At 73.8% G+C, this 101,192-nt stretch carries 77 protein-coding genes, 4 pseudogenes and 1 riboswitch (1 of these 82 cut by a window edge); of the genes and pseudogenes, 41 read left to right on the plus strand and 40 right to left on the minus strand.

Features of this window, described 5'->3' with window-relative positions; all coding sequences use genetic code 11:
- On the minus strand, positions 1-4 hold the 5' end (the start) of the coding sequence (locus tag ACZ47G_RS16990; protein WP_465743361.1) for a methyltransferase domain-containing protein. Its footprint begins 1,232 nt before the window's first position; only the first 4 of its 1,236 coding nucleotides appear in the window; it begins with the start codon at positions 2-4; its stop codon lies off the left edge, out of view.
- Entirely contained in the window at positions 1-1,275 is a 1,275-nt protein-coding gene (locus ACZ47G_RS16995) for a glycosyltransferase (protein WP_465743363.1), read from the minus strand. Before ACZ47G_RS16995 ends, ACZ47G_RS16990 begins: the two co-directional genes overlap by 4 nt.
- A 1-nt stretch (position 1,276) precedes the next feature.
- Positions 1,277-2,509 carry an O-antigen ligase domain-containing protein gene (locus ACZ47G_RS17000; RefSeq protein WP_465743365.1) on the minus strand — a complete coding sequence of 411 codons (1,233 nt, stop codon included), beginning with the start codon at positions 2,507-2,509 and terminating at the stop codon, positions 1,277-1,279.
- Complete coding sequence (locus ACZ47G_RS17005) at positions 2,502-3,989, minus strand: right-handed parallel beta-helix repeat-containing protein (RefSeq protein ID WP_465743367.1); 1,488 nt, start codon at positions 3,987-3,989, stop codon at positions 2,502-2,504. Before ACZ47G_RS17005 ends, ACZ47G_RS17000 begins: the two co-directional genes overlap by 8 nt.
- Positions 3,990-4,082: 93 nt before the next feature.
- Positions 4,083-6,050 (minus strand): alginate lyase family protein, encoded by a 1,968-nt coding sequence (locus ACZ47G_RS17010; RefSeq protein WP_465743369.1) that lies wholly within the window; start codon positions 6,048-6,050, stop codon positions 4,083-4,085.
- Complete coding sequence (locus ACZ47G_RS17015; RefSeq protein WP_465743371.1) at positions 6,047-8,242, minus strand: bi-domain-containing oxidoreductase; 2,196 nt, start codon at positions 8,240-8,242, stop codon at positions 6,047-6,049. The genes ACZ47G_RS17010 and ACZ47G_RS17015 overlap by 4 nt, the downstream gene beginning before the upstream one ends.
- Positions 8,243-8,301: 59 nt before the next feature.
- Entirely contained in the window at positions 8,302-10,209 is a 1,908-nt protein-coding gene (asnB, locus tag ACZ47G_RS17020) for an asparagine synthase (glutamine-hydrolyzing) (RefSeq protein ID WP_465743373.1), read from the minus strand.
- A gap of 3 nt (positions 10,210-10,212) precedes the next feature.
- Positions 10,213-11,739 carry a Wzz/FepE/Etk N-terminal domain-containing protein gene (locus tag ACZ47G_RS17025; RefSeq protein WP_465743375.1) on the minus strand — a complete coding sequence of 509 codons (1,527 nt, stop codon included), beginning with the start codon at positions 11,737-11,739 and terminating at the stop codon, positions 10,213-10,215.
- Positions 11,736-13,184 (minus strand): Wzz/FepE/Etk N-terminal domain-containing protein, encoded by a 1,449-nt coding sequence (locus tag ACZ47G_RS17030; RefSeq protein ID WP_465743377.1) that lies wholly within the window; start codon positions 13,182-13,184, stop codon positions 11,736-11,738. The genes ACZ47G_RS17025 and ACZ47G_RS17030 overlap by 4 nt, the downstream gene beginning before the upstream one ends.
- Positions 13,181-14,461, minus strand: a complete 1,281-nt coding sequence (locus ACZ47G_RS17035) for a glycosyltransferase family 4 protein (protein WP_465743379.1) — start codon at positions 14,459-14,461, stop codon at positions 13,181-13,183. Before ACZ47G_RS17035 ends, ACZ47G_RS17030 begins: the two co-directional genes overlap by 4 nt.
- Positions 14,451-15,767, minus strand: a complete 1,317-nt coding sequence (locus ACZ47G_RS17040; RefSeq protein ID WP_465743381.1) for a nucleotide sugar dehydrogenase — start codon at positions 15,765-15,767, stop codon at positions 14,451-14,453. Before ACZ47G_RS17040 ends, ACZ47G_RS17035 begins: the two co-directional genes overlap by 11 nt.
- Before the next feature lie 76 nt (positions 15,768-15,843).
- Entirely contained in the window at positions 15,844-17,331 is a 1,488-nt protein-coding gene (locus ACZ47G_RS17045) for a sugar transferase (protein ID WP_465743513.1), read from the minus strand.
- Positions 17,332-17,973: 642 nt separating this feature from the next.
- Positions 17,974-18,699 (minus strand): hypothetical protein, encoded by a 726-nt coding sequence (locus ACZ47G_RS17050; protein ID WP_465743383.1) that lies wholly within the window; start codon positions 18,697-18,699, stop codon positions 17,974-17,976.
- A gap of 112 nt (positions 18,700-18,811) precedes the next feature.
- Here ACZ47G_RS17050 and ACZ47G_RS17055 point away from each other — a divergent pair, with 112 nt between their 5' ends.
- Entirely contained in the window at positions 18,812-19,249 is a 438-nt protein-coding gene (locus ACZ47G_RS17055; RefSeq protein ID WP_465743385.1) for a universal stress protein, read from the plus strand.
- 87 nt (positions 19,250-19,336) lie between these two features.
- Positions 19,337-20,551, plus strand: coding sequence for a saccharopine dehydrogenase family protein (locus ACZ47G_RS17060; protein ID WP_465743387.1), 1,215 nt, complete (start codon positions 19,337-19,339; stop codon positions 20,549-20,551).
- A 43-nt stretch (positions 20,552-20,594) separates the two neighbouring features.
- Here the strand turns inward: ACZ47G_RS17060 and ACZ47G_RS17065 are convergent, their stop codons facing one another.
- Positions 20,595-21,227 (minus strand): TetR/AcrR family transcriptional regulator, encoded by a 633-nt coding sequence (locus tag ACZ47G_RS17065; protein ID WP_465743389.1) that lies wholly within the window; start codon positions 21,225-21,227, stop codon positions 20,595-20,597.
- A 227-nt stretch (positions 21,228-21,454) separates the two neighbouring features.
- On the opposite strand from ACZ47G_RS17065, the gene ACZ47G_RS17070 reads away from it, so the two are divergent.
- Positions 21,455-23,191 (plus strand): amidase, encoded by a 1,737-nt coding sequence (locus tag ACZ47G_RS17070; protein ID WP_465743391.1) that lies wholly within the window; start codon positions 21,455-21,457, stop codon positions 23,189-23,191.
- A gap of 67 nt (positions 23,192-23,258) precedes the next feature.
- On the opposite strand, the gene ACZ47G_RS17075 is transcribed toward ACZ47G_RS17070, so the two are convergent.
- The 5 genes from ACZ47G_RS17075 to ACZ47G_RS17095 all read right to left on the minus strand — a co-directional run bounded on the left by ACZ47G_RS17075 (position 23,259) and on the right by ACZ47G_RS17095 (position 28,603).
- Positions 23,259-24,095, minus strand: a complete 837-nt coding sequence (locus tag ACZ47G_RS17075) for a class II fructose-bisphosphate aldolase (RefSeq protein WP_465743393.1) — start codon at positions 24,093-24,095, stop codon at positions 23,259-23,261.
- A complete protein-coding gene (locus tag ACZ47G_RS17080) occupies positions 24,083-25,045 on the minus strand; it encodes a 1-phosphofructokinase family hexose kinase (RefSeq protein ID WP_465743395.1) in 963 nt (320 codons plus the stop codon). Before ACZ47G_RS17080 ends, ACZ47G_RS17075 begins: the two co-directional genes overlap by 13 nt.
- Positions 25,042-25,962 (minus strand): ROK family protein, encoded by a 921-nt coding sequence (locus ACZ47G_RS17085; RefSeq protein ID WP_465743397.1) that lies wholly within the window; start codon positions 25,960-25,962, stop codon positions 25,042-25,044. Before ACZ47G_RS17085 ends, ACZ47G_RS17080 begins: the two co-directional genes overlap by 4 nt.
- Positions 25,959-26,831, minus strand: a complete 873-nt coding sequence (locus ACZ47G_RS17090; RefSeq protein WP_465743399.1) for an SIS domain-containing protein — start codon at positions 26,829-26,831, stop codon at positions 25,959-25,961. The genes ACZ47G_RS17085 and ACZ47G_RS17090 overlap by 4 nt, the downstream gene beginning before the upstream one ends.
- A 281-nt stretch (positions 26,832-27,112) precedes the next feature.
- Complete coding sequence (locus tag ACZ47G_RS17095; RefSeq protein WP_465743401.1) at positions 27,113-28,603, minus strand: alpha/beta hydrolase family protein; 1,491 nt, start codon at positions 28,601-28,603, stop codon at positions 27,113-27,115.
- A 328-nt stretch (positions 28,604-28,931) separates the two neighbouring features.
- On the opposite strand from ACZ47G_RS17095, the gene ACZ47G_RS17100 reads away from it, so the two are divergent.
- From ACZ47G_RS17100 to ACZ47G_RS17130, 7 genes are all read left to right on the plus strand, one after another.
- Positions 28,932-30,128, plus strand: a complete 1,197-nt coding sequence (locus tag ACZ47G_RS17100) for a sensor histidine kinase (protein ID WP_465743403.1) — start codon at positions 28,932-28,934, stop codon at positions 30,126-30,128.
- The gene (locus ACZ47G_RS17105) at positions 30,125-30,796 is read left to right on the plus strand and encodes a response regulator (RefSeq protein ID WP_465743405.1); all 672 of its coding nucleotides are present in this window, start codon (positions 30,125-30,127) and stop codon (positions 30,794-30,796) included. Before ACZ47G_RS17100 ends, ACZ47G_RS17105 begins: the two co-directional genes overlap by 4 nt.
- 530 nt (positions 30,797-31,326) lie before the next feature.
- Positions 31,327-31,557 carry a DUF5988 family protein gene (locus ACZ47G_RS17110; protein ID WP_465743407.1) on the plus strand — a complete coding sequence of 77 codons (231 nt, stop codon included), beginning with the start codon at positions 31,327-31,329 and terminating at the stop codon, positions 31,555-31,557.
- 27 nt (positions 31,558-31,584) lie between these two features.
- Positions 31,585-36,849, plus strand: coding sequence for a type I polyketide synthase (locus ACZ47G_RS17115; protein WP_465743409.1), 5,265 nt, complete (start codon positions 31,585-31,587; stop codon positions 36,847-36,849).
- 100 nt (positions 36,850-36,949) lie between these two features.
- Positions 36,950-37,972: an SAM-dependent methyltransferase gene (locus ACZ47G_RS17120; protein WP_465743411.1), complete on the plus strand. Its 1,023-nt coding sequence runs from the start codon at positions 36,950-36,952 to the stop codon at positions 37,970-37,972.
- Positions 37,973-38,186: 214 nt separating this feature from the next.
- Positions 38,187-39,023, plus strand: a complete 837-nt coding sequence (locus tag ACZ47G_RS17125; protein WP_465743413.1) for a spirocyclase AveC family protein — start codon at positions 38,187-38,189, stop codon at positions 39,021-39,023.
- A 65-nt stretch (positions 39,024-39,088) separates the two neighbouring features.
- Positions 39,089-40,375: an FAD-dependent oxidoreductase gene (locus ACZ47G_RS17130; protein WP_465743415.1), complete on the plus strand. Its 1,287-nt coding sequence runs from the start codon at positions 39,089-39,091 to the stop codon at positions 40,373-40,375.
- A gap of 6 nt (positions 40,376-40,381) precedes the next feature.
- Here the strand turns inward: ACZ47G_RS17130 and ACZ47G_RS17135 are convergent.
- Positions 40,382-40,645, minus strand: a pseudogene (locus tag ACZ47G_RS17135) (transposase); the annotation flags it as partial.
- A 314-nt stretch (positions 40,646-40,959) separates the two neighbouring features.
- Positions 40,960-41,676 (minus strand): flavodoxin family protein, encoded by a 717-nt coding sequence (locus ACZ47G_RS17140; protein WP_465743417.1) that lies wholly within the window; start codon positions 41,674-41,676, stop codon positions 40,960-40,962.
- Between the two features lie 220 nt (positions 41,677-41,896).
- On the opposite strand from ACZ47G_RS17140, the gene ACZ47G_RS17145 reads away from it, so the two are divergent.
- Both ACZ47G_RS17145 and ACZ47G_RS17150 read left to right on the plus strand, forming a co-directional pair.
- Positions 41,897-42,283, plus strand: coding sequence for a hypothetical protein (locus ACZ47G_RS17145; RefSeq protein WP_465743419.1), 387 nt, complete (start codon positions 41,897-41,899; stop codon positions 42,281-42,283).
- 15 nt (positions 42,284-42,298) lie between these two features.
- Positions 42,299-44,608, plus strand: coding sequence for an SAM-dependent methyltransferase (locus ACZ47G_RS17150; protein WP_465743421.1), 2,310 nt, complete (start codon positions 42,299-42,301; stop codon positions 44,606-44,608).
- A gap of 146 nt (positions 44,609-44,754) precedes the next feature.
- Here the strand turns inward: ACZ47G_RS17150 and ACZ47G_RS17155 are convergent, their stop codons facing one another.
- On the minus strand, positions 44,755-46,929 hold the full coding sequence (locus ACZ47G_RS17155; RefSeq protein WP_465743423.1) for a hypothetical protein: 2,175 nt from the start codon (positions 46,927-46,929) through the stop codon (positions 44,755-44,757).
- On the minus strand, positions 46,926-48,728 hold the full coding sequence (locus ACZ47G_RS17160; RefSeq protein WP_465743425.1) for an HSP90 family protein: 1,803 nt from the start codon (positions 48,726-48,728) through the stop codon (positions 46,926-46,928). Before ACZ47G_RS17160 ends, ACZ47G_RS17155 begins: the two co-directional genes overlap by 4 nt.
- 318 nt (positions 48,729-49,046) lie before the next feature.
- Between ACZ47G_RS17160 and ACZ47G_RS17165 the strand changes: the two genes are divergently transcribed.
- A complete protein-coding gene (locus ACZ47G_RS17165) occupies positions 49,047-50,648 on the plus strand; it encodes a sialidase family protein (protein ID WP_465743427.1) in 1,602 nt (533 codons plus the stop codon).
- 69 nt (positions 50,649-50,717) lie between these two features.
- Here ACZ47G_RS17165 and ACZ47G_RS17170 read toward each other — a convergent pair whose 3' ends face one another.
- Positions 50,718-51,230, minus strand: coding sequence for a DUF3995 domain-containing protein (locus ACZ47G_RS17170; protein ID WP_465743429.1), 513 nt, complete (start codon positions 51,228-51,230; stop codon positions 50,718-50,720).
- Between the two features lie 256 nt (positions 51,231-51,486).
- On the opposite strand from ACZ47G_RS17170, the gene ACZ47G_RS17175 reads away from it, so the two are divergent.
- From ACZ47G_RS17175 to ACZ47G_RS17185, 3 genes are all read left to right on the plus strand, one after another.
- The gene (locus ACZ47G_RS17175; protein ID WP_465743431.1) at positions 51,487-51,993 is read left to right on the plus strand and encodes an RNA polymerase sigma factor; all 507 of its coding nucleotides are present in this window, start codon (positions 51,487-51,489) and stop codon (positions 51,991-51,993) included.
- 29 nt (positions 51,994-52,022) lie between these two features.
- The gene (locus ACZ47G_RS17180; protein WP_465743433.1) at positions 52,023-52,580 is read left to right on the plus strand and encodes an SRPBCC family protein; all 558 of its coding nucleotides are present in this window, start codon (positions 52,023-52,025) and stop codon (positions 52,578-52,580) included.
- A 209-nt stretch (positions 52,581-52,789) separates the two neighbouring features.
- The gene (locus tag ACZ47G_RS17185) at positions 52,790-53,662 is read left to right on the plus strand and encodes a polysaccharide deacetylase family protein (protein ID WP_465743435.1); all 873 of its coding nucleotides are present in this window, start codon (positions 52,790-52,792) and stop codon (positions 53,660-53,662) included.
- Between the two features lie 96 nt (positions 53,663-53,758).
- Here the strand turns inward: ACZ47G_RS17185 and ACZ47G_RS17190 are convergent, their stop codons facing one another.
- Positions 53,759-55,576, minus strand: coding sequence for an N-acetylmuramoyl-L-alanine amidase (locus ACZ47G_RS17190; protein ID WP_465743437.1), 1,818 nt, complete (start codon positions 55,574-55,576; stop codon positions 53,759-53,761).
- Between the two features lie 507 nt (positions 55,577-56,083).
- Here ACZ47G_RS17190 and ACZ47G_RS17195 point away from each other — a divergent pair.
- Positions 56,084-57,148, plus strand: a complete 1,065-nt coding sequence (locus tag ACZ47G_RS17195) for a glycosyl hydrolase family 18 protein (protein ID WP_465743439.1) — start codon at positions 56,084-56,086, stop codon at positions 57,146-57,148.
- Positions 57,149-57,279: 131 nt separating this feature from the next.
- The gene (locus ACZ47G_RS17200) at positions 57,280-58,074 is read left to right on the plus strand and encodes a polysaccharide deacetylase family protein (RefSeq protein WP_465743441.1); all 795 of its coding nucleotides are present in this window, start codon (positions 57,280-57,282) and stop codon (positions 58,072-58,074) included.
- 95 nt (positions 58,075-58,169) lie between these two features.
- Here ACZ47G_RS17200 and ACZ47G_RS17205 read toward each other — a convergent pair whose 3' ends face one another.
- Positions 58,170-58,883 carry an IclR family transcriptional regulator gene (locus ACZ47G_RS17205; RefSeq protein WP_465743443.1) on the minus strand — a complete coding sequence of 238 codons (714 nt, stop codon included), beginning with the start codon at positions 58,881-58,883 and terminating at the stop codon, positions 58,170-58,172.
- 199 nt (positions 58,884-59,082) lie between these two features.
- Positions 59,083-59,225, minus strand: a riboswitch (SAM riboswitch).
- Positions 59,226-59,498: 273 nt separating this feature from the next.
- On the opposite strand from ACZ47G_RS17205, the gene ACZ47G_RS17210 reads away from it, so the two are divergent.
- Positions 59,499-59,756: a hypothetical protein gene (locus ACZ47G_RS17210; protein ID WP_465743445.1), complete on the plus strand. Its 258-nt coding sequence runs from the start codon at positions 59,499-59,501 to the stop codon at positions 59,754-59,756.
- Positions 59,757-59,827: 71 nt separating this feature from the next.
- On the opposite strand, the gene ACZ47G_RS17215 is transcribed toward ACZ47G_RS17210, so the two are convergent.
- Entirely contained in the window at positions 59,828-60,619 is a 792-nt protein-coding gene (locus ACZ47G_RS17215; RefSeq protein WP_465743447.1) for a class I SAM-dependent methyltransferase, read from the minus strand.
- Positions 60,620-60,910: 291 nt separating this feature from the next.
- On the opposite strand from ACZ47G_RS17215, the gene ACZ47G_RS17220 reads away from it, so the two are divergent.
- The 13 genes from ACZ47G_RS17220 to ACZ47G_RS17280 all read left to right on the plus strand — a co-directional run bounded on the left by ACZ47G_RS17220 (position 60,911) and on the right by ACZ47G_RS17280 (position 78,887).
- Positions 60,911-62,143: a hydroxymethylcytosylglucuronate/cytosylglucuronate synthase gene (locus tag ACZ47G_RS17220; protein WP_465743449.1), complete on the plus strand. Its 1,233-nt coding sequence runs from the start codon at positions 60,911-60,913 to the stop codon at positions 62,141-62,143.
- Between the two features lie 55 nt (positions 62,144-62,198).
- Positions 62,199-63,200, plus strand: a complete 1,002-nt coding sequence (gene blsE, locus ACZ47G_RS17225; protein ID WP_465743451.1) for a cytosylglucuronate decarboxylase — start codon at positions 62,199-62,201, stop codon at positions 63,198-63,200.
- Positions 63,188-64,255, plus strand: a complete 1,068-nt coding sequence (blsF, locus tag ACZ47G_RS17230) for a CGA synthase-related protein (RefSeq protein WP_465743453.1) — start codon at positions 63,188-63,190, stop codon at positions 64,253-64,255. Before blsE ends, blsF begins: the two co-directional genes overlap by 13 nt.
- A 34-nt stretch (positions 64,256-64,289) precedes the next feature.
- Complete coding sequence (gene blsG / locus ACZ47G_RS17235) at positions 64,290-65,450, plus strand: arginine 2,3-aminomutase (RefSeq protein ID WP_465743455.1); 1,161 nt, start codon at positions 64,290-64,292, stop codon at positions 65,448-65,450.
- A complete protein-coding gene (locus ACZ47G_RS17240; RefSeq protein ID WP_465743457.1) occupies positions 65,447-66,628 on the plus strand; it encodes a DegT/DnrJ/EryC1/StrS family aminotransferase in 1,182 nt (393 codons plus the stop codon). Before blsG ends, ACZ47G_RS17240 begins: the two co-directional genes overlap by 4 nt.
- Positions 66,625-68,115, plus strand: a complete 1,491-nt coding sequence (locus tag ACZ47G_RS17245) for an ATP-grasp domain-containing protein (protein WP_465743459.1) — start codon at positions 66,625-66,627, stop codon at positions 68,113-68,115. Before ACZ47G_RS17240 ends, ACZ47G_RS17245 begins: the two co-directional genes overlap by 4 nt.
- A complete protein-coding gene (locus ACZ47G_RS17250) occupies positions 68,112-69,494 on the plus strand; it encodes an MFS transporter (protein ID WP_465743461.1) in 1,383 nt (460 codons plus the stop codon). Before ACZ47G_RS17245 ends, ACZ47G_RS17250 begins: the two co-directional genes overlap by 4 nt.
- Before the next feature lie 52 nt (positions 69,495-69,546).
- Positions 69,547-71,403, plus strand: coding sequence for a hypothetical protein (locus tag ACZ47G_RS17255; protein ID WP_465743463.1), 1,857 nt, complete (start codon positions 69,547-69,549; stop codon positions 71,401-71,403).
- A gap of 22 nt (positions 71,404-71,425) precedes the next feature.
- On the plus strand, positions 71,426-72,112 hold the full coding sequence (locus ACZ47G_RS17260) for a class I SAM-dependent methyltransferase (RefSeq protein WP_465743465.1): 687 nt from the start codon (positions 71,426-71,428) through the stop codon (positions 72,110-72,112).
- A 5-nt stretch (positions 72,113-72,117) separates the two neighbouring features.
- Complete coding sequence (locus tag ACZ47G_RS17265) at positions 72,118-72,609, plus strand: nucleoside 2-deoxyribosyltransferase (RefSeq protein WP_465743467.1); 492 nt, start codon at positions 72,118-72,120, stop codon at positions 72,607-72,609.
- 47 nt (positions 72,610-72,656) lie between these two features.
- Complete coding sequence (locus tag ACZ47G_RS17270) at positions 72,657-74,075, plus strand: M1 family metallopeptidase (protein ID WP_465743469.1); 1,419 nt, start codon at positions 72,657-72,659, stop codon at positions 74,073-74,075.
- Positions 74,076-74,163: 88 nt separating this feature from the next.
- The gene (locus ACZ47G_RS17275) at positions 74,164-75,963 is read left to right on the plus strand and encodes an RNA ligase family protein (RefSeq protein WP_465743471.1); all 1,800 of its coding nucleotides are present in this window, start codon (positions 74,164-74,166) and stop codon (positions 75,961-75,963) included.
- Entirely contained in the window at positions 75,963-78,887 is a 2,925-nt protein-coding gene (locus ACZ47G_RS17280; protein WP_465743473.1) for an RNA repair domain-containing protein, read from the plus strand. Before ACZ47G_RS17275 ends, ACZ47G_RS17280 begins: the two co-directional genes overlap by 1 nt.
- 130 nt (positions 78,888-79,017) lie before the next feature.
- On the opposite strand, the gene ACZ47G_RS17285 is transcribed toward ACZ47G_RS17280, so the two are convergent.
- Positions 79,018-80,259, minus strand: a complete 1,242-nt coding sequence (locus ACZ47G_RS17285; protein ID WP_465743475.1) for a hypothetical protein — start codon at positions 80,257-80,259, stop codon at positions 79,018-79,020.
- Positions 80,260-80,845: 586 nt separating this feature from the next.
- Between ACZ47G_RS17285 and ACZ47G_RS17290 the strand changes: the two genes are divergently transcribed.
- Positions 80,846-81,454: a helix-turn-helix domain-containing protein gene (locus ACZ47G_RS17290; protein ID WP_465743477.1), complete on the plus strand. Its 609-nt coding sequence runs from the start codon at positions 80,846-80,848 to the stop codon at positions 81,452-81,454.
- A 58-nt stretch (positions 81,455-81,512) separates the two neighbouring features.
- Positions 81,513-82,772 (plus strand): MFS transporter, encoded by a 1,260-nt coding sequence (locus ACZ47G_RS17295; RefSeq protein ID WP_465743479.1) that lies wholly within the window; start codon positions 81,513-81,515, stop codon positions 82,770-82,772.
- A gap of 17 nt (positions 82,773-82,789) precedes the next feature.
- Here the strand turns inward: ACZ47G_RS17295 and ACZ47G_RS17300 are convergent, their stop codons facing one another.
- Both ACZ47G_RS17300 and ACZ47G_RS17305 read right to left on the minus strand, forming a co-directional pair.
- Positions 82,790-82,906: a DUF6368 family protein gene (locus ACZ47G_RS17300; RefSeq protein WP_465743481.1), complete on the minus strand. Its 117-nt coding sequence runs from the start codon at positions 82,904-82,906 to the stop codon at positions 82,790-82,792.
- 38 nt (positions 82,907-82,944) lie between these two features.
- Complete coding sequence (locus tag ACZ47G_RS17305; protein WP_465743483.1) at positions 82,945-83,664, minus strand: maleylpyruvate isomerase N-terminal domain-containing protein; 720 nt, start codon at positions 83,662-83,664, stop codon at positions 82,945-82,947.
- Between the two features lie 229 nt (positions 83,665-83,893).
- Between ACZ47G_RS17305 and ACZ47G_RS17310 the strand changes: the two genes are divergently transcribed.
- On the plus strand, positions 83,894-85,291 hold the full coding sequence (locus ACZ47G_RS17310; RefSeq protein ID WP_465743485.1) for a pyridoxal phosphate-dependent decarboxylase family protein: 1,398 nt from the start codon (positions 83,894-83,896) through the stop codon (positions 85,289-85,291).
- Between the two features lie 79 nt (positions 85,292-85,370).
- On the opposite strand, the gene ACZ47G_RS17315 is transcribed toward ACZ47G_RS17310, so the two are convergent.
- Positions 85,371-85,817 (minus strand): hypothetical protein, encoded by a 447-nt coding sequence (locus tag ACZ47G_RS17315; RefSeq protein WP_465743487.1) that lies wholly within the window; start codon positions 85,815-85,817, stop codon positions 85,371-85,373.
- Positions 85,818-86,041: 224 nt separating this feature from the next.
- Here ACZ47G_RS17315 and ACZ47G_RS17320 point away from each other — a divergent pair, with 224 nt between their 5' ends.
- Positions 86,042-86,470, plus strand: coding sequence for a PPOX class F420-dependent oxidoreductase (locus ACZ47G_RS17320; RefSeq protein ID WP_465743489.1), 429 nt, complete (start codon positions 86,042-86,044; stop codon positions 86,468-86,470).
- Positions 86,471-86,625: 155 nt separating this feature from the next.
- On the opposite strand, the gene ACZ47G_RS17325 is transcribed toward ACZ47G_RS17320, so the two are convergent.
- Together ACZ47G_RS17325 and ACZ47G_RS17330 are read right to left on the minus strand one after the other, a co-directional pair.
- Positions 86,626-88,071, minus strand: coding sequence for a sensor histidine kinase (locus ACZ47G_RS17325; protein ID WP_465743491.1), 1,446 nt, complete (start codon positions 88,069-88,071; stop codon positions 86,626-86,628).
- 1 nt (position 88,072) lies between these two features.
- Positions 88,073-88,759, minus strand: coding sequence for a response regulator transcription factor (locus ACZ47G_RS17330; RefSeq protein WP_380458355.1), 687 nt, complete (start codon positions 88,757-88,759; stop codon positions 88,073-88,075).
- Between the two features lie 63 nt (positions 88,760-88,822).
- On the opposite strand from ACZ47G_RS17330, the gene ACZ47G_RS17335 reads away from it, so the two are divergent.
- Positions 88,823-90,016 carry a UDP-N-acetylglucosamine--N-acetylmuramyl-(pentapeptide) pyrophosphoryl-undecaprenol N-acetylglucosamine transferase gene (locus ACZ47G_RS17335; protein WP_465743493.1) on the plus strand — a complete coding sequence of 398 codons (1,194 nt, stop codon included), beginning with the start codon at positions 88,823-88,825 and terminating at the stop codon, positions 90,014-90,016.
- A gap of 99 nt (positions 90,017-90,115) precedes the next feature.
- The gene (locus tag ACZ47G_RS17340) at positions 90,116-91,135 is read left to right on the plus strand and encodes an SDR family NAD(P)-dependent oxidoreductase (protein WP_465743495.1); all 1,020 of its coding nucleotides are present in this window, start codon (positions 90,116-90,118) and stop codon (positions 91,133-91,135) included.
- A gap of 172 nt (positions 91,136-91,307) precedes the next feature.
- Here ACZ47G_RS17340 and ACZ47G_RS17345 read toward each other — a convergent pair whose 3' ends face one another.
- From ACZ47G_RS17345 to ACZ47G_RS17365, 5 genes are all read right to left on the minus strand, one after another.
- Entirely contained in the window at positions 91,308-91,937 is a 630-nt protein-coding gene (locus tag ACZ47G_RS17345; protein WP_465743497.1) for a DUF3592 domain-containing protein, read from the minus strand.
- Between the two features lie 154 nt (positions 91,938-92,091).
- On the minus strand, positions 92,092-92,883 hold the full coding sequence (locus ACZ47G_RS17350) for a putative protein N(5)-glutamine methyltransferase (protein WP_465743499.1): 792 nt from the start codon (positions 92,881-92,883) through the stop codon (positions 92,092-92,094).
- A 239-nt stretch (positions 92,884-93,122) separates the two neighbouring features.
- On the minus strand, positions 93,123-94,343 hold the full coding sequence (locus ACZ47G_RS17355) for a BRCT domain-containing protein (RefSeq protein ID WP_465743501.1): 1,221 nt from the start codon (positions 94,341-94,343) through the stop codon (positions 93,123-93,125).
- Positions 94,344-94,526: 183 nt separating this feature from the next.
- Complete coding sequence (locus tag ACZ47G_RS17360) at positions 94,527-94,799, minus strand: hypothetical protein (protein WP_465743503.1); 273 nt, start codon at positions 94,797-94,799, stop codon at positions 94,527-94,529.
- A 176-nt stretch (positions 94,800-94,975) separates the two neighbouring features.
- Complete coding sequence (locus tag ACZ47G_RS17365; RefSeq protein ID WP_465743505.1) at positions 94,976-96,502, minus strand: hypothetical protein; 1,527 nt, start codon at positions 96,500-96,502, stop codon at positions 94,976-94,978.
- Positions 96,503-96,900: 398 nt separating this feature from the next.
- Here ACZ47G_RS17365 and ACZ47G_RS17370 point away from each other — a divergent pair, with 398 nt between their 5' ends.
- Positions 96,901-99,354: a helix-turn-helix domain-containing protein gene (locus ACZ47G_RS17370; protein ID WP_465743515.1), complete on the plus strand. Its 2,454-nt coding sequence runs from the start codon at positions 96,901-96,903 to the stop codon at positions 99,352-99,354.
- Positions 99,355-99,363: 9 nt separating this feature from the next.
- Here the strand turns inward: ACZ47G_RS17370 and ACZ47G_RS17375 are convergent.
- Positions 99,364-99,908 (minus strand): annotated as a pseudogene (locus ACZ47G_RS17375) (NF041680 family putative transposase); the annotation flags it as partial.
- On the opposite strand from ACZ47G_RS17375, the pseudogene ACZ47G_RS17380 reads away from it, so the two are divergent.
- Together ACZ47G_RS17380 and ACZ47G_RS17385 are read left to right on the plus strand one after the other, a co-directional pair.
- Positions 99,900-100,113, plus strand: a pseudogene (locus ACZ47G_RS17380) (transposase); the annotation flags it as partial. The pseudogenes ACZ47G_RS17375 and ACZ47G_RS17380 overlap by 9 nt on opposite strands.
- 97 nt (positions 100,114-100,210) lie before the next feature.
- Positions 100,211-100,493 (plus strand): annotated as a pseudogene (locus tag ACZ47G_RS17385) (transposase); the annotation flags it as partial.
- A gap of 129 nt (positions 100,494-100,622) precedes the next feature.
- Here ACZ47G_RS17385 and ACZ47G_RS17390 read toward each other — a convergent pair.
- A partial coding sequence (locus ACZ47G_RS17390; protein WP_465743507.1) for an ATP-binding protein occupies positions 100,623-101,192 on the minus strand: 570 nt, incomplete at its 5' end.

Below are 101,192 nucleotides of genomic sequence, written 5' to 3' on the forward strand. Positions count from 1 at the left end.
TCATCGACTGCTCCCGTTCCCGCCCGCGCGGGTGCCCCGCCGCGGGTCAGCGTGTCCGTTCCCTGCCGGCGGCGCGCCGTTCGCGCCGCCGGACCGCCGCGCGATCGCGCCGCGGTACCCCTCCACCAGGCGCTCCAGCCCGACGGCCGGACTGAAGCCCTGCTCGTACCGGCGCCGGGCGGCCCGGCCCAGCTCCCGGTTGTGCGCCGGATCCGCCGTGATCCGGCGCAGGCAGGACGCCAGGGAGGCCGCCTCGCCCGGCCGGTGGAGCAGCCCGGTCACCCCGTCCTCGACGAGTTCGACGAAGGCGCCGTGCCCGGCGGCCACGGCCGGGACCCCGGCCGCCATCGCCTCCACCACCACCAGGCCGAAGGCCTCCAGCCAGGTCGAGGGGGCGACCACGGCGACCGCCCGGGCCACGGCCCGCCGGCACTGCTCCTGGTCGTACAGGCCGACCTGGCGCACGTCCTCGCGGCCGGCCGCCCAGGCCCGCACCTCGGGCTCCAGCGGCCCGGCGCCGGCGATCACCAGCGGCACGCCCACCCCGCCGTCGGCGGCCAGCTCGTCCCAGGCGGCCATCAGCAGCCGCACGCCCTTGGCCTCGGCGAGCCGGCCGAGGTACAGCAGGTGCTCGCCCGCACCCGTGCGGCCGATGCCCGGCTCCGGCACGAAGTTGTGCTTCACCGTCAGCCGCTCGGCCGGCATCCCGGCGCCCACCAGGACGTCGCGCTGCGCGGCGGAGATGCAGAAGAACCGCTCCACCCCGGACCGCCAGCGCCGCCGGTTGAGCGCCAGGCTCAGCGCCGGCGGCACCGTCGCCAGCCGGGAGCCGCGGTAGCAGCCGTGCCGGACGGCGGGCAGCGGCGAGCCCCCGACGCACTCGGTGCACGGCCGGCCGTCCCGCTGCAGGGTGCCCGGCGGGCAGACCTGGCCGTAGTTGTGCAGCGTGGCGACGACGGGCACGCCGGCGTCGGCGCAGCCGGCCAGCACGGCGGGCGACAGCAGCGGGAAGACGTTGTGGACGTGCACCACGTCCGGCCGTTCGGCGCGCAGCCGGGCGGCCAGTTCCGCGCGGACCGCCGGGTTCCACGGCACCAGCAGCGGCACCGCGACCTTGCCCGGCAAGGACTTGGCGGCGATGTCGTCGCTGCGCCGTTCGAACAGCCCGACCCGGTGGCCGGCCTCGCGCAGCAGCGCCACCTCCTGGTCGACCACCTGGTTCTCCCCGCTCGGCTGCGCCGAGGCGTAGCGGTTGTGCACCACCAGGACGTGCATGTCAGGTCACCTCCGTTCTGGGGTCCGGAACCCGGTGCGGGACGCGGGCCGGGAGGGGCAGGGCCGCGGTGGGGGCCGTCAGCAGGGCGGCGGCCACGGTCAGGTGCAGCAGGTACGGCGAGGCGTCGCCCAGCCCGGCCTCGGTGTAGGAGGCGATCGCGCAGTAGCTGATCAGGAAGATCGCGCAGGCCCGTGCGAGCGACGGCGGGCGCAGCAGGGCGACGCCGCCCAGCACCAGGATCATCGCGGCCACCAGGGCGACGCCGGCCAGGCCCTGTTCGTTGTAGACGGCCAGCCAGCTGTTGTCGATCGGCAGCCCGCCGAAGGACTTGTCGCCCAGGCCCTTGCCGAACAGTTGCTCCAGGGTCGTCCGGGGCGCCGCCAGCAGGGCGTCCCAGACCTTGGCCCGGCCGGTGAGGTTGGAGAAGTTCTCCTGGCTCTGTCCGCGCAGGAACCAGGCCTGGAGCAGCGAACCGAGGCCCACCGCGGCCGCGGTGGCGCACAGCACCGCCCAGCCGAAGAACCGGCGGGCGGCGGCGCTGGTCAGCAGCAGCGAGCCGATCGCCAGCGCCAGTCCGATGATCAGGCCGAGGGTGGCGGTGCGGGTGTGGGTCAGCGCCAGCAGGACGAGCGAGGGCACGATGACCGCGGCGGCGCTCCTCCCGGTGGTGCGGCGGCCCAGCAGGAGCAGCACCGTCAGCCCGGTGATCACCGCGGCGTACTGGCCGATCTGCGGTGGGGTGAGTGGCCACAGCGCGCCGACCAGCCGCCCGCCGTAGACGTCCGGGAAGGCGGCGCCCGGTGAGATGACCAGCCCGGCCGCCACCGTGGCCAGCACCGCGAAGTACATCCGGACGTGGTGCCGGACGAACCCCTCGCCGTCGTCCCACCAGCGGCTGAGCAGCCACAGCGTGCCGACGAACAGGGCCAGTCGGAAGCAGCGGAACAGCGCGCCGGCCCCGGACTCCAGGGAGGCGCTGGAGATCACGCTCAGCACCAGCAGCAGGGTGAGCAGCAGCAGGTGGGCGCTGGGCCGGATGCGCAGCCGGAGGTTGCCGAGGAGGGCCAGCGCGAAGGCGGTGACCAGCGCGCCCATGGTGACCATCTGGATCAGCGAGCGGGGCAGCGGGATGACGGTCTGCGCTCCGGCCGAGCCGAGGGTGTTGAGGATCAGCAGCCCCCAGCACGCGCCGACGGCCCTGGGGCGTGTCTCGTCCCGGTCCACCTCAACCACCCGCCCCCGGCCGCAGGGTGCTGCCCGTGTCCTGCCGGTACGGCGTGGCCTGCCACTGCCCGAAGTCGACGGTGCGGCTGGGGTCGTGGACGACGAAGCTCCACGGCCCGGTGTAGCTGTTGTCGTGCCAGCGGTTCTGCTGCTTGCCGGTGATCGCGTCGGCCACCGGCTGGCCCTTGTACGGCGACCAGTCCGGGAAGGTCCCGTAGTTGGAGAGCACGGCCATCCGGCCGCAGTTCACCGTGCAGCCGACGACGGACGGGTCCGTGGTGAAACGGTTGTCGTGGATGTCCACCCGCTGGGTCTTCCAGCGGCAGTCGTCGTAGAGCGGTGCGGTGGCGATCGCCGGCTGGGCGCAGCGGGCGGTGTCCTTCACCAGCAGGGTGCAGTCGCCGGAGGAGGTGTTGGCCGGGCTGTTGCAGAACCGGTCGGCGTTCTCCCACAGGGTGATCCCGGACCAGTTGTCCTCCAGCAGGTTCCGGTCGATCTCGATCTTGTCGGTGCGGGCCGGGATCCGCGGCTCGCCGCCGGACTCGGACAGGTAGACGGCCGGATAGGGGAAGTTGTCGCCGCGGTCGGCGGCCCGGCGGCCCTCCACCCAGTCGTTGCGCCGGATCGTGTTGCCGGCGATGACGGCGTTGTAGCTGGTCTCGTAGATCAGCGCGGCGCCGTCGTTGGCCTCCAGGACGTTGTCCTCGATCCGGAAGTCGTTGTTGTTCGTGTCCGCCCACAGCCCGGTGCCCCGGTTGTCGTGCACCCAGTTGCCGCGCACGTCGGCGCCGTTGACGGCCCAGAACTTGACGCCGCCGGTGCAGCCGCAGCCCGGCTGCCTCTGCTCCCACTGGTCGGTGTCGTTGCCGGTGATCTCGTTGCCCTCCAGCAGCAGGTCGCTGACCGGGGCGCCGGTCTTGTAGGCGTTGATGCCGTACTGCCCGTTGCCGCGCAGGCAGCTGGCGCGGACCCGCTGGTGGGCCCCGGCCATCAGTCCGGCCCCGGAGTTGTCCTGGATCGTCGTGTGCTCGATCACCCAGCCGTCGGCCGAGTCGTGGTTGACCACGCCCTCGTTCTGCGGCGCGACGAAGCCCTGCACGGTCAGGTAGCGGATGGTGACCTTCGCGGCGCTGCCACCGAAGGCGTACTGGTTGGTCCGGCCGCCGTCCAGCACCGCGCCGGGTGCGCCGAGGTAGCTGTCGCCCTCCTTGGGGAGGACCTGGGCGTAGCGGTCCGCTTCGAGCCGGTGCGTTCCCGGCTGGAGCCAGAACGTGGTGTTCGGGGGGCTGTTCCTGGTCTTCGCGGCCAGGTCGCCGACCACCGCCGGGTCGACCGTCACCGCGCCCTCCGGCGCGCTCGCCGGCCCGGTCCCGGGGGCGGCGCACACCCGGGCCACGGTGACGGGCCCGGGCGGCGCGCTGGTCGGCTTCGCCGGGGCGCCCGAGCCGCTGGTGCAGCCGCCCGCCAGCAGCAGGGCGAGCGCCGCCACCGCCGCCCTTAGGGCGTGTCTTGCGGATCCTTGCCGGGGCCGCGACGCCGGGGCACGCCCTGGATGCCGCCTTCTGATCCCCACCTCCGCCCCCTAGCCCCGGAACCCGAGCACGGTGGTGAACCCCTGCGCGCCGTCGGCGAAGCCGGTGCCGACCAGGGTGGTGGCGGGTTCCTTGCGGCCGAAGCCGGCCGAGTACCAGCCCAGCGGCGGTTCGCTCTCGCCGCGGTGGGTGCGCCAGGTCAGCTCTCCGGGCAGCTCCAGCACCGCGGAGCGGTCCTCGCCGTCCCTGGTCCAGGTCAGCACGGCCCGGTGGCCGGTCAGCTCGGCGGTGACTGCCGGGCCGAGGTGGAAGGCCAGCCGCGCGGCCGCCCGGCCCGGGCCGCGGACCTCGTCGACCACCCGCAACTCCCGCTGCTCGGCGTCCAGTTCGACCCGGCGGCGGTGCACGGCGGGCCGGTAGCCGTCGTGCTCGGCGCACCAGCGGGCCACCCGCCGGTCGGTGGTGTCGGCGACCAGCACCTGGCTGCGGGCGTGGCCCGTCCACAGGAACGGGCCGCCGGAGACGGACTGGTCGGCGCCGTCCAGTTCCAGGGTGTTGTGGCCCAGGGTCGAGCGGAAGTAGCGCCGCCAATCGGGCTGCCCGTGGTAGCAGTACGTCCCCGGGTCGGCGAGCACGTCGACGCCGTCGTGCCGGACCTCCAGGGACAGCGCGTCCGCGTGGGCGTGCGCGGCGATGGACAGGAAGCCGTGCGGGCCACCGTCGCAGCGGCACCAGATCTCCGCCTGCCCCCCTTCCGCCGGGCTGCGCAGCACGGTCAGGCCCGCGTCGGCGAAGTGGGCCGGCCGGCGGGCCGGGCGGGTCACCCTGCCGTCCTTCCCGTACGGCCGGAGCAGCGCGGCCAGCAGCGGGGTGCGCACCTCGGCGGCGGTCACCGCGGGCCACCAGTCGAGCCGGCCGAACACGGCGGCCCCGGTGGCCAGCTGCGAGGCCCAGCGGTCGGTGCCCGCGCCGTCCAGGACCAGGCCGTGGCCGTCGTCGGCGTCCCCCTGGCGCGGCGGCCGCAGCCGGGCGTCGACCACGGCCGCGAGGGCGTCGGTCATCCGCAGCAGCACCAGCCGGACGGTGGTGGGGACGGGCACGGCGGCGGCGTCCGCCTCGGCCAGCGCGGCCAGGCCGAGTTCCAGCACGAGTCCGTGGTACTCGCTCGCCAGTTCGCGGTTGAGGCCGGAGGGGAAGGTGTTGCCGCGCAGGTGGCGCTCCAGCGAGCGCAGCGCGTCGGAGCGCCAGCGTGCCGAGGCGGGGAACCAGTCGAAGGCGCAGGCCGCGGCGAACTGCCCGGCGGCCTCGGCGATCACATGGTTGTTGGCGGAGGAGCCCCGGCTGGGGAAGGCGGCCAGCCAGCGCTGGTGCTGCCGGATCTGCTCCAGCGCCAGCGGGTTGGACTCGAACAGCCCGGCCGCGCCCGGCCAGCCGTCGAGCAGCCGGCGGATCCACACCCAGGACAGCAGCCGGATGCCCAGCTCGATGCCGCTGATCCAGTGCACCCCGCGCAGCGGCGGGTTGGCCGCCCACCAGGAGCGCAGGTGCTCGGCGACGCGCTCGGCGTAGCGCTCGTTCCCGGTGACGGCGTAGGCGGCGGCGAGCACGGTCAGGTACTGGTGCCGGGAGGGCTCCCAGATCTGCTTGATGTCGCCGACCGCCTCCTCGTCCCGGTACGGCAGGTCGAAGGCGTAGCCGTCGGGGGCCCGGCGCCCGGTCTTCGGGTCGTACCACCAGTCCGGGGCGGCCAGGTCGTCGCGGCGCACGCCGAAGAACTCGCCGTGGCCGTCCATCAGCCGGTCCGCCTCGGCGATGAGGCGCTTGACGGCCGCCGGGGGCACCGCGGCGAGCGTCCCGGCGGGCAGCACCGCGGTGAACCGGGCGCCGGTCACCGCCGGGCCGGGCGGCGGCGCCGAGCGCCAGCGCCGCCGGCGCACCGCGTCGCCCACCCGGCCGCCGATCTCCCGCGGCCCCATCCGGGACAGCCGGCGCAGGTACCAGCCCGGGCTCATGCTCATCGCGTCCTCGCCAGCGTCACCGGGGCGCCGCCGGCCAGGCCGGACCGGACGGCGAGGGTGGCCGCCGTGGTCGCGACCAGCGACTCCAGCGGCACCGGCATCGGCCCGCCGGTGCGCACCGCCCGGACGAACGCGGCCAGTTCGGCGGACTGGCCCTTGTCCCGGGCCTGGGGCAGCCGGGAGCTGACCCACCGCTTGCGGCCGGCCGTGCCGTCGAAGTACACCGAGGCGCGGACGAAGTCGTCCAGCTTGAGCACCTTGCCGTCGGCGACGAGGTCCAGGGTCTCCTTGGGGAAGCCGGGCGCGCCGGTGGTGAGGTAGCTCAGGGTGGCGGTGGAGCCGTCCGGGTAGCGCAGCACGATCTGCGGGTCCTCGTTGCCGGACGGGGCGACGGCGTAGACCGAGACCGGGTCGGCGTCCAGCAGCCAGCTCGCGGTGTCGATGAAGTGCCCGCCCTCGCCGGCGAACCGGGAGCCCTCGGTGTCCTGTCGCAGGTACCAGCTGCCGTGCTGCAGCCGGCCGGCGTTGACCAGGTAGCGCAGGGCGGCCGGGCCGGTCCGGGGGCCGAAGCGGTTCTTGGCCTCGCGCAGCAGCGGCGCGAAGCGGCGGTTGAAGCCCACCTGGAGGCGGTCGTTGCCGGACTCCGCCACGGCGGCGAGCACGCCGGCCAGTTCCTCCTCGGTGAGGGCCAGCGGCTTCTCCACGAACACCGCCTTGCCGGCCAGCAGCGCCCGCCTGGTCAGTTCGGCGTGCGAGCTGTGCCGGGTGACCACGAACACCGCGTCGACGGCGTCGTCCCCGAGGACGGCGTCGAGGTCGGTGGTGGCGTGGGCGAAGCCGAACTTGCGCTGGGCGTTGGCGCCGGACAGCGCTGTCGTGGTGACGACGGTGGACAGCGTGACGCCCTCGCGCCCGGCCAGGTGCGGCAGCAGCATCGAGGTGGCGTAGTTCCCGGCGCCGACGAAGGCCAGCCGCACCGGCGAGCCGGCGGGCCGGGTCGCGCCCCCGGCGCCGCGGGGCACCGCGGGCACCGCCACCTCCGGGGTCCGGACCGGCTCCTCGCCGGTGGCCCCGGGGTACCGGAACAGCACCGCCACGGCCTTCAACTCGCCGTCCTTGAGCCGCCGGTAGGTCTCCACGGCGTCGTCGAACTCGGCGATGTGGGAGATCAGCGGTTCCACGTCGACCCGGCCGCGGGCGGCGAGGTCGAGGAAGCAGGCCAGGTTGCGGCGCTCCGTCCAGCGCACGTAGCCGATCGGGTAGTCCCGGCCCTCCAGCTCGTACTCCGGGTCGTAGCGCCCGGGGCCGTAGGAGCGGGAGAACCGGACGTCCAGCTCCTTCTCGTAGTACGCGTTCCACGGCAGGTCCAGCCGGCACTTGCCGATGTCGATCACCCGGCCCCGGTCCCGGGCCAACTTGGCGGCCAGCTCGACGGGTTGGTTGCTGCCGCCGCCGGCGGCCAGGTACACCTGGTCCACGCCGTGGCCGTCGGTCAGCTCGGCGGCGGCGTTCTCCACGGCCGCCGAGCCCGGGTCGCCGCAGGCCACCGCGCCCAGCCGCTCGGCGAGTTCGCAGCGCACCGGGTCGGGGTCGGCCCCCACCACCCGCACACCGGCGGCGGTGAGCAGCTGCACCACCAGCTGGCCGATCAGCCCGAGGCCGATCACCAGGGCCACCTCGCCGAGCTGCGGCTCGCCCTGCCGGACGCCCTGCAGGGCGATCGACCCGACGGTGCCGAAGGCGGCGTGCCGCGGGGCCAGGCCGTCCGGCACCGGGGTGTAGAGGTTCCTGGGCACCCAGTTCAGTTCGGCGTGCAGCGCGTGCTCGTTGCCCGCGCAGGCCACCAGGTCGCCGGTCTTGACGTCGTCGATCCCGACGCCGACCTGCTCGACCACCCCGCACAGCGAGTAGCCCAGCGGCGTGTAGGAGTCCAGCTTGCCCATCACCTTGCGGTAGGTGGCGGGCAGCCCGTTGACGGCCACGCTCTGCATCACCTTGGCGACCTGGTCCGGCCGGGAACGGGCCTTGCCCAGCATCGACATGCCGGCCTCGGAGACCTTCATCAGCTCCGTCCCGGTGGAGATCAGCGAGAAGGCGGTGCGGACCAGCACCCCGCCCGGCTTGCACCCCGGCACCGGCACGTCGAGCACCGACAGTTCGCCGCTCTTGTAGTTCTGCACAACCTGTTTCACCGGAAGTCCCCTTGTTCCTCAGCCTGTTCGTGGTGGAGCGGACGTCGCGGCCTCGGGCCCTATCCGGAGGTCGCGCCGCGGTACCAGTACTCGAGGGTCAGCACGTGCCACAGATGCTTGGAGAAGTCCCGCTGTCCGGCGGCGTCCTCGGCGACCATCCGGGCCAGCGCCTCGCGTCGCAGGAAGCCGGAGTCGACCAGCAGCCCGTCGTTCACCACCTCGCGCACCAGCGGCGCGAGGTCCCGGCTCATCCAGGCCCGCAGCGGGGCGCTGAACAGGCCCTTGGGCCGGTAGACGATCTCCCGGGGCAGCACGGAGGTGGCCGCCTCCTTGAGGACGGCCTTGCCCTGCCGCCCGACGATCTTGCGGTCGCCGGGCACCGCGAAGGCCGCCTTCACCACCTCGACGTCCACGTACGGCACCCGCACCTCGGTGGACGCGGCCATGCTGGAGCGGTCGGTGTACGCGAGATTGAGGCCCGGCAGGAACATCCGGGCGTCGGCCAGGCACATCCGGTTGACGAAGTCGTCGAGGTCGTTGTCCCGGTAGACGTCCGCGTGCTCGTCCAGCACGTCCTGGACCGTCCCGGCGAGGTCCGGGTCGACCAGGGCGAGCAGCTCCGCCCGGTCGTACATGGTGTAGCTGCGGCGGAACGCCGTCTCCTCCGGCAGGTCGGCGAAGGAGAGGAAGCGCTTGGCGAAGCGCACCGAGCGGTACCCCCGGCGGGCGGTGGCGACCGGCAGCCGGTCCACGGCCGCGCCCAGCCCGCGCCGCAGCGGCCGCGGGACGCGCTGGTAGCGCAGCGCCAGTCGGTTGGCCAGGTGCTTGCGGTAGCCGGCGAACAGCTCGTCGGCACCCATCCCGGAGAGCAGCACCTTGACCCCGGCCTCCCGGGCGGCCGAGCAGATCAGGAAGGTGTTGATCGCGGCCGGGTCGCCGATCGGCTCGTCCAGGTGGTACGTCATCCTCGGCAGCAGGTCGAGCACGTCCGGGGCGATCTCGATCTCGTGCAGGTCGACGCCGAACCGCTCGGCCACCCGGCGGGCGTAGCGCAGGTCGTCCGGCATCGCCTCGAACCTGGCGTCCTCGGCGCGGAAGCCGATGGTGTAGGCGGAGATCCCGGGCTTGTCGCGGGCCGCCAGGGCGGTCAGGTAGCTGGAGTCCAGGCCGCCGGACAGGAAGGTCGCCACCGGGACGTCGGAGAGCAGGTGACGCCGGGTCGACTCCTCGACGACGGCGGCGAGGTCCGGCCGCTCGCCGGCCCGGGCCCGGTCCCGGCCCTCGGCGGCGACCTCCCGCAGGTGCCAGAACCGGCCGCGCTCCACCCGGCCGTCCGGCCGGCACCGCAGCCAGCTGCCCGGCGGCAGCTTCTCCGCCCCGCGGAACGCGCAGCGCGAGTCCGGCACCCAGTAGTAGAGCAGCGAGGCGACCAGCGCGGCGTGGTCCACCTCCAGCGAGCCGCCGGTGGCGGCGGCCAGCGCCTTGAGCTCGGAGGCGAACACCAGGCCCCCGCCGCGCCGGACCAGGAACAGCGGCTTGATGCCGAGCTGGTCTCGGGCGAGCACCAGCTCACCGGTGCGCTCGTCGAAGATCCCGAACGCGAACATCCCGCGCAGCCGGGGCAGGCAGTCGGTGCCCCAGCGCCGCCAGGCCTCCAGCAGCACCTCGGTGTCGGAGGTGCCGCGGAAGCGCACCCCGGCGGCGGTCAGTTCGGCGCGCAGCTCGGGCGCGTTGTACAGCTCGCCGTTGTACGTCAGAACGAGGCCGTTCCTGGCCATCGGCTGGGCGCCGGTCCCGGAGAGGTCGACGATGGCCAGCCGGCGGTGCCCCAGCTGCACCTCGCCGTCGCCGACGGGGTGGCCGTAGCGGCCCGCGCCGTCCGGGCCGCGGTGGGCGAGGGTGTCGGTGAGCAGGTCGGTCACGGCCTTGCCGTCCGGCCAGCGGTACGTGCCCGCGATGCCGCACATGTGCTACCTCGCCTCCTGGTCGCTGTCGGGGACCCTTGAGGTCCACCTCGGTAGTCGTTCCGTCCGCCGCCGGCCCGGCAGGCTCCGGGTCGGCCGGTCGCCCCGGCCGCGCGGCGCGGTGTGCGGGCCGTCCCACAGGGTGCCGTCGGTCCGGTCACGCGGATCGGGGTCGATCAGCACCACGCCGAGGACCGGGATGCGCTGCTCCGCGAGGCGGCGCGCCACGGTGTGCAGCCAGGCGGCGCGGCCGTGCCCGGCCCGGACCACCAGCACCGTGCGGGTGCCGAGGTAGCGCAGGTCGGTCCAGGCCGTGCCGGGGGCGACCGAGCCGACCCCGAGCCGGCGTTCCGGCAGGGCCACGGCCGAGGCCTGCTCACCGCCGATCACGGTCGGGCCGCCCGGTTCCGGGCGGCGGTCGGCGAGCTGGGCGCCCGGCAGGCCGTCCACGACGGCCACCGGCCCTTCCGCCGACAGCTCCCCGGCGAGGTCCAGCGCGATCGCCACCGTGCTGTGCGCGCAGCCCAGTTCCAGCAGCGACACCGCCTCCGCGGAGCCGCGTACGGTACGGGCCAGGGTCGCGGTGAGCCTGGCCCGGGCCGCCCTGGCCCGGCGCGACAGCCGGCGTCCGGCCGGGCGCCGGGGCACCCGGTTCAGCTCGGCGATGACCGAGGCGCCGAGGTTCGCGGCGATCTCCCGGCGCAGCACCGGGCGGTCCGCGACCACCGCGCCGACGGCGGCCACCGCGATGCCGAGGACCAGCCCGAGGACGGCGCCGATCCCGCCGTCGGTGGCGGCGGCGGTGGGCAGGGACTGGGGCACCGCGCGCGCGGCGTCCACGATCCGGGTACCGGCCACCAGCCGGGGCGCGCCGACCTGCGCCTCGGCCGCGCGCTGGCCGAAGTCGGTGATCCGGGAGGTGAGTTCGGCCCGGCTGGCGTAGAGCGACTCCAGGTTCGCCGAGGCGTTCGGTCCGCTCTGCTGCGCGCCGTCCCCGATCTCCTTGTTGACCTGGGCGAGTTGGTCCCGCATCCGGTCGCGCTCGTCGAGCAGGGCCTTGGCCTGGGCGTCGGCGGCGTCCTGGAGCCGCTTCACGTGGTCGGCGACGAACGCCTCGGCCAGCGCCTCGGCCCGGGCCCGTGCCTCGGTGTCGCTGCGGCCGGTCGCGGTGATCTGGAGCAGGTTGTTGGTGAGGCCGAGGCCCGTGTAGTCCCGCATGAAGTCCTCCGGCTTCTGCGGGGAGCCGAGGGCCTGGAGGGCCTTGCCGGCGATGCCGGTGGTCTGCAGCAGGGCGACGTCGGTGCGGATCAGGGTGCCGGGGTCGTTGGGCTGGTCCGCCTCGTGGGCGACCAGCACCTTGGTCACCGCGGTCGGCGGCGGCGGCTTCAGGACGGCCACGGCCGCGCCGAGCAGCAGGCCGACCAGCGCCAGGGCGCACCAGAGGCGGCGCCGGCGGCGCACCGCGACCACCAGGGCTTGGAGGTCCAGCAGCGGCGGGGCGGGCGGCGGCTCCGCGGTCGTGCTCGTCGTCACCCCGACCCTCTCCCCGTGTCCTCGCCGACCGCGAGGGCCGGCGTGGCGGCCTCCGGGTCGTGCTCCTTCCCGACGGGCGGCGTGACGGCCCCCTGGTCGCGGTCCTCCGCGACGGGCGGCGTGGCACCGTCCCCGGCTGTCCGGGCCCGCCCGGCGCGCCCCGGGCGGGCCCGGACCGTGCCGGCCAGCACGATGCCGAGCAGTTCGTGCCCGGCGTCCAGGCACGCCCCGCCGATGCCGGTCAGCTCCCCCGCCGTCCGGCTGCCCGGGCTGAGCACCACCACTGCGCCGGCCTCGTCCGCGCGGTCCGGCAGCAGCGGCCGGTGTGCCGCCACCCCCACCACCCGCAGCGGCGGCTCGTCCCCCGCCTCGGCGAGGAGCTGCTCGGCGGCCCGGCGGGCCGGCTCGTCGCCGTCCGGGACGACGACCAGCAGCCTTCGGGGGCCGGGCAGTTGGTCCCGCAGCCGGTCGCACACCCGCCGGTAGCGGAGCCTGCGGCCGGCCTCGTCGCCGGAGTCGTACGGGACGGGCAGGTCCCAGCGGGTGTCGATGCCCAGCAGCCGGCGGGCCAGGGCCCTGGGGCCACCGCCCCGCAGCCGCCGGGCGGACCGCTCGGCGGGGACGTCGACGGCGCCGAGGACGGTCGCGCCCAGCGCCGCGGCGATCTCCGCCCCGGTGCGCGGCCGGCGGCTGGTCCGGGCGGCGGCGAGGTGGCCGATGACGGCCAGCAGGACGGCCAGCAGCGCGCCGGCGGCGATGAGTTCCGTCCGGGTCGGCGGTGCCTGGGCGGACGGCCGGGCGGCCGCGCCCATGACGACCAGGTTGGCCTTGTTGGCGCCCGGGTCGACCTGGTCCAGCTTCTTGATGGCGTCCTGCAGGGAGGTGCGCAGCTTCTCCAGCTCGGTGCGGGTCTGCACGCTCTCCACCGTCCGCCCCGGGTCGACCGAGGCCGCCAGGTCGGTGATCCGGCGGCTGGCCTGCACCACCAGCTGCCGCAGCGCCTCGGGCTGCGACGCCTCCGGGTCGCTGCCGTCGCCCGCGACCCGGGCCGCGAACGTGACGAACTGGTGGGCCACCTGGTCGGCGAGCTGCTGGGCGCGCTCCGGGGTGTCGGCCGTGCCCGAGATCTTGACGATGTTGCCGTCCGCGGCCGTGGCGCTCACCCGGTCCTGCAGCTCGGTGCCGCTGACCCCGGGCCAGCCGAGCGAGGCGGCCGCCTGGTCGAGCACCACCGAGCTGGTCGCGATCTCCGCCTGGGTCAGCAGCTCGCGGTCCTGCCACACGCCCGGCAGCAGCACCGACGCGGACGTGGTGTAGCTCGGCGGGAACAGCAGCGAGGTGCCGTAGCCGGCCAGCGCCCCCACCAGGGCGAGGACGGCGAGCAGCCGCCAGCGCCGGCGGAGGATCCGGCCGACCGCGGCCAGGCGTATCGTGTCGTCGCTCAACGGGGCGGCCTTCTGCGTCCCCGGGCCGGGCGGCCCGCAGCTGCCGGGGCGCCGTCACCGCAGGCGGCGGCGTAGGCGGCGAGCAGCGCCCGCTGGGAGTTGCGCCAGGCGAGCGGCCCGTTGATCCGCTCCTGGCCGAGTTTGCCCATCCAGGCCCGCTTCTCCGGGTCGTCCAGCAGCTGCGCGACCAGCCCGGCGAACGCGGACTCGTCGTTGGCGGGCGCGTAGAGGGCCGCGTCGCCGGCGGAGACCCGGGCCTCGCGGAGGTCGAAGGAGACGATCGGGCGGCCCATCACCATGTACTCCAGGACCTTGTTCATGGTCGACACGTCGTTGAGCGGGTTGCGCGGGTCCGGGGACAGGCAGACGTCCGCGGTGGACAGGTAGCGCACCAGGTCGGCGTCCGGGACGCGCCCGGTGAACTGCACCTGGTCCGCGAGCCCGAGCCGCCGGGACAGCTCCACCATGGCGTCGAAGGTGTCCCCGCCGCCGACGAACACCGCGTGCCAGTCGGTCCGGCCGAGTTCGTCGCGCAGCTTGGCGAGCGCCCGCAGGGCGTAGTCGACGCCGTCCTGGGGGCCCATGACGCCCAGGTAGCACAGCAGATGGGGCTTGCCGCGCTTCAACTCCGGCTCGGGCGGCACCGGTCGGAAGCGGTCGGTGTCGGGCGCGCTGCGCACCACGAAGACGTCCTCGGGCCGGCGGCCGCCGCGGCGCAGCGCGACGTCCCGGTAGCTCTCGTTGGTGGCGAGCACGATGTCCGCGGCCCGGTAGGTCCGGCGTTCCAGCGCGCACACGGCGCGGTAGAGCAGGTCCTCGCCGCGGTCGAACCGGGAGAGGTACAGCTCGGGCACCAGGTCGTGCTGGTCGAAGACGAAGCGCGCGCCGCGCCGCTTGAGCCACAGGGCGGGCAGGAACAGCAGGTCGGGCGGGTTGCAGGCGTGCACCACGTCGACCGCGCCGACCTTGCGGGCCAGCCTGGCCGTGTGCCAGAGCGCGGATCCGTACTCCTGGAGGTAGCCGGCCGGGCCGCCGGTGGCCGCGCGCAGGGGGTAGCGGTGGATCCGCACCCCGTCGATCAGCGCCTCCGGTTCGGTGTCCCGCTTGCTGCCCTGCGGGCAGATGACGTGGACCGTCCAGCCCGCGTCGCGCAGCGTGGTGCACTCCTGCCACACCCGCCGGTCGAAGGGGACCGAGAGGTTCTCCACCAGGATCAGCGCGCGGCGGCCGCGCCCGTCGCCGCCGGCGGTCTCGTCGAACTCCGCGTCACCAAGCAAGGCCCGTGTACCCCGGTTCGGCCCGGCGCGCCTCGGCGTCGGGGAGGCGGACGAGATCGACGATCGCCGGACTGCCGCCGTGCGGCAGGACCGACAGGACGGCCGGGTCCTTCGTCCCGACCACGCACACCTCGGCGTGCTCCAGCACCTCCTGGACGGAGTCCGTGAGCAGTTGGGCGAGGTGCGGCAGCCTGGTCTCGATGTACTCGCGGTTGGCGCCGAGCAGCCGGGACAGGTTCACGTTGGGGTCGTGGATCCGCAGGTCGTAGCCCTTGCCGAAGAGCTGCTCGGCCAGCTCGACCAGCGGGCTCTCGCGCAGGTCGTCGGTGCCCGGCTTGAAGGACAGGCCGAACAGGCCGACCCGGCGCTTGCCGGTGCGCTCGACCAACGCGACCGCGCGCTGCAGGTGTTCGGCGTTGGAGGGCAGCACGTGGGAGAGGATCGGCACCGCGACGTCGGCCCGGTGCGCCGCGTGGACCAGGCTGCGCAGGTCCTTGGGCAGGCAGGAGCCGCCGAAGGCGAAGCCGGGCCGCAGGTAGGCGGGGCTGATGTTCAGCTTGCGGTCGGCCAGGAAGACGTCGATCACCTGGTGCGAGTCCACCCCGAGGGCCTGGCACACCGCGCCCAGCTCGTTGGCGAAGCCGATCTTGAGGCCGTGGAAGGCGTTGTCCGCGTACTTGATCGCCTCGGCCGTCGGGACGGGCACCCGGAACACCGCGCCGGGCAGCCCCTCGTAGAGTTCCTCGACCACGTCGCCGCTCGCCGGGTCGAGTTCGCCGATGACGGTCTTCGGCGGTTCGAAGAAGTCCCGCACGCTGGTGCCCTCGCGCAGGAACTCCGGGCTGACGGCCACCCCGAAGTCCACTCCGGCGGTGCCGCCGGTGTGCTTCTCCAGGATCGGCACCAGCAGGTTCAGGCAGGTGCCCGGGAGCATGGTGCTGCGGAACACCACGGTCTGCCGCCCGCCCCGCTCGGCCACCGCGGCGCCGATCTGCTCGGTGACCCGCTCCAGGTAGTCGGTGCACAGGCTGCCGTTGGGCTCCGAGGGCGTGCCCACGCAGACCAGCGACACCTCGCTGCCCATGATCGCCTCGCGGACGTCGGTGGTGGCGCGCAGCGCCCCGCTCGCCACCACCTCGGCGATGAGTTCGCCGATCCGCTCCTCGACCACCGGGGCCCGGCCGTCGTTGACCAGGTCGACCTTGACCTGGTTGACGTCCACCCCGATGACCTCGTGGCCCAGGCTGGCCAGGCACGCGGCCGACACGCAGCCCACGTAACCGAGCCCCAGGACACTGACCCTCATGACCCGTTCCTCCCCTCGGGCAGGCCCTTGTGGCCGGCCGTCCGCACGCCGTCCGTCCGGACGGCGCCCCCACCCATCAGTAGGCCCCCTGCCCCTGGAGCACGGCCCGCAGCGTCTTCCAGAGGATCACCGTGTCCAGGGCGAGCGACCAGTCCTCCACGTACCGCAGGTCCAGCCGGACGGCCTCCTCCCACGGCAGGTCGCTGCGCCCGCTGATCTGCCACAGGCCGGTGAGCCCGGGCTTGACCAGCAGCCGCCGCCGGATGTCCGGGCCGTACGCCGCGGACTCCTCCGGCAGCGGGGGCCGCGGGCCGACCAGTGACATCGAGCCGGTGAGCACGTTGACGAGCTGCGGGAGCTCGTCCAGCGAGTACCGGCGCAGCACTCCCCCGACCCTGGTCACCCGGGGGTCCCGGCGGAGCTTGAACAGCAGGCCGGCGCCCTCGTTGCGGTCCGCCAGCTCGGCCCGGGCCCGATCCGCCCCGGGGACCATGGTGCGGAACTTGACCAGGGTGAACGGGCGGCCGTCCTTGCCGACCCGGTGCTGCCGGTAGAGCACCCCGCCCCGGCTGTCCGCCGCCACCAGCAGGGCGACCAGCAGCATCAGCGGGGCGAACAGCACCAGCAGGACGGCGGCGCCCAGCCGGTCGACGACCTCCTTGACGGCCCGGGGGCCGCCGGTGAAGGCCGGCATGCTGACCCGCAGCATCGGGATCCCGAGCACCGCGTCGACGTGCAGCCGCGGGCCGGCCACCTCCATCAGCACCGGGGCGACCACCATCTCGGCGTCGCCGCCCTCCAGGTTCCAGGCCAGCCGCTGCAGCCGGTCCGGGGTCCAGTACGGGTCCGGGGTGACGGCGACGACCCGGTAGCCGTCCCGGCGGACGTGGTTGGCCACGTCCGCCAGTCGGCCGACGACCGGCACCCCGTCCAGCCGGTCGGCGCCCCGGCCGAGGGTGTACGGCGTGCACACCGCCTCCACCCGCCAGCCCAGGTGCGGGAACTTGCGGGTCCGGGTGATCAGGTCGCGCACGGTGGCCGGGCTCCCGGCGGCGAGCACCGGGCGCAGGCACCGCCCCAGGTTGCGCTGCTTGTGCAGCCACAGCCGCTGCAGGTACCGCTCGGTCATGGTGACGACCGTGATCGCCGGGATGGCGACGAAGATCCAGAGCCTGATGTTGTGCGAGCCGAGGGCGATCCCGCCGAGCGCCAGCACGACGGCGGCCGCGAAGAGCGAGCGCCCGAGCCGGCGGAACTCCTCGGCGCCCTGACCGAGCACGGCCGCGGCCCACGCCCGGCTCGTCGCCAGCGCCCCCAGCACCAGCAGTTCGGTGCCGAAGGCGAGGATGCCCCACTTCTCGTGCCAGTTGGCCGCGTCCCGGACCCCGAAGAACCCGCCGATCGCCGCCACCACGAAGGCGGTGGCCGCGGTGTCGCTGATGATCACGGTACGGCGGTACCGCTGCTCCCAGTCGCTCTCGGACCGGCTGATCGTCCCGTTCGCCACCGGGCGCCTGCGCGCCGAGGGCAACGGGCCGGCTAACTCTCCCTCCCCCTGCTCCACATCCCCCTTCAACTCACCGCTGGGTTCGACGTGTTCGCTCCACACGGTTCCTCCCCCCAGGAGGCTCGCGCCCCTGCCCTGTCCCTCCCCGGGAGACCCCGCCTCCCGTGTGCCGCGCTGTTCCTGACCGCCGGGAGACCCCTTCCCGGCGAATGGCGAATGGCAAATGGCAAATGGCGAATGGCGAACGGCACGTCGCAAACGGCGAATCGGCTCGGTGCAGCGCTATCTGAAACGTCCCACCCGGGCAGCGGCGGACTCGCTCGTCCTGCCGGATCCCCTGGGTGCGCGGGAGACCGTCGACGACTGCGCCCCGCACTCGTGGCCCCGTCCCGGGCCAGGATGATCACAGTCCGTCGTCACCCCGCTTCCGTCCGTGCGGGGCGAAAATCAATGTAGAGCATCCGGGCCGCCCAATGAGGGGGATGTGTGAAACGCGTGCTCCGAATCTGAACTGCGGGTGATCGAACAGCGGCTGCCCGTGGGCCCGTTGGGGGCGCGGACGGACACCGTGACCTGCCCGTACGGGAGTTCGGCGATCACCGGAACCTGCCGCACCGGGAGATCGATTGACTGATCGTCAGGGTCGTTTTCACGCAACGGTGTTCATATTCGGCCACCCGCCCGGCGACCGCTCCCCGCTCACCCGCTCGGCGGGTTCCGATCCAGGAAGCGGAGGCCCTTCCGGAGGTGGGCGCGCGGGTTGGTGGTCAGGTGGCGGGCCCAGTCGGGCCCGGGCTCGCCCCGCCGGTGGGCGTAGCAGGCCAGCGCGTACCCGAGCATCCGCTCGCTCAGGTAGCCCAGCCGCGAGGTCGACCGAACCCGGCCGTTCCGGGTGAAGTCGACGGCGGAGTTCGCGGTGAACACGCCGAGGCCGAAGTGGACGGTCAGCAGGTCGGTGAGCGGCTCGTGGTCCCGCCGGGCCGTGGTGATCCGCCGCTCGTCCAGCAGGCGGACGTGGCCCAGCTCGTGGGCGACGGTGGCGACCAGCGCGACCGGGCGGGCCGCCAGGCGCCGGTCGATCGCGATCACCGGGCGCCCGCCCTCCCGCCGGTAGGTCCCGGCGGCGGACCGGGACCGGTAGCCGAACCCGAGAGCGTCGGCCATGGCCCGCTCGCCGTCGTCCGGCTCGATCTCGACGGTGAGCCGCTCGGGCGCCACCTCCAGGTACCCGCAGAGCCGGGCGACCACCCCGCGGATGTCCCCCTCGGAGCCCGCGTACGGCCCCGGGAAGAACTCGGCGGTCGGCAGCACGGGGGCCCGGTCCAGCACCTCGCGTCCGAACTCGGCGGCCAACCAGGCCATGGACTCCTCGATCCAGACCCGCTCCTCCGGCCCGACCGGGCACTTGGGTGCGAACAGCGGCATGACCGCCATCATCCACCACCGCCCTCGTCACCCGAGTGCCGGGCCGTACTGGCGGCGGCAGCGCACTGCCCGCACCGTGGTCGGAGGGGCGATCAGCGCAAGGACGGTCAACATGGGCACGAACGACTCCGCACCCCGCGTCGTGGTGGGTGTCGACGGCTCCCCGTCGTCGTACGCCGCACTGCGCTGGGCGATCCGGCACGCCGCCCGGATCGGCGGCGTCGTCGACGCGGTGGGCGCCTGGGAGCCGCCGAGCCACTACGGCTGGTCGGCGCCGGTGGTCGACACGTCCTTCGACAAGGAGCTCGCCCAGCAGCGCTTCGCCGGCGAACTCCGCGACGTGCTCGGCCCGGACCGGCCGGTCCCGGTACAGGAGCGCCTGGTGATGGGCGACCCCTCCGACGTCCTCCTCGACGCGGCCCGGGGCGCCGAGCTGCTGGTGGTCGGCAGCCACGGCCGCAGCGGCTTCACCCGTGCCCTGCTCGGCTCGGTGAGCACGCGCTGCGCGCAGCACGCCGACTGCCCGGTGGTCATCGTCCGCGCGCAGTGACCCTCGCCCCGCCCCCTTGACGCATTGACAGGGCCAGGGCGGGCTCCTAGCGTGGCGCAATCGATTACCCGTGAGTAGGGACCGTTGATGGCCGCGCCCCGCCCGTACGACCTCGTCCTGTTCGGTGCCACCGGGTTCACCGGCGGGCTCACCGCCGAGTACCTGGCCCGGACCGCCCCCGAGGGGTGCCGCTGGGCGCTGGCCGGGCGGGACGAGGGCAGGCTCGCCGCCGTCCGGGCGCGGCTGGCGCGGATCGATCCGCGGTGCGCCGACCTCCCGCTGCTGGTCGCGGACGCCGCGGACCGCGAGGCGCTGCGGGCCGTGGCCGCCCGGGCCCGGGTGGTCATCTCCACGGTCGGGCCGTACCTGCGGTACGGGGAGCCGCTGGTGGCCGCCTGCGCGGAGAGCGGCACCGACTACGTGGACCTCACCGGCGAGCCGGAGTTCGTCGACCGGATGTACCTCCGGCACCACGAGCGGGCGGTGGCCAGCGGCGCCCGGCTGGTGCACGCCTGCGGCTTCGACTCGGTGCCGCACGACCTCGGCGTGCTGTTCACCGTCCAGGAGTTGCTGCGCCGGGGCGGACCGGCGGCCCGGGTCTCGGTCGAGGGCTTCGTCCGGGTCGGCGGCACCTTCTCGGGCGGGACCTTCGCCTCGGCGATGACGGCCTTCTCCCGGCCGCGCGCGATGGCCCGGGCCGCCCGGGCCCGCCGCGCGGTGGAGCCCCGACCGAAGGGGCGGCTGGTCCGCACCCCGGTGGGCTTTCCGCACCGGTCCCGGGCGGCCCGGGCCTGGGCGGTGCCGATGCCCTCGATCGACCCGCAGGTGGTGTCCCGCTCGGCCGCCGCACTGGCGGAGTACGGCCCGGACTTCGGCTACGTCCACTACGCGGCGGTGCGCCGGCTGCCGATCGCCCTGGGCGGCGTCGCCACGGTGGTGGCGCTCGCCCTCGCCGCCCAACTGCCGCTGCTGCGCCGGGCGCTGGGGCGACTGTGGCAGCCGGGTGACGGGCCGGACACGGAGCAGCGGGCGCGCTCCTGGTTCGCCGTCCGGTTCGCGGCGCGGGCCCATGACGGGCGGACGGTCCTGACCGAGGTGTCCGGCGGCGATCCCGGCTACCAGGAGACCGCGAAGATGCTGGCCGAGTCGGCGCTCTGCCTCGCGTACGACGATCTTCCGCCGGTGGCGGGGCAGTTGACCACGGCCGTGGCGATGGGCCGCCCACTGATCAACCGGCTGATCGCGGCCGGCCTCTCCTTCCGGGTGCTGGACACCCCGCCGAAGGCCGCCCCCGGCCGGTAGTGGCCGGGGAGGAAGGTAGCGGCGGTCGCCGCACGCCCCGCCGTCACGCCCCGCCGGTCGGCCTGAGTTCGCGTTCCAGCGCCGCGAGCGCGAAGGTGTACGCGGACATCCGCTGCCAGCGCGGCCGCCCGAACATCACGTCCTCGGACAGCCCGTTGAGCATGGCCACCGACCTGATGACGAACTCGGGAAGGTCCACCTCGACGAACTGTCCCAGCGCCCGGCCCTCCAGGATGACGGCCTCCAGGCGTTCCTCCCAGGCGTCGGAGAGCGCGGTGAGGACGTTCCGGCCGTCGTCGTCGTGACGCTGGGCCAGGACCTGCGTCCACAGCGCGTAGCGTTCGTCGCCCGGCTGGCGGGGCAGGTAGAAGCGGACGTACAGCGCCAGCTTCTCGGCGGGGGACGCGGCCTCGGCCGCGGCCTGCTGGAACCGCGCCCCGAGGTCCGCCTCGCTCCACACCAGGACTTCGAGCAGCAGGCGGTCCTTCTTCCCGAAGTGGTACAGGATGTGCCCGGTGCTCATGCCGGCCCGCTCGGCGATGTCGGACATCCGCACGGCCGCGGCGCCCTTCTCGGCGATGGCACTGATGGCGGCCCGCATCGCCCGGTCCCGCGCCCCGTCGCCGCTGGGCGTGGCCGGCAGGCGCGGCGGCCGCGCGGGCTGGGGCTCCGACATCGCCATGTCCTCGTCTCGCTCTCACTGTCTCGGCTGCCTCGACCAGCCCGACCGGCTCGGCCGTCTCGACCAGCTCGGCCGTCTCGCTTCCGGGCATCTAGATCGCTAGTCTAGACTGAAAATCTAGTCAGCGAGACTGGGGGCCGCACGCCCGCACGATCGCCCGCACGATCGGCCGGACGACCAGCGGTCCGCCCGGCCCACCCGAACAGCCAGGAGGCATCCGCATGACGCGGGGATTCGACGTCGTGGAGACCAACATCGCCGACCTGCGCGCGGCGCTGGAGAAGGGCGAGACCACCGCGGTCGGGCTGCTCGACGCCTACCTCGCCCGGATCGACGCGTACGACCGGCCGGGCACCCCCACCGCGCTCAACGCGATGGTGGTGATGAACCCGAACGCCCGCGCCGAGGCCGAGGCCTCCGACGCCCGCCGCGCCCGCGGCGAGACGCTCGGCCCGCTGGACGGCATCCCGTACACCGCCAAGGACAGCTACCTCGCCGAGGGCCTGACCGCCGCGGCCGGTTCGCCGGCCTTCGAGCACCTCGTCGCCCAGCGCGACGCCTTCGCCATCGAGCGGCTGCGGGCCGGCGGCGCCGTCCTGATCGGCCTGACCAACATGCCGCCGATGGCCAACGGCGGCATGCAGCGCGGCGTGTACGGCCGCGCGGAGAGCCCGTACAGCGCCGACTGGCTCACCAGCGCCTACGGCTCCGGCTCCTCCAACGGCTCGGGCACCGCGACGGCCGCCTCGTTCGGCGCCTTCGGCCTCGGCGAGGAGACCTGGTCCTCGGGCCGGGCGCCCGCGTCCAACAACGCGCTGTGCGCCTACACCCCCAGCCGCGGCGTGATCTCGGTGCGCGGCAACTGGCCGCTGGTGCCGACCATGGACGTGGTCGTCCCGCACACCCGCACCATGGCCGACCTGTTCGAGCTGCTCGACGTCATCGTGGCCGACGACCCGGAGACCCGCGGCGACCTGTGGCGCGCCCAGCCGTGGGTGGCGCTGCCCGCGGCCTCGCAGGTCCGCCCCGCCTCCTACCCGGCGCTCGCACCCGCCGACCCGGCCGCGGCCCGCGCCGCGCTGGCCGGCAAGCGCGTCGGCGTCCCCCGGATGTACATCAACGCCGACCCCGAGGCCGGCACCAACCCCGAGGGCGGCATCGGCGGCCAGACCGGCCGGCGGATCGACACCCGCCCCTCGGTGATCGAGCTGTGGAACGCCGCCCGCCGCGACCTGGAGGCGGCCGGCGCCGAGGTGGTCGAGGTCGACTTCCCGGTGGTGTCCAACTACGAGGCCGACCGCCCCGGCGCGCCCTCGCTGTTCACCCGCGGCCTGGTCGGCCGCGACTTCCTCACCGTCGAGATCGAGGACCTCTCCGCCTGGGCCTGGGACGACTTCCTGCGCGCCAACGGCGACCCGCGGCTCGCCACCCTGACCGAGGTCGACGGCGCCCTCATCTTCCCCAAGCAGGAGGGTGAACTCCCGGACCGCTACGAGGGTTTCGAGGACAGCATCGGCGAGTACCCGCGCTTCGTCCGCGAGCGCCCGTACGCCTCCTTCACCGACATGCCGCACCTCGAGGAGGGGCTGCGCGCGCTGGAGGAGACCCGCCGGGTCGACCTGGAGCTGTGGATGGACGAACTGCGCCTGGACGCCGTGGTGTTCCCCACCGTCGCCGACGTGGGGCCGGCCGACATGGACGTCTCCGAGGCCTCCGCCGAGCTCGGCTGGCGCAACGGCGTCTGGGTCGCCAACGGCAACCTGGTCCCCCGCCACCTCGGCATCCCGACGGTCACCGTGCCCATGGGCACCATGGCGGACATCGGCATGCCGGTCGGACTGACCTTCGCGGGCCGCGCCTACGACGACAACGCCCTGCTGGCCCTCGCCGCCTCCTTCGAGGCGACGGGCGACCGCCGGACGGTCCCGCCGCGCACCCCGCGCCTGCCCGCCGAGTGACCTGACGGCGTCGCGGCACCACCGAGCGCGGTGCCGCGCGTCGTCGCGCCCGCCCCTCCGGGCGGCCTCAGGCCGCCCGGAGGACCCCGAGCAGGCGGGTGACCTCGGCGGCGACCGAGTCGCGGCCCGCGCCGAGGTAGCGACGGGTGTCCACCAGGTCCTGCCGGGCGTCCAGGCAGGCGCGGACCGCGCCGGTGAAGGCCTTGTTGAGGTGGGTGGCGATGTTCACCTTCGTCATGCCGCACTCCACGGCGGCCGCGAGGTTCTCGTCGGCGACGCCGGAGGAGCCGTGCAGCACCAGCGGCACCGGGACGGCACGCCCGAGCGCGGCGATGAGGTCCAGATCGAGGACGGCGTCCCGGGTCAGCATGGCGTGCGAGCTGCCGACCGCCACGGCGAGGCCGTCCACTCCGGTGCTCGCCACGAAGGCGGCCGCCTCGGCCGGGTCGGTGCGGGCCCCGGCGGCGTGGACGCCGTCCTTGCCGCCGACCTCGCCGAGCTCGGCCTCGACCCACACCCCCGCCGCGTGGCAGTGGGACACCACGTCGGCCGTCGCCCGGACGTTGGCCTCGTAGTCGAGCGTCGAGGCGTCGAACATGACGGAGGTGAAGCCGAGCCGAACGCCCTCGCCGACCAGTTCGGGGGAGGTCACGTGGTCCAGGTGGACCGCGACCGGGACGGCGGCGGCCCGGGCGACGGCGAGCGCGGCCTCGCCGATCGGCGCCAGGGCCCCGTGGTAGCGCACCGCGTTCTCGCTGATCTGCAGGATCACCGGTGCTCCGGCGCGCTCCGCCCCGGCGACGATCGCCTCGGCGTGTTCCAGCTGGATGACGTTGAAGGCGCCGACGCCGTGCCGGCCGAGGGCGGCCGGTCCGACGATCGAGCCGGTGGCTACGAGGGGCATGGTGCTCCTTCAGCGGAGGAGGGCGGGGGTGCCGGGTGCACCGGCCGGACCGTCACCTCGCCCAGCAGCCGCTGGTGGTCGGCCGGGTCGAAGCTGCCGGCGAGCGGGGCGAGGACGGTCGCCGCGGCCAGGGCCACGGCGTGGGCGAGGCGTTCGGGCCAGGGAGTGCCGGCCACCAGGCCCGAGGTGAGGGCGGCGACGACGGAGTCGCCGGCCCCGGTCGGGTTGCCGTGCACCCGCTGCGGGGGCCGGGCCCGCCAGTCGCCCTCGGGGCTGCTGAGCAGCAGCCCGCCGGGGCCGAGGGAGACGGCCACGGCCCGGGCACCGGCCGCGCGCAGCGTGCGGGCCCCGGTGAGCGGGGCGACCGGGCCCGCGGTGGCGACGAGTTCGGCCGCGTTGGGCTTGACGAGCGCCGGGCCGGCGGCCAGTCCCGCGAGCAGGGCCGGGCCCTCCGCGTCCAGCACGGCGGGGACGCCCGCGTCGACCGCGAGGGCGACGAGGGTCCCGTACGCGTCCGACGGGACGCCCGGGGGCAGCGAGCCGGACAGCACGACCGCCTCAGCGGTGCGCAGCAGCCGGCGGTACCGGGCGGTGAAATGGGACCATTCGTCGCTACTGACGACGGGCCCGGGCTCCAGGTAGACGGTCGCGTCGCCGGCCGCCTCCTCGACGACCGTCACGGTGCGCCGGGTCGTTCCCCCGATCGGGACGAACTCCTCGCGCAGCCCGGCCTCGGCCAGGTCGGCCCGCAGCAGGTGCCCGGTGGCACCGCCCGCGAAGCCGGTGGCGACGGTGTCGTGGCCGAGGGCGGCGAGCACCCGGGCGACGTTCACGCCCTTGCCGCCGGCCCGCTCGGCCACCGTCCTGACCCGGTTGCTGCCGTGCCGGGCCACCCGGTCCAGGTGGTAGGTGGTGTCGACGGCCGCGTTGAGCGTGACGGTGAAGATCACCGGGCACCTCCGGGGGCGAGGTCGAGGGCGAGCAGCGCGGCGCCCAGGCTGCCGGCCCGGTGGCCGAGTTCGGCCCGTACCAGGCTCGGCGGGGGCCGGAAGGTCAGCCGCTCGGCGAGTGCCCGGCGGAGCGGGCCGAGCAGGTCCTCGCCGGCCCGGGTCAGGCCGCCGCCGAGGACGATCCGTTCCGGGTCGAGCAGGGTGGTGGCGGCGGCCAGTCCGTCGGCGAGCGCGTCGACCGCCTCGGCCCAGACCCGTACGGCCGCTTCCTCTCCGGTGCGTAGCCCCCGGTGCACGTCCTGGGCGGTGGCCGTGGGACGGCCCGTGCGGCGGGCGTACCGGCGGGCGACGGCGGCGGCCGAGGCGACGGTCTCCAGGCAGCCCCGGTTGCCGCAGGCGCAGTGGTCGCCGCCGGGCCGGACGACCAGGTGACCGAGTTCCCCGGCCGCGCCGAGTGCGCCGGTGACGGGCCGGCCCTGGTGCAGGACGGCGGCGGCGATGCCGGTGCCGACCGGGACGAACAGGAAGGAGTCGCTGTCGCGGCCCGCGCCGAGCAGCGCCTCCGCCAAGCCACCGGCCCGGACGTCGTGCCCGAACGCGACCGGTAGGCCGAGGTGTTCGGCCAGCCAGGAACGGACCGGGACGTCGTGCCAGTCCAGGTTGACGGCGCGCAGGACCGTCCCGGTGCGCTCGTCGACCACTCCGGGGACGACGATCCCGGCCGCCACCGGCGGGGTGTCCGCCCGGCGGGCGGCGTCGGCCAGTTCGCCGGCGCAGTCGAGGACGGTGTCGATGACGGCTCCGGGGCCCCGGTCGGCGCGGGTGAGCCAGCGTTCGGACCGGAGGACGGCACCGTCCTCGGCCACGACGGCGCCCTTGATCTCGGTGCCGCCGACGTCCAGGGCGATGACGGTCACGGCTGGGTGAGGATGATCGAGCGGGTCAGGTTGCGCGGCCGGTCGGGGTCGACGCCCCGGGCGTCGGCCAGCGCGACGGCGAGCCGCTGGGCGCGGATCAGTTCGGCCAGCGGGTCCAGGTCGGAGTGCACGACGGTCGCTCCGGTCGCCCGGACCTGGTCGAGCAGTCCGGCCGGCGGCTCGCCGAGGAACCAGACGACCCGGCCGGGGGCGCTGATGCTGACCGGGCCGTGCCGGTACTCCATGGCCGCGTAGGACTCGGTCCAATTGCCCGACGCCTCGCGGACCTTGAGGGCCGCCTCGTGGGCGAGGCCGGTGGTCCAGCCGGTGCCGAGGAAGGTGAACTGCTCGGCGGCGACCACGCCCTCGGGCAGGTCGTGGCGGAGCGCGAGCCGGGCCTGCTCGGGCAGTTCGGCGGTGGCGAGGCCGAGGTGGCCGCGGAGCAGGGCGAGGGTGGTGGTGGCGAACCGGGTCTGCACCACGGACTTCTCGTCGGCGAAGGACAGGTCGACGATCGTGTCGGCCGCGCCGGTGACCGGGGTGTCGAGGTCGCCGGTGATCGCGGTCGTCGGGGTTTCCGAGGCGTGCCGGAGGGCGTCGAGCACCTCGGTCGTGGTGCCGGAGCGGGTGATCGCGAGCACCCGGTCGTAACGGCGGGTCCGCGGGAAGGCGGAGGCGGCGAAGGCGTCGGTCTCGCCGAGGCCGGCGTCCTCGCGCAGGGCCGCGTAGGACTGCGCGATGTAGAGCGAGGTGCCGCAGCCCAGGACGGCTACCCGCTCACCGGGGCGGGGCAGGCCTTCGGGCTTCGCTTCCAGTGCCCGCGACCAGCATGCGGGCTGGCTGGCGATCTCCACGGCGACGTGTGACATGAAAACTCCTGCGCAAAGTTGCAGTGTTCTGCTTGAAGATGAGCACAACATAGACCAATCAATCAGAAATGAACACACGCCATCGACGGGCCGGGGTCCCGTCCGACCGACGCCAGCACGATCGGCTTCCTCGGCGAGCACCTTCGGCTCCACTGCCTCCGGCTCCACTACCCCCGGCTCCACTACCCCCGGCTCCGCTGCCCCGGCCGGCCCGGCACCGCCCGCGAGCAGTGTGGCCGGGGGCGGTGCGGCCGCGGCGGTGCGGCCCCCGGCGCAGCCGATCAGCGACCGTCGCCCGGGTGGTGGACCCTGAGCTCGCCGTAGGCCCGCAGGACGTCGGCCGGGTCGCCGGGCCTGCCCCGCAGGACGGAGTCCAGGAAGGCCAGGCTGGTCGCGGCGACGATCCGCGGGCCCCCGATACGCCCCAGCGAGCCCACGATCGAGGGCACCGGCGGCAGGTACAGCGGGCCGTCCATGAAGGTGAGATGGGCGGCGCCGGGAACGGTGAGCCGGTAACTCGTCGCGGTGCTGGACCCGAGCGCCTCGGTGAGGCGGGGCAGGTAGCGCGGGTCGGTTCCCGGGGTGACGGCCTGGGTGAGCGCCAGCACCGGCTGGGCGAGGGCGGGCGAGGTGGGGCCGTGGGGGTATCCGTCCAGGTCGATGACGGCGGCGAACCGGCGATCCTGCCGGGCCGCCTGCAGCGCGGCGGCACCGCCCATGGAGTGGCCGGCCACCGCGGCCCGGCCGGTGTCCAGGCGTCCGGTCAGCGGGTCGGCGCTCTCACCGTGGTCCAGGGCGTCCAGCCGGCCGAGGACGAAGCCGAGGTCGGCGGCCCGGACCGCCGTCCAGCCGGCCGCCAGCTCCTCGTCCTTGTCCGGGTCGCCGCTGGAGGCGGTCTCGGCGTAGATCGTCCGGCCGTCGGCGAGGACGACGGCGGCGGAGTCGTACGGGTGGTCGAGGGCGGCCACCACGTAGCCGTGGCTGGCCAGTTCCTCCGCCCAGGCGGTGTTCTGGGTGCGCACACCGCCCGAGCCGGGCGAGAACAGCACCACCGGGAACCGCTCACCACCACCGGCCACCGGGGCGTCGAAGACCGAACGGCTGCGGGCCCGCGGGACGCCGTCGACCAGGAAGCCCGGCAGGCCGACGCCGCGGGCCAGGGCGGCGGAGACGGTGCGCGCCTCCTGCTCCGTACGTCCGAGGTACTGGGCCCGCCGCGCCCCGGCCGGGCTCCGCTGCGCGGGGTACCAGAGCTGGACCACGACCGTGCGCAGGTCGTGCGGATCGGCGGTGAAGGTCTCCGGGCGGTGCGGGTCGGTCCACTGCACCACCCTGGTGCCCACCGCGAAAGCGCCGGACGGTTCGGGGAACGCGGGTACCGGAAAGGCCCAGGCGGCCACCGGGCCCGCGGCGATCAGCCCGGCGCAGGCCGCCGACCCCGGCAGCGCCAGCCACCAGCGGGCCCGCCGCACCGACCGGCCGGTGGGGCGTCGCAGCAGCGGGGCGAGGGCGAACGGCAGCGCCAAGGCGGCGCCGGCCAGTACCGGCAGCAGCTGCCAGCGGATTCCCAGCACGCCCAGCACGATCGCGGACGGCACGAGGACCGCCACCGCCGCGATCGTCACGCGCGGGCGGGCGGCGGGGGGCAGCCAGCGCGCCACCACCAGCGCGAGGGCGCCCAGCAGGGCAGGGATCTCCAGGGGGGACATGGGCAGTCCGGCGATGTTCTCGGTCACCCGGCCATGCTCGGCGCCGGGCATGCGCTGCCGCATCGATCACCGGTCGCCCTCGGGTGCGACCGGAGTCGCACTCCGCGGCCGGCCCGCGTGCGACCGGAGTGGCACCCGGGCCCGCCGGGTCCGCCGCCCCGCTGCGACCACGGGAGGTGGCGGGCCTCCTCCTGCGGTCGTACCCCGCGGCGGTGCCCTCCGACGGTGGGCTCATGTGCCGGGCGGGCCCGCGGCCTAGCGTGACAGGGCCGCGGTACGTGTCGGGCGGCGCGCGCGGCGTGCGGTCCCCGTACCCGGCGCGGCTCCGGCCGTCCGCGGTGGTCGCCCCGGGGCGGGGCCACCACTGACGCCGAATCGACAGGAACGCATGATGACCGAAGCGGCCGCGGCACCCGGCCGGGCCCGTCAGCCACTCCGGCGAGGGCGGGGCTCCCGGCTGCCACCGGTGGTGTGGGACTCGCTGCTGCCGGTCCTCCTGCTCCTCAACGTCCTCACCACCCGTGCGCCGCACGAGCTGCCGGCCGCCATCGCGCTCACCGCCGCCCTGACCCTGCCCCTGCTGTGGCGGCGCCGGGCCCCGCTCCCGGTGTTCGGCGCCGTGGCGGGCGCGGCCTTCGTCCAGTTGCTGATGAACGTCCAACTCCCGGCGGACATCGCCCTGTTGGTCGCCCTCCACACGGTGGCCGCGCACTCCGGCCGGCGCGCCACCTTCGCCGCCGCGGCCGTCATGGAGGCGGGGATCCTCCTGGCCTGTCTGCGCTGGGCACCGGACGGCGCGTTCCCGACCCCCTTCGTCGCGCTCACCGCGACGGCCGTCGCCACCGCCGTCCTCGGGCTGAACGCGCGCACCACCCGCGCCTACCTCGCCACCCTGGAGGAACGGGCCGCACGCCTGGAACGGGACCGGGAACAGCGGGCGCGGCTGGCCGTCGCCGAGGAACGGGCGCGCATGACCCGGGAGATGCACGACATCGTCACCCACAACCTGTCCGTCATGGTCGCGCTCACCGACGCCGCCGTCTACGCGCAGCACCGGGCACCCGACAAGGCCACCGCCGCGATGCTCCAGATCTCCGAGACGGGCCGGCAGGCCCTGACCGACATGCGGCGCTCCCTGGGCGTCCTGCGGACCGACGAACCGGACGCGCAGCGCCACCCGCTGCCCGGCATCGCCCAACTGGCCGCCCTCGCCGACCAGATGTGCGCCGCCGGGCTGCCCACCCGCCTCGAAGTCCACGGCGGCCACACCCAGGTACCCGCCACCGCCCAACTCACCGTCTACCGCCTGGTCCAGGAGGCCCTGACCAACGCCCTCAAGCACACCCCCGCCGGCACCCGGGCGACGGTCCGGCTCCAGTGCTCGACCGGGACCGTCACCGTGGACGTCACCGACAACGGCCCCCACCGGCCGCATCCCGCCGCCCCACCACCCGGCCACGGACTCCCCGGCATGCGCGAGCGCTCCGCCGCGTACGGCGGGACGCTGCGGGCCGGACCGCTCCCCGGCGGCGGCTGGGAAGTCCACACCCGCCTCCACCTCGACAGCACGGCGACGGTGCCCGCATGACGATCCGCATCCTGATCGCCGACGACGAAGCACTGCTCCGAATGGCCTTCACCACCGTCCTGGAGGCCCAGCCCGACATGGCCCCGGTCGGCGAGGCCGCCGACGGCGGCCAGGCCGTCCGCCTCGCCCGGGAACTGCGCCCCGACGTCGTCCTGATGGACGTCCGGATGCCCGGCACCGACGGGATCGAGGCGACCCGGCAGGTCATCAAGGCCTGCCCGCAGAGCAGAGTGCTGATCCTCACCACCTTCGACCTGGACGACCACGCCTTCGCCGGACTCGACGCCGGGGCCTCGGGCTTCCTCCTGAAGAACACCAGACCCGAGGAACTGCTCACCGCCATACGCAACATCGCCGCGGGCGACGCGGTGCTCTCCCCCCGGATCACCCGCCGCCTGCTGGACGACCTCCGCCCCCACCTCCCCGCCGCCCGCGGCGCCGCCCACGACGACCGGCTGAACCGCCTGAACCGGCTCAGCACCCGCGAACGCGAGGTCCTCGTCCAGGTCGGCCACGGCCTGTCCAACACCGAGATCGCCGCCACCCTCCACCTCGCCGAGGCGACCGTGAAGTCCCACCTAGGCCGGATCCTGCACAAACTCGAACTCCGCGACCGGATCCAGGCCGTGGTCTTCGCCTACGAAAGCCGCCTCGTCCACCCGGCCTGACCGCACGGCCGGAGCCGGACTCCAGCTCGACCGCGGACCGCCATCGCCCTGAGGCGCCGAGGCCTCTACCTCCGTGCGGCGCCCGGTTCTCGCGCCGGCAGGCCGCGGAGCAGCGTGTCGAGGAACAGGATCGGTTAAACCATCCCGAGCCTGAATAGTCAAGGGGCGCATAGGCGCATTCACCGGAGTGCGCGGAGTGCGCGCATCCGCTCCCGCTCCGCCCCCCTTGCCAGCTGCCACTCCGCCTGACTGAATGACAGGGAATCGCGCGCACCGGTGGTGCTTCCCACCGGGCCGTCGAATCGATCTTCCTCGGACTCCACGGTCGGCTCCGGATGTTGACGGGCCGGATCCTGGCCTCGGGCCCTCCCCGGCGGATCGGTTCCCCGTCGCGCCGGGCTCGGTTTACGGACCGCGGCCGCCCATGCGGACCGCGCCTCGAGCGGCGTGATCACCCATATCCCGTCGTGCGATGCGGATCCCGTCCAAGCCCTTCGCGGACGCACATCCCTGTGTCGGATGGTGATGCCATGCCAGCCCATGCCGAGTCGAATCCGGGCGAGCTCGTCGTCCTGTGCGGTGGCCCGTCCGGGCTGCCTCCGCTGCACCGGATTCCGGACTCCGATGCCGGCTCCTCCCGAGTCGTCGTCACCTTCTACGGACGGCACCAGCACTTCGAGCGCACCTGCGCGACCGTGTCCGTGCACGGCACCCAGGTCCCGGTCTTCCAGTGGTCCTACAGCACAGCGGTCGCGGAATAGGCGACCGGAGAACAGGCGGAGGCACTCATGTCGGCATCGAATGCAGAACCGATCGCGGTGATCGGGATGGGCTGCCGGTTCCCCGGCGGAGTCGGGACCCCGGGCGGACTGTGGCAGTTCGCGGCCGAGGGACGGCACGCGGTCGGGCCGGTCCCGTCCGCGCGGTGGGACGCCCCGCGGCTGGCGGCCCACCACGATCCGGGGCTGCGGGAGCGCGCGGCCGTGGGCTGCTTCCTCGACGGGGACGTCTGGGCGTGGGAGCCCGAGGCGCTGGCCGTGGCACCGGCGGAACGGTGCTGGGTGGACCCGCAGTCGCGGGTCATGATGGAGGTCGCCTGGGAATCGGTGGAGCACGCGGGTATCCCGGTGGACCTGGTACGGGGCTCGCGGACCGGCGTGTACATCGGCACGTACGCGCCGGACAACCTGTTCCGGGAGGTCCGGCCGGTGGAGGACGCCCCCAACAGTCCGTTCCTGTTCGGGAACTTCCCCGCCGGAACAGCGGGCCGGGTCGCGTTCTCGATGGACCTGCGCGGTCCGGTCATGGTGATCGGCACCCACTGCTCGTCGGGCCTGGTCGCGCTGGACGCCGCCTGCGGGGCGCTGTCGCTGCGGGAGTGCGACATGGCCCTGGCCGGCGGGGTCCTGCTGATGCTGTCGCCGCAGACCCACCTGATGGAGGCGCCACTGCTCCTCTCCGCCGGCGGAGCGTGCCGCGCCTTCGACGCCGGGGCGGACGGATACGTGCGCGGCGAGGGTGCGGGCGCCGTGGTCCTGAAGCGCCTCGCGGACGCCCGGCGGGACGGTGACCGGATCCTCGCGGTGATCCGGGGCAGCGCGGTGAACAACGACGGACAGGCCACCCGGATGACCGCGCCGTCCAGCGAGATGCAACAGCGGCTGTTCCGGACCTCCGTCGAGCTGGCGGACATCGACCCCGGGGACGTGGGCCTGGTGGAGGCGCACGGGCCCGGGACCGCGGTCGGGGACCCGATCGAGTACTCCTCGATCCAGGCGGTCTACGGACACCGCGGCCGGGGCCGGTGCGCCCTGGGCTCGGTGAAGACGAACATCGGGCACACCGAGCCGGTGTCCGGGATCGCCGGACTCATCAAGGCCGTCGAGTGCCTGCGGCGCGGGACGATCCCGCCCAACCGGAACTTCACCCGCTGGAACCCCGGCATCGACCGGGAGCAGCGGTCACGGCTCTTCGTCCCGACCGAGCTGACCCGTTGGCCCGTTCCGGGACGTGGCCGGCTCGCCGCGGTGTGCTCCTACGGCGTCAGCGGCACCAACGGGCACGTCATCCTGGAGGCGCCGCCGGCTCCCCGCCGAAGACCGACGGCCGCGCGGAGGAGCGAACCCGCGCCGGGCGCGCGGTTGTTCCTCCTGTCCGGATCCTCCCGGGCCTCCCTCCTGGGCGCGGCCCGGCGCCTGGCCGACTGGGCCGAGGCCGATGGCTCGTCGGTCCCCACCGGCGACATCGCCCACACCCTGGCGCTGCGTCGCCGTCACGCCGAGTTCCGGCTGGGGATCGTGGCCGATGGCACCCGTCGACTCGCGGAGCTGGCAGGCCGGTTCGCGGACGGGTCAGAGGTGGAGGGCGTGGTGAGCGGCTCGCCGGTGCTGCCGGCCGGGCATCCGGGCGCGGTGTTCGTGTTCACCGGCCAGGGATCGCAGTACCCGGGGATGTGCCGGGAACTGCTCGACAGCGACCCGGTGTTCGCCGCTGCGATCGACCGGATCGAGCCGCTCATCCATGCCGAGTCCGGTCTCTCGCTGCGCGAACTCATCCTCCATCCGGAGGAGTTGAAGGGTGTCGACCGTATCCAGCCGGTGCTCTTCGGCGTACAGGTGGCGCTGGCCGCGCTGTGGCGTTCGTGGGGCGTGGAACCCGCCGCGGTGGTGGGGCAGTCGCTGGGCGAGGTGGCGGCGGCCGTGGTCGCCGGGCTGATCAGCCCGCAGGACGGCGTCAAGGTGATCTGCCGCCGCTCCCGGATCCTGGCCCGGATCGCCCACGGCGCGATGGCCTCCGTCATGCTCGGCGTCGCCGACACCCGGGCCGCCCTCGCTGCCGCCGGCGCCGACCGGGTCGACATCGCGGTCGTCACCGCCCCCCGCACCACGGTGGTCTCCGGCGATGCTCAGCAGGTACGCGCCCTGGTCGCCCGCTGGAACGAGGCGGGGGTGGTGGCCCGTCTGGTCGACGTGGACGTGGCCTCGCACTCGCACCAGGTGGATCCGGTGGTGGAGGAACTGCGCGACGCCCTGGCCGATCTGGAGGGAGGTCGGCCCACGACCGTGCGCTTCTACTCCACCGTCAGCGGCGATCCCCGCGATCCGGGCCCGCTGGACGCCTCGTACTGGGTGCGCAACCAACGGGACACCGTGCAGTTCCAGCACGCCGTGGGTGCCGCGCTCGACGACGGCCACCGACTGTTCATCGAGTGCACCGCCCACCCGCTCGCCGCCCGTCCGATCGCCGACACGTCGACGGAGCTGGGCATCGGCGACGTCGTCGCGGTCGGCTCACTGCGCCGCGACGGTCATGATGCCGAAACGTTCCTCACCCACCTGGCCGCCGTCCACGGCGCGGGCTTCGACGGCATCGACTACGCCTCCCGCTACGGCGGCGGCCGCCTGGCCGACGTCCCCACCACGTTCTGGAACCGCACCCGCCACGGTGGCACCGCCCCCGCCCACGCCCTGGTCGCCGCCGGGCTGGCCGGCGCCACCCAGCACCCCCTGCTCGGCGCCCACGTCCACGACCCCGACCAAGGCGGCCGGCACCTGTGGCAGACCCCGATCAGCCCGGCCCGGCTGCCCTGGCTGGACGACCACCAGGTGGCGGGAACGCCCGTCCTGCCGGGAACCGGCATCGCCGAGATGCTGCTGGCCGCCGGCTGCGAGGTCCTGCACACGGACCGGGTCACGCTGAAGGACCTGCGCATCGAGGCGCCGCTGGTCCTCGATCCCGAGCCCGCCGCCGTCACCAGGCTCGTCGAGCGGGACGGCGCACTGTACGGCCAGGTGCTCACCCGCTCCGCCGACGGTGTCGTCGTCCACGCCAGTGCCACGATCCACCCCGCGCCCGAACAGGGGGCGTACCCCCCGCCGAGGGAGGACGGACCGACCGAGGAGTGGACCGACGCCAACCCGGAGGACCTGTACCGCCACTTCCGCGAACGCCACAACGTCTTCCACGGACCCGCCTTCACCGCGATCGACCGCATCCGCCTGAACCCCGACCGCACCCGCGCCGTCTCCGCCCTGCGCACGGCCGACACCGCCCGCGTCTCCGCCGCGGCACTGAGGCTCCACCCCGCCCTCGCCGACGAGTTCGTCCAGACCGCCGTGGCGGCCTGGCTGGCCCACTGCGCCACCAGCCCCGGCCCGGTGGTGGTCGCCGGGTTCGACACCGTCCGCCTCCACGGCCCCACCGGTCACGCCCGGTTCGCCGACGTGACCCTGGAACAGGCGGACGACCTCGCCTGCACCGCCTCCGGCACGCTCACGGAGGCCGACGGCACCGTCGTCGCCACGATCACCGGACTGCGGCTGGCCAACATCACGCCGCCCGAACAGCGCTACGCCGACCGCCTCTCCCACCTCGCCTGGCAGCCCCAACCCGCACCGCCGCTGCCCGCGGCGACCGACCAGCAGTGGCTCGTCGTGTCGCCGGAGAGCGCCCCGTGGGGCGAACGGCTGACCGCCATGCTCCACGAGCACTCGGCCGGCTGCCGGCTGATCCACCACTCCACGGACCGTCCCGTGGACCCCGGCCTGCTGGCCCACGCTCTGGACGACGACGCCCACCCACCGGTCACCAGCGTCCTGCTCGTCCTGGACGCCCCGGACACCGACCCCACCCCGGCCGACGCCCGTCGGGCCGTCCGGCACACCCTCGCCGTCCTCACGGCACTCGCCTCCCGTGCAGCGCCACCGCACCTGCGCGTGGTGTGGCGCGGCGACCGGCCCCTCGCCGCCGCCGGACTGCGCGGCCTCCTGCGCGTCGCCGCCTTCGAGCACCCCGAGATCCAGCCCGGCTACGTGGTGATCTCCCACGACACCCCACTGGAGAACGTCCTCGCCGATCTGCTGACCACCGGTCACATCGCCGAGATCTGCTGGCGTCAGCAGCTCCGCGCCGTCGCCCGCGTCCGGACCGGCCCGCTGCGCCCGGCCCCGGCCCCGGCCGATCCGCGTGTCATCCGTGCAGACGGCAGCTACCTGATCACCGGCGGGCTGCGCGGACTCGGCCTGCTCACCGCCCGCCGCTTCGCGGAACGCGGCGCCCACGGCCTGGTCCTGCTCGGCCGCTCCGCCCCCGGCCCTGCCGTCCGGCGCGACCTGGACTCCCTGTGCTCCGTCGGAGGGGGAACCGTGGTCGAGACGGTCGCCGGCGACGCGGCCGATCCGGACACGATCCGTCACTGTGTGGAACTCGCCTCCGGCATCGGCGAGTTGCGAGGTGTCGTGCACGCGGCCGGCGTCGTCGAGGACGCCGTCCTCACCCGGATCGACGATCCGCTGTTCGATCGCGTGTGGCGCGGCAAGGCCGAAGGGGCCTGGGCCCTGCACCGACACCTCGGTGAGTCGGAGTTGGACTTCTTCGCCCTGTACTCGTCCGTGGCCTCCCTGCTCGGCTCCCCCGGCCAGGGCGCCTACGCCGCCGCCAACGCCTACCTCGACGCCCTCGTCGCCCACCGCCGCGCCCAGGGCCTGCCCGCCACCGGCATCCACTGGGGTGCCTGGTCACAGGTCGGGCGCGGACAGCACCTCGCCCAGCGCGGGTTCGTGATGATCAGCCCCGAGGAGGGCATGGACGCCCTCGAACGCATCCTGGCCGAGGACCACCACCAGGTCGCCTACTCCCCCATCGACCCCCGCCTCTGGACCGCTTCCTACCCCGCTCTACAGACCTCCGTCCTCCTGGCCGACGTCCTCACCGGCACGGCCGACGGCGAACCGGCAGCCACTCCCGTCCTCGACGACCTCCGCGCCGCAAGGACCGCCACCGGACGACACCGACTCCTCACCGACCTGGTCATCGGCCTGGTCCGCGAACTCCTCGGCGGCACCGGCCGCCACATCGGCCCCCACACCAGTCTGGTCCTCCTCGGCCTCGACTCCCTGGGCGCCGTCCAGCTCCAGCAGCGCCTCACCCGCGCCCTGCACACCACCATCGCGCCCGGCGTCATCTGGACCAAGCCCACCGCGGCGACCCTGGCCGACTGGCTGCTCGACGCCATGGCGCTGGACGAAGTCCCGTTGGACGACTCGTCGCGATGACGGTCTCCCCCGCCGATCGCGGGGGTCAACCGGCCGCCCCGGATGGACCGGACGTCCTTCAGCAAGAACAGCGAGAACAGCGAGAACACGGGAGAGTCCCATGACATCCGACCCCGAACGCCCCCTGCCCGAGGGCTTCCTGACCCTCGAAGGGCAGGAACGATTCCTCGACGTCTTCCTGCCCGTTCGCAACCAGGTGCTCCACGACTTCTACCACTCCACCACGAGCGGCCACGAGGCCACGCCAACGGCCCTCCACAAGTGGCGCGCGGCGATCCGGCTGCTGGGCACCCGAGGCGACGAGACCGTGCCGCAGCTGTACCGCCGCTACTACAACCGCCTGTTCGCCACGATCTGGCTGGCACTGAACTGGGGCCCCTACACGCCCGAGATCCGGAACACCGCCGACCGACTCCGGCGCATCCACCTGTCCCAGGTCAACTCCGTGGACACCTGCTGGCGGCCCGCGGTGGAGAGCGCGCCCGCGGACGGACTCCTGGTCGAGGTCGGCACGGGCCTCAGCGACGGATGGGCCCGGATCGCCCTGCTGATGCCGCACGTCCGGATCGAGTCGATCACCATCGAGCGCGACCAGGCCGACATCGGACGCCGCATCGCCGAAAAACTCGGACTCTCCGACCGGGTCCGGTTCAGGGTGGGCGACATCTTCTCCCCGGGAACCGTCCGGGACCTGGCCGGCCGGGCCGACGCCGTCACCGCCATGGGCGTCATCCCGCACTTCCCTCCGCCCCGCAAGGCCGAGGGGCTCCGGGCGATGGCCGCCATGCTCAAACCCGGCGCCCCGCTCCTGATCTTCGACGCCTACCGCACCCGGCCCTTCTCGCCCTTCATGGACCGGGCCCTGATCCGCTCCCTGAGCTGGTACCCGGCCCGCGAGGACTTCCGGAAGGCGTTCGACGACGCCGAACTCGCCCTGCTGCGGTTCGACGCCCATCCGGCCGCGAGCTGCCTCCAGTTCGCGGACGACACCCGCGGCACCGACAGCCTGCGCGAGGAGTTCGGCCCCTTCATCGCCTGGCTGTTCCCGAGAATCGTCAGCGGCTTCATGAAGGGCCTCCTCAAACCGCAGGAATCGGTCTACGTCTCAGCCGTACGACGGTGACCGAGACCGAGACCGAGACCCAGACCACCGTCCTCACGATCCCTCCTCGAGCACAGGCGGTGCCCGCACCATGTCCCGTTCCCGTTCCGGACGTTCGGCGAATGCAGCAAGGACGGCCGTCACGAACCGCCCTGCGACAGCGCGGTGGTGGCGCGCCCCCGTCACCGCGTGGGCCGCGGTCGGGATCGTCTTCCTGGCCGCGGAAGCATGGGTGATGTCCCGCTGGGCCATCGGCGGTGCGCGCTGGTTCCCCGCCGGCTCCTACGGTGCCGGACCCCGGCGCAGGTGGGCCCTGGAGGCCTACCAGGTCCTCAGCATCGCGGGTGTCGTGGCCAGCGTCTGGTGGTCCGTCCTGCGCAGTGTGAGGCGACGGGCCCTCGCCATCGAGACGATGGTGCTCATCGGGTACCTGACCTCGTTCTGGCTCATGCCGGTGGTCAACTACGGCGGCCAGGTGGCCGCCTACAGCAAGTACCTCATCGGAACCGGCGACTGGGGGCCCACCGTCCCCGGCTGGCACGGACCCCCTCCCGGCGCGCACCCCCAACCGCTCTTCGTCGGCTGGTTCGCGCTCGCCGAGGCCATGCTGTGGGCCGCACCCACGCTCCTGGTCCTCGAACGGGCCGAACGTCGACGCCCACAGCTCTCCGGAGCCCGGCTGCTCCTGACCGCCCTCGCCACGGCCATGGCCGTCGAGATCGCCCTCGAACCCGTGATGGTCCTCACCGGCGCCTACGTCTACGCCCGGGCCGTCCCCTGGCTGACCCTCTTCGCCGGCCACTGGTACCAGGTCCCGGTCTACGCGATGGTCATCGCCGCGACGGTGTACGGCGTCATCCCCGCGCTGCTCTGCCACTACCAGCGGCGCCCCCGGGGGACACCCGTCCTCCGGGGCCTGCGAACGCTTCCCCCCTCGACACGCCCATGGGCCTCGCTACTGGCCGTCGTCGGCGTCGCCCAGACCAGCTTCCTGGTGCTGGCCGTCAGCTACGCCGTCATCCCGGCGATCGCCGGCTCCTCCGCGGTGGATCTGCCCCCGCACCTCCGGTAGGCCATCGCACCCGGGCCGGGCGCGAGCGGGCCGGGACGACGGACAAGAATCGAACAGGAACCCTGATGAGACCAGTCTCGGAACACGCCGTGATCATCGGGGGAGGCTTCGCCGGCCTGCTGGCCGCCCAGGTACTCGGCGACGCCTTCGCCCACGTCACCGTCATCGAACGCGACATGGGGCCCGACCCGACGGGCCATCGGCGGGGCGCCCCGCAGGCGCCCCATCCCCACGGCCTGCTGCACCGCGGGATCACCACGCTGGAGACCCTGTTCCCCGGCATCGGTGATGAATTCCAGGACCGCGGTGCGGCCCGGTTCGACTTCGGGCAAGGCGCTCGCATCCTCTTTCCCTCCGGCTGGGCACCGGTGGGCGCCACGGGTGTCCAGCACCTAGCCGGTAGCCGCGCGCTGCTCGAAGGAACGATCCGCCGACGGGTCATCGGCCTGCCGTCCGTCGAACTGGTCCATGGCGTCGTCACCACCCTGCTGTGGGCCGGCAACCGGGCCATGGGCGTCGTCGATTCCACCGGTCGAACGTTCCCTGCCGACCTGCTCGTCGACGCGTCCGGCCGTACCTCGCGGCTCGTCGACTGGCTCGTCCGGGCCGGCCACCCCGCACCACCTGTCGTCCAGGTCTTCGCCGGCCTTTCCTACGTCACCCGCCGCTACGAGGGTGTCCCGCCCGGCGACTGGCACATGTCCGCGGAGCTGACCTACGCTCCTACGATCCAGCGGGGAGGACTCGTCCAGTCCATCGAGGGACAGCAGACCCTGGTCACCCTCATCGGTGCGAACGGGACACGCCCCCCGCACGACGAGCAGGGATTCCACGCCTACGCCTCGACGTTGCGCAACCGCCATCCGGTGGAGTCCATCAACGGAGGAACAGCCATCGGCAGAGCTCACCGCTACGGAGGACTGGACAACCGCTGGAACGGCTACCACAGGATGCCCACCTGGCCGGAGAACGTCATCGCCCTGGGTGACTCCGTCGCCGCCCTCAACCCGATCTACGGACACGGCCTCACCGTCGCCGCCCTCGAAGCCCTGGCACTGCGCAACCTGATGCACCACCACCGACGGGCCGGCTTCGGCAGGAGGTTCCAACGCGAAGCCGCGGACCTCGTCCGCGTGCCCTGGCTGCTCGCCTCGCTCGCTGACACCGCCTGGCGGCCGGAGCACGGATCGAGAGCCATCCGATCGGGCGCCTGGGCCCTCCACCGGATCCTCACCCGCCTCCCTACCCACGCCCGGCTCTACCGCGACCTCGTCAGCGTTCAGAACCTCCTCGCCCACCCCGTCATTCTGGCTCCGGCAACCCTTGGTCAGGTAAGAGAGACACCTTCATGAACCTTCCGCTACACCCTCGACAACTTGGTCGGTGATCGTCGAGATGGTCTGCTCGGACACCTCCGCGCCGTAGACCTCGGCCAGGTGCGCGGAGGTCCCGCTGTGCGTCAGCCCGCGGGCGGACAGCGAAAGCAGCATCGCATCCACCCCTGACAGGCTCCGCCGCCGCTTGCGGACCAGCTACGGCTCGAACGAGCCCTCGCGACCCCGGGGAACCTCGATCTCGACCGGGCCAACCTCGGTCAGCACGGTCTTCGACCGGGTGCCGTTCGCGCGGGCCCGGTCTACCAACTGGCTATCGGGAAGCACCCGCCCAGTGGCTGTCGCGGGTCGAGGGGGCAGATCGGCGCTCCCGGGCGCGCTCGGAGCTCGGACTAGGACGGTGGCGCTGGGCCTGTGGTGACCTGCACCAGGTCCCCCGGCTCGACCGCGCCACCGTGCGCCAACTGCTGCTGGAGGTACAACCGGACCACTCTTCACCTGCGCGCGCACCGCTGTTCTGTCCCGTCCCGCACCTGAACGGGGCTCCATCAAGCGATGGGGTGGGCAGCAAAACGTCGGCCACCGCCCGCTTCCCACGGTCTTCAGCGGTGTTCGGGGTTCTCGAAGTCGAAGCGGCAGCCGGCGTCCCACTCCGAGCGCTGGTTGCCGTGAGCCGGGATGCCGCCCGCGTCCTTCAGCATGCGGGCCAGGTGGAGTTGGTTCCAGGTCATGAAGGTGGTGTTGCGGTTGGTGAAGTCGTTGTCCGGGCCGCCGGAGCCCTCGTCGAGGTACGACGGTCCGGGGCCGGCCTCGCCGACCCAACCGGCGTCGGCCTGCGGCGGGATGGTGTAGCCGAGGTGCTGGAGGCTGTAGAGCACGTTCATCGCGCAGTGCTTGGCGCCGTCCTCGTTGCCGGTGATCAGGCAGCCGCCGACCCTGCCGTAGTAGGCGTACTGGCCCTCGGAGTTGAGGATCGAGGAGCAGGCGTAGAGGCGCTCGATGACCTTCTTCATCACGGAGGAGTTGTCGCCCAGCCAGATCGGGCCGGCCAGGGTGAGGATGTCGGCCGACATCACCTGGGAGTAGATGACCGGCCAGTCGTCGGTCTCCCAGCCGTGTTCGGTCATGTCCGGCCAGACGCCGGTGGCGATGTCGAGGTCGACGGCGCGCAGGACGTCGACGGCGACGCCCTGGCGTTCCAGGATGCCGGTGCTGACGTCGATCAGGCCCTGGGTGTGGCTGCGTTCCGGGGAGCGCTTGAGGGTGCAGTTGATCACCAGGGCGCGCAGGTCGGCGTACGAGGTCGTCGGGTCCGGCACGGGGCCTCCTTGGGGCGGTACGGGAGGCCGGTCGGGTGGCGGCTCCGGGCACAGCTCACCAGGCCGGTCGGCGGAGCGCGCGCGGTGCTGGGCCGGTCGCCTGACGGACCGGGGCAGCGAGGGCTCATCGTGGTCACGTGTCCGGCCTCGTTGCCCCTGTTCGACCGAACGCGCGTTCAGTAGCATGGGCCCGCCTCCTACCGTGGCCCCGAGGGGACGAGTGACCGCCGTGATCACCCTGACCGCAAGCAGCCTGCCCGTCGACGCCGTGGACGCCGTGAACTTCACGGACGTCGTGGACATCGACGTGGACATGGACCTCGCCCTGGCCGGCGACGCCGGCCCGGCGCTCCCGCCCTTCGGTGCTCCGCTGCTCCCGCCGGAGCCCACGCCGCAGGTCATCCAGATGGAGCCGACGCCGCCGCAGGTCATCCAGATCCGCTTCGACCTCGACGGCCCGGTCCTGGCGGAGCCCGCGTCGCAGATCGTGCAGACCTACGTCCAGCTCGACCCCCCGGTGCTGATCGACCCGCTGCCGCCGCAGGTCACCCAGGCGATCGTCGACCTCGTCGACGGACGCGCGGTCGACGCCGCCGAGACGGCCTGAGGCCCGCACCACCCCATGGACTCCGCGCGCCGCTACACCCGGCCCTTCGACCGCTTCCCCTCCCGACGCGAACACGAGGCCCGCTGGGCCGAGTTGACCCGCGCGATCGCCGCCGCCGGCCCGCCCGGCGGTGAACCGGCCGAGCGGCTGGGCGAGTTGACCGTCCTCGGCTCCGGCATCGAGGCGGCCGGCTTCACCCGGGCCGACGAGCGGCTGCTCCGCGAGGCCGACCACGTCTTCCACTGTGTGGCGGACCCGGCCACGGTGGTCCGGATCAACGCCTGGCGGCCGGATGCCTACGACCTCGGCGTGCTCTACGACGACGCCAAGGACCGCTACCTGACGTACGTCCAGATGTCCGAGGCCGTCCTGCACTTCGTCCGCGCGGGGCGGAAGGTCGCGGCGGTCTTCTACGGCCACCCGGGCATCTTCGTGCTCTCCAGCCACCGCGCCGTCCGGATCGCCCGCCGGGAGGGCCACCGCGCCGTGATGCGGCCCGGCATCAGCGCGCTGGACGTGCTCTGCGCCGACCTCGGGGTGGACCCGAGCACCCCCGGCATGCAGACCTTCGAGGCCTCCGACCTGCTGATCCGCGGCCGGCGGATCGACCCGGGCCTGCACCTGGTGCTCTGGCAGGTCGGCATCGTCGGCGAACTCGACTACCAGCGCGCCGGGTTCACCAACCGCCACCTGCCCGTGCTGCTGGACCGGCTGGAGGAGGTCTACGGGCCGGACCACACCGTGGTCAACTACGTCGGCGCCCGCTACCGCGGCCTCGACCCCGTCACCGCCGAGCACACCGTCGCCGCCCTGCGCGACCCCGCCGTGCAACGGACCGTCACCAGCGCCTCCACCTGGTACCTGGCGCCCACCGAGGCCGCTCCGGCCGACCCCCGGGTACTCCGCCGCCTCGGCCTGCTCCGGCCCGGCCAGACCGTCCGCCCGCCCGACGGCCCGCTGCGCGTCATCGACGAGTACGGCCCGCGCGAACTCGCCGCCCTGGACGGCTTCGCCGGGTTCCGTGTGCCGGCCGGCTTCCACTGGCAGGAGGACACCCCCGGCGCCCGCTTCGTGCTCGCCCTCGGCGAGGACAGCGCGCTGCGCGAACGCTACGTCCGGGAGCCGGCCGCGGCCGTCGCCGAGTGGGCGCCACCGGAGCTCGGCGCGGCCGAGCGCGCCCTGCTGGCCCGGCGCGAGGACCTCGCCCTGCAGGCCGCCGCCCGGGGCGTGCGGCAGCGGCCCGCACCGGAGGCGGCCGGGCGGCTGCGCACCCTGCTCACCCGCAAGTCCGAGGCGCGCAAGCTGCTGCGGGACGGCACGGCGGGCTGGCCGTCGATCCGGCAGGACCTCGACTCCGTCCTGGCCGGGGCGCTCCACCCGTGGACGGGCCTGTACGGCACGCCGGACGGCGAGCTGTCCGTCTACCTCCTCGGCCGCGCGGGCGACCCGCCCCGGCACCGGGTCCACGTCGACGGCCGCCGGATCGCCGACCCGCGCTACGAGCGCGGCGTGCTGCGCTGGCGCGAGGCGGACGGCAGCCGCGGCGAGCTGCGGACCGAGTTCGGCCGCGACGGCCGGCGCCGATTGCTCGGCACCGTCGGCGTCACCGGGCGCGCCGTCTGCCTGACGGAGTACCCGCTGCCGGAGACCCCGCCGCTGGCCGACCTGGTCGGCGGGTACCGCACCGCGGACGGCCTGCGCGTTGACGTGGCCCCCACCGCCCCCAGCACGGTCCCGCGCCTGCGGGTCAGTGTCGACGGCGAACCCGTCACGGCCGCGGTGCTGATCGGACCGACGGGCTTCGACGTGGACGGCGTCACCGTCCCGTTCACCCGGGCACTGCCGGACGTCCCGCCGTGCCTGTACGGGGACTACCGGCTGCGGCTGCCCTCACCCCCGGACGGCGGCGGCGGTGCGAAGCTGCGGGTGTCGGCGGAGGGGGTCACCCTCGACGGACAGCCCGTGCCCAAGGCCGAGGCGAGCGGGCGGCGCCTCGGCTGGCAGGACGGACCGGACGCCGTACCGAGCGCCGAACTCACCCTGCTGCTCGACCCGATCACCCTGCACCCGATGCTCTTCGGCACCGGCCGGACGGCGGACGGCGAACCGTTCCCGCTGGTCGGCATGGTCCCGGTCGACGCCGAGGCGGCCCAACGGCTCGCCGAGCGGCCGCAGTTCGGCATCCCGGCCGGCCCGTGGGCCCACCTGACCGCGCTCGCCGCCGAGGCGAGCCGGGACGGCGGGCTGTTCTGGTGGCACGGCTGGGAACAGTCGGCCGCCGCCCTGCGGACCGTCGAGCGCGCCCTGTGGGAGGGCGGGCGATAGCCCGCACGCTGCCCGAGGGCCCGGGGGGGCGGCGGCACGGCGGCGGGGGCCCGAGGCCGGCCGGCCGGTCGGTTCAGTCGGCCCCATGCGGTTCAGTCGGCTCAGTCGGCTCAGTCGGCTCAGTCGGCTCAGTCGGCTCAGTCGGCTCAGTCGTCGAGATCCTCCAGGTCCAGGCCGTGGTCGTCCAGCAGCTCGGCCAGTTCCTCCTCGGCACCCCGGGCCCGCAGGGCCTTTCCGATGAGGATGACCTCCTCCCAGGACTCGTACGGGTCCTCCAGCAGCGCGAGGGCGGCCCGGGCCGCCTCCTCGGCGGCCGCCACGTCACCGAGGCGCAGCTGGACGTGGCCGAGGCCGGTGAGCGCACCACCGCGGCGGTCGGCGGCTTCGGTGGCCGGGTGCGCGTCCAGCAGGGCGAGGGCCGTCCGCAGCCGGTCGGCGGCCTCCTCCAGCCGGCCGATCGCGTCCAGGTGCTCCGCGTAGCCGATCAGGATGGCCACGGTGGGTGAGACGGCCTGGTCGCTCAGGCGGCCCGCGGCCGGTCCTTCGCCGGAAGCGACGGGCGCACCGGACTCGCCGAGCAGTCGGCCGAGGACCGCGCGGGTCTCCCCCAGCAGGTCGGCGAGAAGGCCGTCGACGAGCACGCCGTCGGTGGGCTCGCCGTCGGTGGGATCGGTGCCGGTGGGCTCGGTGTCGGCGTTCGGGTGCTGGGCGAGCGCGGAGCCGAGCGCCGTCAGCGCCTCCTCCTCCCGCCCGGCGGCCGCGAAGCCGCGCGCTGCGCTGAGGGACCAGGTGGCGCCCTCGGTGCCGTAGGCCAGCCACGTGCCGAGGGTGGCTTCGACCTCCGGGCGCGGCGGCAGCGGCGTGGCCGGAGCGGTGTCTCCCGGCTGCTGCCCCCACGGGTCCGCGTCCAGGATGTCGTGCAGCACCCGGATACCGGAGCCGCCCAGGTTGTCCAGGCGTTGGGCACGGGCCAGCAGCCAGCGGCAGGCCGCCGCGTCCACCGCCAGGCCGAGCCGGTCGAGTTCGCGGACGGCCTCCTCGGCGGCCTCCGCGGCCGAGGCGTACTGCTCGTCGGTGAGCAGCACCTCGGCGGCGGCCGCCCTGGCGCGGGCCGCGCCGACCAGGTCGCCGGCGGCCGTCCGGGCCGCGACCTGGTCGACCAGCCGCTGGACGCGCGCCCCGACCCGGGAGTTCAGGTCGCGCTCGAAGACCGACAGCGGTAGGGGTTCGCCGATCGGGCCGGCGGCCATCAAGTCCCGTATTCGGGTGCTCTGGTGGCTGTTGCCGTCGCGGGCGTCGAAGCGCGCCGCGATGGCGAGGGCGCGCTCGCGCAGTTCCACCGCGAGGTCGGCCGCGCGGGCGTCGGGGCGGCGCTTGCCGTCCGCGGTGGGGAAGCGCAGCACCGCTCCGCCGTCGTCGCCGCTCTGCTCCTGGCTCCGGGAGAGGACGGCCACGGCGGCCGCGGCGAACTCCATCTCGGTCAGCGGGGTGCGTGGCCGGTCGAGCCAGCAGAGGTGGCGCTCGATCTGGTCGAGTCCGCGTCCGAGGTTGCCGGTGTGCACGCAGAACAGCAGGTTCAGCGCCAACTCCGCCAGGTGGTGGGGGTTGTCGCGGATCCGCCGGTAGGCGGCGCGGTGCGCCTCGACGGCCCGTTCGCCCAGGCCGGAGCGGACGAACGGCAGCAGCAGCTCGGAGTGGATCAGCTGCGGTTGCTCGGTGCAGCCGAAGATCACCGCGGACTCCCCGACCCGGATCGCCTCAGCGTCCCGGCCGAGCGCCACCAGGGCCCGTACCTGACTGCTCGGCACGCAGCCCGCGCAGTCGGAGAGGGCGTCCCGGCGGGTGAGCGCCATCTCCTCGTAGTAGCCCTGCGCCCGCTCGAAGTCGCCGACGTACTGCGCCGCGTCGCCGCGGTGCTGGAGGACGGCGTGCATGCTGTGGCCGCCCCGGCGGTAGCGCCGCTCCATGTCGTCCAGCAGGTCCGTGCCGCGCTGCAGCGGGATCTCCGGGAACTGGTAGACGCTGGAGACCATCCACTTGAACTGCCACAGCAGGCTGCGCTCGTGCCCGGAGCCGAAGCGGTGCGGCTCCCGGTCGTAGGCGGCCAGACACCAGGAGAAGGTGAGGAAGGCCTTCTCCGGCACCCAGCTGTGGTGGAACACCGAGGTCGCCGACATCCGGACCTCGAAGGCGAACTCGACCAGCCCGAGGGCGTCGGCGTGCCGGATCACCTCCTCCAGCGCGGCGAACTTCGCCGCCCCGCGGGGCATTCCGTGGGTGCTGTTGTAGAGCTGCCGCAGCTCCTGCTCGGTCCGGCTCATCGCGCGCCTCCGGCGACGGCCCGGCCGATCAGGCCGAGGAAGGACTGGTTGAGCGCCGCGGTGTCGGCCGGGCGCAGCGGGTGGTGGCCGAGCAGCAGCGCCTGGGCGTAGAGGCCCTCCAGGCACATGGTCTGGAGTTCCGGGTCGGCCAGCGCGAGGACCTGGCGGGCCAGCGGGTTGCGGTGGTTGAGCACCAGCCGGGGCCTGGTCGGCGCGTCGGCCTGGAAGCTGCCGAGGATCGCAGCCCAGGTGTCGTCCACCTGCTCCCGGGCGCCCTGGACGTCCAGTTGGAAGGCGGTGTCCTCGTCCAGGAGGTAGAGCGAGGGCAGCCCGGACGGCTCGAAGGAGCGGACCAGCAGGTCGCAGCCGAGCCGGTCGAGCACCCGGTCGGCCACGGCCAGGAACGGGGCGATCGCCCGCTCCTCGGCCGCGTCCAGGCGTTGCAGGTGGGTGGTGAGGTCGGCGGCGCGCAGCTGCTCGACCTCCAGGGCGCGGTCCACCGTGGCGAGCCGGTCGATCAGTTCGGCGTCGTAGACGTAGCCGGCGTTGACCACGGCCAGGCCCTGCGCGGCCGCGACCGGCGCCAGCTGCCGGAACTCGTCCAGCAGCGGGGTGAAGCGCAGCAGGCCGTAGCGTTCGGCGAACTCGGTGAGGGTCAGCGGGCCGACGTTGGTCTCCATCGGCCAGAACTCGGCGACCAGGCGCAGCATGGACTCGTCGTGCACGGCCAGCGCCTTGACGCCCAGGTGGTGGACGCGCAGGAAGGACCGCAGCCGGGCGGGCTCCTGTCGGCTCAACCGCACCAGCCAGCCGCGCAGTCGGTCGCCGAGGGTGTCGCGGGTCGCCTCCAGCAGCGAGTCCTCGTAGAGCGCCTCGCGGCTGGCGGTGGGCCGCAGTTCCGAGGTGTCGACGACGCAGCGCACGAAGAAGGCCCACTCCGGCAGCAGCCGCTCCGCCCGCTCGGAGAGCAGCATCTGCTTGAGGTACACCCGGTGCGCGGCCGGGACGGCCGGGTTGGCCGGCATCGGCAGGACGAAGGCCACGCCGCGCAGGCCCGCCTCGGCGGCGGCCACGTCGATCACGTCGAAGGGCGTGAAGCCGAAGACCTCCTCGCAGTACGCCTCCAGGCGGGCCCGGCGGGCCGGCTCGCCCTCGCCCTCGGGGCGGTCCCAGGGGGCGGGGCCGCCGGTGACCGGGGCACCGTCCACGGTGACCGGGTGCGGGAGGCGGGCGCCGTAGTGGGTGACCAGTTCGGTCACGGCCCGGCGGGTGAGCAGGTGCTCGCAGCCGGGCCGGGGCCGCAGGGTGACGGTGGTGCCGGTCTCCGGGCGCTGCTCGTCGGCGGGCGCGGGCTCCACCGAGTAGGCGCCGTCCGAGCGGCCGTGCCAGCGCACGGTGGGCCGGCCGGCCCGGCGGGTGGTGACCTCGATGGCGTCGGAGACCATGAAGCAGGACAGCAGGCCGATGCCGAACTGGCCCATGAACTCGTGCCGGGCGAAGCCGAGGTCGTCGCGCTTGGAGCTGCGCCCGATCGTCGCCAGCAACTCGTGCACCTGCGCCTCGTCGAGGCCGATGCCGTTGTCGCTGATGGTCAGTGAGCCGTCGCCGCTCGCGTCACTGGACGTGAGCTCGATCCGCGCGTCCGGCCACGCCGCGCCCGCGTCGCCCGACTGCCGGGCCGTGATCGCGTCCACGGCGTTCTGCAGCAGCTCGCGGACGTACACCTGCGGGCTGGTGTAGAGGTGGTGGCTCAGGAGGTCGACGATCCCGCGCAGGTCGACGCGAAAGGTTTGGCTCAACGGACTCTCTCTCAGTTCGGGGTCGGGAGCACCCTAGAACGGGGGTGCGACACCGCAAACCGAATATCCGCGCGAGCGGCGTCCGGAGAGTCGAACGGCCGGGCGGCAATCCGACGGCGAGGGGATCACCGCAGGTCAGCGACCTGGTGACGATGAATGGTGCGGACAGGGTAAGGAGCGCGCGCGGATCGTTGGCGCGCCCCCCGAGGCTGGATAGACTCGCCCGCCCGACCGGACGTCAGCTCCCGTTCGGCACCGGAGCGACACCACACCACCCCGGACACCAGGCACCTCCCGCCGACGACCATGGGGGTCTCCATGCAGTTCCGCGCCAGGACGTCACTCGCCACCGCGGCCCTCGTCCTCGCCTCCCTCACCGGCGGCGCCCCGGCCGGCGCGACCACTGCCGGCGCGACCACTGCCGGCGCGACCACTGCCGGCGCGCCGCTCGCCCTGATCTCACCCGGCGATCCGTACGCCGCCTGCGACCTCGCCGCCGACGGCCCCGGCACCAACTCCCCGGCGGCCGAGGACGAACCGTACGCCGCCGCCAACCCGCTCGACCCGGCCAACGCGATCACCATCTACCAACAGGACCGCTGGTCCAACGGCGGCGCCCGGGGCCTGAGTTCGAGCTACACCACGGACGGCGTGCACTTCACCCAGACCGCTCTGCCGTTCACCCACTGCGCGCCGGGCGGGCTGGCCTACCAGCGGGCCTCCGACGGCTGGGTGAGCTTCGGCCCGGACGGCACCGCCTACGCCAGCGCCCTGGTCTTCGACGCCACCACGCCGCGCGGTGCCGTGGCCGCCGCCACCTCGACCGACGGCGGACGCAGCTGGCAGCACGTCACCGAGCTGATCGCCGACGACGACCCGGCGATCACCGACGACAAGAACGCCGTCACCGCCGACCCGGTGCACCCGGGCGTCGCCTACCAGGTCTGGGACCGGGTGGACCAGGCCGCCGGCCCGACGCCGGTCTTCGACGGACCGGGCTACCTCTCCGTCACCCGTGACCACGGCCGCACCTGGTCCCCGGCGAAGCCCTTCGTGATCACCGGCACGACGCCGAACACCCAGACCATCGGCAACCAGATCGTGGTCGATCCGCGGACCGACACCCTCTACGACTTCTTCGACTGGATCACCTTCACCGACGCCACCGCCACGACGGTCAGCGATGTGCATTTCGGCATGGTCAGCTCCACCGACCAGGGCCGCACCTGGAGCCAACCGGTCCGGGTGGCCGCCGACACCTCCGTCCCCGAGGTCGACCCGAACGCGCCGGCCGACGCCTCCAAGTCCCTCCGGGCCGGCGCCGGCCTGCCGAGCGTGGCCATCGACCCGACGTCCGGCGAGCTCTACCTCGCCTACGAGGGATCGGAGTCCACCGGCGGCCGGTACGACGCGATCCAGCTGGTGCACTCCACGGACGGCGGCCGGACCTGGAGCGGTCCGACCCGGCTCAACCAGGCCCCCGGCTCCCCGGCGTTCACCCCGTCCATCACCGTGACCGCCGACGGCACCGTCGCCGTCAGCTACTACGACCTGCGCTACCTCACCCCGGGCAACACCACCACCCTGCCCACCGCCGCCTGGCTGCTCAGCTTCCCGCGCGGCGGCGAGGACAGCCCGGTCGAGCGGCAGATCACACCGGTCTTCGACTGGCTCCAGGCCCCCGACGCCGGGGGCCACTTCCTCGGCGACTACCAGGCGCTGATCAACGACGGCCGCCAGGTGCGCCCGGTGCTGGTGACCGCCAACAGCGCCGCCCCGCTGAACTCCACCGACGTGTACAGCGGCCGCTTCCAGCCCGGCACCCTGCGCAGCCCCGCCGCCGGCGTGCCGAGCGCACCGGCCGCGCACGCCGCGGCGCCCGCCACCACCGCGCGCGCCGTCCAGCACCTGCGGCGCTGAGCCGCACCCGGCGGACGGACGGTGTCCTGCGGCTCGGGGAGCCGCGGGGCGCCGTCCTCGTTCGGGAGGTCAGGCCCGCACCGTCCCCGGCCGGTCCACGGGGGCGACCACCGCCGCCGGATCCGCCGCCGAGAGCTGCCAGGCGGCCCGGCCGAGCAGCAGGCAGAGCGGGGTGTACACCAGCAGGTTGAGCCAGTAGAAGGTGTCCCCCGGGTCCGCCCAGGCGCCGGTCACCCAGACGAGTCCGGCCGCGCCGCGGGCGAGCAGTCCGGCGGCCACCGCCCGGCTCGCCCAGCGCGGCAGGAAGGCGGGCAGCCGGCCGGCCAGGGCCGGCAGTCGTCCGCCCTGAGCCAACACCAGCGCGGCGCCGGAGAGGAGCGTCCCGGCGAGCGGCACCAGCACCTGCGGGGTGAACGGCACCTGGGTGTTGAGCACCAGCTGGGAGAGCCGGACGGTGCCGTCCACCGGCCAGGTCCGTCCGGTGGCCCAGTAGAGGTGGACCAGACCGTCCACCGCCAGCACCGCGCCGACCGCGGTGGCCCTGCCGCGGTTCCTCGTCGGCTTCCCCGTCGACTGCTTCATTGCCGACTTCGTTGCCGTCTGCAGTGCCGACTTCATTGCCGTCTTCATTGCCGACTTCATTGCCGTCTTCATTGCCGTCACCTCGTGGAGTGTCAGGACGCTTGGACACCCGGAGGAGCCCCCCGCCCGACGATCCGTTCCTGTGACGAGGAACACTGCCGCCGGACGGAAACCGCGTGGAACCTTTCGCCCTCCCGAGGCCTCCCTCCACGGACCCCCTCGTTTGCCCGTCGACGGAGAGAGCGGAGAGCGCACCATGCAGGAGCCACCGCCCGGCCTTGCCGAGCTGGTCCGGGCCGCCCAGGGCGGCGACCAACTCGCGGTCGGCCGGCTGCTGGACCTGGTCTCCCCGTACGTCCGCCGGCTCTGCGGCCCGATCGCCCTGGAGGACGGCGCGGACGCGACCCAGGAGGCGCTCATCGTGGTCTTCCGCAAGCTGCGCCAACTGGAGGAACCGGCCGCCCTGTTCGGCTGGGTGCGGGCCATCGCCGTCCGGGAGGCGGTGCGGTACGCCACCCGGGCGGCGCGCTCGCGGCCCGCCGAACTCGGCGAGGTGCCCGCGCCCGGCGACCCCCAACTCGGCGCGGACATCCGCGACGTGCTGTCCCGGCTCTCCCCCGAGCACCGCGCGGTGCTGCTGATGCGCGACCTGGAGGGCCTCGACGAACGACAGACCGCGGCGCTGCTCGCGGTCGCTCCCGGGACGGTCAAGTCCCGGCTGTCCCGGGCCCGGCTCAGTTTCCGAAAGGCGTGGCACCAGTGACCGACACCCCGACGCCGCAGGAGCCGCAGATGCCCCAGATGCCTCCGGTGCCGCTAGAGCCGAAGGAGCCGAAGGAGCCGCAGGAGCCCCAGGAGCCCCAATGGCCCGTCGCCGACTTCGACCCGGTCCGGCGGCTGCACGTGATCGCCGCGACCGCGCCCGGAGCGGCGCGGATCGGCGAGACCGTCCTGGACGCGCCGTTCGAACAGGTCTGGGCGCTCGCCCAGGACCTGGAGCGCACGATGCCGCTGTGGATCCCGGACGTCCGCACGGTACGGCTCTCCGCTTCCGGGCCGGCCGACGACGCGCTGCTCCGAACCGCCTCGCTACAGGCCCGGATCCACGGCCACTCCCGCCTCCGGGCCACCTTCGGCATCGACCTCGCCCCCGGCTGGTGCCTGATGCAGAGCCGCCTGGTCCTCGGCGGGATGGCGGCCCGCCCGGAGTCCGGCCGCACCACCCGCTTCGCCTTCCTCGGCGGCCTTCGCTTCCCCGGGGCGCGCCTGCTCGCCCCCGCGCTGCGCCCGTTCACCGGGGACCCGCTGGCCCGGTTCGCCGCCCTCCTGGACGAGGAGGCCGGGGCGTAACACCCACCACGACCACCGGACCGGCCCTCGGCTTCCACCTGCTGGTCGGCCGTGGACAGGATGCCGTTGACGACGCCGTCCACGTTCCGGCCGCGGGTCGATGCCCGAAGGTCGTGAGGCCGTGCGATCCGACCCGGCATTCCAGGCCCTGTCCGCTCGCTCCGCCGCGCCTCCCAAGGGAGTTGCCGATGGCCCCCTTACCTTGGGGCATGCGCATTCTTGCTGCCTCCGCGGTCGCCGCGACGGTGATCCTCACCTGGGTGGGAACCGCCGTCCTCCCCGCAGCCGCCCTCCCCACTACGACCCGTCCCACCGTGGCCCGTCCCGTCGCCGGTCCGGACCGTCCGGACCGCTCGCTCCTGCCGTCCGCCCGCCCGGGCACCGCACCGGAGGCCGCCGCGTCCCTGCGGGCGGCGCGCGGGCCGCGGTCGGTGGCCTGGCTGTACGGTTCGGAGGTCCGCCGGCTCCCCACCGAGGAGCGCGTGGTCGCGCTGACGTTCAACGCGGCCTGGGACGAGACCGGGCTGGACACCGTCCTCAAGGTGCTGCGACAGCAGCAGGCGCCGGCCACGTTCTTCCCGACGGGCCAGTTCGCCGAGCGCCACCCCACCGCGGTCCGGTCGATGGTGGCGGCCGGGCACGGTGTCGCCAACCACTCCTACAGCCACCCGCCGTTCGCCGCCCTGACCGGCCAGGAGCGCCGGGAGGAGGTCGAACGCGCCGACCGGGCGATCCGCGCCGCCGCCGGTGCGGAGCCGCTGCCGTTCTTCCGCTTCCCCTACGGCGACACCACCCCGGGGCAGATCGCCGAGGTCAACGCCCTCGGCTTCGCGGACGTCGAGTGGACCACCGACACCAACGGCTACCTCGGCACCGCCGGCGGCATGACCGTGCAGAAGGCCGTCAAGCGGGCCCTGGACGAGCTCGCGCCGGGTGAGATCGTGCAGATGCACATCGGTTCGCTCGACGGCCAGGGCCCGGTGCTCGACGCGCAGGCGCTGCCGCAGATCATCGACGCCGTGCACGCCCGGGGCTACCGCATCGTGGACCTCCGCACCCTCCTGAACGCCCCGGCCCCGTAGCGCCGCCGGGCCGGTCGCGGCCACCGTCCCACGACCGGCCCCGCTCCGGCTCACCCCGCCGGCCTGCTCCGTCCCACCACCGGCCCCTGCTCCCGCTCACCCCGCCCCCGCAGCGGGCGGGAGCACCTGGACGTCGGCGGCCCGGAGGAACGCGAGCCGGTGGTTGAAGCGGATGGTGTAGTAGGTGTCCTGACCGACCACCAGGGTCCGGTCGTTCGGCACGCTCCCGTTGATGGTGCGTTGCTGGAAGAAGTCGGCGGGCCGGGGCGTGCCGTCCACCGCGACGTACGCCTGACCGGCGGCGATGGACGCCCGCAGCGGCACCACCGGAAGCGGCTCGATGCCCGGGTACGGGGCGTACGCGGACGCCTCGGGGTAGGCACGGCCGTACACCGGGACCGTCTCCAGCCCCGGTCTCGGTGCGAGCAGCGTTCGAGCGACCGTTCCTCCCCCGGGACCGGACGGTGCGGCGGGCCACCGGTCGCGGCGGGTCCGGCGGCCGCCCGGGTCGAGGAACCAGCACTTCTGCCCGTCGTACCAGATCGCCGTCCAGTCCCCCGTCCGGTCGGCGACCACGTAGCTGGCGCCGGTGACCGCCGTGTCGCTCCAGTCGTCGAGCGCGGCGCTCCCCCCGTTGACCAGCGGGGCGTCGGCGGACGGTCCCGTGTGCAGCCGGACGATGGTGCGCGGCTCGCCGTTCGCGCCCGGTGCGCCCGGTGCGGGCGGTGTGGGCGGTGCGCCTGGTGCGCCCGGTGCGGACGGTCGGCCGGTCTCCTCGGTGGCCGAGGCGATGGTCACGGTGTCGCCAGGGCGCGGCGGACCCTGGTCGGGGCTCGTCGGGAGCGCCGCGCCGAGCAACTCCAGGTAGTGGTCCCAGTCCCAGAAGGGGCCCGGGTCCGTGTGCATGCCGGACACCGCCTCCTGGGTCGGCGCCGGAACCTCCTCGTGGCCGATGACGTGCTGCCGGTCCAGCGGGATCCCGAACCGCTCCGCCAGGTAGCGCACCAGCTCCGCGGAGGAGCGGTACAGCTGCTCCGAGTACCAGGTCGGGCGGTCGGTGGGGAGCGCGAAGCCCTCGTGCTCGATCCCGATGCTGTGCATGTTGACGGTCTTGTTGCCCGAGTGCCAGGCGATGTCCCGCGTGCGCACCAGCTGCACGACATGGCCGTCGGAGGCGCGCACGAGGTAGTGCGCGCTGACCTGCTCGCGCGGGTCCTGGAAGGTGTCCACCGCCGAGGTGTAGCTGCCCTCGGTGTCGTGCACCACGATGTGGTGGATCCGCAGACCGTCCGCCGGCCGGTCGACCGGGTTGTAATTGCCGTACGAGGAAGGGTCCTTGGGATCGATCAGCGCGTACGCGGCGGGCACGAACTCGCAGTCGAGGTGTTCGGGGCACTCGGCGGCCGGCCCGGTGGCTCGGCGCGACGGCGGTCGGGGCCGGTCCGGCGGCACGAGGTCCGGGTCGGCGGCCAGTCGCATCCGGGCACCCTCGGCGGTGGTCCGGGCCGCGCCCGTGCGCAGGGTCTCGAACACCCGGTCCGCGAGCAGGCGGCCGTCGTCGCCGCCGTCCGCTCCCCCGCCGGCCGGGGCGCCCCTCCCGAAGGCCGTCACCGCCCCGTACCAGTCGCCCGGCCCGCCACCTGCCGGGCCCGCGCCGGCACGCCGGTACGACGCCAACAGGGCGGCGCCGCCGCGGAGGTTCTGCAGGGTGTCGCGCCTCAACTCCTCGGCCGGGCGGCCGATCAGCGCGGCCGCGGCGCGCAGCGTGTGCAGCGCGGGCGAGTCCTTGCCCCGGGCTGCCGCGAGGTCGGCGTCGGTCAGGCCCAGGACCCCGTAGTTCCCCGTGGTGCTCGGCCTGCCCTGGTGGGACTCCCAGCGGCTCTCCTGGTAGGCCAGCGCCAGGAGCACTCCCACCGGAACTCCGAACTCCGCTGCCGCCGAGGCGAATTGCTCCTGCAATCGGATCTGTCGGCCGTCGCCCGGCGCTTCGAGGGCCGCGCCCGATGCGACCTGCGGGGCCGTGCAGACGGCGGCGAGCAAAGCGGACAGGACGCCCAGGACGGGTCTCACGATGACAGCCACCACTCCGGTTTCAGCGGACCCTGAAGCTGCACAGCACGTCGTAGTGCTCGCCGCCCGGGCCCAGGACGAGGGTCTGATGGGCGCAGTCCGCCCGGTCGTGCGGTCGGTTCTGCGGGCGAGGACACCCGGCGTGCCGGCTCCGACCGGGCGCCGGGGGCTGACCTCACCCGCGCTCCGGTGGCCCCCAGAGTTCTAACACGCGACCGCGCCCCGCAGAGGTCCGCGGCGTCCCCGCGTGTCGGTCCTGGACGGCCGCCCCGGTGGGCCGTTCGGTCGCCTGCCGTGTCGGGTCGGCGGGGGCGGGCGCGCTCGCCGCACTGGCTGTGGAGGATGGCCGCCATGACGATCGCGCTCCCCTCACCCGTCCGCGCCGCGGGTGCCGTCCTCGCCGCCCTCGCCCTGGTCGCCTGCCCCGCCACCGCCGGGAGCGCCGCCGGCGCCTACCGCCCCGCCCGGACGGCATCGGCCTGGCTGCCCTGGTGGGGCGGGGAGGCCGCCCTGGAGGACGCGCTGCAGCACGCCTCCCGACTCCACACCGTCAGCCCCTTCTGGTACGAGGCCAGCTCCGACACCGCCATCGGCGGCTACTCCGGCGCGGGCGACCGGCGCACCGTGGACCGGCTGCACCAGAAGCGGATCAAGGTCGTGCCCACCGTCATCGAGACCCCCGACGCCACGGCCATGGCAGAACTCCTGGAAGACCCGGCCCGCCGCGCCGCCCACGTCGACGCGCTCATGGAGATCGCCGGGAGCGCCGGGTACGACGGCCTCGACCTGGACTACGAGCGCATGGCCGAGACCGGTGACGAAGGGCTGCGGGAGCGGGTGCGGATCGGCTACAACGCCCTGACCGGCGAACTCTGCGCCCGCCTGCACGCCCGGAACCAGCAGTGCGTCATCACGGTGATGCCCCGCACCCACGACAGCGGAGGAGCCTACGACTACGCGCACCTGGGCCGGGTCGCCGACCGGATCCGCATCATGGGCTACAACCTCCACGACGCGACGGACGAGCCGGGGCCGCTGTCCTCGCTCGCCTGGTACGAGGAGTTCCTCGACTACGCGACCGCCGTCGCGCCCCGCGGAAAGCTGGAGGTCGCCCTGCCCGCCTACGGCTGGGACTGGACCCTCGGCTCCGCCGAACGCGCCAAGCACGTGACCCAGACGGAGGCCGAAGCGCTGCGGCAGGACCGCGGGGCCGACTACGTGTTCGACGAAGTCTCCGGCACACCGCACTTCGGCTACACCGACGGCGGCGGCGCGAAGCACGAGGTCTGGTACCAGGACGCCAGGGGCGCCGCCGCCCACGTCGCGGTGGCGCGGAAGCACGGCGTGCGGAACACCGGCCTCTGGGCGCTGGGGTTCGAGCGGCCCGACCTGTGGACGGCGCTGGCGCAGCCGTAGGCGTAACCGTGGCCGTGGCCGTAGCCGCTGCGGTCCGGTCGGCCCCCGGGTGGCGCTTCGCCCGCTGGGTGGCGAAGGCCGTCCGGTGTGTCCCCGGCCGCGCTCCGGAGCGGCGCGCCCATACTGCGGCAATGACCGTTCACCAGGGCGTGTTCGCACGCCGTCCGCTGCTCAAGGCCGCCGGACTCGCGCTGCCCCAGGTGCTCGGTGCGGGTACGACCGCCGGCGCCGCACGGGCCCTCCCGCCGGCTCCGGGCAGGACGGGGGCCGATGCGCCGGGCGGGACCGGCCGACCGCGCGAGCCCCAGCAGTCGGTGCACGCCGGGCCGATGACGATGGCACTGACCTTCGACGACGGCCCGGGCCCGTTCGCCACCACCGCCATCCTCGCGGTCCTGCGGCAGTACGGCGTGACCGCGACGTTCTTCATGCTCGGCGCCAACGTCGAGAAGTATCCGCAGGTGGCCCGCCAGGTCGCCGAGGAGGGCCACCGCATCGGCAACCACAGCTGGTCCCATCCGCGCTTCGACGGCCTGTCCGCGGCTGCGATCAGGACGGAGATCGCACGCACCGGCGACCTCCTCGCCGCCACCACCGGCCGCCGTCCGGTCCTGTTCCGGGCCCCCGGCGGCCATTTCACCCCGGCCTGCCTGGCCGTCTGCGCCGACCTCGGACTGCTCCCGGTCTCCTGGTCCGTCGACCCCGAGGACTGGTCGAACCCCGGCACCGAGGTGATCGTGGACCGGGTGCTCACCGAGGCCCGGACCGGCTCGATCGTCCTCAACCACGACGGCTGCCTCACACCCGAGTTCGTCCCGGCCCCGGGCGGACCGGCCGACCGCTCCCAGACCGCCGAAGCCGTCCACCGCTACCTGCCACGGCTCCGCACGGCCGGCTACCGGTTCACCGTCCCCGGCGACTCCTGACGCCCGCCTGAGCTCCGCGACGGAGCGGTGCACCGCGGTACCGGACCACGGCGCACCGTCACAGGTCGCCCCGTCGCAGGTCGCAGGCCGGCAGATCAGGGGCGGCGCAGCGCCTCGCTCAGCTGGCCGGCCGCCTCCACCACCGCCTGGGAGAGGCGGGCGCCGGGGTGCCGGGTGAGCCGTTCGATCGGCCCCGAGACGGAGACGGCGGCCACCACCCGCCCGCCCGGTCCGCGGACGGGTGCGGCGACGGAGGCGACGCCGGGCTCGCGTTCGCCGACGGCCTGGGCCCAGCCCCGGCGCCGGACCCCGCTGAGGGCGGTGGCGGTGAAGCGGGCGCCCTGGAGCCCCCGGTGGAGGCGCTCGGGCTCCTCCCAGGCGAGCAGCACCTGGGCGGCGGACCCGGCCTTCATCGGCAGGGCCAGGCCGACCGGAACGGTGTCGCGCAGGCCGAAGAGCCGCTCGGCCGCCGCCACGCAGACCCGGACCTCGCCCTGCCGGCGGTAGAGCTGGGCGGTCTCGCCGGTGACGTCGCGCAGTTGGGTGAGGATCGGGCCGGCGGCGGTCAGCAGGTGGTCCTCACCCGCGGCCACCGACAGCTCGGTGAGCCGCGGCCCGAGGACGAACCGGCCCTGCAGGTCACGCCCGAGCAGGCGGTGGTGTTCCAGTGCGACGGCGATCCGGTGGGCGGTCGGCCGGGCCAGGCCGGTGGCGTCGACCAGGCCGGCCAGGGTGGCCGGTCCGGCCTCCAGGGTGCCGAGGATCGAGGTGATCTTGTCGAGCACGCCGACACCGCTCGTGTTCTCCATGGACGGGTACTCCAGTCTCAGATCCCGTGGCCGTGGGTGGGTTCGGCTCACGGGCGCTCCGGTGGGGATGGGAGCGGGGCGGTCAGCGAGGACGGGCCTGCGAAGCGGGCCGAATGCCTGCGCCGGACACGAGATGGGTACGCGAAAGGGCCGGGGCGGGAAGCGCCCGGACGAAGGACAGCACAGAGAGCACCGTGTCTCCTCATCTTCCCCGCGCCACGTTGGCGACAGGCCGGAGTTGGCACTGACCCCGGACGGCACGGCGCGTACTTCGGACGCCGGGTCGGACGGGGAGTTGCCGGGGCTTCGTAGGGCCGGTCCCTCCACCCCTCTGGATGATTCGCGGAGAACGATACAAGATTTCCCGGGCGTCCCGCCAAACCTTTCCCGCACCTCCACACCCGGAACCCCCGGGACCGCACTCGGAACCCCAGGACCGAACCCCCAGGACCGACACGCCGGGAACGGCGGGACCGGCCGCGCCGGGAACACCGGGAACCTTCGGACCGGCCGCGCCGACGGCCAGCGCCTCCCGGAGCGCAGCGAGCGGCCCGTGACCGCCCGGGACGGTCGGCGGGGCGCCCGGGGCGCCCGGGGCGCGGAAGAATACGACGGGTGACCAGCACTCAGCCGCTTCCCCGGGGCCTCACCGCCCTGATCCCCGACGCCCGCGCCAGGGCCACGCCCGGCGAACGGGCCGCCTCCCAACTCCTGCACCTGCGCGAGGCGACCGTGCCGGTGCCGGTCCTCGCCGCGGCCGCCGAACTGATCGCCCCTCAGCTGCAGGACCCCGACCCGGCCACCCGCGCGGTCGCCACCGCCGTGCACACCCGCCTGCTCTCCGCCATCGAGGATGCCGCGCCGGGCCGGTAGACCCCGCCAGGCCCGGTGACCGCCACCCGACCGAGCGACACCGGCCTCCGAAACCCGCCGGACCGGGGAGTTCAGGCCCGGGCGCCCGAGGCGCGCCGGACGGTGAGCATGTCCTGGGTGTGGCCGATCGCGTAGCTGCCGTCGGGCTGGGCGAAGTGCTCCCGGACGTAGGCGGTGAGGGCGGCCCGGGTGGGGCGGGGGTCCAGGGTGGCGAGGTCGGCGACGTTGACCATGAACTCGGCGACGTCGACGGCCTCGGCGAGGTGGGGCGTGCGGTAGTGGAGGTCGAGGGTCTCCAAGGCGTAGCTGTGGGCCGGGTGGTGGGCGCGCAGGCCGTCGAGGAGAGCGCTCAGGTCGTAGCGCACGCCGGTGAAGTGGGCGGCCATCCTCATGCAGGGGCTCTCGGGGTTCTGCAGGACGACCAGCAGGGTGTCGCCGGGGGCCGTCCACTCGATGGCGCGGGTGACGGTGGGGAGCCAGTCGGGCTCCGGGACGTAGTAGAGCACGTGGGAGAGGTGGACCAGGTCGGCCGGCTCGGACGGCTCGGCGCGGTCCAGCGGTTCGGGGAGGACGACGGCGCCCGGGCAGGCGGCGCCGAGCTTCTCCCGCATGGCGGCGCTCGGTTCCACGGCGATCGTGCGGTCGAAGTACCGGGCCAGGTGGGCGGTGGTGCGGCCGTCGCCGGCGCCGAGGTCCAGCAGGACCCGGCGGTGCGGGAGACCGGTGGCGACCTCGGTCAGCCGGGCGTGGGTCCGGGGCTTCTCGTCGGTGCCGGCGAGGAAGAGGTCGAAGGCCCGCCGGTAGTCGGTGCCGGAGGTGTCCAGCACGCGGACCGGATCGGTGTCGTCCGCCAACTGTTCCATCTGGTGGCCCTCCTGGGGATCGATACGGCTGGGCGCGGATTCGGATGGGCGCCCATTGCAGCCCGCCGCCTCGGTCATCGGGCGCAGGCACGTTCCTGCCCGCATGTTGCGCATACATCAGATTGACTGCCCGTCGTCAATTCACCGAAGGACAATGTCACCTAGTGGGGTGGTTAGCTTTCGTTTTTCCGTAGGTAGTCGAACCGATCCACGATCTCGCGCCTGGTACGAATACGGAACGACAGGAAATGACGACTGAAAAATCCGGAACGGGCGGGGGAGTTGGTACGGATGACGACCAGAATGACGGCGAGGACGGAGACCCGGACGGTCGCCGTGGCCGGGGTCGAGTTCGGCTGGGGCAGTTCCGGCAAGCTGAGCGCGGTGCTGTCCGCCCTCCGGGGCCGCGACGGCGACCGGCTGAGATTCATCGGGCTGGCCTCGGGGCTGGGCAGGCCGGTGCTCGCCGAGCACCCGGTGGAGCGCTGGTTCGACCTGCCGGAGCACCGGTCGGCGGAGGAACTGGTCCGGATCGTCCGGACGCAGCGCGTGCAGGCGGCGCTGGTGGTGCTGGACGGCGGCCTGGCGAAGGCGCTTCGGGCCTGCGGGGTCCCGGTGGTGTTCGTGGACAGCCTGCCGTTCCTCTGGACGGACGGCGACCGCCCCGACCTCCCGTTGGACACCGAGGTCTACTGCGCCCAGCGGTGCGTGGCCCTGCCGCCGGAGGGTGCCCGGGTGCTGGCCGATGTCCACCGGCTCCGCTGGGTGGACGCCGTGATCGCCGACGGCGGAGCCGCCCGCGGCAGCCCGCCGACACCCCACCCCCGGCGCGCCCTGCTCAGCCTCGGCGGGCTGCGCGCGCCCCAACTCACCGACTGGGCCAGCTATCCCCAGCTCGTGCTGCCCGCGGCCCTGGAGGCGCTCACCGCGAGCGGGGTCACCGAGGTGCACATCGCGGGCAATCTGCCCGCCTGGCTGGCCGCGCAGCTGGTGGACTCCTGCGCCCACCCGGCCACCACCACCGTCGGTGCCCTGCCCCACGAGGAGTTCCTGCGCCGCCTCGCCGAGTGCGACGTCCTGCTCACCTCCCCCGGCCTCACCACCCTGCTGGAGGCGGGCCGGCTCGGGACACCCACCATCTGTCTGCCCCCGCAGAACCTCAGCCAGATCTTCAACGGCCGCTTCCACAGCCAGGCGCTGGGCACCGACGCCCGCGTGCGCTGGCCGAAGGAGGTGTTCGACGAGGACGAGGCACTGGCACTGCGCGCCCACGGCGAGGGCAAGGCCCTCGACCTGATCTACGGCGGCATCGCCCGCGCCGCCGACCTCGGCCGCCACCGGGCGGCGACGCCCGTACGGGAGGCCCTGGTCGAGCAGCTCGGGCGCCTGGCCACCGACCATTCCGGCACCGACTGGACGGCGCTGACCAGCGCGGTCGGCACGGCCGGCGCGGAGCAGGTCGCCGACGCCCTGGTCCGACTGCTGGCCGAACGGCCTCCGGGGGCCGCCGATCCGGTCCGCTGATGTGCCCGTGCCGCCGACGGAATCGATCCCAGACGGAAAGGCCCCAGGTGTCCTCGTGTCCCCCACCACGCATCCGCGCCCGCGCTACCTGTTCATCCGCATCCTCGAAGCCTGCAACGCCGACTGCTTCATGTGCGACTTCGCACTCTCCCGCGACACCTTCCGCTTCTCCTCCGCGGACTTCGCCGAACTGCTGCCGAAGGCCCGCGCGGCCGGGGTCGCGTACGTCCGGTTCACCGGCGGCGAACCGCTGATGCACCCGGAGGTGGTGGAGCTGGTCCGGGCCGGCACCGAGGCCGGGATGAAGATGTCGGTCATCACCAACGGCTCCCTCCTCCCCAAGCACGCCAAGGACCTCGCGGCGGCCGGGCTGGCCCAGGTGATCGTCAGCCTGGACGGCTCCTCGGCCGAGACCCATGACACCTACCGCCGCTCCCCCGGCATGTTCGAGGCCGGACTGCGCGGGCTGCGGCTGGCCGCCGAACTCGGCGTGCTGCCCCGTGTCAACACCGTGGTCGGGCCGCACAACTACACCGAAATGCCGGAACTCCAGCGGGTGTTGACGGAGGCCGGGGTCCGCCAGTGGGAGCTGTCGGCGCTCAAGCTGGACCGCACCATCCGCTACCCCGACCCGGACCACGTACGCGCCGTCTGCGACCCGCTGTACCGGGCCGACCCGACGGCCGTCCTGGTCCCGATGGGCAAGCGCTTCTACGGGGACACCCCCGAGGAGCAGTGGCAGTACTTCGAGGACTCCACCCCGCCCCGGGCCTCGCTGCCGCTCTGCCACGTCACCGACGACGTGATCTACGTCGACGGCAAGCGCGGCCGGATGCACGCCTGCAGCTGCATCCCGCACCGGGACGACGGCGACGGCCCGGGCGGCGCACCGCTGCGCGAGGACGGGGTCATCCTGCTGGACACCCCCGCCTTCCGGGCCCACGCGGACCACTTCCGCGACCGCGGCCCGCAGGTGTGCAGCGGCTGTTCGACCACGGCGGCGGGCTACAGCGACGACGTCGCCCGGCTGGGGACGGTGACGCCGTGGCAGTACTGACCGGCGGCCGCGCCGTCCTGCTCACCTGCCGCGAGGAGCAGCTGGACTCCCTGCTCGCGCTGCGCCGGATCGCCGCCCACCTCGGAGACCTCCCCCGACTCGGGCCCGAGGACGCCCGGCGGCCCGACGCCCGACGGCCGGGCGCCGCCCTGGTCTGCGACGACGAGGCGGCCACCGCCCACCTCGTCCGCCTCGGGGTGCCGGTGCTGCACCTGTCCTCGGCCCCGTTCACCGCCGCCGGTCCGCCCGGTGCCCTCGCCCGGGCCCACTGGCCCGACTGGCTGGACCGCCCGCCCGGTGTCCGGCCGACCGGCCTGCTCGCCCCGACCAGGCTGACCCGCAACCGCGACCGGCGCGGTGCCCTGCTGCTGCTCTCGCTCTGGGGCGTCCCCGTGGCGGAGGCGGAGTCCTTCACCGCCGACCGGCTGCCGGCCCTGATCGACGAGGCCGTCCGCCGCACCGGCTGCTGCACCGTCGTCTGCGACACCGCGCTCGACCTGGTCCGCGCCGCGGCCGCCGGCCGGCCCGGCACGAGCGTCGCCCGCGCCGCCGACACCAACGTCGACGCCCGGCACGCCGAATCCGAACTCCTCCTCGCCTCCCCCACCATGGCCGCGCTGGCGCTGGCCCGCGCCCGCCGCGCCCCGCTCTCCTTCCTACCCCCGCTCGGCCCCGCCCAGCGGGCCCTGGCCGGGCAGCTCGCCCAGCTGGTCCCGATCCCGACCCTCGGCCAGACGGGCCTGACGGCACCACCGCCCCCGGCGCCCCCTGCGGGCCCGGCGGACCTGGTGCACCCAGCCGGCCTGGTAAACCCAGTCGGCCTGACCGGCTCAACGGCACCGGTCGGCCCAGCGGCACCAGCCACCTCAACGGCACCGGCCGCCCCGGCCGGTCCCGCCCGCCCTGCCGGTCCCGCCAGCCCGGTCGATCCCGCCGTCTGGCTGCCGCCCTCACCCGAGGTCCAGTGGGCCCCGCTCGGCCCGGAACTGGACGACCTGCGCGGTGCCCAGGCCGTCGCCCGTACCGTCCGCCAACTGCTGCTCGCGCCGCTCTAGTCGCCCGACACCCGCCGCCCCGTACGGAGCCACCGTGTCCCACTCCGCCCGAACCGAACGAGACCTCAGCACCGTCGAACCCCAGCCCACCCCCACCGAGTGGGACGACTGGCGCTGGCACATGCGCAAGCGCATCAACACCGCCGAGAAGGCCCGGCGGTGGATCAACCTGACCGCCGACGAGGAGCGCGCCATCGCCGGGGTGGCCGGCCGCTACCGCTGGAGCATCACCCCGTACTACGCCTCCCTGATGGACCGGGACGACCCGCTCTGCCCGGTCCGCCAGCAGGCCGTCCCGGCCGCCGAGGAGCTGCTGGAGTTCCCGGGCGCCGAGGTGGACCCGGTCGGCGACACCCTCTACCGGCGGACCAACCGGGTGGTGCACAAGTACCCGGACCGGGTGGTCCTGCTGGTCACCGAGGCCTGCCCGGTCTACTGCCGGCACTGCACCCGCAAGTTCCACACCACCGACCTCGAGGGCAGCTACTTCCGCGACGACGAGGGCGGCGCCTACGACGAGGACCTGCGCTACATCGCCGAGCACCCTGAGATCCGGGACGTCCTGCTCACCGGCGGGGACCCGCTCTCCTACCAGGACGGCCGGCTGGAGGAGATCATCGCCGGCCTGCGGGCGATCCCCAGCGTGGAGATCATCCGGATCGGCTCCCGCTTCCCCGTCCTGCTCCCCCAGCGGATCACCGACGAGCTGTGCACCATGCTCGCCCGCTACCACCCGGTCTGGCTGAACACACACTTCAACCACCCCAAGGAGATCACCCCCGAGTCCGCCGCGGCCGTCGACCGGCTGCTGCGCCACGGGATCCCGGTCGGCAACCAGACCGTGCTGCTGCGCGGCATCAACGACGACGTGCCCACCATGCGCCGGCTGATGACCGAGCTGCTGCGGATCCGGGTGCGGCCGTACTACCTGTACCACTGCGACAACGTCACCGGTGTCGCGCACTTCATGACCTCCGTCGAGAAGGGCTGGGAGATCATGGACGGCCTCCTGGGCCACATCACCGGCTTCGGCGTGCCGCAGTACGTCCTGACGACCAAGATCGGCAAGATCCCGGTCTCCCGCCCCTCCTTCACCGAGACGCCCGACGGCGGGCTGCTGCTGCACAACTTCCGCGGCCAGCAGCTGCGCGTCGACGCCGCCACGCACCCGATCACGGAGACCGACGCCCGATGACGCTCCACGACCGCCAAGGCCAGCGCTTCCTCCCGTACGGCGCCAACTACCTCGACTGGCAGGACATGGCGGAGCTGCGGGAGGTGATCGACCACCAGGTGCTGTTCCGCTACCAGACCGAGCAGGAGAGCATGGCCTCCCGGCTGGAGCGCCTGGTGAGCGAACGCCTCGGCGTCGCCCGCACCCTGGCCGTGCACAACTGCACCGAGGCGCTGCGGCTGGCGCTGATCTCCACCCGCCCCTCGGTCGGCGACCTGGTGTACATCCCGGCGGTCACCTTCGTCGCGGTGGCCGGCGCGGTGCTCTCCTGTGGGTTGATCCCGGTCCTGGTGGACGCCGACGAGTCGCTGTCGATGGACCGCACCCTCCTCCCGGCGGACGCCAGGCGGGTCGTCGTGGCCCACATGGAGGGCTCCGTCGCCGCCCTCCCCGAGAACGTGCCGTACGTCATCGAGGACTGCGCGCAGACCCTCGGCGGGCGCTTCCCCGACGGCCGGGAGGCCGGCACGGCGGGCTACGCCGGGGTGTACAGCTTCCACCACAACAAGGTGCTCACCTCCGGCGAGGGCGGGCTGGTGGTCAGCGACGACGAGCAGGCCTGGGCCGCGATGCGTTGCTACCACGACCACGGCTCGGCGCGCGTCCCCGGCCGCTACCCGACCTGGGACCAGGACGCCTACTACGGCGAGAACTTCGTCACCAGCGAGGAGGTCGCCGCGATCCAGTGCCAGCAGTTCCGGCACCTGGACGAGGTGCTGGCCGGCCTGGAGCGGATGTACGGCCTGGCCATGGAGGCCCTGCCCAACCGCACCGACGTCCAGGTGCTCCCGCGCGCCCGGGGCGACGTCAAGGTCAGCCTGCGGTTCCGTTGCGAGTCCCGCGAACTGCGCGACGCCGCGGTGGCCGCGCTCACCGCCGAGGGCATCGCCAACTGGACGCTCGGCAAGTACCTGCTGCCCGAGCACCCGGTACTGACCGGCCGCCGCTCGCTGTACGCCGACGGCTTCCCGTGGAACCTCGCCCCCGAGGGCCGGCCGCTGACGCTCAGCCGGGACGGCTTCGCCCGCACCCGCGACCTGCTGGAGCGCACCCTGTGCGTGCCGCTGTCCCCCGAACTGCCGCAGGAGCAGCAGGCCGTGGCGGTCAAGGCGATCCGGCGCGTGCTGGAGGCGGTGTGAACGCGAACCCCCCGACCCCCGCGAACCCCCCGACCGCCGCACCCCCCGCACGCGGCGCCCCGTCCGAGGCGCCGGTGCTGCTCCTGGTGGACGACCGGCCGTCCTCCTTCACCCGGTACGCGGCCCGCACCCTCCCGGAGCACCTGGTGCTGCTCCGCTTCGAGGAACTGCGCGGCGACCTCTCCGAGGACCACCTGCGCCGCACCGCGCACCTGCCCGCCTTCTGGGTGCGCGCCGACGTGCCCCTGGCCCGGGAGGCGGCGCGCTACCGCGCGTGGGCGGACGGACTGCCCGTACGGCCGAGCACCTTCTGCAACCCGAGCGAGCCGCGCCAGGCCCTCGCCCACCGCTTCGCCGAGCTGGCCGGGCTGCCGCACCTGAGCAGCCGGCAGGTCACCTGGGTGCGCGACAAGGCCGAGATGAAGCAGCGCTTCCGTGAACTGGGCCTGCGCACCGCCGAGTTCGCGCGGGTCCGGACGGCTGCCGAGATCGACTGGTTCGCCACCGCGCACGGCTGGCCGCTGGTGCTCAAGCCGGTGGACTCCTTCGCCTGCGTGGACACCCACCGGCTGGACGGCCCCGGGTCACTGGCCGGCATCGACCTCACCGCCCGGGACTGGATGGTCGAGCAGTTCCTCAGGGGCACCGAGTGGGAGGTCTGCGCGATCATCCACCGGGGCGAGGTGCTGGACGCCTGGCCGAGCGCCATGCCCTGCCGCCCGCTGGACATCGTGGACGGCGCGATGAACGCCAACATCAGCGTCGGCACCGACGAGGCCCCGCCGGTCGACCTGCGCGCCCTGGTGCAGCGGATCGTCACCGGCATGGGCATCGACCACGGCTACGCGCACATGGAGTTCTTCCTGATCGACGGCCGGCTCTACGCCGGGGAGATCGGCCTGCGGCTGGCCGGCTGCGAGATCCCGGCCAACCACGGGCACGCGTACGGCTTCGACGTCTTCGGCGCCACCCTGGACGTCTACCGGGGCATCCGCCCGGCCCTCCAGTACCGCCGCCGCCAGTGCGCCGGGGACCTCCTGCTGCCGCTGCCGGGCTCCGGGACGGTCCGGCGGATCACTCCGACGGAGGAACTGCTGCGTGTCCCCGGGGTGGTCGAGGCCGTTCTCAAGGTCGGTGTCGGCGACGCGGTGTCCGCCCGGCGGGCCTCACACAACGCGTCGGGGTACGTCCATGTGGTCGGCGCCTCGATCGAGGAGGTGGAACGGCGGATGCGCGAGGTACTCGGCGCGTTCACCATCGAGCTCGGCCCGGCGACGGACGGCCGGACGACTGACGGCCCGGCGAAAGACCGCCCGGCGACAGACGGCCCGGCGACGGACGGTCCAGTCACGGACGGTCCGGTCACGGACGGCCCGTCAGTCGAGGGCGCTACAGCCGCGGGCCCGACCCGGTGCGGCACAGCCGACGGCGACGCGGTCACGGGCGGCGGCGCAGCCGGGAGCCCGGCGATGGAAGGCGCCCGGTGAGCGACACTCCGACCGACGGGACCGCACCCACCCCCACGCCGCCCACGCCGCCCACCCAGCCGAGCCCGCCGACGCCGGACGGCGACACCCTGGCCCGCCGCCTCGGCGCGCTGCTGCGCCGCCCGCACGTCCCGGCCGTGGCCGGGTGGAGCGTGGTGTCCCGGCTGCCGGTCTACCTGATGTCGCTGGCCACCGTCCTGGTGGTGCGCGAGCAGGGCGGCAGTTTCGCCCAGGCCGGGCTGACCAGCGCGCTGTACACCGCCGGGTTGGCGGCCGGCGGTCCGCTGGTCGCCCGGCGGCTGGACCGCACCGGGCGCCGGCCCGTACTGCTCGCCACCGGCCTGCTCTACCCGACGGCCCTGACCGCGTTCGCCTGGGCCACCAGGCCGGGCAGTTGGGCCCAGCTGGTCGTCGTCGCCCTGGCCGGGATCGCCCTGCCGCCCGCCAACGCCTGCATGCGTTCGCTCTGGGCCCGCCTCCCGCTGGCCGACAGCGAGCGGGACACCGCCTACCTGTGGGAGGCGGTCCTCGCCGAGGTGCTGGTGATCGGGGCGCCGCTGATGCTGGCCGCGCTGATGCTGGCCGGGTCCGCCGCGCTGGCGTTGACCGTCGTGGCGGCGCTCGGCGGCACCGGCGCGCTCGGCCTGGCCCTGGTCCGGCTGCCCAGCGGGACGGACCCCGCGCCGTCCACCGGGCGCCGAGACCTGCTCGGCCCGCTGCGCAGCCCGGCCATGCTGGCGCTGACCGCCGTGATGGCGGCCTGCGCGGTGCCGATCGGGCTGCTCACCCTGGCCATCCCGGCCTTCGTCTCCGCCCACGGGTCCCCCGGCGGCACCGGCGCGGTCTACGCCTGCTGGGGCGTGGGCAGTGCCCTGGGCGCCGTCTGGCTGGGCCGCTCCCAGTCCGACGTCCCGGCGCCGGTGCGCTTCCCGCGCCTGGTGCTGGCGTACGCACTGGGCACCGGTCTGACCCTGGCCGCCACCTCCCAGCCGCTCCTGGCGCTGGCGCTGGCGGTCGGCGGCGCACCGATCGCGCTGGTGTCGGCGGTCGAGATGACCCTGGTCGGCGCGGTGGCGGACGGCCGTTCGCTGGCGGAGGCCTTCACCTGGGCCTCGCTGGCCACCGTGCTGGGCGACGCGGCGGGCCAGCAGACCGGGGGGCTGCTGGTGGAGCCGCTCGGGCCGCGCGGGGTGTTCGCCCTCGCCTTCGGCACGGCGCTGGCGGCGGCCGTCCTGGCCTTCGCCTGCCGCCCCCTGCTCTCCCGCACGACCGCCACCATCGGCACCACCGCCACCATCGGCACCACCGCCGGGGTCGACGCCGACGCCGTCGCACCCGCCCCGGTGGGAGCCGCCCCCGAGCCGGAGCGCACCACCTGACCATGCGACCCACCCGCCCCGCCCGTCCCCGAGGTCCCCGAGGTCACCGACGATGAAGTCCGCAGTCCCGCTGTTCCGGCCGGTCAAGTCCGCCCAGTTCCCCACCGCCGTCAAGGAGTTCCTCGAGGTCATCGAGGTCCGCGACGTACCCGACGGGGCACAGGTCCCCGTCCCGGTCGAGGGCCGGGACGACCTCGCGCAGAGCGTCGAACTCGCCGCCCGCCTCTACACGGCGCTCCAGCGCCCCCGCCCCCTCGACCACGGCGTGCTCCTCGGCGCGGAGCAGCTCCCGGACGGCCTCGCCGACCTGGTCCGCCCGCTCGCCGACAACTGGCTGACCGAGGAGCAGCTCGCCGACGCCCCGGCCTTCCTGCGCGACCACCCGGGCGGGCTGCTGCTGGTCGGCTGCTACGACCGGCTCACCCTGGACCCGGTGCGCTCGCTACTGCTGGCCACCTACCGCACCCGCACCCACGCGCTGACCCTGCTCAGTGGGCGCGACGCCGCCTCACTGGCCTGGAGCATCGCCAAGCAGTACGCCCTTCCGGACCCGGAGGTGGCGGCGCTGGGCCTGTTCACCGACACCGACCGGCCGCCGCACCTGCCCGGAGTGCAGGTCTTCGACGACCGGGACTTCGAGCGGGTGGACATCCAGTCCGCGATCCTCGGCAGCCGCTGGCGCAAGGTCGCCTTCCAGGGCCACGGCAAGGACGACAGCGTCAACCTGGGCGAGTTCACCATCTGCGGCCTCAACCCGGCCGCGCCCGCCCGGCCCGGACTGCTGGGCCCGCGCTGCGCGTACGGGCTGCCCTGCTACAAGCCGGAGGACAAGCTCGTCCCGCTGCACCGGGTGCCGGCCGTGGAGGTGGTGCTGAGCGCCTGCAACAGCGGGCCGCTGGCCGACCTCGCGCTCTACGATCCCAAGTACCAGCTGCTGCTCAACGCGCTGGACGGCCCGGCCCGTACCGTCGTCGCGGCGGTCTCGGTGCACGATTCCGACCGGCCGGAGAACGTCGCCTGGATGCGTTCGGCGCTGGCCGGCGGCGACACCGTGGACACCCTGAACGCCAGCCTGGCCGGCTCGCACCCGTACCCGGCCTTTCTGCGCTTCGGGCTCCCGGACCGGGCACCGGCGGCAGCCCCGCCCGCCTTCGCCGAGCACCGCCCCGATCCGCTGCTGCTCACCGTCGGGCACCGGCTGACCGCCCTGCTCGGCTCCGAACTCCTGCCGCACAACCACGCGTTGCGGCCGCGTCTGACCAAGCTGGCCCGCAAGGTGGATCTCTGGGTGGCGCGCCCGACGCACCTCGCCGACCAGTCCGCCGAGGAGGTCCGAAGCTCGCTCACCGCCGACCTCCAGTCGCTCGACCACGTGATCGCCGGGCAGGTCGCGGCGAACCCCGAGGACGAGCTGATGAACTACCCGGCGCACTTCGGCGACCGCAGCTCGCTCGATCCCGAGGTCCGCGAGGTGACCTGCCACTGCGGCCGGCCCTCCCAGGAGTTCACCCGGCGCGGCCTGCTGCCGAACGTGCTCGACACCACCTGCGCGGTCTGCATGCGCTGCGGGGACGTCACCTTCCGGCTGCCCGAGGCGCCCGCCCTGCTCGCGTACGGCGCGGACGAGGTCCGGCAGGGCGAGGTGCTGGAGGTGCGCGCCGTCCTCACCGCCCCGCGCGGCGGGCCGGTCCGGCTCGGCCTGTTCGTCCCGAGCTACCTGCGCGAGGAGGCCACCGTGGAGCCTGAGTTGGCGAAGGTGCGGGCGGTCGCCGGCCAGCCGCAGGACGTCCGCTTCCGGATCCGCTTCGCCCCGGACACCGCCCCGCAGGCGTACTACTTCACCGTCTTCGCCGTCCAGGACCTCGCCGTCTCCACGGCCCGGCGCCACTTCGGCGTACTGCCCCGCTGACCCCCGACCCGAGGACAGTGCCATGACCACCACCCCCGCCACGCCTACCACCCCCAGCACTTCTGCCACTCCCGCCACCACCACGAGTCCCGCCTCCCCCACCGGCAAGCCGGAGATCCGACTCATCGAGCAGAACGGCGAGGTGACCCTCAGCATCGGCGGCGAGCAGGCCATGCAGGCCTGGGAGCGCGACCTGATGTGGGCCAGCGCCGACCTGCTGTGCGAGTACGGGCAGGACTTCTACGAGGTCGGCCTCGGCCTCGGGCTGTCCGCCCTGCGGATCGCCGGGAACCCGGGCACCCGCAGCCACACCGTGCTCGAACTCTTCGACGAGGTCGAGGAGTTGTTCCGGGCCCAGCACCCCGAGCTGCCCGCCAACCTGGCCATCGAGCGCGGCGACTTCTTCCGCCGGATCTTCGAGCTGCCCTCGGAGAGCGTCGACGGCATGTTCTTCGACCCCGCCCTGGACATGGAGGTGTGGACCGACACCGAGCTGTGGGCCCGCACCATGCCCGAGGTGGTCCGGGTGCTGCGCCCCGGCGGCGTGTTCATCCCGTTCTTCAGCACCAAGCCCGAACTGCGCTGGCAGTACACCCCGCACTTCCGCCGGATCCGGGTCGAGCGCCACCAGTACACCGCGTACGACACCACCGAGTACACCTACGGCACCAGCGGCGACGCCTACATCCAGTGCTTCCTGAAGGACTGACCGCCATGACCGAACGCACCGGCGCCACCCCGCGCTCCCTCTTCCTGGCCGGCCCCTTCATCCAACTGCTCGACCCGGCCACCGGCGAGATGCCCGCCGACGCCCGGGCCCCCTTCGACCTGCTGATCAAGCACTTCGAGGCCCAGGACATCGCCGTCCACAACGCCCACCGCCGGGAGGCCTGGGGCGCCGAGCTGATGCGGCCCGAGCAGTGCACCGCGCTCGACCAGGACGAGATCCGCAAGGCCGAACTGTTCGTCGCCCTGCCCGGCTCGCCGGCCTCGCCCGGCACCCACATCGAGATCGGCTGGGCCAGCGCCTTCGGCAAGCCCATCGTGCTGCTGCTGGAACGCGGCCGGGAGTACACCTTCCTGGTCCAGGGCCTGCACACGGTGGCGACGGTCGAGGAGGTGGTCTACACCGACCTCGCCACCGCGCTGCCCGCCGTCGACCGGGCGGTCCAGCGGGTGCTGGCCCGGCACCGCGACTGTCCCTGACAACCCACCCGGCCCCAACCACCCCACCACCGACAGGAGTTCACGGCGTGCGACGCCCCCTCCCGCTCTTCGCCGTGCTCGCCGTGCTCCTGTCGGTGGCCGCCGCCCCGGTAGCAGCCGCCCCGGTAGCGGCGGCCCCGGCCGCCCCGGTGATCCCGGTGCCGCCCGGCCTCGCCGCCGCCGACCCGGCCCACACCCCCGGCACCCCCGGCACCCCCGCCGACCCCACCCGCACCCCCGGCGCCCCCGTCTACACCGTCGACCTGCGCAGTGACGCCACCGGCGCCCGCTGGCGCGGCCATGAGCGGATCACCTTCACCAACACCTCGCCCGACCCCCTCCAGGAGCTGTACCTGCGACTCTGGGACAACTTCCGCGGCGGCTGCGCGACCCCGTCCGTCCGGATCACCGGGCTGGACGGCTCCCCCGAAGTCGACTGCACCGCCCTGCGCGTGCCACTGGCCCGTCCGCTGACCCAAGGCGCCACCGCCACCGTCGAGTTCGACCTCGCCATCGACGTCCCGGGCGGCATCGACCGGTTCGGCCGGGACGGCGCCTACAGCTTCGTCGGCAACGCCCTGCCCGTCCTCGCCGTCCGCGACGAGGCGGGCTGGCACCTGGACCCGTACAGCCAGCTCGGCGAGTCCTTCTACGGCCTCGCCTCCGACTTCGCCGTCACCCTGGACCACCCCACCGACGTGCTGGTCCCCGCCACCGGCACGGCCGTCGACACCCCCGGCGAGCCGGGCCGCACCAGCACCCGGATCGGCGCCCGGAAGGTCCGCGAATTCGCCTGGGCCGCAGGGCCGTTCCACCGGATCGAGGGCCGCTCCGCGAACGGCGTCCGGGTCTCCGTCTACTCCGTCGCCAACGTCACCGCGGACGACGCCCGCGCGATGCTGGACCTCTCCCTGCGCACCATCGACGACCACTCCGCCCGCTACGGCGCCTACCCGTACGGAGACATCGCGACGGTCCTCGACGACGCCTTCGAGTTCGGCGGCATGGAGTACCCAGGGTTCGTCCTGGACCGGATCCGCCCCTCCGCGGTGGTCCACGAACTGGCACACCAGTGGTGGTACGGCATCGTCGGCGACGACCAGTACCACGCCCCCTGGCTGGACGAGTCCTTCGCCGAGTACGCCATGGACGTGGAACTGGGCAGGACCAAGGAGGGATGCACCGCCGCGACCCCCTTCCAGGGCGCCGACGAGCGCCTCACCGACCCGATGAGCTACTGGGACACCCACCCCGACCGCTACGAGGCCGTCATCTACGACCGCGGCTCCTGCGCCCTGCACGAACTGCGCCGCCTGATCGGCCCGGAGACGATGTCCGCCCTGCTGCGCGACTACGCCCGCGCGCACTGGTACGGCGTCTCCACCACCGCCGAGTTCAAGGCCGCCGCCCAGGCCGCGACCCCCGTCGACCTGACCCCGTTCTGGCGCGAACACCGCATCGACTGAACCCGCCCCCACTCCGTTAATCGGTGGCCACGCCCGTCCACCGGCTCCTACAGTGTCCGCCGGATCAAGGACGTTCAGGGAGCCGGACATGCGTGTGCACTACCCCCGGACGCCGCATCTCCCCTGGTCACCGGGGGCGGCGGCGGACGACGTACGGACGGGGGACGTCTCCGGCCTGGCCGGGGCGGAGGTCGTCGTCACCGAGAAGCTGGACGGCGAGAACACCACGCTCTACGCCGACGGCCTGCACGCCCGCTCGCTGGACTCCGCCCACCACCCGTCCCGGGCCTGGGTCAAGGGCCTGCAGCACCGGATCGGTGCCCGGATCCCGGCCGGCTGGCGGATCTGCGGCGAGAACCTGTTCGCCCGGCACTCCATCCCGTACACCGACCTGGACAGCTGGTTCTACGGCTTCTCCGTCTGGACGGACCAGGACCACTGCCTGGGCTGGGACGACACCGTCCGCTTCCTGCGCCGGCTCGGCGTCCCCGCACCCCGGGTGCTCTGGCGCGGCCGCTACGACGAACGGGCCCTGCGCGCCCTGCGGTTGGACCTCGACCGGCAAGAGGGCTACGTCGTACGGACCGTCCGGGGCTTCCCCCGGGCCGAGTTCGGCGAGCGGATCGCCAAGTGGGTCCGTCCCCAGCACGTCCGCACCGACACCCACTGGATGCACGCCGCCGTGGTGGAGAACGGCCTCGGCCCCAACGCCCTGCTCTGGGAGGTGCGTTCGGGCCGATCGCCGGAACTCCCGCTGCTGGCCGGAGCCCTGGGCGTGAGTGCAGACGAACTCGTCGCCAGGCCGGAGGAGTTGGCCGAGGTCTCGGCCCGGCTGGACGAACTCGGCCGCACCGGCGACGCCCGGCTGGCCGGCGTCCTCGCCACCGCGCTGCGCACCGCCCCCCGGGACCCACTGGCGACCCTGCCCGCACTTCAGCCCGCACTTCAGCCCGCACTTCACGCGCCGCAGCCCGCGCCTCAGCTCGCACCCCGACTCGCCGACCGGCTCGGCCTGCCGCTGGCCCGCCGGGTCGCCGACCTGGTCGGCCTCCACCCCGGCCTCCACCAGCCGTACCCGGACGAGGAACGCCGCACCGGACTGGTCCGGCTCGCCGGAGCCGCCGACCTCGGCGTGCTGCACGCGGTGGCCGCGGCCGTCGCCCCCGGGCCGGCCGAGCGCGAACAGGTCGCCTGGTCCGCCCTGCACGCCGAGGACGCCGGGCTGCTCGAAGCGGACCCGCTGGCCTGGCTGCGCACCGGCCTGCGCGAGGCCCTCGCCGACCTCGACCCCGTCGCCGCCGACCGCTGCTGGGCCCAGGCCCGCGAGGCCTACGCACTCGGCCGGATCAGCACCGTCGAGGAGGCCGTCGCCGCCACCTGGCGCTGGCGGGACGGCCGCTTCCCCCGGCTGGTCCACCTGTGCGGCCCGTCCGGCAGCGGCAAGAGCAGCTTCGCCGCCACCCTGCCCGGCGTCTCCGCCCGGATCAGCCTGGACGACCTGCGCGCCGCCAACGGCTCCCGCGCCGACCAGCGCCACAACCCCGAGGTGCTGCGCACCGGCCTGGCCCGGCTGGACACCGCCCTGACCGACCCGGCCGCCACCGTGGTCTGGGACGCCACCTCGCTCAACCGCGAGCAGCGCTCCCACGTCCACGGCATCGCCCGGCGCCGCGACGCCCTGCTCACCCAGGTGGTGCTGCTGGTCGGCGAGCCGGAGCTGCTGCGCCGCAACGCCGTCCGCCCGCACCCGGTACCGCCCGAGGTGCTCACCGCCCAACTGCACCGCTACCGCCCGCCCCACCCCGGCCAGGCGCACCGCACCTGGTACGTCGGCCCGGGTGGCACCGTGGAGGACACGGCGGGCATGCTCGACTCCGAGGAGGACTGATGCGCCCCATCGAACAGGTCTGCCAGCGCATCCGCTGGGACGCCCGCTTCGACCCGGCCCGGTTCACCCTGGGCGTGCGCCAGCGCGACGACCGCACCAAGCGCGTCCCGCTGGAGGCCTTCGCCGCCTCCGGCGAGATCCCCTGGCACCGGGTGCACTGGGTCGAGGCCGACGGCGTCGTGGTGTGGGACCGCACCACCGGCGTGGACCTCCTGGACACCACCACGGCCGGGCACCGCACCGAACCGCGCCGGCTGCCCTCCCCCTTCTTCACCGCCACCACCCCGTACGCCTGGCGGCCGGACGTCGGCTGGGGGCCCGGTGCGGCCGACACCACCGCCACCGGCGGGGACACCCTGCGCGTGGTCACCTGGAACATCCTCTGGGACCGCTACGACGGCGACCGGATCGACACCGCCCGCCGCCGGCCGCTGCTGCTCGCCGAGCTGGCGGCCGCCGACGCCGACGTCATCGCGCTCCAGGAGGTCGAGCCGGCCCTGGTCGTCCAGCTGCTGGCCCAGCCCTGGGTCCGCGAGGGCTACACCCTCGGCGCCGACCCGGCCGGCCGCGACGTGCCCGAGTACGGCCTGCTACTGCTCAGCCGCCTCCCGGTGCTGGAGGCCGGCCGGCACGTGCTGGGCCCGCACAAGGCCGTCACCGCCGTCACCCTCCGAACCGCCGACGACACGCCGCTCACCGTCGCCGCCGTCCACCTGAGCAGCGACCACTCGACGGACGGCCCCGCCCGCCGGCAGGCCGAACTCGCCCGGCTGGCCGAGGGACTGGCCGGCGTCGAGGGCGAACTGCTGCTGCTCGGCGACTTCAACGACGCCCGCTCCGGGCCGGCCGGCCCCGCCGCCGCCCTCGGACTGCGCGACGCCTGGAGCGAGGTGCACGGCCCGGCCGACGACACCCCCACCTTCGACCCGACGGTCAACCCGCTCGCCGCCGTCTCCTCGCTCACCGGCCGGCCCGGCCGGATCGACCGAGTCCTGCACCGCTCCGACCGGGCCCGCCCCACCACCGCCGTCCTGCTCGGCGACCGGCCGACCACCGACGGCCTCCACCCCTCCGACCACTACGGCCTGGCCGTCGACCTCGCCCTCGGCGGCGCCCACGCCCCGCAGACCCTCGACGCCGCGCCCACCGCCCGCACCGCCGTCGCCTGGCTGCCGCCCGAGGAGCTGTGGCCGCCGATCCAGCGGCTGCGCGCCGCGTACGACCCCCAGCTGCACCGCTGGCCCCCGCACGTCAACCTGCTGTTCGGCTTCGTTCCGGAGTCCGAGTTCGACCGCGCCCTGCCGCTGCTCGGCGCGGCCGCCGCCGAGGTCGCGCCCTTCACCGCCCGGCTGGAGGGCGTGCACACCTTCGGCCACCGCGAGGACGCCACCATCTGGCTGGACCCGGCCGCCGCCACACCCGAACCCTGGGCCGCACTACGGCACGCCCTGGAACGCCGCTTCCCCCGCTGCCGCGGCCGCGGTCTCGCCGAGGGCTACACCCCGCACCTGAGCCTCGGGCGCAGCGACGACCCCCAGCGGGTGGCCGCCGACTGCGCCGCCCGGCTGAGCGGCCTGGACGCCCGGGTCGGCGAGCTGGTGGTGCTCTCCCGGCGGGGCGACGAGCCGATGCGCCCGCGTGCGGTGGTCACCCTGGGGACGGGCGAGGTGCGGGAGCTGCCGGAGGAGCCTCCGGCGCCGCCGCGCCCCGAGTCGGCCGAACGTACCTCCGGCGCAGCCGAGTTGGCCCGGCTGGTCGCCTCGGCACTGCCGGAGGCGGTGGTGCACACCGTCGGCTCGCGCCGCTTGGGCTGCCAACTGGACGGTGGCGACCTGGACTTGGTGGCGGCCCTGGCCGGTCCGGCCGACCTGCCCGGGGTGCTGGCCCGGGTCGCGGCCGCCCTGCCGCAGGCCCGCCGACTGCGCGAGGTGCGCGGCGCCCGGGTGCCGGGGCTGCGGTTCGAGGCGGACGGGCTGACCGTCGACCTGGTCGTGGTGTTCACCGGCGCCCTCGACCCCGCCCAAGCGGTGCCCCGACGCGCCGAGTTGGGCGAGGCGGCGGCCGTCGCGCTGAGCGCCGTCACGGACGCCGAGGCGATCCTCTCGGCGCTCGGGGACTCGGCCCTCGGGGACTCGACGCCCGGGGGCTCGATGCTCGGGGACTCGATGCCCGGCGGCTCGATGCCCGGGTACTCGACGCTCGGGGAGCGGCACGCCCGGTTCGTCCGGCTGGCCCGGCAGGTCAAGTCCTGGGCCCGGGCGCGCGGCCTGGACGGCGCGCCCTTCGGCCAACTGCCGTCGCTGGCCTGGTCGGTGCTCGCCGCCCGGACTATCCTCGACGCCCCCGACACCGCCCCCGACACCGCCGCCGGGGACGACCTGTTCCAGCGCTTCACCGCGACCTGGGCCTCCTGGGACTGGCGCCAACCCGTCAGCCTCACCGGCGAGTTCGGCGATCAGCAGCCGGCCCCGCTGACCGTCCTCACCCCCTCCGCCCCCGTCCGCAGCTGCACCACCCAGGTCGGCCCGGACACCCGCGATCTGCTCACCGAAGAGCTCTACCGCGCCTGGGAGCTCACCACCACGAGCCCCGACCCGTGGCCCGCCCTGCTCACCCCACCCCCACTGCACCGCCGGCACGCCGCCTGGGCCGTGGTCACCGTCGACCCGGACTCCACCGGCCCCGCCCGCGGCCGCCTGCGCGCCCTGCTCACCGCGCTCGAAGAAGCCGGCGCCACCCACCTCCACGCCTGGCCCCAGCCCTACCGCACCCGCGACGGCCGGACCCACTTCCCGATCGGCCTCGGCCCCACGCCACTCCCCCGCGCCCGGCTCACCCCCGTCGCCACCGCCTGGTCCCGCGGCCTGCCCGGCGTCCACGTCGAACACGTCGAGTGCGGCGCCGTCCCGACCCTGCCCCGCTGACGCCCGCCCGCCTCTTGGTGGTCGCGATGCGGGTGCGGCGCCGGGGACCGGAGTAGCGACGCGGAGGGCCCCGCACGAAACCAGGAAGGTCGCGGGTTCACGTGCAGGGCCGCTCACGGGGTGTCGGCCGTCAGACTCCGGTCAGGGTGAACGTACCCGTACCGTCCTGCCTGCCGCCGGAGTACTGGCGGATCAACTCCCCGTCCGCGTACCGGTCGTAGCCCATCATGGAGCCGGTGTACTTGTTCTGCACACCGACCTTCGAGCTGCCGGGTACGTCACGGTAGATGTAGAACCGCTGGAGGTCGTCCTCCCCGCAGTTGGCCGTCGTCAGGTAGGCCTGCTCCTGGTTGGCGGTGTTCGCCGGGATGGTCGCGCATCCGCCGTTGCCCCAGTTCCACAGGGACGCCTCGAGCACCCCGTTGTTCTCCGTCACGTTGCACAGCCGCCAGTTGTCCAGGTGGGCGCTGAAGAACGTGGATTCGCGCAGGCGGATGCCGTCGTTGGCCAGGAGCGGTGCGCTCCAGTTCAGGGGCTTGCCGGGGACGTCGATCCGGTAGGCGCCGGCCTCGCAGTTGAGAACGGCCTGCGCGCTACGCACGGTGGCCTTGGACTGCTCGACGGACGTGCCGTCAGCGAGAGCCGGGCTCTGCACAAGGCCGTCCGGCTCCTGCTTCGCCGTCGGCGCCACCGCACCCGCCGGGCGCTCGGCCTTCGCGGCGGCCGAGCCGCAGTCGAGGAGGCCTTGCGCCTTGGCCATGATGCTGCTGGCGGGCACCTTGTCCTCGCAGCGCACCGCGCCCTCCTCAAGGGCGGTGAAGGTGGTGAAGCTGCCGCTGCCCGGCCCCTTGATCCACTTCAGCGCCCAACTGCCGTCACCCTGTCGGACGCGGTTGCAGTTGAGGCTTCCGTATGTGCCGGTGACCTTCTTGGTGCCCTTGTAAGCGCCGTAGTAGCCGGGCTGGTTGAAGTTCCACGTGACCGAGTTGGACTCGCTGCTGGTGGAGGTGAAGTCGACTTTGACGGCCAGTCCCAGGCTCGCGCCGACGCTGCCGAGGGTCTCGACGGCGAACTTGCCCTCGACGCCGCCGTTGAGGCCGACGGAGACCGAGATGGTGGTCTGAGTGCTGGTGGCGACGGTCTGGGTGCCGGTCGTGCCCGCGGTGACGTACCAACCCTTGAAGTGGGTGATGGTGGGAGACACTTCGGTGGTCTGGATGTACGGGTGGCGCGTGCCGAGGTCGGCCACCGTACAGGTGTCGCCGGGCGCGGGTGCCTGCGCCGTCGTGGTGGTGGGTGCCGCAACAGCCGGTGAGGCGACGAGGCCCATGGCGGTGACGGCCATGGCAGCCGCCGTTGCGGTCACCGCCATGAGTGATGTTCCGGTGCGGCTGACGGGTCCTATGGGGCGCATCAATGCCTACTTCCCACTGGTCGTGTACATGCCTTGTTGAGGGCGAATGTAACCGCCACCGGGGTGGTGGCGTGAGGCCGGAACTGGCCACACATGATGACGGAGAGGCCTGTTCCCCCCTGGCACAGACCCGTTGGCGAGCCAGTTCGTCTCCAAATGAACCCGTACGTCACCGAACCCGGAGGACCACCCCCTGAAACACGTCAGGCACCTGCCCACGGTATCGGCCGCACTCGCGCTGACCGCAGCCCTACACCGGAAAGTCGTTTCCACCCGTCACGCGTACTGCGTGCGACACAACATCGTGTACGAGCTCGTCAACTCCACGTACGAGGCGATCGGCATCGCTACGCGCACGATCACAGCCACGTCCCAGCCGAGCCCCTCCATTGCGCGGCGACAGGCGAGCAGCTCCGACTTCGCCGGCTCGATGCCACCCCGTCCCGTGGCCGACAAGCATGTCCGGTCACGCGCCGGAGGGATCAAAAACTTCTCTTGCGCAGTTTTCATTGCGCAACTTTTCTTTCGGACCTACCGTAGGGCCATGGACCAGCCGAACCCCCCGCAGCACGCCGAGACGGAGCGGATCACCGACCTCTCCCGACTCAAGGCCTTCACCAACCCGCTGCGCATGCAGCTCTACCGGCTGCTCTACGCCGCCGGCACCGCCACCGCCTCCCAGCTCGCCGAGCAGGTCGACCAGGCGCCGTCGCTGGTCAGCTACCACCTGCGCAAGCTCGCCGAGCACGGCTTCGTCACCGAGGCGACCGGGCAGAGCTCCGACGGGCGGGAGCGGTGGTGGCAGGTCTCCTCCGAGGAGGGCTGGGGCTTCCGCGAGTCCGACCTGACCGGCACGCCGGAGGGCGCGGCCGCGGTCGGCGCGGTCACCCGGGGGCTGGTGGACAACCGGGCCGCCCAGTACCGCACCTACCTGGACCAGGGCGCCGCCTGGGGCGCGGAGTGGACGGACGCCGCGTTCACCTCCGAGTGGCTGCTCGACCTCACCCCCGCCGAACTCGCCGAACTCGGCGAGGAGTTGCAGGCCATCGGCCGCCGCTGGCGGGAGCGCGGCAAGGCGGCGCGGGCGGCCGGGGGCACCGGGGGCCGCGAGCACGTGTCGGTCCACCTGTACGGCTTCCCGTTCCGCCCCTGACCCGGCAACCGATGCCCCGGCCGCCGACGACCCAGCCACCGACCGACGGGAACCCGCCATGACCACCCTGGAGACGACGCCGGCCACACCCGCCGCCGCCCCCGCCCACCGCGACGCCAACGTCCTGCGCTGGCTGGCCGCCTACACCGCTTCCCTGGTCGGCGACGGCGTCTACTTCCTCGCCCTCGGCTGGTCCGCCCAGCGGGCCGCCGGGCCGGCCGAGGTCGGCCTGGTGATGGCCGCGGGCGCGCTGCCCCGGGCGGTGCTGATGCTCGGCGGCGGGGTGGTCGCCGACCGCTTCGACCCCCGCCGGGTGATCCTCTGCAGCGACACCCTGCGCTGCCTGCTGATCCTCGGCGTCGCGGCCGTCATCGCCCTGACCACGCCCGCCCTCTGGCTGCTGGTGGCGGTCGCCCTGGTCTTCGGCGCCGTGGACGCGCTGTTCGTCCCCGCCGTGGGCGCCCTGCCGCCCCGGATCACCGGCCCGGACCAGCTCGCCCGGGTCACCGGCCTGCGCTCGCTCGCGATGCGCCTCGGCCAGATCGCCGGCCCGCCGGTCGGCGGCCTGGCCATGGGCCTCGGCGGCCCGGCCGTCGCCTTCACCGTCGCGGGCGCGCTGTTCGCCCTCTCGCTGCCGCTGCTGCTGTCGATACGGATCCAGCCCCTCGATCCGGCCCCGGTCTCCGGCACGGCCACCGAACTCACCACCCCCCGGGCGGACTTGGCGGACGGCCTGCGCTACATCCGCCACCACCGCCTGCTCGCCCCGCTGGTCCTCACCGGGGCGGTCTGCGAACTCGGCCTGACCGGTACCCTCAACGTCGGCATGGTGCTCCTCAACGCCGAGCGCGGCTGGGGCCCGTCCGGCTACGGCCTGATCGTCGCCTGCTTCGGCGCGGGCGCCGCCGCCAGCGCCGCCCTGCTCGCCGTCGCCGGCCGGCTGCCCCGGGCCGGCCTCACCATGGCCGTGACCCTGCTGCTGGGCAGCGTCGGCGCCGCCGCCCTGGGCATGGTCCCCGCCCTGTGGTCCGCCGCCGTACTCGCCGCACTGGTCGGGCTGAGCGCGGGCGTCTTCGGCAGTCTGGACGGCGCCCTGATCCAGACCACCGCCGACCCGCGCTACCTCGGCCGGGTCACCTCCGTGGCGATGCTCACCATGGTCGGCCTCGCCCCGCTCAGCTACCCCGTGGTCGGCGCCGCCATCGGCGCCTGGGGCGCCGCCCCGGTCTTCGTCGGCTGCGGCGCCCTCTCCTGCCTCGGCGCGCTCTACGCCCTGGCCTCCCGGGCCGTGCGAGAGGCCGAACTGCCCCGGCGGTAACTCCATCGCACTCAGCGTCACTTGACCATGCGGAACTCCGAGTACCCGAGCCATGCGGTCAGGGACTCCAGGTCACCGACGCGGCTGTACCAGCGACCGCCGCCGAAGGTCGCGTACGGCAGCTCTGCCCGCACGCGGGCGTCAACGGTTGGCCGGCGGCGCCGACAAGCCCTCAGGCGCCGTCCGGCCGCCCCGCCGAGCGGGCCTCCTCCTCCAGTTCGGCGATCGTCTCCTTCAGCCAGGCCCGATCCGCGCGGCTGGTGACCGCGGCGAGCGTGAGCATGCCCTTGCGGAACCGGTCGCCGGTCTCGGCGGCGCGCAGCGGTCGGCCGTCGGCGTAGAAGTAGCCGGCGGGCCGGTCCATGAACTCCAGGCGGCGGCGCAGGACTCGGGCCTGGTCGCCCGGGTCGGGCAGCCGGCTGAGGAAGGCCAGCAGGACCAGGAAGGAGTTGCGGTCGGTGATCTCGACGTCGGCCGGTTCGCGGAGCCTGCGGAGCAGTTCGGCGTGGCCTTCGGGGGTGAGGGAGAGCACCTGGCGCGGGGTGGCGCCGCGGTCGCCCGGCTCCGCGTCGGCGGCGAGGTCGTCGCAGCGGACGCCGTCGGCGTCGAGGGTCAGGGGCCAGGAGCGGCCCTCGGTCGCGTGCAGGTCGATGGTCGCCGGCTTGAACGGCCAGGGGACGGTCGTCGCCGAGACGGTCGTCAGGAACTCGTCGACGCCCTCGACCGCGACGTCCGTCGGCAGCGGCTCTGCGGCTCCCTGGGTGAGCTGGACGTCATGGGTGTGGACGGCGATCTCCTGGATGCGGTGCCGGGCCACGGCTCCGCTGGTCTCCGGGGCCTGCGAGCGGCCCCACCACGTCCAGCAGCCGCGGTCCGGGCCGGCCTCGCGCATCGCGCATCGCCGCGAGCATGAGCTCGGTCGACTCGGCGAGCCAGGCGTCCAGGGCTCCGCGGTCGCGGGGCGCCGTCGGGGCCGGCGCCGAAGTCGTCCTGAAACTCCGGGCACTGCTCGCCACATGGCGACCCGCGACCCGCCCAGGCCACCGGCACCCGATTGGCCTGCGACACCCGCTCCGTCCGGCACTAGCCTCGGCCTGACCACCGATCAACGGAGAACCACCATGCACCCCGAACTCGCCGCCGACCTCGACCGGTTGCCCGCCCTGCTGGAGGAGGCCCGGCAGCGGGCCGTCGGCTTCCTGGCCGGCCTCGACGACCGCCCGGTGATCCCGCCGTCGGCCGGCCACCCGACTCCGTCCGGGCCGCTGCCCGAGGACGGCGGCGGACTGCGGGCGGCCCTGGCGGAGTTCGGCGAGCGCTGGGAGCCGAGGCTGTCGGCCAGTGCCGGGCCGCGTTACTTCGGCTTCGTGACGGGCGGGGCGACCCCGGCCGCCCTGGTGGGCGACTGGCTCACCGCGACCGCCGACCAGAACTCCAACTCCTCGCTCGACCCGGCCGGCCAGCACCTGGAGCGCGAGACGGTCGGCTGGCTGCGCGAGCTGTTCGGGCTCTCCGCCGCGCACAGCGGCACCTTCGTCAGCGGCGCCACCACGTCCAACACGGTCGGCCTGGCGATCGCCCGGGAGTGGCTGGGCGAGCGGCTCGGGGTGGACGTGGCCGAGGACGGGGTCGCCGCGCTGGGCCGGGTGCGGGTGCTGTCGGGCGGCGCGCACTCCAGCGTGTCCAAGGCCCTGTCCGTCCTGGGCCTGGGCCGTACCGCGCTGACCACCGTCCCCGCCCTGCCCGGCCGGGAGGCGGTGGACGTGGCCGCGCTGGAGCGGGCGCTCGCCGAGGCCGACGGCCCGTGCGTCGTGGTCGCCAACGCGGGCACCGTGAACACCGTCGACTTCGACGACCTACGGGCGATCGCCGCGCTCCGCGAGCGCTACGGGTTCTGGCTGCACGTGGACGCCGCCTTCGGCGCCTTCGCCGCGCTCTCCCCGCGGCACGCCGAGCTGGTGGCCGGGCTGGACCTCGCCGACTCGGTCTGCGTGGACCTGCACAAGTGGCTCAACGTCCCGTACGACAGCGCCGTGCAGTTCACCCGCCGCCGCGACCTCCAGGCCCGGGTCTTCCAGAACGCCGCCGCCTATCTCGGGCCCGTCGGCGACCACCCGGACCTGGTGCACCTGACGCCGGAGAACTCCCACCGGCTGCGCGCCCTGGCCGCCTGGTTCACCCTGCGCGCCTACGGCCGGGCCGGGCACCGGGAGATCGTGGAGCGCTGCACCGCCGGCGCCCAGGCGCTGGGCGAGGCGATCCGCGCGATCGACGGCCTGCGCCTGCTCGCCCCGGTGCGCCTCAACGTCGTCTGCTTCACCCTCGCCGAGGACCCCACGCCCGAGCGCCTGGCCGCCCTCGCCGCCCGGATCTCCGGCCAGGCCTTCCTCACCCCGACCCGCTACGCCGGCCGGCCCGCCCTGCGCGCGGCGTTCAGCAACTGGCGCACCACGGAGGCGGATGTCCGGCGGACGGCCGCCGCGCTCGCCGCGGCCGTCCACACCCCGGAACCCGCCTGACCACCGTCCCGGTCCGACCACGCGGGGCGTTCCCGACCACGCGGGGGCACCCTCGACGGCTCAGGGACGGCCCGACGACTCAGGGGTGCGCCCCGTCGGCGTACCCGCCGCGCGAGGCGTCCGTCAGGCTCGCCATCAACTCCGCATGGGCGAGGTTGAGGTACTCCAGCGCCCGCCACCGGGGGTTGTGGCCGGGGTGATCGCGGAAGCCGTCGGCGGTCTCACACAGCCGCTCCCACCACAACATGATGTCCTGGCGCAGTCGTTGGATCTCCCCGGGCACGTCGACCCGGTCGTCCCGCACCACCTCGCTCCAGGGGACGAGCAGGTCGCCGAGGTGGATGCAGTCGCTGAGGGTGATGTCGGCGAGGCGTTCGGCCGCGAACCGGGCGGTGCTGCCCTCGGGTTGGGCCTCGACGACCTCGCGGAGGCGGGCGGTCAGGAAGGCCTGCAACGCGGTGACGTCCTCGTGGTGCAGGTCGTCGGAGAACTCCAGCAGTTCCCAGGGCCGGTAGTCGGCAGCCATCGTCCGGTGCTCCCTCGGGTCGGACCGGCGCTGCGCTCAGCGCCCGGATCAGCGCTCGGTGACGGATCGTCACACCCTGTCGTCTCCCGACCCTAGACCCCGGGCGGCGCCCGCCACCGGCGATTCCGCGAATCCTCATCTTTCGGGGTCAACCCGGCGCCGGCATCGCAACACGCCTGCCGCGCCTTGACCTTCACACCGGTGTGAGGCCCGATGATGCTCCCATGACCGCCACTGCTCACGACCCGTACGCCCTGCTGGCGCAGAGCCGCCTCGGCATCCTGGCCACCATCAAGGCGGACGGGCGGCCCCAGCTCTCCCCCGTCCTGCCGTTCTACGACCGCCCCGCGAACGCCATCCTGATCTCCACCCGGGACGGCCTGGCGAAGACCGCGAACCTCCGCCGGGACCCGCGGGTCAGCCTGGAGGTGACCGGGCCGGACGGCCGCTCCTGGGCCACCGCCGAGGGCGTCGCCACCCTCACCGGCCCGGGCACCGACCCGGACGGGCCGGAGGTCGAGGCCCTGGTCGACTACTACCGCCGCGCCGCCGGGGAGCACCCCGACTGGGCGGAGTACCGCGCGGCGATGGTCGCCGACCGCCGGGTGCTGCTCACCGTCCCGGTCGACCACGTGTACGGCGCCGCGCTCTGACCCGCCGCCCCGGCCACCGCGACGGGGGTGCGGTGGCCGGGGCGGCCCTCCTTCTTCCGATCTCAGGACACGGCTTCGTACGGCTTCAGAACCCGGCTTCGTACGGTCTCGGGATCCGACTTCGTAGGGCCTCAGAACCCCGGCTTCGTACGGCCTCAGGACCCGACCGGCAGGCGCAGCCGGAACAGCGCGCCGCCGCCCGGGGCGGACTCGGCGGTGAGGGTGGCACCGTGGGCGTGGGCGATCTGGCGGGCCATCGCGAGGCCCAGGCCGGAGCCGGGGAGGGCGCGGGCCGCAGAGGCCCGGTAGAAGCGGTCGAAGACGTACGGGAGGTCTTCGGGGGCGATGCCGGGGCCGTGGTCGCGGACGGTCAGTTCCAGCCGGTCGTGCCCGTGGCTGAGGCGGACCTCGACGGCGGCGCCCGGCGGGCTGAACTTGGCCGCGTTGTCCAGCAGGTTGGAGCACAGCCGGACCAGCCGGGCCGGTACGCCCGCGACGGTGCGCTCGGCGGTGTCGTCGTCCAGGGCGAAGACGGTCGCCGGCCAGTGGTCGCGGGCGGTGTCCACGCAGTGGGCGACGAGTTGGCCGAACGCGACCTGTTCGAGCAGCGGCAGCGGCTCCTCGTCGCGGGCCAGTTCGATGAGGTCGTTCACCAGCCCGGTCACCTCGCGCAGTTGGCGGTGCAGTGCGGCCGCCGCCCGGTCGCGCTGGCTGTCGGTCAACCGGCCGGCGCGCGACAGGAGTTCGGCGTTGGTGCGGAGCGCGGTCAGCGGGGTGCGGAGTTCGTGCGAGGCGTCGGCGACCAGCCTGCGCTGGGCGGCCACCGACTGCTCCAGTTCGCCGAGCATGGTGTTGAAACTGCCGGCCAGTCTGGTCAGTTCGTCCTCCCGGCGCCCCGGCGGCAGCTCGATCCGCAGCCCCGCGTCCCGGGTGGCGGCGATCCGCTCGGCGGTGCGGGTCAGCCGGGCCACTGGGGCGAGGGCGGTGCGGGCCACCGTGAGCCCGAGCGCGGCGGCCAGCAGCACGCCGGCCGCCGCGACGGCCGCCATCAGCTCCGCGGCCTGCCGCACCGCCTCCTGGACGCTGTCGGTGCGCAGCGCGACCTGGACGGCCTGCCGGGTGCCGGGCGGCGCCGCGATCATCGGCGTGGTGAGCATCCGGGCCGGGTGGCCGCCGATGGTCAGGTCGGTGAAGTAGCCGGCCCGCTGCCGCTCGGCGACCTGCCGGGTGGCCTGGGTGACGGGCAGCAGGTACGGCTCGTTCGGCGCCTTGGCGGGGTCACCGGAGACGATCTGGGTGCAGGCCGGGGCGGCGAGGTAGTTGCACTCGCCGTAGACAACCTGCGGTCCCTGGTTGCGGTACTGCTGCTGCACCTGGGTGGCCTGCTGGGTGAGGTGCTGGTCGAGCTGGTGGTTCAGTTCGTAGCGCACGATGCTGAACGCGGCCGCGCTGATGCCCAGCGTGGCCACGGCGACCGCGGCGGTGCAGGCGAGTGCGAGCCGGGTGCGCAGCGGCCGCCGGCGCCGCCAGCGGGCGTGCGCCCGCGAGCCCGCTCCCCTCGCCCGCGCCCCTGCCCGCGCCCCGGAGCTGTCCGCCCGCACCTCAGGCCCGGTCCAGTCGGTAGCCGACCCCGTGCACGGTGTGCACCAGTCTCGGTTCGCCGCCGGCTTCCAGCTTGCGGCGCAGGTATCCGACGTACACGGCCAGCGAGTTGGAGTCCGGGCCGAAGTCGGCGCCCCACACCCGCTCCATGATCATCTCGCGCGGGAGCACCTGCCCGGGGTGCCGCAGCAGGGCCTCCAGCAGGGCGAACTCGGTGCGTGAGAACTCCAGCGGCCGCCCGGCCCGGTTCCCGGTCCGGGTGACCGGGTCGACCTCCAGGTCGGCGAATCGGTAGCCGGGCTCCTCGACCGGCGGGGCGCTGCGCCGCAGCAGGGCACGCAGCCGGGCGGTCAGTTCGTCCAGGGCGAAGGGCTTGACCAGGTAGTCGTCGGCACCTGCGTCGAGGCCGTCGACGCGGTCGCTCACCGAGTCGCGCGCGGTCAGCACCAGGATCGGGATGCGGTCGCCCAGCGCTCGCAGCCGGCGGCAGACCGCCAGACCGTCGAGGACGGGCATCAGCAGATCCAGCACCATCGCGTCGGGCTGCCAGCCGGCCACCTCGCTCAGCGCCGCCAGCCCGTCGGCGGCGCCGCGCACCTGGTAACCCTCGACCGTCAGCCCGTCCTCGACCGCGGCGCGCACCTCGGGATCGTCGTCGACGACCAACACCCTCTGCCCGTTGCTCATGCGGACAACCCTCTCAAAACGACTCTGAGAAGTCTCTTAGACGGCCTCAGCAGGGTTTACGGCATGCGGACAGAACACGGCCGTCACGGCCACCAGAACGACCGCCCCCTGTCGGTGGTGATCGGTGCCGGCGGCACCGGCGGGCACATCTACCCCGGCCTCGCACTGGCCGAGGCACTGCGCAGGGCCGACCCCCGGGCGGTGATCTCCTTCGTGGGCACCGAGCGCGGGCTGGAGACCACCCTGATCCCGCAGGCCGGCTACCGGCTGCACACCGTCGACATGATCCCCTTCGACGCCTCCCTCGGCCCGCGCCGCTACCTGCTGCCCGCGGCGCTGCTGCGCTCCGGCCGGGACTGCCGCGAGATCCTGCGGGCCCAGGGCGCGCAGGTGGCGGTCGGCATGGGCGGCTACCCGAGCGCGCCGGTGATCGTCGGCGCCCGGATGGCCGGGCTGCCCAGCGTGGTGCACGAGTCGAACGCGGTGCCCGGCCGGGCCAACCGCTTCGCCGCCCGGCTCACCCCGCACATCGCGCTCGCCTTCGATCGGACCCGCGAGCACCTGCCCGCCGGCCGGTCGGCGCAGACCGTCGGAATGCCGCTGGTCGGCGCCGTAGCCCGGCTCGACCGGGCGGCGCTGCGGGCCGAGGCCCGGCGGCACTTCGGCGTCCCGGACGACGTGCGGCTGCTGGTCTTCAACGGCGGCAGCCTCGGCGCCGCCCGGCTCACCGCGGCCGCCGTCGAGCTGGCCGCGCGCTGGCGCCACCGCACCGACCGACGGCTGCTGATCAAGACCGGCCCGGCCGCGCTGGCGCAGGTGACGGCCGCGCTGGCGGGGAACCCGATGGCGCACGCGGTCGCCTACCTGGACCGGATGGACCTCGCCTACGCGGCGGCCGACCTCATGGTGTGCCGCTCCGGCGCGGCCACCGTCGCCGAACTGTCCAGCCTCCGGATCCCCGCCGTGCTGGTGCCCTACCCGCACGCGCCGCACGACCACCAGACCCACAACGCGCGCGTCCTCTCCGACGCGGGCGCCGGCCTGCTGCTGGCGGACGGCGAGTGCACCGGCGACCGGCTGGCCGCGCTGGTGGAGCCGCTGCTCGCCGACCCGGCCCGGCTGGCCGCGATGGAGCGGGCGGCCGACCCAGGCGACCACGCCCGGGCCGCCGACCTGCTGGCCGCCAAGGTGCTGCGCGTCATCGGCCGCACGCCGGCGCCCGAGCAGCCTTCCGTCCCCGCCCCGTCAGTCCACTGACTCCCGACCGCTCGACACCCGGCCGCTCGACACCCGACCGCTCGACACTCGGCCGCTCGACACCCGGCCGATTCCGAACACCCTACGGAGGAACCCCCCATGACCGACTTCGACACCCCCAGCGTGGCGCAGGACTGGAGCGGGCGGACCGTCCTGGTCACCGGCGCCGAGGGCTTCATCGGCAGCACCCTGGTCGACCTGCTGGTCGCCCGCGGCGCCCGCGTCCGGGCCCTGGTGCACTACAAGCCGTACGCCGAGCGCGGGTACCTGGCCCACTACCTGGCCGAGCCGGACCCGGCCGTGGAGATGTACGCCGGTGACGTCCGGGACTACGGCCGGGTCCTGGACGCCGTCGCCGGCTGCGACACCGTCTTCCACCTCGCCGCGCTGATCGGCATCCCCTACAGCTACCAGGCGCCCGAGGCGTACGTGCAGACCAATGTCGTCGGCACCCACAACGTCGCCGCCGCCTGTCTGCGGCACGGCGCCCGGCTGGTCCACACCTCCACCAGCGAGGTGTACGGGACGGCGATCACCGCGCCGATCGACGAGCGGCACCCGCTCCAGCCGCAGTCCCCCTACTCCGCCTCGAAGATCGGCGCGGACATGATGGCGCTGTCCTACTGGCACACCTTCGAGCTGCCGGTCGCGGTGGTCCGCCCGTTCAACACCTACGGCCCGCGGCAGTCCGCCCGCGCGGTGATCCCCACCGTGCTGGCCCAACTCCACTCCGGTGCACGAGAGATCAGGCTCGGCTCGACCACCCCGACCCGTGACTTCACCTACGCGACCGACACCGCCGAGGGCTTCCTGGCCGTCGCCCGGGCCGACCGCGCGCTCGGCGAGGTCGTCAACCTCGGCACCGGCAGCGAGGTGTCCATCGGCGACCTCGCCAAGGCCCTGATCGTCGCCTCCGGCCGGGACGCCGAGATCGTCGTCGACCCGAGCCGGCTGCGCCCGGGCGGCAGCGAGGTCGAGCGGCTGCTGTCCGACAACCGCAAGGCGCGCGAACTGACGGGCTGGCAGCCGCTGGTGGGCCTGGACGAGGGGCTGCAGCGCACCTCCGACTGGGTCGCCGAGCACCTGCACCTGCTCGCCCCGAACCGCTACCAGGTCTGACGGCGCAGCGTCGTACTCGGGCCCGCCGGGGTGCTTCCCGACGGGCCCGACCCAGCACTGGCCCCACCCAGTCCCGGCCCGACCCACCGCCGGCCGCGACCCAGCACCGGCCCGGGCTGCGCCCGCCACCGGGGGCGTCGGCTACGGGAGGCGCCGGCTACGGAGGGGCCGACTACGGGCCGGCCGCAACGCCTCCGCCCGCCACGGCGCGGCGGACGCCCGCGAGGTACCCGCGCCGGGCGCGGCGCTCCCCCCGGGCCGCCGGCACCAGTCCGACCGCGCAGCCCACCGCCGCCACGCAGGCGGCGATGACGAGTGGCGAGACGACGTCATCCGCGATGCGCACGTACGAGGGGTCACCGGGCTCGTACCGCACCGCCACCGGCGTGCCCGCCGCCTCCGCGAAGCCGAGACGCTCCCCGGTGTAGGTGCGGCCGTCGATCGTCCAGTGCCCCCAGCAGTTCCGGTCCTTGCCCGAGTGCCCGCATCCGTCGATCACCGCCGTGACGGGCGCCCGCATGCTCAGGTCGTCGCGGGCCTGCTGGACGACCGGGGTCAGCGCGCACAGGCCGAACAGCACCAGGACGAACGTCACCGCGCCCCAGGCCCGCCGGCTCGCCGCCACCCCGCCGGGAACAGCGGCGAGCCGGGCCGCCGCGTTGCCGTTGCGCACGACCAGCACGGCACCGAAGGTCACCGGCAGCATCACGGCCATGAGCGCGCAGACGGCCAGGTAGTGGAACCCCGCCAGGATCTGGCCGATCAGCACCACCGCCGCCGACCCGACGTACGCGGCACCCACCGCGACGGTCTACCGGTTGAACCGCAGCACCTGCCGTGCCGCCTCACCCACCCCATCGGTCACGGCGCGACCGTAGCAGCGCATTCGGGACGGTCCGCCACGGGGAGCCGGGGACCACCGGCGGCGGCAGCGTCGAACGCGGGCGGCCGACCGGTCAGCTCCTCGTCGCCATGACCACGGTGGCGTCCAGTTCCTCCTCGCGCCTCACCTCCGCCGCCAGGCCCGCCGCCCGGGCCACCGCCAGGGCGGCGGCCGCCTGACGCTCACTGGTCTCGAAGAGCAGCGCCCCACCCACCGCCAGCCACCCCGGCGCCGCCACGGCCACCCGGCGCAGCACGTCCAGCCCGTCCGCCCCGCCGTCCAGCGCGGGCCTCGCCTCGTGCAACCGGGCCTCGGGCGGCAGCAGTTCGAGGTCGCCGGTCGGTACGTACGGGACGTTGGCGATCAGCACCGCCACCCGCCCGCGCAGCGCGTCGGGCAGGGCGTCGTACAGGTCGCCCTCGAAGACCCGGGCGCCCGTGCCGGCCAGGTTGCGGCGGGCGCAGTGGACGGCGGCCCGGTCCAGGTCGGCGGCGTACAGCTCGACGGGGTGTCCGGCGCCGGCCGCCACGGCGGCGCCGAGGGCGCCGCTGCCGCAGCACAGGTCGACCACCACGGCATCGGGCCCGGCGAGTCGGGCAGCCTCGGCGGCCAGGAACTCGCTGCGCCGGCGCGGCACGAACACCCCGGGGTCGACGGCGATCCGCAGCCCGGCGAACTCGGCCCAGCCGACGACGTGTTCGAGCGGCCGGCCCTGGGCGCGGGCTCGGACCATGACGGCCAGTTCGGCGGGTGTGGCGGCGGCGGAGAGCAGGATCCGCGCCTCGTCCTCGGCGAACACACAACCGGCGGCGCGCAGTCGGGAGACGACGGAGGAACGGAGAGCAGCGGAGGCGAAGATCGGCAAAGGGAACCCCTTGGGCAGGACGGGAGGAGAACGGAGGACTCCGTCAGGGCTCCCGCCAGGGCCGACGCCGCGTCGGCGCGCCCGCGCTATCCGCGCGGTGCGCCCGCACGGCCGCGCTCCGGGAGCACCCGCTCGGACATACCGGTAATGGGTCTCACCTCCCTGGTTCGCGGTCGTGTTCAGCGTCGGTCACCCTACCGCACCCGCACCGGCCGTGATCGGGCCTCCGGCCGACGGCCTCACCCCAGGAAGTCGGCCACCAGGACGGCGAACTCCTCCGGGGTGGTGACCGGCACCCCGAGCTCCTCCGCCTTGGCGCGCTTGGAACCCGCCTTCTCGCCCGCGACCAGCAGGCTGGTGCGCTTGGACACCGAGGAGGAGGCCTTGCCGCCCGCGCGTTCGATCAGCTCGTTCATCTCGTTGCGGGAGAGGTCGGCGAGGGCGCCGGTCATGCTGCCGGTCACCACCACGCTCTGCCCGGCCAGCGGGCCGGCCACCGCCCCCTCCACCGCCGCCCCCTCCACCGCCGGGCCCGCAGCCGCCGCTGCCGCTACTGCCACCGCGACCACCGGCTCGGTGACCTCCGTCCCCACGCCCTGCTCCGTCAGCCGGTCCAACAGCGCCGCCACCTCGGCGAGTTCGGCCACGATCACGGCGGCCTTCTCCGCCCCGATGCCGTCCACGCCCGCCAGCGCCTCGGCGTCGGCGGCCCGGATCGCGGCCATGCTGCCGAAGTGTTCTCCATTCTTCGCGTGTCTCATGAGACATCGCTCTCGCGCGCCGCCTGGCTCCCGCCGCGTTCTACCGGCCATCGAGGCGGGCATCCTCGCGACGATACTGAGACATCCACCAACACGAGAAGCGAGTCCCGACTCAAGGTCGTCGAGGCGACCAAGAAGATTGTCGACCAGCGCGGTCCTCACCGCCTCCAGGTCCAGGCCCACTTCCTCCCGTAGCTGCTTCGCGACCCGCTGGGGAAGCTCGAAGGGGTTCTGGCGGCCGGAGGAAGTGCCGTCCTGGAAGCGCGCCAGCTCGGGGCCGGGAGAGTCGTGTCCGATCAGCATGCCCGGTTCGTAGTGGTCGAGGACGGTGCATGCGGCGTCGAAGTAGATCAGGACGGCGGGGCGGATGACTTCGGCTCGGTGCTGGTCACGGTGGTAGGTCTCGTTCCGGTAGTCGTGCAGTTTCTTCAGCACCGGCGCGAGGTCTGTGGGGAGCTTCTTCTTCCCGACCAGGAAGTCGATCCTCTTGCCGAACTCAGTGGTCCCCTTCCGCTGCGTCGTCGAGTTCACGATCCTTTCGAGCCTTTGGATCTCCGCGCGGAGGTCGTCGTCGCTCGGTCCTGATGCACCGAACTGGCGGTTCAGAGGCTTGTCGCTCTTGCGCATCGCTTCGAGCCGGCGGAGCCGACCGAGCCGGTCAAAGTCGAGACGCTCGGAGTCGAAGACGGCCTCGGCCATGCGGTGCATGATCAGTTCGACGGCACTGTCGAGCAGGATGTGGGCCAATCGAGGGCGCACGCGCCAAGCTCAAACGCCTGGTCGCCCGAAGCATCCTGATCGAACCGGAGCCCGGCCTATTCGTACCATCGCCCCCGTCGTCCACCCGCGCCTGATGGGCCATCACGGCACCCACTCGTGTGCCTATCCGGACGCGGCGTCCTCACCGCCACCGTCCTTCTGGGACGCCTCGTGGAGCAGGCGGTTCAGCTTCCGACGGGCATGCACGTCCCCCCGCGCCAGAACCGCCAGTTCCTCCATCCGCCGGGCACACGCGAGCAACTCCATGTGCCACAGATGGTGGTCATGAGCGTAGAAGTCGGCCGAGTAGCACTCGGCGTGTGCACTGACCAGCGCGATCGCCGTGTCCCAGTCACGACGTTCCTCGGCTTCCTTGGCCTGCTCAACCCATTCCACGGCATGAGTATCACCGATCAACAAGCAGGTCCGCATCGAACAAGATCGGTTCAACGAGCCAGTTCGGCCAAGTGCTCACTAAACACGCTCTGACACGCTCGAGTTGCTCAGTGTCGAGAGCCCGGGCCTTGACCAATGGTCAAGGCCCGGGCTGGGTTCCATGCTTGGAGCGGCTGTCAGTTGGAGAGGGAGGCGGTGATGTCCCGAGCGTTGGTGGCGTTGCCGAGGATTTCGTTCCAGCCGGTGGTGCTGTTGGTGTTGACGGTGAGGTCTTCGCCGTAGACGCGGCCGGCGGGGCCGGCGCCGAAGATGTGGATGAGGTTGTCGTTGGCTGCGACGGTGCTCAGGTGGGTCAGGCCGGCGCTGTCGCGCTGGGTCCAGGTGGGGTCGAAGTGGCCGGGGTTGGCGGTGTAGTTGGCGTACTGGGTGTAGAGGACGCCGTCGCCGCCGATGATCGAGACGATCACGTTGTTGCCGGTCGCGGCGGTGGCGATGTCCTGGGCGCTGGAGGCGTTGCCGGGCAGTTCGTTCCAGCCGGTGGTGCTGTTGGTGGTGAGTTTGATGTCTTCGCCGTAGACGTGGCCGCCGGCGGCCACGCCGAAGACGTGGATGGTATTGCTGTCGTTGGGTGCGGTGATGGTGCTGAGGGCGGTCAGGTCGGCGCCGTCGCGTTGGGTCCAGGCGGGGTCGAAGTGGGCGGGGCTGCTGTCGAAGTCGGCGTACTGGGTGTAGAGGACGCCGTCGCCGCCGATGATCGAGACGACCACGTTGTTGCCGGTCGCGGAGGCGGCGATGTCCTGCGCGCCCGAGGCGTTGCCCGGGACCTGCGCCCAGCCGGTCCAGGCGTCGGTGGCGGTGTTGACGCTCTGTCCGTAGACCCGGCCGTCCGCGATGCCGAAGTAGTACACCAGGCCGCCACCGATGTTGACACTGGTGATCTTCGTGAACCCGGAAGCCCCGCCGATCTCGGTCCAGGACGGATTGAAGTGGCCGGGGCTGGCGGTGTAGTTGCCGTACTGGCTGTACATCGCACCGTCACCACCCACGATGTCCAACTGAACATTCTGCGGCGCCGACGCCGGGGCCGGATCGTCCTGGATGTTGTTGTAACGGTAGGGGAGGAATCCGCCGCTCGTGAGGTAGCTCCGACTCAAGGTGATGGCCTGGGCGAAGAGCGGGGTGTGCGGTTCCTCCATGATGTTGGCCACCGTGTGGGAGGAGTCCGTCCAGCCTGCGAACAGCACCACGTGGGTCGAGATGTTGTCGATCATGTCGCCTGGCTTCAGGTCGTCGAGGCTGCCGAGCCGGGTGGCGAAGTTGGGCAGGGTATTGGTGGTGTCACCCCAGTTGTTGGCCGCGCTGTCCGGAAGGTCCCACGCCATCGAGACGAACCCCGAGCAGTCCGTGCGGTAGGTGCCGTTGGCGTCGGTGTGGTGAGCGAACTCGCTGTACGGCACCTGCTGGTCGACCCAGGACTGGGCCCGGGCCATCACCTGGCTCCGCGTGATGGGGCCGCCCGTGGTGGCGTTGGCTGCCAGGTTGCGCGCCTGCGAGCGGGTGCCGGAGGCAGCGGCGAGCTCCGCGGCGCTGGCAGTGGTCGGGTCCTTGACGGTCGGGGTGAACTGCGAAGTGGTTCCATGGCCAGCGAGGGGATGGGCCACGGGTATTGCCGAGGCGCTCTGCGCACCGATGGTCACAGTCATCGGGAGAACCACGGCGGCGGCCATGACTGCGAGGTTGCGGAACGTCCTGATCTTGCGCAAGGCGATGTCTCCATGGGTCGACGAAGCAGATGTACGGCCGGTTTTGACGGAAGGACGTGATGCGGCAACCCCGTGGTGCTGAATCGCCCACGAGGGCTGCCGCGCAGTCCTGTTCAGGTTTACGGGTTGATCGGGTGCGCCCGGCATGGCGTGGCTGACGTCGTGCCGAGCGCCGGCAGGTCTCGCTGCCAGGTGACGACGCTGGCGGTCCTGGCTGTCCAGTGGCCACGTCAGGAACCCGCCAGATGCGCATGGCGGGTTTCTGGCGGCCTCGATCGGGCCACGTACACTGCCCCTTCGAGGGAGGAGAGCGCAGTGATACGACTGAGTTCGTCGAGGTGAGCGGCGGGTTGGGTGCCCTGCTCCGAGGGCTTCGCCGACAGGCGGGGCTGACGCAGGAGCAACTGGCTGAGCGGTCGGGGCTGGGGGTACGGACGGTCCAGCGACTGGAGACCAGCAGGGCCGCAGTCGTGCGGACGGGGACAGTGCAGCAGATTGCCCATGCCTTGGCCGACGCGCTCGGGCGTGGGCGCGAGGAGGTCTGGCAGGAACTTCTGACCGCGCACCGCAGCCAGAGTTCGGTCGAGGCCACCGAGCCAGTGCTTTCGCAGGAGGTACCCGAGCTGCCCGACCGGCTACTCGGCGCGCTGACACCGAGCGGCCCGGGTGGACCGGGAGGCTCCATGGTCAGGAGCGATCTGGCGGAGGCAGCCGGCTCGCTGGCCCACGATGTGCACAGTCGCTGGTTGCGCGAGCAGGAGCAGCGCCGCGTCCACGACCCGTTCCCGCTGCCGGTGCGCTGGCGGTCCGCGCCCGTGGGTGTGCTGGACTCCTGGGAGAACATCACCGGCGCACCGGCAGGGGCCACCACCGAACCATTGCCGCTGGAAGGTGGCCTGGCCCAGGTCGCGCAGGTCTACCGCACTGTGCCGTCGGGTCGGCTGCTGGTCCTCGGCGGTGCCGGCAGCGGCAAGTCCGTCCTGATGATGCAGTTCGTCCTGGACCACTTGGCGTCGCGTACCAGCGAGGATCCGGTACCGGTCGTCTTCAGTCTCGGTTCCTGGGATCCGACCGTGACCGGTCTGCGTGACTTGTTGGTCGAGCGTCTGCTGCGCGATCACCCGAACCTCGCTGGGAGGGCTGCGGGCCGTCGGGTGAGCACGGCGGCTGCCCTGGTCGAGGCCGGCTGGATCCTGCCTGTCCTGGACGGCTTCGACGAAATCGCCCCGGGACTTCGCGGGGCCGCGCTTCGCGAGCTCAACGAGGTGTCCCTGCCGCTGCTGCTGACCAGCCGGCCCGAGCAGTTCGCCGATGCCGCCGGGACGGACAAGCTCTGCAAGGCCGCGGGCATCGAACTGTGCTGCCTGACCGTGGATGACTTGGCCTACTACCTCCCCCGCACCGAACGCTCGACCCGCCATGACGAGCCGGGGGGCCGAGCCTCATCCGCCTGGGGCCCTGTCCTGGACGAGCTTCGCGAAAGCCCGGACACCCCCGCCTGCGTCAACCTCGCCGCCGTACTGAGCACCCCGCTGATGGTGATGCTCGCCCGGACCCTGTACAGCGACACCCCCGGCCAGGACCCGGCCGTCCTCCTGGACGCCGCCCGCTTCCCGACCCCGCACGCCCTCGAAGAACACCTGCTGGCCGGCTTCGTCCCCACCGTCTACCGCCAGCGTCCTCCGGCCCGACCTGACGGCGCCCGGCAGCGCCCGCCCCGCTTGTGGGATCCGGACCGCGCCAGGCAGTTCCTGGGCCACCTGGCCGCACACCTCGACCGGCCCGGCCGGCGCGACCGCCAGGACCTGGCCTGGTGGCAGCTGTCCGGAGCGCTGAGCCTGCCCTCGCGCATCCTTGCCGTCGTCCTGGCCTGCGCCGTGGTCACGGGTCTGTGCGACGGGCTGGTGTTCGGGATCATGATCCTGATCAGGCCTGCCGGACAGATCCAACCAAGCGATGGTCTGCTGAGCGCCCTCACGGCCGGCCCACTCGCCGGCCTGGCCTTCGGACTGGCTTACGGGATCGTCGTCACCTTCGGCAAAGAGGCGTTCGAACCATCCCGCCTGCGGCTGCGACTACCGGGCCGCGGCCGATGGACGGGTGGCGCGCCCGCGCGCCGGATCCGCACCGCATCCTGCGCCGGCCTGGTCCTGGGCCTGATCGTGGGACCGACCTATGTTCTCACCGCCACGCTACTGACTCCGCTGTTCGCCCAGTACATCCACTTTGGACGCGCCCCCAGCATGCCGCCTGCCGGCACCTTGCTCGACACACTCGGTGCCGGTGTCGACGTTGCGACAGGGTTCAGCCTGGCCCTCGGGCTCATGGCCGCCCTGCAAACACCGCTCGACCTCGGTGCCGCCGCCACCCCGTCAGACCTGCTGGCCGCCAACCGCAGCTCCGTCATCCGCCAGGCCCTGCTCGTCACGCCGACGGTCATCGTGGCCACCACCGTCGTCTGGCGAATATGGGAGGCCGTCCTCGCGGGCCGCGCCGACCCGCAGGCCCCATTCGCCCAGGGGCTCACGTGGGGGCTCAACATCGGGCCCATCATCACCGGCTGCTACGTCCTGGCCTTCACCCCCTGGGGCCAGTGGCTGCTCTTCACCCGCATCTGCCTCCCCCTCACCGGACGGCTCCCCTGGGACACCATGGCCTTCCTCGACGACGCCTACCACCGCGGCGTCCTGCGCCAGGCCGGCGCCGTCCACCAGTTCCGCCACACCCGACTCCAGCACAACCTCAACCCCGCAACGAGCGAACCGCAACACTCTGGCGCTGAACTGGTCTGAGCTTGGCATTTATCCTCGCTGGGCTTGGCGTTTCTTGATCGACTCGGCGCGTTTGACTGTCTTTCCGACATCGTGACGTGCGGCCCGCTGCTTGTTCTTCGAGCCAGGAGGCCGGCCCGTCCGGGGCCCGGTTTGGACGGTTTCGGTGCTGCCGCTGGGCGAGCGGTGGTCGGGCGGATGTTGCGAAACCCCCGCCGCACTCGGGCGGGGGTGAGACGGCGGGGCTCGGCGGGCCGCTCCCAGGGGCGGCGGAGGTCCTCGGCCAGCGGCCGGGCAAGACGGAGTCGGGTGTGGGCGGCGATGACGAGCCACGTCCACAGGTCGGCACTGTCGGCGTGGCGGATCTTCGGGGCGGTCCAGCCGAGCGTCTGTTTCATGAGCCTGAAGGTGTGTTCCAGGTCGAATCTGCGGAGGAACGACTGCCACCAACGGTCCACGTCCGTGCCGGTGGCACCGGTGGCCGAGCACCACAGCCAGAGCGGTTTCGGATCCCGGTCGCCCGGCAGACGCTCGACCGCGAGACGGACCAACGTGCCGTGCAGGACCGGCAGGTCGTGCCGTGGTGCGACCTTCCTGAGCGCTACGGTTCCTGGAAGACCGTCCATGAGCGGCATCGCCGCCGGTCGGCGGACGGGACGTGGGAGCGCCTGCTCCAGCGGGCCCAGGCGGAGGTGGATGCCGCCAGCGGGATCGACTGGGACATCTCCATCGACTCCACAACGATCCGCGCGCACCACCACGCGGCCGGAGCCCCCCATGCGCCGCCGGTCCTCAAAGGGGGCGCCGCGCACGCGATCAGAAATGCCCAGATGTGGACGGAACTGTTCAACTGCCTGGTGGCGGTGGTGCAGCCGGCGAGGCTCTCGGGCGGTCCCGGGGCGGCCACACCACCAAGATCCACCTGAGCGCGGAGGGACGCTGCCGGGCGTTGTCGCTGGTCATCACACCGGGGCAATGCGCCGACTGCACCCAGTTCGAGCCCGTCATGGACAAGATCCGGGTTCCGCGCCTCACGACCGGCCACCCCCCGCACCAGGCCTGACAGCCTCAGCGCCGACAAGTCGTACAGCAACCGCCGGACCCGCCGCTACCTGCGGAGAAGGGCCATCCGGCACGTCATCCCCGAGAAGGCCGACCGTACTTCCGTCGCTGGCGGGACAGGGGCCTGTGTCAAGGGACAGTAGGAGTTCCCCGCTCGCGGACAGTTGATCTCCCCACTGGCGGACGTGGAAAGTCCCCGGTGGACAGTTGATCTCCCCGCCTCTGGGTCAGCCGAGCGGGACGACGCCTCGTCCGGTGGTCGCCTCGGCGAGGCGGTGGCTGTCGCCCTGCGTGACGACAACGTGGGCGTGGTGCAGGAGCCGGTCGACGGTCGCGGTGGCGAGGGTCTTGGGCATGATCTCGTCGAATCCAGACGGATGAAGGTTGCTGCTGACCGCCAGACTCCGCCGTTCGTAAGCGGCATCGACCAGACGGTAGAAGCCCTCGGCGGCGTCCGGCGAGACGGGCAGGAGCCCGATGTCGTCAACGATGATCAAATCGGTTCGGGTGATCCGGGAGATCGCCTTCGAGACGGAGTCGTCGACGCGGTGACGGCGGATCAGGGCCCCGAGGTCCTCGATGGTGAACCAGGCAACCGTCATCCCGGCGTCGACCGCCGACTGGCCGAGCGCCTCGCTGAAGTGCGACTTTCCCGTGCCGGAGGGTCCGACGACGCAGAGGTTCTCGCGCCGCCCGACCCGTTCCAGGGTCCGCAGCGCAGACTGCGTCGGGACCGGGATCGAGGACGCCTCCTCGTTCCAGATGTGGAAGGTCTTGCCGGTCGGGAACGCCGCCCG

It is taken from the genome of Kitasatospora sp. NPDC030952, assembly GCF_055571335.1.

Coding starts and splice junctions, on each gene's coding strand:
- ACZ47G_RS17125 (WP_465743413.1), top strand. CDS start 38,187: ATGTCCCGCTGGGCCATCGGCGGTGCGCGCTGGTTCCCCGCCGGCTCC.
- ACZ47G_RS17285 (WP_465743475.1), bottom strand. CDS start 80,259: ATGGCGGTGACCGCAACGGCGGCTGCCATGGCCGTCACCGCCATGGGC.
- ACZ47G_RS17055 (WP_465743385.1), top strand. CDS start 18,812: ATGGGCACGAACGACTCCGCACCCCGCGTCGTGGTGGGTGTCGACGGC.
- ACZ47G_RS17185 (WP_465743435.1), top strand. CDS start 52,790: ATGCGCATTCTTGCTGCCTCCGCGGTCGCCGCGACGGTGATCCTCACC.
- asnB (WP_465743373.1), bottom strand. CDS start 10,209: ATGTGCGGCATCGCGGGCACGTACCGCTGGCCGGACGGCAAGGCCGTG.
- ACZ47G_RS17330 (WP_380458355.1), bottom strand. CDS start 88,759: ATGAGCAACGGGCAGAGGGTGTTGGTCGTCGACGACGATCCCGAGGTG.
- ACZ47G_RS17095 (WP_465743401.1), bottom strand. CDS start 28,603: ATGCGGCAGCGCATGCCCGGCGCCGAGCATGGCCGGGTGACCGAGAAC.
- ACZ47G_RS17335 (WP_465743493.1), top strand. CDS start 88,823: ATGCGGACAGAACACGGCCGTCACGGCCACCAGAACGACCGCCCCCTG.
- ACZ47G_RS17070 (WP_465743391.1), top strand. CDS start 21,455: ATGACGCGGGGATTCGACGTCGTGGAGACCAACATCGCCGACCTGCGC.
- ACZ47G_RS17260 (WP_465743465.1), top strand. CDS start 71,426: ATGACCACCACCCCCGCCACGCCTACCACCCCCAGCACTTCTGCCACT.
- ACZ47G_RS17170 (WP_465743429.1), bottom strand. CDS start 51,230: ATGAAGCAGTCGACGGGGAAGCCGACGAGGAACCGCGGCAGGGCCACC.
- ACZ47G_RS17255 (WP_465743463.1), top strand. CDS start 69,547: ATGAAGTCCGCAGTCCCGCTGTTCCGGCCGGTCAAGTCCGCCCAGTTC.
- ACZ47G_RS17110 (WP_465743407.1), top strand. CDS start 31,327: ATGCCAGCCCATGCCGAGTCGAATCCGGGCGAGCTCGTCGTCCTGTGC.
- ACZ47G_RS17050 (WP_465743383.1), bottom strand. CDS start 18,699: ATGCCGCTGTTCGCACCCAAGTGCCCGGTCGGGCCGGAGGAGCGGGTC.
- ACZ47G_RS17075 (WP_465743393.1), bottom strand. CDS start 24,095: ATGCCCCTCGTAGCCACCGGCTCGATCGTCGGACCGGCCGCCCTCGGC.
- ACZ47G_RS17315 (WP_465743487.1), bottom strand. CDS start 85,817: ATGGCTGCCGACTACCGGCCCTGGGAACTGCTGGAGTTCTCCGACGAC.
- ACZ47G_RS17320 (WP_465743489.1), top strand. CDS start 86,042: ATGACCGCCACTGCTCACGACCCGTACGCCCTGCTGGCGCAGAGCCGC.
- ACZ47G_RS17060 (WP_465743387.1), top strand. CDS start 19,337: ATGGCCGCGCCCCGCCCGTACGACCTCGTCCTGTTCGGTGCCACCGGG.
- ACZ47G_RS17310 (WP_465743485.1), top strand. CDS start 83,894: ATGCACCCCGAACTCGCCGCCGACCTCGACCGGTTGCCCGCCCTGCTG.
- ACZ47G_RS17195 (WP_465743439.1), top strand. CDS start 56,084: ATGACGATCGCGCTCCCCTCACCCGTCCGCGCCGCGGGTGCCGTCCTC.
- ACZ47G_RS17175 (WP_465743431.1), top strand. CDS start 51,487: ATGCAGGAGCCACCGCCCGGCCTTGCCGAGCTGGTCCGGGCCGCCCAG.
- ACZ47G_RS17180 (WP_465743433.1), top strand. CDS start 52,023: ATGCCCCAGATGCCTCCGGTGCCGCTAGAGCCGAAGGAGCCGAAGGAG.
- ACZ47G_RS17220 (WP_465743449.1), top strand. CDS start 60,911: ATGACGACCAGAATGACGGCGAGGACGGAGACCCGGACGGTCGCCGTG.
- ACZ47G_RS17010 (WP_465743369.1), bottom strand. CDS start 6,050: ATGAGCATGAGCCCGGGCTGGTACCTGCGCCGGCTGTCCCGGATGGGG.
- ACZ47G_RS17150 (WP_465743421.1), top strand. CDS start 42,299: ATGGACTCCGCGCGCCGCTACACCCGGCCCTTCGACCGCTTCCCCTCC.
- ACZ47G_RS17355 (WP_465743501.1), bottom strand. CDS start 94,343: ATGGCCGAGGCCGTCTTCGACTCCGAGCGTCTCGACTTTGACCGGCTC.
- ACZ47G_RS17200 (WP_465743441.1), top strand. CDS start 57,280: ATGACCGTTCACCAGGGCGTGTTCGCACGCCGTCCGCTGCTCAAGGCC.
- ACZ47G_RS17215 (WP_465743447.1), bottom strand. CDS start 60,619: ATGGAACAGTTGGCGGACGACACCGATCCGGTCCGCGTGCTGGACACC.
- ACZ47G_RS17040 (WP_465743381.1), bottom strand. CDS start 15,767: ATGAGGGTCAGTGTCCTGGGGCTCGGTTACGTGGGCTGCGTGTCGGCC.
- ACZ47G_RS17130 (WP_465743415.1), top strand. CDS start 39,089: ATGAGACCAGTCTCGGAACACGCCGTGATCATCGGGGGAGGCTTCGCC.
- ACZ47G_RS17265 (WP_465743467.1), top strand. CDS start 72,118: ATGACCGAACGCACCGGCGCCACCCCGCGCTCCCTCTTCCTGGCCGGC.
- ACZ47G_RS17240 (WP_465743457.1), top strand. CDS start 65,447: ATGACGCTCCACGACCGCCAAGGCCAGCGCTTCCTCCCGTACGGCGCC.
- ACZ47G_RS17105 (WP_465743405.1), top strand. CDS start 30,125: ATGACGATCCGCATCCTGATCGCCGACGACGAAGCACTGCTCCGAATG.
- ACZ47G_RS17155 (WP_465743423.1), bottom strand. CDS start 46,929: ATGAGCCGGACCGAGCAGGAGCTGCGGCAGCTCTACAACAGCACCCAC.
- ACZ47G_RS17120 (WP_465743411.1), top strand. CDS start 36,950: ATGACATCCGACCCCGAACGCCCCCTGCCCGAGGGCTTCCTGACCCTC.
- ACZ47G_RS17305 (WP_465743483.1), bottom strand. CDS start 83,664: ATGCGCGAGGCCGGCCCGGACCGCGGCTGCTGGACGTGGTGGGGCCGC.
- ACZ47G_RS17275 (WP_465743471.1), top strand. CDS start 74,164: ATGCGTGTGCACTACCCCCGGACGCCGCATCTCCCCTGGTCACCGGGG.
- ACZ47G_RS17090 (WP_465743399.1), bottom strand. CDS start 26,831: ATGTCACACGTCGCCGTGGAGATCGCCAGCCAGCCCGCATGCTGGTCG.
- ACZ47G_RS17205 (WP_465743443.1), bottom strand. CDS start 58,883: ATGGAGAACACGAGCGGTGTCGGCGTGCTCGACAAGATCACCTCGATC.
- ACZ47G_RS17295 (WP_465743479.1), top strand. CDS start 81,513: ATGACCACCCTGGAGACGACGCCGGCCACACCCGCCGCCGCCCCCGCC.
- ACZ47G_RS17100 (WP_465743403.1), top strand. CDS start 28,932: ATGACCGAAGCGGCCGCGGCACCCGGCCGGGCCCGTCAGCCACTCCGG.
- ACZ47G_RS17065 (WP_465743389.1), bottom strand. CDS start 21,227: ATGTCGGAGCCCCAGCCCGCGCGGCCGCCGCGCCTGCCGGCCACGCCC.
- ACZ47G_RS17340 (WP_465743495.1), top strand. CDS start 90,116: ATGACCGACTTCGACACCCCCAGCGTGGCGCAGGACTGGAGCGGGCGG.
- ACZ47G_RS17115 (WP_465743409.1), top strand. CDS start 31,585: ATGTCGGCATCGAATGCAGAACCGATCGCGGTGATCGGGATGGGCTGC.
- ACZ47G_RS17280 (WP_465743473.1), top strand. CDS start 75,963: ATGCGCCCCATCGAACAGGTCTGCCAGCGCATCCGCTGGGACGCCCGC.
- ACZ47G_RS16995 (WP_465743363.1), bottom strand. CDS start 1,275: ATGCACGTCCTGGTGGTGCACAACCGCTACGCCTCGGCGCAGCCGAGC.
- ACZ47G_RS17365 (WP_465743505.1), bottom strand. CDS start 96,502: ATGACTGTGACCATCGGTGCGCAGAGCGCCTCGGCAATACCCGTGGCC.
- ACZ47G_RS17290 (WP_465743477.1), top strand. CDS start 80,846: ATGGACCAGCCGAACCCCCCGCAGCACGCCGAGACGGAGCGGATCACC.
- ACZ47G_RS17165 (WP_465743427.1), top strand. CDS start 49,047: ATGCAGTTCCGCGCCAGGACGTCACTCGCCACCGCGGCCCTCGTCCTC.